The sequence below is a fragment of the Pedobacter sp. ASV28 genome, assembly GCF_016428855.1.
Taxonomy (GTDB): Bacteria; Bacteroidota; Bacteroidia; order Sphingobacteriales; family Sphingobacteriaceae; genus Pedobacter.
Genome location: NZ_JAELTN010000003.1, coordinates 1 through 115,343 on the forward strand (window position 1 = coordinate 1; position 115,343 = coordinate 115,343).

Annotated in this window: 104 protein-coding genes (1 of these 104 running past the window's edge); 54 read left to right on the plus strand and 50 right to left on the minus strand. The window is 37.5% G+C overall.

What is annotated here, in order from left to right:
• The coding region (locus JHD79_RS01560) for an aldehyde dehydrogenase family protein (protein WP_199117336.1) at positions 1–502 on the minus strand (502 nt) is incomplete at its 3' end.
• Between the two features lie 171 nt (positions 503–673).
• On the opposite strand from JHD79_RS01560, the gene JHD79_RS01565 reads away from it, so the two are divergent.
• On the plus strand, positions 674–1,597 hold the full coding sequence (locus JHD79_RS01565; RefSeq protein ID WP_199117337.1) for an AraC family transcriptional regulator: 924 nt from the start codon (positions 674–676) through the stop codon (positions 1,595–1,597).
• A 53-nt stretch (positions 1,598–1,650) separates the two neighbouring features.
• On the opposite strand, the gene JHD79_RS01570 is transcribed toward JHD79_RS01565, so the two are convergent.
• The 8 genes from JHD79_RS01570 to cmk form a co-directional block, all read right to left on the minus strand.
• The gene (locus JHD79_RS01570; protein ID WP_199117338.1) at positions 1,651–1,836 is read right to left on the minus strand and encodes a hypothetical protein; all 186 of its coding nucleotides are present in this window, start codon (positions 1,834–1,836) and stop codon (positions 1,651–1,653) included.
• A 70-nt stretch (positions 1,837–1,906) separates the two neighbouring features.
• Entirely contained in the window at positions 1,907–2,503 is a 597-nt protein-coding gene (locus tag JHD79_RS01575) for a hypothetical protein (RefSeq protein WP_199117339.1), read from the minus strand.
• Between the two features lies 1 nt (position 2,504).
• On the minus strand, positions 2,505–2,987 hold the full coding sequence (locus tag JHD79_RS01580; protein WP_199117340.1) for an RNA polymerase sigma factor: 483 nt from the start codon (positions 2,985–2,987) through the stop codon (positions 2,505–2,507).
• Positions 2,987–3,178, minus strand: a complete 192-nt coding sequence (locus JHD79_RS01585) for a hypothetical protein (RefSeq protein WP_199117341.1) — start codon at positions 3,176–3,178, stop codon at positions 2,987–2,989. Before JHD79_RS01585 ends, JHD79_RS01580 begins: the two co-directional genes overlap by 1 nt.
• A gap of 215 nt (positions 3,179–3,393) precedes the next feature.
• Positions 3,394–5,067 (minus strand): beta-N-acetylhexosaminidase, encoded by a 1,674-nt coding sequence (locus JHD79_RS01590; protein ID WP_199117342.1) that lies wholly within the window; start codon positions 5,065–5,067, stop codon positions 3,394–3,396.
• A gap of 418 nt (positions 5,068–5,485) precedes the next feature.
• Positions 5,486–7,417, minus strand: a complete 1,932-nt coding sequence (gene rpsA, locus JHD79_RS01595; protein ID WP_199117343.1) for a 30S ribosomal protein S1 — start codon at positions 7,415–7,417, stop codon at positions 5,486–5,488.
• 551 nt (positions 7,418–7,968) lie between these two features.
• Complete coding sequence (locus JHD79_RS01600) at positions 7,969–8,796, minus strand: DUF1080 domain-containing protein (protein WP_233164519.1); 828 nt, start codon at positions 8,794–8,796, stop codon at positions 7,969–7,971.
• Between the two features lie 217 nt (positions 8,797–9,013).
• The gene (gene cmk / locus JHD79_RS01605; protein ID WP_199117345.1) at positions 9,014–9,694 is read right to left on the minus strand and encodes a (d)CMP kinase; all 681 of its coding nucleotides are present in this window, start codon (positions 9,692–9,694) and stop codon (positions 9,014–9,016) included.
• Between the two features lie 87 nt (positions 9,695–9,781).
• Here cmk and arfB point away from each other — a divergent pair, with 87 nt between their 5' ends.
• Positions 9,782–10,189 carry an alternative ribosome rescue aminoacyl-tRNA hydrolase ArfB gene (gene arfB, locus JHD79_RS01610; protein ID WP_199117346.1) on the plus strand — a complete coding sequence of 136 codons (408 nt, stop codon included), beginning with the start codon at positions 9,782–9,784 and terminating at the stop codon, positions 10,187–10,189.
• 100 nt (positions 10,190–10,289) lie between these two features.
• On the opposite strand, the gene JHD79_RS01615 is transcribed toward arfB, so the two are convergent.
• Together JHD79_RS01615 and lon are read right to left on the minus strand one after the other, a co-directional pair.
• Positions 10,290–11,255: a lipid A deacylase LpxR family protein gene (locus JHD79_RS01615; RefSeq protein ID WP_199117347.1), complete on the minus strand. Its 966-nt coding sequence runs from the start codon at positions 11,253–11,255 to the stop codon at positions 10,290–10,292.
• Between the two features lies 1 nt (position 11,256).
• Positions 11,257–13,728: an endopeptidase La gene (gene lon, locus JHD79_RS01620; RefSeq protein WP_199117348.1), complete on the minus strand. Its 2,472-nt coding sequence runs from the start codon at positions 13,726–13,728 to the stop codon at positions 11,257–11,259.
• Between the two features lie 283 nt (positions 13,729–14,011).
• Between lon and JHD79_RS01625 the strand changes: the two genes are divergently transcribed.
• Positions 14,012–14,638, plus strand: coding sequence for a tetratricopeptide repeat protein (locus JHD79_RS01625; RefSeq protein WP_199117349.1), 627 nt, complete (start codon positions 14,012–14,014; stop codon positions 14,636–14,638).
• Between the two features lie 8 nt (positions 14,639–14,646).
• On the opposite strand, the gene JHD79_RS01630 is transcribed toward JHD79_RS01625, so the two are convergent.
• Together JHD79_RS01630 and gpmI are read right to left on the minus strand one after the other, a co-directional pair.
• Positions 14,647–15,174, minus strand: coding sequence for a hypothetical protein (locus JHD79_RS01630; RefSeq protein ID WP_199117350.1), 528 nt, complete (start codon positions 15,172–15,174; stop codon positions 14,647–14,649).
• Between the two features lie 222 nt (positions 15,175–15,396).
• Positions 15,397–16,917 carry a 2,3-bisphosphoglycerate-independent phosphoglycerate mutase gene (gpmI, locus tag JHD79_RS01635; RefSeq protein ID WP_199117351.1) on the minus strand — a complete coding sequence of 507 codons (1,521 nt, stop codon included), beginning with the start codon at positions 16,915–16,917 and terminating at the stop codon, positions 15,397–15,399.
• A gap of 130 nt (positions 16,918–17,047) precedes the next feature.
• Here gpmI and JHD79_RS01640 point away from each other — a divergent pair, with 130 nt between their 5' ends.
• The 4 genes from JHD79_RS01640 to JHD79_RS01655 are packed head-to-tail and all read left to right on the plus strand — an operon-like array spanning position 17,048 to position 19,888.
• Positions 17,048–17,446 (plus strand): DUF4783 domain-containing protein, encoded by a 399-nt coding sequence (locus JHD79_RS01640; RefSeq protein ID WP_233164520.1) that lies wholly within the window; start codon positions 17,048–17,050, stop codon positions 17,444–17,446.
• A gap of 49 nt (positions 17,447–17,495) precedes the next feature.
• Complete coding sequence (gene nadC / locus JHD79_RS01645) at positions 17,496–18,338, plus strand: carboxylating nicotinate-nucleotide diphosphorylase (protein ID WP_199117352.1); 843 nt, start codon at positions 17,496–17,498, stop codon at positions 18,336–18,338.
• Between the two features lie 54 nt (positions 18,339–18,392).
• On the plus strand, positions 18,393–19,040 hold the full coding sequence (gene plsY, locus JHD79_RS01650) for a glycerol-3-phosphate 1-O-acyltransferase PlsY (protein ID WP_199117353.1): 648 nt from the start codon (positions 18,393–18,395) through the stop codon (positions 19,038–19,040).
• 41 nt (positions 19,041–19,081) lie between these two features.
• Positions 19,082–19,888 carry a M48 family metallopeptidase gene (locus JHD79_RS01655; protein WP_199117354.1) on the plus strand — a complete coding sequence of 269 codons (807 nt, stop codon included), beginning with the start codon at positions 19,082–19,084 and terminating at the stop codon, positions 19,886–19,888.
• A 79-nt stretch (positions 19,889–19,967) separates the two neighbouring features.
• Here JHD79_RS01655 and JHD79_RS01660 read toward each other — a convergent pair whose 3' ends face one another.
• Positions 19,968–21,221 (minus strand): anthranilate synthase component I family protein, encoded by a 1,254-nt coding sequence (locus JHD79_RS01660; protein WP_199117355.1) that lies wholly within the window; start codon positions 21,219–21,221, stop codon positions 19,968–19,970.
• Positions 21,222–21,663: 442 nt separating this feature from the next.
• Between JHD79_RS01660 and JHD79_RS01665 the strand changes: the two genes are divergently transcribed.
• The gene (locus JHD79_RS01665) at positions 21,664–22,542 is read left to right on the plus strand and encodes a beta-1,6-N-acetylglucosaminyltransferase (protein WP_199117356.1); all 879 of its coding nucleotides are present in this window, start codon (positions 21,664–21,666) and stop codon (positions 22,540–22,542) included.
• A 34-nt stretch (positions 22,543–22,576) separates the two neighbouring features.
• On the opposite strand, the gene JHD79_RS01670 is transcribed toward JHD79_RS01665, so the two are convergent.
• The 3 genes from JHD79_RS01670 to JHD79_RS01680 all read right to left on the minus strand — a co-directional run bounded on the left by JHD79_RS01670 (position 22,577) and on the right by JHD79_RS01680 (position 26,696).
• A complete protein-coding gene (locus JHD79_RS01670) occupies positions 22,577–23,854 on the minus strand; it encodes an adenylosuccinate synthase (protein ID WP_199117357.1) in 1,278 nt (425 codons plus the stop codon).
• Between the two features lie 34 nt (positions 23,855–23,888).
• Positions 23,889–24,380, minus strand: a complete 492-nt coding sequence (locus JHD79_RS01675; protein ID WP_199117358.1) for a Fur family transcriptional regulator — start codon at positions 24,378–24,380, stop codon at positions 23,889–23,891.
• A 105-nt stretch (positions 24,381–24,485) separates the two neighbouring features.
• Positions 24,486–26,696, minus strand: a complete 2,211-nt coding sequence (locus JHD79_RS01680; RefSeq protein ID WP_199117359.1) for a bifunctional (p)ppGpp synthetase/guanosine-3',5'-bis(diphosphate) 3'-pyrophosphohydrolase — start codon at positions 26,694–26,696, stop codon at positions 24,486–24,488.
• 109 nt (positions 26,697–26,805) lie between these two features.
• On the opposite strand from JHD79_RS01680, the gene JHD79_RS01685 reads away from it, so the two are divergent.
• From JHD79_RS01685 to JHD79_RS01700, 4 genes are all read left to right on the plus strand, one after another.
• Positions 26,806–27,423, plus strand: coding sequence for a DUF4294 domain-containing protein (locus JHD79_RS01685; RefSeq protein WP_199117360.1), 618 nt, complete (start codon positions 26,806–26,808; stop codon positions 27,421–27,423).
• A 9-nt stretch (positions 27,424–27,432) separates the two neighbouring features.
• Positions 27,433–27,939, plus strand: coding sequence for a glutathione peroxidase (locus JHD79_RS01690; protein ID WP_199117361.1), 507 nt, complete (start codon positions 27,433–27,435; stop codon positions 27,937–27,939).
• Positions 27,940–28,018: 79 nt separating this feature from the next.
• Entirely contained in the window at positions 28,019–28,735 is a 717-nt protein-coding gene (gene bshB1, locus JHD79_RS01695) for a bacillithiol biosynthesis deacetylase BshB1 (RefSeq protein ID WP_199117362.1), read from the plus strand.
• Between the two features lie 102 nt (positions 28,736–28,837).
• A complete protein-coding gene (locus JHD79_RS01700) occupies positions 28,838–30,199 on the plus strand; it encodes an acyl-CoA dehydrogenase family protein (protein ID WP_199117363.1) in 1,362 nt (453 codons plus the stop codon).
• A gap of 130 nt (positions 30,200–30,329) precedes the next feature.
• Here JHD79_RS01700 and JHD79_RS01705 read toward each other — a convergent pair whose 3' ends face one another.
• Together JHD79_RS01705 and lat are read right to left on the minus strand one after the other, a co-directional pair.
• Positions 30,330–30,722, minus strand: coding sequence for a hypothetical protein (locus tag JHD79_RS01705; protein WP_199117364.1), 393 nt, complete (start codon positions 30,720–30,722; stop codon positions 30,330–30,332).
• Positions 30,723–31,037: 315 nt separating this feature from the next.
• Positions 31,038–32,369, minus strand: coding sequence for an L-lysine 6-transaminase (gene lat, locus JHD79_RS01710; protein WP_199117365.1), 1,332 nt, complete (start codon positions 32,367–32,369; stop codon positions 31,038–31,040).
• Between the two features lie 321 nt (positions 32,370–32,690).
• Here lat and JHD79_RS01715 point away from each other — a divergent pair, with 321 nt between their 5' ends.
• Positions 32,691–32,882 carry a hypothetical protein gene (locus JHD79_RS01715; protein ID WP_199117366.1) on the plus strand — a complete coding sequence of 64 codons (192 nt, stop codon included), beginning with the start codon at positions 32,691–32,693 and terminating at the stop codon, positions 32,880–32,882.
• Here JHD79_RS01715 and JHD79_RS01720 read toward each other — a convergent pair.
• Positions 32,879–33,775: a 1-aminocyclopropane-1-carboxylate deaminase/D-cysteine desulfhydrase gene (locus JHD79_RS01720; RefSeq protein ID WP_233164521.1), complete on the minus strand. Its 897-nt coding sequence runs from the start codon at positions 33,773–33,775 to the stop codon at positions 32,879–32,881. The two genes, JHD79_RS01715 and JHD79_RS01720, sit on opposite strands and share 4 nt — an antisense overlap.
• Positions 33,776–33,805: 30 nt before the next feature.
• Positions 33,806–34,843 (minus strand): DUF6588 family protein, encoded by a 1,038-nt coding sequence (locus JHD79_RS01725; protein WP_199117367.1) that lies wholly within the window; start codon positions 34,841–34,843, stop codon positions 33,806–33,808.
• 187 nt (positions 34,844–35,030) lie between these two features.
• On the opposite strand from JHD79_RS01725, the gene JHD79_RS01730 reads away from it, so the two are divergent.
• The 3 genes from JHD79_RS01730 to JHD79_RS01740 all read left to right on the plus strand — a co-directional run bounded on the left by JHD79_RS01730 (position 35,031) and on the right by JHD79_RS01740 (position 37,790).
• Entirely contained in the window at positions 35,031–36,065 is a 1,035-nt protein-coding gene (locus tag JHD79_RS01730; RefSeq protein ID WP_199117368.1) for an RluA family pseudouridine synthase, read from the plus strand.
• Complete coding sequence (locus tag JHD79_RS01735) at positions 36,065–36,901, plus strand: aminotransferase class IV (protein WP_199117369.1); 837 nt, start codon at positions 36,065–36,067, stop codon at positions 36,899–36,901. The genes JHD79_RS01730 and JHD79_RS01735 overlap by 1 nt, the downstream gene beginning before the upstream one ends.
• A gap of 139 nt (positions 36,902–37,040) precedes the next feature.
• Positions 37,041–37,790, plus strand: coding sequence for a hypothetical protein (locus JHD79_RS01740; protein ID WP_199117370.1), 750 nt, complete (start codon positions 37,041–37,043; stop codon positions 37,788–37,790).
• Between the two features lie 61 nt (positions 37,791–37,851).
• Here the strand turns inward: JHD79_RS01740 and fmt are convergent, their stop codons facing one another.
• Both fmt and smpB read right to left on the minus strand, forming a co-directional pair.
• Entirely contained in the window at positions 37,852–38,760 is a 909-nt protein-coding gene (gene fmt, locus JHD79_RS01745; protein WP_199117371.1) for a methionyl-tRNA formyltransferase, read from the minus strand.
• 103 nt (positions 38,761–38,863) lie between these two features.
• Entirely contained in the window at positions 38,864–39,313 is a 450-nt protein-coding gene (gene smpB / locus JHD79_RS01750) for an SsrA-binding protein SmpB (RefSeq protein WP_199117372.1), read from the minus strand.
• Between the two features lie 216 nt (positions 39,314–39,529).
• Here smpB and JHD79_RS01755 point away from each other — a divergent pair, with 216 nt between their 5' ends.
• Both JHD79_RS01755 and JHD79_RS01760 read left to right on the plus strand, forming a co-directional pair.
• On the plus strand, positions 39,530–41,815 hold the full coding sequence (locus JHD79_RS01755) for a TonB-dependent receptor domain-containing protein (protein ID WP_199117373.1): 2,286 nt from the start codon (positions 39,530–39,532) through the stop codon (positions 41,813–41,815).
• A gap of 71 nt (positions 41,816–41,886) precedes the next feature.
• On the plus strand, positions 41,887–42,351 hold the full coding sequence (locus JHD79_RS01760; RefSeq protein WP_199117374.1) for a thioredoxin family protein: 465 nt from the start codon (positions 41,887–41,889) through the stop codon (positions 42,349–42,351).
• A gap of 456 nt (positions 42,352–42,807) precedes the next feature.
• Here the strand turns inward: JHD79_RS01760 and JHD79_RS01765 are convergent, their stop codons facing one another.
• Entirely contained in the window at positions 42,808–44,667 is a 1,860-nt protein-coding gene (locus tag JHD79_RS01765) for an Nramp family divalent metal transporter (protein ID WP_199117375.1), read from the minus strand.
• A complete protein-coding gene (locus JHD79_RS01770) occupies positions 44,667–45,350 on the minus strand; it encodes a metal-dependent transcriptional regulator (protein WP_370583299.1) in 684 nt (227 codons plus the stop codon). The genes JHD79_RS01765 and JHD79_RS01770 overlap by 1 nt, the downstream gene beginning before the upstream one ends.
• Before the next feature lie 112 nt (positions 45,351–45,462).
• Between JHD79_RS01770 and JHD79_RS01775 the strand changes: the two genes are divergently transcribed.
• Positions 45,463–45,933, plus strand: coding sequence for an Lrp/AsnC family transcriptional regulator (locus JHD79_RS01775; RefSeq protein ID WP_199117376.1), 471 nt, complete (start codon positions 45,463–45,465; stop codon positions 45,931–45,933).
• Positions 45,934–46,147: 214 nt separating this feature from the next.
• On the opposite strand, the gene ung is transcribed toward JHD79_RS01775, so the two are convergent.
• Together ung and JHD79_RS01785 are read right to left on the minus strand one after the other, a co-directional pair.
• On the minus strand, positions 46,148–46,825 hold the full coding sequence (gene ung / locus JHD79_RS01780; RefSeq protein WP_199117377.1) for a uracil-DNA glycosylase: 678 nt from the start codon (positions 46,823–46,825) through the stop codon (positions 46,148–46,150).
• Positions 46,826–46,828: 3 nt separating this feature from the next.
• Positions 46,829–47,347, minus strand: coding sequence for a thioredoxin family protein (locus tag JHD79_RS01785; RefSeq protein WP_199117378.1), 519 nt, complete (start codon positions 47,345–47,347; stop codon positions 46,829–46,831).
• Between the two features lie 85 nt (positions 47,348–47,432).
• Between JHD79_RS01785 and JHD79_RS01790 the strand changes: the two genes are divergently transcribed.
• On the plus strand, positions 47,433–47,978 hold the full coding sequence (locus JHD79_RS01790) for a DUF2892 domain-containing protein (protein WP_199117379.1): 546 nt from the start codon (positions 47,433–47,435) through the stop codon (positions 47,976–47,978).
• A gap of 110 nt (positions 47,979–48,088) precedes the next feature.
• On the opposite strand, the gene JHD79_RS01795 is transcribed toward JHD79_RS01790, so the two are convergent.
• Positions 48,089–48,301: a hypothetical protein gene (locus JHD79_RS01795; RefSeq protein ID WP_199117380.1), complete on the minus strand. Its 213-nt coding sequence runs from the start codon at positions 48,299–48,301 to the stop codon at positions 48,089–48,091.
• 367 nt (positions 48,302–48,668) lie between these two features.
• On the opposite strand from JHD79_RS01795, the gene JHD79_RS01800 reads away from it, so the two are divergent.
• Entirely contained in the window at positions 48,669–52,532 is a 3,864-nt protein-coding gene (locus JHD79_RS01800) for a TIM-barrel domain-containing protein (protein ID WP_199117381.1), read from the plus strand.
• A 321-nt stretch (positions 52,533–52,853) separates the two neighbouring features.
• Here JHD79_RS01800 and lysS read toward each other — a convergent pair whose 3' ends face one another.
• The 6 genes from lysS to JHD79_RS01830 form a co-directional block, all read right to left on the minus strand.
• Positions 52,854–54,563, minus strand: a complete 1,710-nt coding sequence (gene lysS, locus JHD79_RS01805; RefSeq protein ID WP_199117382.1) for a lysine--tRNA ligase — start codon at positions 54,561–54,563, stop codon at positions 52,854–52,856.
• A 385-nt stretch (positions 54,564–54,948) separates the two neighbouring features.
• Complete coding sequence (locus JHD79_RS01810) at positions 54,949–55,146, minus strand: YqaE/Pmp3 family membrane protein (protein ID WP_199117383.1); 198 nt, start codon at positions 55,144–55,146, stop codon at positions 54,949–54,951.
• Between the two features lie 42 nt (positions 55,147–55,188).
• Positions 55,189–57,096 (minus strand): long-chain fatty acid--CoA ligase, encoded by a 1,908-nt coding sequence (locus JHD79_RS01815; protein ID WP_199117384.1) that lies wholly within the window; start codon positions 57,094–57,096, stop codon positions 55,189–55,191.
• Between the two features lie 164 nt (positions 57,097–57,260).
• On the minus strand, positions 57,261–57,587 hold the full coding sequence (locus JHD79_RS01820) for an iron-sulfur cluster assembly accessory protein (protein WP_199117385.1): 327 nt from the start codon (positions 57,585–57,587) through the stop codon (positions 57,261–57,263).
• Between the two features lie 96 nt (positions 57,588–57,683).
• The gene (gene iscU, locus JHD79_RS01825; RefSeq protein ID WP_199117386.1) at positions 57,684–58,097 is read right to left on the minus strand and encodes a Fe-S cluster assembly scaffold IscU; all 414 of its coding nucleotides are present in this window, start codon (positions 58,095–58,097) and stop codon (positions 57,684–57,686) included.
• Positions 58,098–58,212: 115 nt separating this feature from the next.
• A complete protein-coding gene (locus tag JHD79_RS01830) occupies positions 58,213–59,424 on the minus strand; it encodes an IscS subfamily cysteine desulfurase (RefSeq protein ID WP_199117387.1) in 1,212 nt (403 codons plus the stop codon).
• Positions 59,425–59,704: 280 nt separating this feature from the next.
• Here JHD79_RS01830 and mce point away from each other — a divergent pair, with 280 nt between their 5' ends.
• Genes mce through JHD79_RS01845 form a run of 3 tightly spaced genes read left to right on the plus strand, consistent with a single transcriptional unit; the run spans position 59,705 to position 61,078 of the window.
• Positions 59,705–60,106 (plus strand): methylmalonyl-CoA epimerase, encoded by a 402-nt coding sequence (gene mce, locus JHD79_RS01835; RefSeq protein WP_199117388.1) that lies wholly within the window; start codon positions 59,705–59,707, stop codon positions 60,104–60,106.
• Complete coding sequence (locus tag JHD79_RS01840; protein ID WP_199117389.1) at positions 60,103–60,798, plus strand: aspartate/glutamate racemase family protein; 696 nt, start codon at positions 60,103–60,105, stop codon at positions 60,796–60,798. Before mce ends, JHD79_RS01840 begins: the two co-directional genes overlap by 4 nt.
• A complete protein-coding gene (locus JHD79_RS01845) occupies positions 60,785–61,078 on the plus strand; it encodes a hypothetical protein (protein WP_199117390.1) in 294 nt (97 codons plus the stop codon). Before JHD79_RS01840 ends, JHD79_RS01845 begins: the two co-directional genes overlap by 14 nt.
• 207 nt (positions 61,079–61,285) lie before the next feature.
• Here JHD79_RS01845 and JHD79_RS01850 read toward each other — a convergent pair whose 3' ends face one another.
• On the minus strand, positions 61,286–62,533 hold the full coding sequence (locus JHD79_RS01850) for a sodium:proton antiporter (RefSeq protein WP_199117391.1): 1,248 nt from the start codon (positions 62,531–62,533) through the stop codon (positions 61,286–61,288).
• 420 nt (positions 62,534–62,953) lie between these two features.
• Here JHD79_RS01850 and JHD79_RS01855 point away from each other — a divergent pair, with 420 nt between their 5' ends.
• The 7 genes from JHD79_RS01855 (at position 62,954) to JHD79_RS01885 (ending at position 68,603) form a co-directional block, all read left to right on the plus strand.
• On the plus strand, positions 62,954–63,202 hold the full coding sequence (locus JHD79_RS01855) for a type B 50S ribosomal protein L31 (protein WP_199117392.1): 249 nt from the start codon (positions 62,954–62,956) through the stop codon (positions 63,200–63,202).
• A 71-nt stretch (positions 63,203–63,273) separates the two neighbouring features.
• The gene (locus JHD79_RS01860) at positions 63,274–64,428 is read left to right on the plus strand and encodes a putative sugar nucleotidyl transferase (RefSeq protein ID WP_199117393.1); all 1,155 of its coding nucleotides are present in this window, start codon (positions 63,274–63,276) and stop codon (positions 64,426–64,428) included.
• A gap of 92 nt (positions 64,429–64,520) precedes the next feature.
• Positions 64,521–65,282, plus strand: a complete 762-nt coding sequence (tpiA, locus tag JHD79_RS01865; RefSeq protein WP_199117394.1) for a triose-phosphate isomerase — start codon at positions 64,521–64,523, stop codon at positions 65,280–65,282.
• Positions 65,282–66,115, plus strand: a complete 834-nt coding sequence (gene prmA, locus JHD79_RS01870) for a 50S ribosomal protein L11 methyltransferase (RefSeq protein ID WP_199117395.1) — start codon at positions 65,282–65,284, stop codon at positions 66,113–66,115. Before tpiA ends, prmA begins: the two co-directional genes overlap by 1 nt.
• An 81-nt stretch (positions 66,116–66,196) precedes the next feature.
• A complete protein-coding gene (gene murC / locus JHD79_RS01875; protein ID WP_199117396.1) occupies positions 66,197–67,549 on the plus strand; it encodes a UDP-N-acetylmuramate--L-alanine ligase in 1,353 nt (450 codons plus the stop codon).
• A gap of 10 nt (positions 67,550–67,559) precedes the next feature.
• On the plus strand, positions 67,560–67,907 hold the full coding sequence (locus tag JHD79_RS01880; protein ID WP_199117397.1) for a helix-turn-helix domain-containing protein: 348 nt from the start codon (positions 67,560–67,562) through the stop codon (positions 67,905–67,907).
• A gap of 117 nt (positions 67,908–68,024) precedes the next feature.
• The gene (locus JHD79_RS01885; RefSeq protein WP_199117398.1) at positions 68,025–68,603 is read left to right on the plus strand and encodes a DJ-1/PfpI family protein; all 579 of its coding nucleotides are present in this window, start codon (positions 68,025–68,027) and stop codon (positions 68,601–68,603) included.
• An 88-nt stretch (positions 68,604–68,691) separates the two neighbouring features.
• Here JHD79_RS01885 and JHD79_RS01890 read toward each other — a convergent pair whose 3' ends face one another.
• The 4 genes from JHD79_RS01890 to JHD79_RS01905 all read right to left on the minus strand — a co-directional run bounded on the left by JHD79_RS01890 (position 68,692) and on the right by JHD79_RS01905 (position 74,233).
• Complete coding sequence (locus tag JHD79_RS01890; protein ID WP_199117399.1) at positions 68,692–69,810, minus strand: GNAT family N-acetyltransferase; 1,119 nt, start codon at positions 69,808–69,810, stop codon at positions 68,692–68,694.
• Positions 69,811–69,885: 75 nt separating this feature from the next.
• Positions 69,886–70,077 (minus strand): hypothetical protein, encoded by a 192-nt coding sequence (locus JHD79_RS01895; protein WP_199117400.1) that lies wholly within the window; start codon positions 70,075–70,077, stop codon positions 69,886–69,888.
• Positions 70,078–70,514: 437 nt separating this feature from the next.
• Positions 70,515–73,454 carry a sensor histidine kinase gene (locus JHD79_RS01900; RefSeq protein WP_199117401.1) on the minus strand — a complete coding sequence of 980 codons (2,940 nt, stop codon included), beginning with the start codon at positions 73,452–73,454 and terminating at the stop codon, positions 70,515–70,517.
• Positions 73,451–74,233: a LytTR family DNA-binding domain-containing protein gene (locus JHD79_RS01905; protein WP_199117402.1), complete on the minus strand. Its 783-nt coding sequence runs from the start codon at positions 74,231–74,233 to the stop codon at positions 73,451–73,453. The genes JHD79_RS01900 and JHD79_RS01905 overlap by 4 nt, the downstream gene beginning before the upstream one ends.
• Positions 74,234–74,363: 130 nt before the next feature.
• Between JHD79_RS01905 and JHD79_RS01910 the strand changes: the two genes are divergently transcribed.
• Both JHD79_RS01910 and JHD79_RS01915 read left to right on the plus strand, forming a co-directional pair.
• The gene (locus JHD79_RS01910; protein WP_199117403.1) at positions 74,364–75,083 is read left to right on the plus strand and encodes a ferritin-like domain-containing protein; all 720 of its coding nucleotides are present in this window, start codon (positions 74,364–74,366) and stop codon (positions 75,081–75,083) included.
• 12 nt (positions 75,084–75,095) lie between these two features.
• Positions 75,096–75,953: a ferritin-like domain-containing protein gene (locus JHD79_RS01915; protein ID WP_199117404.1), complete on the plus strand. Its 858-nt coding sequence runs from the start codon at positions 75,096–75,098 to the stop codon at positions 75,951–75,953.
• Positions 75,954–76,022: 69 nt separating this feature from the next.
• On the opposite strand, the gene JHD79_RS01920 is transcribed toward JHD79_RS01915, so the two are convergent.
• Positions 76,023–76,526: a hypothetical protein gene (locus JHD79_RS01920; RefSeq protein ID WP_199117405.1), complete on the minus strand. Its 504-nt coding sequence runs from the start codon at positions 76,524–76,526 to the stop codon at positions 76,023–76,025.
• Positions 76,527–76,566: 40 nt separating this feature from the next.
• Positions 76,567–77,691: a CofH family radical SAM protein gene (locus JHD79_RS01925; RefSeq protein WP_199117406.1), complete on the minus strand. Its 1,125-nt coding sequence runs from the start codon at positions 77,689–77,691 to the stop codon at positions 76,567–76,569.
• Positions 77,692–77,890: 199 nt separating this feature from the next.
• Here JHD79_RS01925 and JHD79_RS01930 point away from each other — a divergent pair, with 199 nt between their 5' ends.
• Together JHD79_RS01930 and JHD79_RS01935 are read left to right on the plus strand one after the other, a co-directional pair.
• Entirely contained in the window at positions 77,891–79,129 is a 1,239-nt protein-coding gene (locus tag JHD79_RS01930) for a pitrilysin family protein (protein WP_199117407.1), read from the plus strand.
• Positions 79,122–80,396: a pitrilysin family protein gene (locus JHD79_RS01935; RefSeq protein WP_199117408.1), complete on the plus strand. Its 1,275-nt coding sequence runs from the start codon at positions 79,122–79,124 to the stop codon at positions 80,394–80,396. Before JHD79_RS01930 ends, JHD79_RS01935 begins: the two co-directional genes overlap by 8 nt.
• Positions 80,397–80,489: 93 nt before the next feature.
• On the opposite strand, the gene JHD79_RS01940 is transcribed toward JHD79_RS01935, so the two are convergent.
• The 5 genes from JHD79_RS01940 to JHD79_RS01960 all read right to left on the minus strand — a co-directional run bounded on the left by JHD79_RS01940 (position 80,490) and on the right by JHD79_RS01960 (position 87,582).
• Positions 80,490–82,385 (minus strand): DUF3857 domain-containing protein, encoded by a 1,896-nt coding sequence (locus JHD79_RS01940; RefSeq protein ID WP_199117409.1) that lies wholly within the window; start codon positions 82,383–82,385, stop codon positions 80,490–80,492.
• Between the two features lies 1 nt (position 82,386).
• Positions 82,387–84,372, minus strand: a complete 1,986-nt coding sequence (locus tag JHD79_RS01945; protein ID WP_199117410.1) for a DUF3857 domain-containing protein — start codon at positions 84,370–84,372, stop codon at positions 82,387–82,389.
• Positions 84,373–84,416: 44 nt separating this feature from the next.
• Positions 84,417–86,252: a PQQ-binding-like beta-propeller repeat protein gene (locus JHD79_RS01950; RefSeq protein ID WP_199117411.1), complete on the minus strand. Its 1,836-nt coding sequence runs from the start codon at positions 86,250–86,252 to the stop codon at positions 84,417–84,419.
• A gap of 145 nt (positions 86,253–86,397) precedes the next feature.
• Positions 86,398–86,757 (minus strand): hypothetical protein, encoded by a 360-nt coding sequence (locus JHD79_RS01955; protein ID WP_199117412.1) that lies wholly within the window; start codon positions 86,755–86,757, stop codon positions 86,398–86,400.
• A gap of 420 nt (positions 86,758–87,177) precedes the next feature.
• Complete coding sequence (locus tag JHD79_RS01960) at positions 87,178–87,582, minus strand: hypothetical protein (RefSeq protein ID WP_199117413.1); 405 nt, start codon at positions 87,580–87,582, stop codon at positions 87,178–87,180.
• 353 nt (positions 87,583–87,935) lie between these two features.
• Here JHD79_RS01960 and guaB point away from each other — a divergent pair, with 353 nt between their 5' ends.
• The 4 genes from guaB (at position 87,936) to JHD79_RS01980 (ending at position 93,965) form a co-directional block, all read left to right on the plus strand.
• A complete protein-coding gene (gene guaB, locus JHD79_RS01965) occupies positions 87,936–89,405 on the plus strand; it encodes an IMP dehydrogenase (RefSeq protein ID WP_199117414.1) in 1,470 nt (489 codons plus the stop codon).
• A gap of 659 nt (positions 89,406–90,064) precedes the next feature.
• Entirely contained in the window at positions 90,065–92,680 is a 2,616-nt protein-coding gene (locus JHD79_RS01970) for a TonB-dependent receptor (RefSeq protein WP_199117415.1), read from the plus strand.
• A 156-nt stretch (positions 92,681–92,836) separates the two neighbouring features.
• Positions 92,837–93,436 carry a TIGR00730 family Rossman fold protein gene (locus JHD79_RS01975; protein ID WP_199117416.1) on the plus strand — a complete coding sequence of 200 codons (600 nt, stop codon included), beginning with the start codon at positions 92,837–92,839 and terminating at the stop codon, positions 93,434–93,436.
• Positions 93,437–93,449: 13 nt separating this feature from the next.
• Complete coding sequence (locus JHD79_RS01980) at positions 93,450–93,965, plus strand: DUF421 domain-containing protein (RefSeq protein ID WP_199117417.1); 516 nt, start codon at positions 93,450–93,452, stop codon at positions 93,963–93,965.
• A gap of 58 nt (positions 93,966–94,023) precedes the next feature.
• On the opposite strand, the gene JHD79_RS01985 is transcribed toward JHD79_RS01980, so the two are convergent.
• Complete coding sequence (locus tag JHD79_RS01985; protein ID WP_199117418.1) at positions 94,024–94,707, minus strand: hypothetical protein; 684 nt, start codon at positions 94,705–94,707, stop codon at positions 94,024–94,026.
• A gap of 111 nt (positions 94,708–94,818) precedes the next feature.
• Between JHD79_RS01985 and JHD79_RS01990 the strand changes: the two genes are divergently transcribed.
• The 6 genes from JHD79_RS01990 (at position 94,819) to JHD79_RS02015 (ending at position 102,259) form a co-directional block, all read left to right on the plus strand.
• Positions 94,819–96,447: an acyl-CoA carboxylase subunit beta gene (locus JHD79_RS01990; RefSeq protein WP_199117419.1), complete on the plus strand. Its 1,629-nt coding sequence runs from the start codon at positions 94,819–94,821 to the stop codon at positions 96,445–96,447.
• A gap of 4 nt (positions 96,448–96,451) precedes the next feature.
• Entirely contained in the window at positions 96,452–97,060 is a 609-nt protein-coding gene (locus JHD79_RS01995; RefSeq protein ID WP_199117420.1) for a toxin-antitoxin system YwqK family antitoxin, read from the plus strand.
• Position 97,061: 1 nt separating this feature from the next.
• Positions 97,062–98,225 (plus strand): dipeptidase, encoded by a 1,164-nt coding sequence (locus JHD79_RS02000; protein ID WP_199117421.1) that lies wholly within the window; start codon positions 97,062–97,064, stop codon positions 98,223–98,225.
• A 205-nt stretch (positions 98,226–98,430) separates the two neighbouring features.
• A complete protein-coding gene (gene trxB / locus JHD79_RS02005; RefSeq protein ID WP_199117422.1) occupies positions 98,431–99,399 on the plus strand; it encodes a thioredoxin-disulfide reductase in 969 nt (322 codons plus the stop codon).
• Positions 99,400–99,685: 286 nt separating this feature from the next.
• On the plus strand, positions 99,686–101,596 hold the full coding sequence (locus tag JHD79_RS02010) for a family 20 glycosylhydrolase (protein ID WP_199117423.1): 1,911 nt from the start codon (positions 99,686–99,688) through the stop codon (positions 101,594–101,596).
• Between the two features lie 54 nt (positions 101,597–101,650).
• The gene (locus tag JHD79_RS02015; protein ID WP_199117424.1) at positions 101,651–102,259 is read left to right on the plus strand and encodes a hypothetical protein; all 609 of its coding nucleotides are present in this window, start codon (positions 101,651–101,653) and stop codon (positions 102,257–102,259) included.
• A 29-nt stretch (positions 102,260–102,288) separates the two neighbouring features.
• Here the strand turns inward: JHD79_RS02015 and JHD79_RS02020 are convergent, their stop codons facing one another.
• Genes JHD79_RS02020 through JHD79_RS02030 form a run of 3 tightly spaced genes read right to left on the minus strand, consistent with a single transcriptional unit; the run spans position 102,289 to position 103,957 of the window.
• A complete protein-coding gene (locus JHD79_RS02020; protein ID WP_199117425.1) occupies positions 102,289–102,846 on the minus strand; it encodes a hypothetical protein in 558 nt (185 codons plus the stop codon).
• Between the two features lie 30 nt (positions 102,847–102,876).
• Positions 102,877–103,473, minus strand: coding sequence for a hypothetical protein (locus JHD79_RS02025; RefSeq protein WP_199117426.1), 597 nt, complete (start codon positions 103,471–103,473; stop codon positions 102,877–102,879).
• Complete coding sequence (locus JHD79_RS02030; RefSeq protein WP_199117427.1) at positions 103,460–103,957, minus strand: RNA polymerase sigma factor; 498 nt, start codon at positions 103,955–103,957, stop codon at positions 103,460–103,462. The genes JHD79_RS02025 and JHD79_RS02030 overlap by 14 nt, the downstream gene beginning before the upstream one ends.
• 282 nt (positions 103,958–104,239) lie before the next feature.
• Between JHD79_RS02030 and JHD79_RS02035 the strand changes: the two genes are divergently transcribed.
• The 9 genes from JHD79_RS02035 to JHD79_RS02075 form a co-directional block, all read left to right on the plus strand.
• Positions 104,240–105,661 (plus strand): dicarboxylate/amino acid:cation symporter, encoded by a 1,422-nt coding sequence (locus JHD79_RS02035; RefSeq protein WP_199117428.1) that lies wholly within the window; start codon positions 104,240–104,242, stop codon positions 105,659–105,661.
• Positions 105,662–105,663: 2 nt separating this feature from the next.
• Positions 105,664–106,170 (plus strand): hypothetical protein, encoded by a 507-nt coding sequence (locus tag JHD79_RS02040; protein ID WP_199117429.1) that lies wholly within the window; start codon positions 105,664–105,666, stop codon positions 106,168–106,170.
• A complete protein-coding gene (locus JHD79_RS02045) occupies positions 106,170–106,682 on the plus strand; it encodes a hypothetical protein (RefSeq protein WP_199117430.1) in 513 nt (170 codons plus the stop codon). The genes JHD79_RS02040 and JHD79_RS02045 overlap by 1 nt, the downstream gene beginning before the upstream one ends.
• A 293-nt stretch (positions 106,683–106,975) precedes the next feature.
• Positions 106,976–107,857: a heparin lyase I family protein gene (locus JHD79_RS02050; protein WP_199117431.1), complete on the plus strand. Its 882-nt coding sequence runs from the start codon at positions 106,976–106,978 to the stop codon at positions 107,855–107,857.
• A gap of 17 nt (positions 107,858–107,874) precedes the next feature.
• Positions 107,875–108,693 carry a hypothetical protein gene (locus JHD79_RS02055; RefSeq protein ID WP_199117432.1) on the plus strand — a complete coding sequence of 273 codons (819 nt, stop codon included), beginning with the start codon at positions 107,875–107,877 and terminating at the stop codon, positions 108,691–108,693.
• A gap of 156 nt (positions 108,694–108,849) precedes the next feature.
• The gene (locus JHD79_RS02060) at positions 108,850–111,531 is read left to right on the plus strand and encodes a T9SS type A sorting domain-containing protein (RefSeq protein ID WP_199117433.1); all 2,682 of its coding nucleotides are present in this window, start codon (positions 108,850–108,852) and stop codon (positions 111,529–111,531) included.
• 77 nt (positions 111,532–111,608) lie between these two features.
• Positions 111,609–113,558 carry a sialate O-acetylesterase gene (locus JHD79_RS02065; RefSeq protein WP_199117434.1) on the plus strand — a complete coding sequence of 650 codons (1,950 nt, stop codon included), beginning with the start codon at positions 111,609–111,611 and terminating at the stop codon, positions 113,556–113,558.
• Positions 113,559–113,651: 93 nt separating this feature from the next.
• The gene (locus JHD79_RS02070) at positions 113,652–114,395 is read left to right on the plus strand and encodes a FadR/GntR family transcriptional regulator (protein WP_199117435.1); all 744 of its coding nucleotides are present in this window, start codon (positions 113,652–113,654) and stop codon (positions 114,393–114,395) included.
• Positions 114,396–114,447: 52 nt separating this feature from the next.
• Positions 114,448–115,343: the 5' portion of a heparinase II/III family protein gene (locus JHD79_RS02075; protein WP_199117436.1), read on the plus strand. The gene runs 1,237 nt beyond the window's last position; the window shows 896 of its 2,133 coding nt (coding positions 1–896); it begins with the start codon at positions 114,448–114,450; its stop codon lies off the right edge, out of view.

A 115,343-nucleotide genomic window follows, 5' to 3' on the forward strand; every position in this document is an offset into this window, starting at 1 on the left:
CCCCCCCCCTTTTTTCAAGCATAAGACGGAATACGAGATGGTAACGCAGGTCTCGTGGGCTCGGAGATGTGTATAAGAGACAGTGTTCATCCAGTTCGGTATGAGACCCTTCTTCCGCACGTATTACACCTGAAAAATATCTAAAGTGGTCTACGCTTAAGGGTAAGTCGGCATTTAATGTTTCTCTAATGGCTTTTCCGTTATCTATGGTCTCAACTGTAGCAAGGTACTCTAGGTTATCTTCCATGCGTTGGGCAATTTTATGGAGAATAATGCTCCTCTCAGTAGCGGAAGTCTTGCTCCATGTCTTAAATGCTTCTGCTGCGGCATTAACTGCGAGCTCCAGATCCTCTTTTGAGGAATGGGCTACTTTTGTAAAGACCTTGCCGTCAATAGGGGAAATATTGTCAAAATATTTTCCGTTTATCGGAGCTACAAATTGACCGTTGATATAATTGTCATATTGGGATTTGAATTCAGGTTTTTTTACGATTTGTTCCATGATTTTACGATTTGGTTAATACAAACCTAGTTAACATCGAACCTTTTGGATAGTAAAATCGTTTCAACCGATAGCATTATTGTTTCATGAAATGTAATAGATTTGAAATAATCCTATCTTTATCCTAACAGTGAATGAATTAATACGTTATCTAGATCAAAGCATTTTGATATGAACCATAAACTTGATTTGGTAAAGCTAAGCAGCGAATCGAAGTTGCAGACTTTAGTAGAGAACAGGACCTCTTACAGTTTAGAAAGATGCGAGCTAAATATATTTGAAACCTACACCCAATCTTACAAGGTACCTTTAACATTTAATGATTTTGTGATTACCAGTATGCTACGTGGTAAAAAGGTAATGCATTTGAATGAAAAAAAAGAGTTTGAGTATTTGCCAGGCGAAACGGTGATTGTGCCGCCTGCTGAAACCATGCGGATTGATTTTCCAGAAGCTACAGACCTAAATCCTACGCAGTGTATTGCACTGGCCATTGATAATGGGCAGATCAGGCAGACCATTAGGTATTTAAATGAATATTTCCCAAAAGAAAGCAGTGATGAAGAATGGAAATTAAACTATGACGAATACCATTTTTATAACAACGAGGAGATCGCTTATTTAATTAATAAGGTAATTAAGGTTTGCTCAGATACTTCTAGAGAGAAGGACGTGTTGGCAGATCTGACTTTAAAAGAATTGTTGGTGAGAATAATGCAGACCCAAAACTTGAACATGTTGCAGGGAGAAATGATGGACCACAATCCATTGGCCCATGTTATTGGTTATATTAAGTCAAATCTTAACGAAAAGATCAGCATAGAAAGCCTAAGTAACAAAGCATGCATGAGCAAGGCCACTTTTTACAGATTGTTTAAACGTGAACTTGGCGTAAGCCCAAATGATTTTATTTTGGCCGAAAAAATGAAAAAAGCTAAAGAAATGCTGTTAAGACCAGGCACTAAAATTGCGGTCATCAGCTATGAACTAGGTTTTAGCGATTCTAACTATTTCATTAGGGCATTTAAAAAGATAGTAGGCATCACTCCAGGTGCTTTTCAGTCGCAAAGTATGATATCGAGATTGAGTTTTTAATAAAAAAGCATAACAGTTACTGTTACGCTCCACACAAATCGTTTAGTTAGTTACTAAAATTCTTTTTCTTTCTTCAATTTTTCTTCGTCTCTGTAGTAATCATAAAGACTCCAAATTAATAAAACTACTCCTAAAGCTAACAATGGAAATTTTACCCAGTTGGCTCCATCGTTGAAGCAAATTACAGTAATGAACAAGGCTACTACGCTCAGTCTTTCTTTATTTTCTATCGTTGTCATAATGTTTTTGTTTTAAAGTTTATACCCTATTAGTATAAGGAAACAGAAAACGTTACAACATTTTATTTTTTTAAGAAAGCTCCTCTATTTTCATTTTTAAATCCGCTACCGGTTTTTTAAAAATGCTCCTGTTCATTACTCTTCCTAAAAGGATAATTAAAATGCCTATTGGAATGAGGATGTAAACTTGGGTAAGGAAATTAGATTGGGTTGTTATGTTGTCAAAAGTTTTGTGAACAGTAAGTTGGTAGCACAATAGCCCAATAGGGGCGGCAATTGGTGCGACAACATAGCCCCATAAATTCTCTATCGCTAATATTTTGGTAATGGCCTTTAAATTACCTTCCAGTACTTGTTTGGTGCTCGATGAATAGTCGATACTTGTTTTGATTTTCCGAAAATGGAGTACGGCGAACAATCTGAAAACCTCATATAAGACAAAGATACCTATCAATACCATCTTTAAATCTCTTTCGGCAAAAAGTGCTAAAGCCAAAATCGGTAAGTCAATGATTCTAATCCATCTTAACTTCCATTTGAGTTTAAAAGCTAAATCCTGTAAAAGACTTTTCGACTGATTGTCTAAGGTGAATTTCGAAACCAATTCATTCTGTTTTGCCTTCAGTATTTCAGCCGACATTTGTTGCCATTCTTGTTGTAAATCCATTTTATTTTTGAGTTAAAATAGTGGTCAATTGTTGTTTGATGCGATGAAGTTTAACGGTGGCATTGCCTTTAGATAACCCCATCATTTCGCTGATTTCAGTATTGTCAAAGCCATCGAGATGTAGTATGATGATACTTCGGTCTATTTCTGCCAATTGTTTAATGGCACGATATAAAAAATCAGCTCTTTCCGACAGTTCCGCTGACTCAAAAGCAATATCCTCTTGTAAAGTGGTATTTTCTTTAATTTGATTAGCTTTTTTACGCTTGCTCAGAAAGGTGAGTGCTACATTTAAGCTAATTCGGTATAGCCAAGTCGAAAATTTAGCTTTGCCTTCAAATCTTGAATAAGCACTCCAGCTTTGCAGTACAACTTCCTGATAAAGGTCTTTACGGTCCTCAAAATCATCGGTGTATAAGTTGACCACCTTGAGGATAATTCCTTTATGTTCTTCAATTTTTTGGAGATAAGCTTTCTCGGTCATTATTTTTTAGCCTTTGAAATTCGATTGGCTTTAAATTCATGGTATAGCTGAACCGCTACAATGATAAAAGAAATAGTAGCGATTGCCAACATTGGATACTTCAATATTGGCGGCATTTCTGTAGTGGAAAGGATAAGGATAAGAAATGCTGTTAAAGCAATTCTGCTGGGTTTTTTCTCTGTTGTGCTCATGTTGCAACTGTTTAATTTATACAGTTAGTGAGCGAAGGGGCTAAAAAATTACAGAGAATGAAAAAAATATGCCACAAATACAAAGGGTATTGATTTTAAACCTTTGCGTCATTTCGCGAAATCTTTCAAAACCTTTGCGGTTAAATTTATTTCTCGCAAAGAAAAAAAGAGTGACACTAAGAACGCAAAGATTTTTTTTCAGCTATAGTAAGCAATTAATTCGCAGCTGGACTAAGGTATCTTTGACTATAAGTAATCCCCATTAAATCATAGCGTTTAAACTGATTTTTTAGCCTATTTAAAAAGTCTGCATAATTCTTCTGCTCTTTTTGCGACCATTGTATTTCACTTAGTGCATCCATTCTTGGAAACAGCATATACTCAACTTTGGCAGGGTTGGCAATATACTCCGACCATAAATTACCTTGGGCACCCCAAATGTATTTTGCCTGTTCTGCATTAAGCTCTGCTGGCACGGGCTCGTAGTTGTAAACGGTTTCAAGTGGTAAGAATTTATTTGCGGCTAAACTATCCTCTTTCATAAATTGCTTATGGTTGAGATATAGTTTTTCTTCGGGGCTCATGACGACCTTTTGTTTTACTTTTGCAGCAGCAATACCGCCCTTTTCGCCACGCCAGCTCATCACCACGGCATTTGGTGCCAGTCCGCCATCTAAAATTTCGTCCCAGCCAATAATGGTTTTGCCCTTGCTGTTCACAAATTTTTCGATTCTGTGAATAAAATAGCTTTGGAGGGCAACTTCATCTTTAATGCCTTTTTCCTTCATGATTTTCTGCGTTTCTGCAGATTGTTTCCACCACACTTTGGAAGCCTCGTCGCCGCCAATGTGTACATATTTAGAAGGGAATAGGTCCATTACTTCAGTGAGTACATCTTCTAAGAAAGAGAAAGTTTTTTCGCTAGCTTGAAAAACGTTGTTGTATTTATTCATCATTCCCCAGGTTTCGGCTACTTGGTATTTTTTGTTGGGGTCTGTACCAAACTCTGGGTAGGCTGCCAATGCAGCCATGCTGTGTGCAGGCATTTCAATTTCAGGGATAATGGTAATATACCTCTCAGCAGCATATTTGATCACGTCTTTAATTTCTTCTTGGGTATAATAACCGCCATGACGAATGCCATCTGTTTTAATTACAGCATTTTCGGGCGTAATTTTAACGTCGTTTGTTAAAACCTGATATTTAATATTTTCATTTCCTTTTCCTGGCCAAAGCCCAATAATACTACCATTTCGCCAAGCACCTATTGCTGTAAGTTTCGGATATTTCTTTATCTCAATTCTCCATCCATGATCATCTGTTAAATGCCAATGGAAATAATTCATTTTATGTAAGGCTAAATAATCAATATATTTTTTTATAAAGGTCACCTCGAAAAAATGGCGACTTACATCAAGGTGCATGCCTCGATAATCAAACCGAGGATAATCTATGATGTGAACAGCAGGTACAAGTAATGGGGCCGTTGTGGAAGTCGGTAATAATTGTATCAATGTTTGCACGCCGTAAAAAATACCTGGTGCTGAAGTGCCGACAATAGAAACGTTGTTCTCCTGTGTCGACAATACATAGGCATTGTCAAATTTACTGACTTTTGCATTTAGCATTAGCTTTATAAAGTTTTTGCTAGGCGCAACGGTAGTGACATTTAGCTTTAAATTAAAATACTTTTGCAGATAGTCGTTAAGGAAATTAGCCGAATTAATTAAAGAATCATTCTGGATGTAAATTTGTGTGTTTGCATTTATCGTAAATGACTTTTTTAGGTGCTCTACTTTTACGTCTACCGGCTGCGGAATAAGGCTAATTTGCGCATTAGCTGTATAGGTTATCGTAATAAGGAAGGTGATCAGGATAAGTTTCTTCATACTCAAAAATAGCATTTATTTAGTTTGTTGCCATTCTTTTTATGAGGTTTTTTGAGTTTTTATGCTGTTTTTTGCGGTAATTTTAAAAAATTAAACCTCGACTTTAAATTTTGATTTCATTTTAAGCTATTGCAGAGACTTGCAAACTTTATATTATGTATATTTTTAATAAGCTGCCAAATTATGCTCGTCACATGGGCTGGTCAGTCCGTAGGCGCGATGTAATGGCGCCAAAGCCATAAGTATAAGTAGGGGAGGAATAACCTATGAGCAACGGTATTGATGGGGTATCTGTAAATCTTAAATACCCTAGAAGATTGCTTTGCTTTACCTTCTACAAAACAACAATGAAGTATGGGAAATAAAAAAAATCCCCAGCATTTGCTGGGGATTTCATATTTAAACAAGAGGGAGGAGATTAGCCTTTAGCTTTTTTCTCTTCGCCTTCCATTTGTGATTTCAATTGAGCTAAAACGTCAAGATCTCCTAAAGTAGATTTCTCTACAGAATCTTTAACTTTTTTAACTGCTGAATTAGCTGCTTTGGCATCTTTTTTCTTAGCTGCTTTTTCTTCAGCTACGGCTTCAGCTTTTGCTTCTTCCCAGATACGAGCATGTGAAACTACGATACGTTTAGCATCTTTATTGAATTCAATGATTTTGAATTCGTTAGTTTCGTCAGCTTTGATTACAGAACCATCTTCCTTAGCCATGTGCTTGGTAGGTACGAAACCTTCTACACCATAAGGTAAAGCAATAACAGCACCTTTGTCAGTCACTTTAACTACTGTACCTGTGTGGATTGAATCCAAGGTAAAGATCGTTTCGAAAGTATCCCAAGGATTTTCTTCCAATTGTTTGTGACCTAGGCTTAGTTTGCGGTTATCTACGTCAAGCTCTAATACAACAACATCTAATGTATCGCCAACTTTGGTGAATTCGTTAGGGTGGTTGATTTTTTTGCTCCAAGAAAGATCAGAAATGTGGATTAAACCATCAATTCCTTCTTCAATCTCTACAAATACACCAAAGTTAGTCATGTTTTTAACTACCGCTTGGTGTTTGCTTCCAACTGGATATCTTTCAGCAACATTTTGCCAAGGATCTTGAGTTAATTGTTTAATACCCAAGCTCATTTTGCGCTCATCACGGTCTAAAGTTAATACTTCAGCTTCGATTTCGTCACCAACTTTCAAGAACTCTTGTGGAGAACGTAAGTTTTGTGACCAGCTCATTTCTGAAACGTGGATCAAACCTTCAACACCAGGGATGATTTCTAAGAAAGCACCGTAATCTGCTACAGTAACAATTTTACCTTTTACTTTAGAACCCACTTGAATGGCAGTATCTAAATTCTCCCAAGGGTGAGCAGTTAATTGTTTTAAGCCTAAAGCGATACGTTTTTTCTCATCATCAAAGTCTAAAACAACCACGTTGATTTTTTGATCCAATGCCAATACTTCTTTTGGATGCTCTATACGGCCCCAAGAAATATCAGTGATGTGCAATAAACCATCTACGCCACCAAGATCGATGAATACACCGAAGTCAGTGATATTTTTAACAGTACCTTCAAGTACTTGTCCCTTTTCTAATTTAGATACGATTTCAACTTTTTGGCTTTCTAAATCGTCTTCAATTAATACTTTATGTGATACAACAACATTTTTGAACTCATGGTTAATTTTAACCACTTTGAATTCCATGGTTTTGCCCACATAAATATCGTAATCGCGAATAGGTTTGATATCGATTTGAGAACCTGGCAAGAATGCCTCAACGCCCATGATATCAACAATAAGGCCACCTTTAGTACGGCTTTTAACAAAACCATTGATGATCGTATCATTATCCAACGCTTCGTTGATGGTTTCCCAGCTGCGTTGTGTCTTAGCTCTTTTGCGAGATAAGATTAATTGGCCATTAGCGTCTTCTGGTGCTTCAACAAAAACATCCACTTTGTCGCCAATTTTCAAATCAGGAAGATCCCTAAACTCAGAGGTAGATACCAAACCGTCAGATTTAAAACCAACGTTCAATACCACGTCTTTGTTGTTGATCGATACTACTGTGCCAGCAATGATCTCTCCTTGAGTGATTTGGTTGAAAGTATCGGTGTACATTGCTTCAAACTTTTTACGGTCTTCGTCATTGTAGTTACCAAATACTTTATCGTCTGCGTCCCAATCAAAATCTTGATCTGGAGTAGCCAACGATGATTTAATTTGTTCAATAGAAACCGAATCAGCTTCTGACTCGATAGTCTCTTTTTGGTTCAAACGGGCGTCTGCACCTTGTAGTTCGGCTGTTTTAGCCTCTAGTTCTTTTTCTGCTACTTGTTTTTTAGCCATTAATTAATTATCTCCTTTGTTCCCCATTTGGGGACTGCAAAGGTAGAAATTTATTTTTTAACAGAAAAGATTTTTTTAATAAATGTTGCTGATATTTAATGGATTAAATTTTGGTTTGGTCATTTTTGTCCTTATCTCTATAGGTGTCATTTAGATGTAGGCCTAAATCTTTTCAATAACAGCTAGTGATGAACTAAAAATATATGTAATGTGTCTAGCGATCAAAAACTATATTAAAATGTTCTTTGGAAAACAAGGTTGCTGCAATAGGACAACTGTAGTCCCGCTATCCGTTCCAATCTTTTTGTGAAGGGGGAGCAAAACTTCGGAAGTTTAATTTTTACTTGTTCTTCACTGTTGGAAATAAGCGGTTTAAAAACTTAAGAAATTTAAAAACGGCGCATCAAAAAGCATTTCAACTTTTATCGGGTTTATGCGGCAAGTGTAGGTGAAAAAAACTCGTAGGTTTGGATACTTTCTATTTTTTTGTCATCCCGACCATAGGAGGGAGCTACTTTTGAGGTAAGCTACTGATTTTTAAATTTCCACAATTATTCTTTTCTTAACTTTTCCAATACCTTCTCCAGTTTATTCTTGTCATTGGCATAAGGTTGCAAATCGAAAAGCTTAACCGTTCTAAACTCTATGGGATGGCTTTCACTCTGTAGGGAAATGTAACCTCCAGTAAGGGCCTTGCCGTCTTGTTTAATTTTAGGATCAAAATTGCTGACATTGCCACCGCCAATTTTAGGCTTGGTATAGGTTAAAACGGTATCGCCATTTATAATGTGCTTAATGATCGAATCGCCAAGTACTAAAAACTCGGAAGTTACCCATTGATCTCCATGATAAGTTTTTGAGCTACTGTTTAGACAATGTGGAGTAAATAGACTGTCTTTAATTTCTATAGTGGTACCTGGAGTACATACATTGCCAGTAGGGCGCTCATCTTTTCCATTGCCTCCCAAAAGCTGGCCCTCTATGGAGATGGGAAAGTCTTGGTCCTTGAGCATGGTGCTTGGATCTTGGCAGTGTAACATAGCGCCACTATTCCTATATGCCCAACCTTCACCGCCTTTGGCCTGCTCGCCTACAAAACGGTATTCTATTTTTAACAGGTAATAAGAGAAAGGTTTTTTATAGAAAATATGACCATATTGTTTATCAAAGTTTTCGTAGTTGTCATATTTCACTTTCATCAAGCCATCTTGTACATAAAAGGTGTTGCCAAAGTTTTCGTTGTATTGATGTTTAGAAATTTTAACGTTCCAATCTTTTAAATCTTTGCCATTAAAAAGGTTTATCCAACCCTTTTGGGCATAAGAGCTTAAACTGCTAAATAATGCTATAGAGGCAAGTAAGGTTTTATAGTTGCGCATTTTCAAAATAATTAACGGAATTGATATACCCGAAGATAAGATATAGACTTGTTAATTCCACTTGCTTTCAGATAAAATTCTATCTGGGTTGTTTATGAAAAATGTTTATACTAATTACTCAGGATTGTGAAATGCTATATCGCCTTGCTACTGTAAGAATGAGGAAACTTAAAGTTGCTACCGATAGGGTTTGGGTTTTAAGCATCTTTGCTAAGTGTTAGGCAGGTAGAAATGGCCGGACTTTTTCTAGCGCAAAAGTCAATTGCTCTTCCTCTGTAAGCTCGGTATTGTCCAAAATAATTGCATCTTCTGCACGTGTAAGCGGGCTTTCTTCCCTAGTGGTATCGGCATAATCACGATGCGCAAGGTTTTCGAAGACTTCTTCCAGTGTAATGTCAGTATCGCCTTTGGCCACCATTTCTTTGTATCTTCGTTCAGCTCTGATCTTTGGATCGGCAGTCATAAAGAACTTGACCTGGGCATCTGGAAATACTGCAGTACCAATATCGCGACCGTCCATTACCATATTTTTTGATCTGCCCATTCGCTGTTGTTGTTTTACCATTTCCCTACGTACTTCCTTAATGGCCGAAACTGGACTCACGGCTTCCGAAACAGGCATCTTTCTAATTTCTTCTGAAACTTCCTCGCCATTTAAGGTAATATGAGATTGGTAATCACGGGCATGGAAGTTTAGTTCGATGTGTTGTAGCGCATCTTTTACCACCTCATGATCATTCATGTCAATTTTATTGCGCAGAAAATAAAGAGTTACCGCTCGGTACATAGCACCACTATCAATGTAAATAAAGCCTAGTTTTTTAGCTAAAGCTTTTGCCAAAGTGCTTTTTCCACATGATGAATAGCCATCAATTGCCACGACCAAATTTTTTCTCATATGCGGCAAAGTTAATGTTTTGCATCAGTTTTATGGAAAGCTTTGCAATAGTTTTTAGCTAAAAAAGCAAAGTATTACATTTGTGCCATGGTACTCGCAAAAGAAGAGCTAGCTAAGGAAGTAGTGGTCAAAACCTCCAGAAGTGGGGGCAAGGGAGGGCAAAACGTAAATAAGGTTTCTAGCAAGGTAGAATTGATTTTTAACATTGCCAATAGCGCCTTTTTTAACGACGAGCAGAAAATTCTGCTCCAAGAACGCTTGGCATCGAGATTGGATACAGACGGCAACCTGCATATTGTATCGCAAGAGGAGCGTAGCCAATTGCTAAACAAACAGCGTGCGCTCCTAAAACTAAACAATCTATTGTCTAAATCTTTATGGGTACAGAAAAAACGTAAGCCAACAAAAATACCTAGGTCGGTTATTGAGAAAAGATTACAAAATAAATCTGCTAAGTCCGAAAAGAAGAAAAATAGAAAATCTCCTGATTTTTAATGGGTTAGTTGCTGACTTAGATTAAGCCCGGTCCTTGTGCCTTATGATCTGGTAGGATGTCTTTAAGGCGCTAAATTTTGATGTAAATGGCATTAAATTATTAGGCGCCCGATTTTCCAAAACGATAGTACATAGAAATGGTACCATATTGATGGGCCTTGGCAGTACTTTTGATCTCTTTTGATTTAAAGATCAAACTATAATCAAAGGTAAAACGAGGGCTGCTATAATTGAAGCCTATTTGCTGGGCAAATACAAAAGGCTTTGTGCCAAAGGTTACCGGGCTATCATTATTGAACAGACTCCCCTGTACCGTTGCATCGTAGGCTACGAAATTAATTTGGGGCTTGGCATAGAAAAAGAATTCGTTTTTGGTCAGTTTTTGGGTTTTGCTATTATGGCTAATCACAGCATTGGTATAGGCCGAATTGAACAATTGGTTTATTTTTCCGGCCCTGAACAATATACCGGCACCAGCTCCGCTAAAAGTTGTTCCAACATTGGCATAGCCTTCCAACGAGAAATCGGTATGTTTGTCTTCTGCACGATGCAATAATTGAGTGTACTGTGTGGAAAGGTTAACAGCCATTTCATTTTTGATTTGGTATTGCCAACCATTTATTTCATAAAAACCTACGATCTTATGTAAGAGCTCTTGGGCATCTTTTCCCAAAGCATTGGGCCCAACCGTACCTACTTCGAGACCAACTTTTAGGATACGCTCATTCTTATAAAAGAAATTTACATTACCACCAGCATACAGGTATCCGGCAAAGGGACGATCTTGTGTAGCTGGATCAGGCCTGTAGCCCGATATCGGGTTATACATTTTTTGTCCGGCACTGATTTCGTAAGTCAGTTTTTCTAAGTTGCTGCTCAATTTTTTTTGGTCAATGGCCCTGCGGAAATAAATGAACAAACCATTAGTATAATACCTATCTTGTCCGTAGAAAAGATAGGCATCGTTGTCGCTTTTGAACCCAAATTCATTTTTATAATCTTGCGAAAAAGAGCTGTGAGAAGAACAAACTATAGCTAAAAATAGCAGTGTGAGTTTTTTGAGCATCTTAATCGGCTTTAGGTAGTGTTCTGGCCTTTAAATCAATGGCATCTTTAACTTTGTCATGGGTGAGGGCCAGATCAATCACTTCTTTCATCTCTGTTACGTAATGAAATTTCAAGTCTTTGATGTAATCTTCCTTGATCTCCAAAATGTCTTTACGATTGGATTTACAAAGAATGATTTCCTTAATATTAGCTCGTTTTGCAGCCAAAATTTTCTCTTTAATTCCTCCAACGGGTAATACCTTTCCACGAAGCGTGATTTCGCCTGTCATGGCCAAATTGCGTTTCACCTTACGTTGGGTAAATGCCGAGGTTAATGCGGTAAGCATGGTAATTCCTGCAGATGGTCCATCTTTAGGGGTAGCGCCTGCTGGAACATGGATATGGATATCATAATTGTCAAATATGGTATCATTAATATTGAATAAGTTGGCATGAGCTCTTATGTAGGCCAAGGCGATAACTGCAGATTCCTTCATCACATCACCTAAATTACCAGTTAGGGTCAACTTACCTTTGCCCGGGCTTAAGCTTGCTTCAATAAATAGAATGTCGCCACCTACTTGTGTCCATGCCAGTCCAGTTACCACGCCGGCCACTTCATTACCTTCGTATGCATCTTTGTCATAAATGGGAGCACCTAAAATTCTTTCTATATCATTCACGTCCAATACGGGCTCGTAAGGTTCTTCCATGGCAATTTTTGTAGCTACGCCGCGTACCAGTGAACCGATTTTTTTCTCTAGGCCACGTACACCACTCTCGCGGGTATAATCTTCAATTACCTTTTCGATCAGGTTACTTTTTAGGGAAATGTCTTTGTTTTGAAGGCCATGTACCTCTTTTTGCTTAGGTAGGAGGTATTTTTTGGCAATCTCTATTTTTTCTTCAATGGTATAACCATTTACCTCGATGATTTCCATACGATCTAGCAAAGCAGGCTGTATAGTGCTCAAAGTATTAGCTGTTGCAATAAACAATACATTGGACAAATCGTATTCTGCTTCTACATAATGATCGTTAAAAGCATTATTTTGTTCAGGATCCAGAACTTCTAATAAAGCAGATGAAGGATCTCCTCTAAAATCAGAGCCTACCTTATCTATCTCATCTAAAACAAACACTGGATTTGACGCGCCCGCCTTTTTAATAGATTGTATAATACGGCCTGGCATAGCCCCGATATAAGTCTTACGGTGTCCACGAATTTCGGCTTCATCCCTTACGCCGCCCAAGGCCATTCTCACGTATTTACGGTTTAAGGCCTTTGCAATTGATTTGCCTAAAGAAGTTTTTCCGACCCCCGGAGGGCCAACTAGACATAGGATAGGTGCCTTCATGTCTCTTTTTAGCTTTAATACAGCTAAATATTCGATAATGCGCTGCTTAACCTTTTCCAATCCAAAATGGTCCTTGTCCAAAATTCGCTGTGCCCTTTTAAGATCAAAATTGTCTTTTGTAAAGTCGTTCCATGGGAGGTCCAAGAGCAATTCCAGATAGTTCATTTGTATAGAATAATCTGGAGCCGCTGGATTCATTCTGCCCAGTTTTTCTAGCTCTTTATTGAAGTGTTCATCTACAGACTTGCTCCATTTTTTCTTTCTGCCCCTGGCTTGGAGAGCTTCAAATTCCAGGTCTGTAGAATTGCCGCCCAATTCTTCCTGTATGGTTTTCAGTTGTTGGTTTAGGAAGTAGTCCCTTTGTTGCTTGTCTAAATCAGTTCTAACTTTCGACTGGATCTGGTTTTTCAGTTCAAGCATCTGTAGTTCCAACATCAACAATTCCATGACCTTTTCTGCACGTTTTCGCAAATTGCTCATCTCTAGCATTTTCTGTTTCTCGGCTACATCTGCATTCATATTTGAAGAGATGAAGTTGATAAGGAATGAAGTGCTCTCGATATTTTTAAGCGCTATACCCGCCTCACTTGGAATATTTGGAGATAATTGGATGATCTGGCTAGACATTTCTTTGATGGAGGCCACCAAGGTCTTGAATTCCTTATCATCCTTATATTTTGATTCGGTAAACTTGGCCACAACTACCTTGATAAAAGGTTCAGACTGTACTTCCTGTACCAATTGAAAGCGCTGTTTGCCCTGTATGATCACCGTGGTGTTCCCATCGGGCATTTGCAGCATTTTGATAATATGCGCAACGGTACCAACGCTATTAAGCTGTTCAAATGTAGGATCTTCAATGGACACATCTTTTTGCGAAACCACACCTATAATCCTGTCTCCTTTGTAGGCTTCTTTGATTAATTTTATAGATTTATCCCGACCTACGGTAATGGGAATAACTACACCAGGGAAAAGTACAGTGTTTCTCAGGGGAAGAATGGAAAGTATTTCTGGGGTTTCTTCATTGTTCATGTCATCCTCATCTTGCTGAGACATTAACGGAAAAAACTCGGTGTCTTCGTTTATGATAGGTAATGCGTTACTAAAATCAAACGGATCTTGTTTGCTCATTAAGTTTTATTTAAATATTCTGTGAACGACAATATGACAGCATTGCCGTTTATATAATCTATTATCTGTAGTTGATGATATAATTTCAACTCCTGTGCCAAAAACAACAGTTTTTAATTTAGCTGTTAAAAAGTCAGTGTTAAAAATATTAAATAAGAATATCATATTTGAAATAATTGCACGTTAAATGTTATAATTGTACATTCATGTTTAATACTAGACATGGGAGTTAATATACAGATTGTTTATGCTAGCCTACACTTATAACTAAAAAGAACGCTTAATGAGATACTTAACCAAGTCATTTTTATTGTTAATTACTTTTTCCATTACTGCAAAGACTTATGCCCAAGGTAATTTTGAAAAATTAGGAACCCAGGCATGGATGAAAGGTGACTATAAAACTGCTGTAGTTCAGTTAGAAAAGGCGGATGACAAGGATCCTAATAATTCTAGCGTACTGAAAATGTTAGGCTACTCTTATTTCCAATGTGGAGATTTTGAGAATGCCATCGAAGTATATACCAGGCTAATCACTTTAAAACCTAATGATTATTCTGCCTTTTACTATAGGGGTAAAGCTAGGCTTAATGTTGCCAATACCCCGAAGGAGGCTTTGAATCAAATGCGTGAAAACTTTTATACTTCTGCCATTAAAGATTTTACAAAAGCCTTGGAGATTAATGGGGAAGAGGATATCCAAATTTTACAAAATAGGGGGGTAGCCTATAAGGATTATGGTATTTTCAAGTCTTATAAGATTAAGAAAAACGTAGAAAAGAATGCTTGTGTAGCTGTTTTTAATAGCTCTATTGCTGATTTTCAAAAGATCTTGACCATGCAGCCTTTGAGAAAAGATATTATCTCTTTGATTGAATATGTAAAGGCACAAATCACCAGCTTGAAATAATTTGATGCTTATTTCAGGAATTTTCCGATTACCTGATATTCCTTTGCTTTAAGAAGCCTGATTTTCTGGTAGCTTTTGATCAAGTAGAGACTGTCCGGATAATAGCACAAGGTATCAGTGGAGGAGTAAAGATAATTGTCACTTGATTTATAGATTTTGATGGCCAGAACTTTATTGTTTTCCTGAACAATGATCAGTTTTTTTATGGGTATTTTTTTATCGCTGCTAATGTAAGTAGTGGTGTTTTTGTTGGTGCTTTTGCTAAATAGGCCTCGCCAAGCCGCTTTGTTGATGTCGGCATTCGCAAAACTGCTGAGTTCTGTTTTCCAGTCGGTTATTTTTAATGATTTTTCTTCAGATCCGTTTTTTACCGATACTTTTTTAGCTATGGTAGGTTGTGTCCCATTCAATCGATCTACTTGTTTTGCAAAGTAGGCCTCCATATCAAAATAAGTTTTAATGCTTGTTTTTTCTTCCATTTTATGGCAGGAAACCAAGTAAAAGAACAGCATGAGCATGAGTAATTTTTTTATCATTACAGATTTGTGTTTAAAGGTGATGGAGTTTGCATGGTTTAATTCATGTCTTTTTTTGAATGGGAAACTCATGCCACTTTCATTAGGATTTGATTGTCATTATCAGTAAGAATGGATATGATTTGTTATGGAAATGAAGCTAGGATATAACCAGTTCCTGTTTTAAAATAGGTGGAGATTTATCCCGGCTTCATTTAAAAATAAGTAGAAATAGATTAAATATTATACCAGGCAGTTACCTGTCATAATTTCAGGTGCCGGTATACCCATAATTTTCAAAACGGTTGGTCCAATATCGCCTAATTTTCCATCTGCTATAGAAGTGTAGTCATTATCAATTAGAATGCAAGGGACCAAATTGGTAGTATGTGCTGTATTTACAGAGCCATCATCATTCAACATATACTCAGAATTGCCATGGTCTGCCAAGATGATAAATGAATATCCATTTGCTAATCCGGTTTCAACGACTATTTGTGTACAGGCATCGGCAGTCTCTACTGCTTTTACAACGGCTTCGAAAACACCGGTATGGCCTACCATATCTGGATTGGCAAAATTGAGACAAACGAAATCTGGCCATCCCGAGGCAAGTTCTTTGGTAATGGCTTCGGTAATACCTGCGGCACTCATTTCAGGCTGTAGATCGTAAGTAGCCACTTTAGGAGATGGAATAAGTATTCTTTTCTCATTTTCAAATTCTTTTTCCCTACCTCCAGAAAAGAAGAAAGTAACGTGTGGATATTTTTCTGTTTCTGCAATGCGGATCTGGTTTTTATGATGGGCCGCCAATACTTCGCCCAAGGTATTGGTCAAATCATCTTTGATAAATATAACATTCACCTGTTCAAAGCTTTCATCATAGGTCGTCATGGTGACGTAATAAAGCGATAATTTTTTAAGTGAATACTCGGGGAAATCTTTTTGGCACAGTGCTGTGGTAATTTCTCTGCCTCTATCTGTTCTATAATTAAAACAAATGACAACATCCCCATCCTTAATGGTGGCTGTAGGATTTCCATAGCCATCGGTAATGACTATAGGTTTGGTAAACTCGTCGGTAATCCCTTCTGCGTAAGAATGCTGTATGGCTGTTTCGGCATCGGTAAATTTTGCTCCAATACCATTCACCATTACATCATAGGCTAGTTTTACCCTTTCCCATCGGTTATCCCTATCCATGGCATAATATCTGCCAACTACACTTGCAATTTTACCGCAAGATGAGCTTAAATGTTTATCTAAATCCGTAACGAAACCCAATCCAGAATTGGGATCGGTGTCCCTTCCATCTAAAAAAGCGTGTATGAATACATCTTTCAGTCCATTTTCATTAGCCGCATCACATAAGGCTTTTAAATGGTTAATATGTGCATGCACCCCACCATTAGATACAAGACCGATAAAATGTACAGCCTTATGGTTGGCTTTTGCGTAATCGAAGGCATCGACCAATGTTTTATTGTGGTGTAAAGTTCTATCTTCTATCGCTTTATTGATCCTGCCGAGTTCTTGATAAACTACCCTTCCTGCGCCTAAGTTCATATGGCCTACCTCAGAATTTCCCATTTGCCCCGCAGGTAAGCCTACAGCTTCTCCAGATGCTTCAAGTTTTGAATTAGGGTATTTTTGTAACATTGAGTCGAAAAAAGGGGTATTGGCTGCATATGCCGCATCAGATTTGTCCTTTTTTCCGTAGCCCCAACCATCCAGAATTAATAGCACCAGTTTTTTAGCTTTCATTATTATATTAGTTTTTTGTTTCTACTTTAATATTACAAATATAAGTTGAATCGTAGCTTAAATGAAAGATTTTGGCTTAATTTGAATATTAATGGCATAGTTTTGGCGGCAGGTTAATTTTATTTACGAGATGATGTTGAAATCTATACTTTCGCTCCTGGTTATATTTTTACATTTTCCACAGCATGAGACCATCCAGGCCGATATAGCAGATGATCTATCGAATAATTTTAGGATGGGGAATTCCAAGGAGATTGCGAAAAATTTTTCCGCTTCTGTAGAATTAATTATCATTGATCAGGAAGATGTATACAATAGAGCACAGGCAGAACAAATTCTTAAAGATTTTTTTCTAAAAAATCCACCGAATAAATCAAACATTATTCATAAGTTAAATAATAGCCCTAACTATAGGCTTACTATTTTGTCATTGGTTACAAAAAATGGTAAATTCAGAATTACCATTACCATGAAAAAAGTTTCTAATTTGTTTTTAATCAATGAGTTAAGGATAGAGCCAGAGAGATAATTCTATATTGATGAGCATTTTGTTATTTTTGTGACAAAATCATATCATTTTGGATAAGAAATTAGTTGATCTTTTTATAAAAAATGCAATTGCCGAAGATGTAGGAGATGGAGATCATACTTCTTTATCTACCATACCATATGGTACACAGGGAAAGGCAAAGCTCTTGGTAAAAGAAGCAGGTATATTGGCGGGTGTAGAATTAGCCCTGGAGATATTTCACCAGATAGATGCTGCTCTAGCCATAAATGTCTTATTGACCGACGGTCAGGAAATTAAACCGGGAGATATTGCCTTTACGGTAAGTGGTAGCACTCATTCTATTTTAGTTGCCGAAAGATTAGTACTGAACTGTATGCAACGTATGAGTGGTATTGCCACCAAAACGCACCGTATAGTAAAACTTTTAGAAGGGTACAAAACCAAGGTACTTGATACGAGAAAAACAACGCCCGGATTAAGGTATTTGGAAAAATGGGCTGTTAAAATTGGTGGGGGTGTTAATCATCGCATTGGTTTATACGATATGATATTGATCAAGGATAATCATGTTGATTATGCGGGCGGTATCAGCAATGCAATTCATGCTGCAAATGCTTATTTGAAAAGCACTGGTAAGCAATTGCAAATTGAAATTGAAGTAAGAAGCCTTAATGAACTGAAAGAAGTTTTGGCGATGGGAAACATAGATCGGATCATGTTGGACAATTTCGAACTGTCAACATTAAAGGAAGCGATAGAACTGATAGATGGCAGGTTTTTAACCGAAGCTTCTGGAGGAATTGTAGAGGCTAACGTTCGTGATTATGCAGCGTGTGGAGTAGACTATATATCTATGGGGGAGTTAACCCATTCGGTAAAAAGCCTAGACCTTAGTTTAAAGGCTTATTAGCACGTGATAATTTCTGACCATTCAAAACCGATTTTTTTATTATCATTGTAGGAAATGATTTCAATCTATTCTATTTCTGCGCTTATTGCTGCATACCTTCTTGGATCGATACCCACTGCTGTATGGCTTGGGCAGGCTTTCTATGGCATCGATGTAAGAGAGTATGGAAGTGGTAATGCAGGTGCAACCAATACTTTTAGGGTGTTGGGCAAAAAGCCAGGTATTGCAGTAATGGTTATTGATATCTTAAAAGGATATACAGCAACAAAACTGGCCTATTTAATAGGCCTTTCTGTAACTGGGCCAAAATACTCTGCACAGTTTGTAAACTATGAACTGGCCTTGGGGGTAATTGCGGTAATGGGACATTTATTTCCAATTTTTGCCGGATTTAGAGGAGGAAAGGGCGTGGCAACCTTGTTTGGCATGGTGTTGGCCGTTAATCCTGCTGCGGCATTACTTTGTGTAAGTGTATTTATTATAGTATTGCTTGTATCTAAATACGTTTCACTGAGCTCTATTTGTGCCGGTTTTACTTTTCCTTTGGGCATAGTTTTTGTTTTTCAATCTTCCGTAAAATCTGAAGTATTGTATGGCATTTGTGTTTGCGTACTGATATTGGTTACCCATCAGAAAAATATTGAAAGACTTTTGAAAGGAAAAGAATCTAAGGTATATCTATTTAAGAAAAAAACTTCTTAGCAGATGCAATTGTTTAATCATCGAGTATTAAAATTAAGATCATGAGAAAATTAATGATTTTTGGAGTGTCGACTGTCTTATTAGCGATTTCTTCTTGTTCAACTGTTCCCCTTACCGGACGAAGCAGGTTAAGTTTGGTAGATGAAAGTCAACTTCAGCAACAAGCGGCTATTGGTTATTCGCAGCTGTTGAGCGATCCTCAAACAAAAGTAGTTTCCTCAAGTAATGCTAATGCCGCAATGGTGAAACGCGTTGGACAAAAGATAGCTGCGGCAGTTACTCAATACATGAACCAGAATGGCTATGGAGATCAGATCAAAGATTACAAATGGGAATATAATTTGATTGATAGCAAAGAAATTAATGCTTGGTGTATGCCAGGTGGAAAAATTGCGGTTTATACAGGTATTTTGCCCGTAACTAAGGACGAAGCAGGGTTGGCAACTGTAATGGGACATGAGGTCGCTCATGCTATTGCACAACACTCTGCGGAAAGAGCATCGCAAATGACGGTTGCACAAGGTTTAGGTGCTGCGGTAGGCGTAGCGAGTAGTAACTCTAAATATGCGCAATATATTAATGCCGCTTATGGTATAGGTGGGCAGTTAACTATTTTAAGTTACGGAAGAAACCAAGAGCTAGAAGCTGATAAAATGGGTCTTTCTTTTATGGCAATGGCCGGATATAATCCTAGCAGTGCCGTAGGTTTTTGGCAAAGAATGGCACAAGCGAGTGCAGGTTCTCAAAAACCTCCAGCTTTTTTAAGTACGCACCCTACCGATCAAGCCCGTATTGCACAGATACAAAAAGATTTGCCAGAGGCAATGAAATACTATAAAGGGAAATAGAAAATGGTGTAAGGTTTAAAGTATAGATAATTTATATTTCAGGCTTTTTAAAACCTTTTTTGTTTAGAAAAATTAATCCTTAACCCGTAGAAAGTACGCCCATAATGGCTGATGCTTTCAATAAACATTCTTCATATTCTTGTTCAGGATCTGATTGGTAAGTAATGGCGCCGCCAACCTGGAAAGAAAGATATTTTGTGCTGCTATTGTAAAGTATGCTGCGAATAATGACATTAAAATCGAAGTCGCCATTAGGACTGATGTAGCCAAATGAACCTGAATAAACCCCTCTTTTGCTGTTTTCATAGGTGTCTATAAGCTGCATGGCTCTTAGTTTAGGCGCTCCTGTCATTGAGCCCATAGGAAAAGTATTTTTTATGGCATCCACAAAATGTATTTTGGGGTCTAATTCACAACTTATGGTCGATATCATTTGATAAACCTGGGGGAAGCTATAAATGCCGAAAAGTTCATCTACCTTTACCGTTCCTTTTTTGGCGCTTTTTGTCAAATCGTTCCTTACCAGATCAACAATCATCACATTTTCTGCCTGCTCTTTTTTGTTGGCCTTAAAATCCTGTTTGATGCTTAAATCCTGTTTTGTATCCGTGCTTCTTTTGGCAGTTCCTTTTATGGGCTGAGAGATAAGCTTATTGCCTCTTTTACAAAGAAACCGCTCCGGAGTAGCAGATAATATATATTTATCCTTTATCTTAAAAAAGCCCGAGAATGGTGTAGGAGATATTTTCGATAATTCACTATAAACAACAACGGGGTTGATTTGAGCGTGTTGGGCAAAAAATTCTTGACAAAAATTTACTTCATAAATATCACCACGTTTAATATGTTGTTGTATTTTTTTTACCTGTTCCAGATAATTGTCCTTACTAAACCTACTTTCAATGGAGATCTTTTCAGAGCGTGATTCGATGAAAGAAAACTGTTCAATAGCCGAAATCATTGTTGGACTTCCTTTTAAGACTTCAATTTTTCCCTCTTTAATTCCAATTATATGCTGAGGAATAAAGAAATACAGGTCTGGAAAGTCAAGTTGATCGGTCTGTGTAGTAGAAAGGTCTTCCACTTCGTTTTTTAACTCGTAGCTTAAAAAGCCGAATAACCAATCTTTATATTGCTCATAAAAAGATTTTAGTGTGCTAAAGGCTTTCCCGGTTTGTGCATGAAGTTCATTTTCGTTTCCAAATGCAATAATACATTCATACTGTCCATATCGGTCTGTATACTGATGGGAATTAAGAAAACAGCAGGTTTCAAAAGTTGCTGCGAAATGTAAGGCTTTCTGCTTGAAAATATGGTCTTTTGAATGGATCATTTTACTAGCGTAAAGGTAAAAAATGTAGGTAGTTCAAAGGCCTTAAATAAAATATTTTTTATGTTCATTGATAAATTATTTAGTAAATGAATATGGCTATAGTTCGGGTTTCATGTAAATCTAAGTTGGTTTGGACTTGCTTATTTATTCACCAATGCATATAAAAGTTAGTTAAGGATCCTCATATTGATTCTACATATAGAATTATGAAAGGTACAGAAAAGTTGATCGAGAAAACCAAGCTGTTATTTTTTTAGGAGCAAGCCTAGTTAAGAACTAACAAGCAACTAATTTTTAACCTTGTATAAAAGTCCAAAGGAGCTAAAGCCTGTTGAAATACTTGATACCGAGCTCAAACCTTTATCAAAAAAATGTGTTAGCTTATTTGATGATGAGTATAATGCTTGTCGATAATTAATTTGATCTTTTAACAATACTTGGTATGCGTGTAGCTCATATTATTTTGGTAAATGAAAATGCTGCGCAGATAGAAAGAATGATTAGGAAACTAGCCCATCCTGAATTTGATTTTTATATTCACCTTGACAGAAAGTTGGATGAGGAAGAGTTTATACACTTGGCCTGCTTGCCTAATACCTTTTTTATAGAGAATAGGATAGAGGTAATTAAGGGAGGTTATAGTCTGCTAAGGACAATATTGACAGCGACTTCATATGTGCTAAACGTTGGAAAGGACTACCATTATATTAATTTATTAAGAGGGCAAGATTATCCGATAAAAAGTGCAGCGTATATTTATGATTTTTTAAATGCTCATCAACGTTATTCTTTTGTATCCTATGACGAAGACCGCAGAACAAGTTGGTGGAAAGACTTTCCTCCTCTATATGAGTCCTATCATCTTACCGAGTTTAATTTTTGGGGTAAAAGTAAAATTCAGATGGTACTGAATGCAGTTCTGCCAAAAAGAAAATTTCCAATGAAGGTTAAATTATACGGTGGGAATAAAGGTGCATGGTGGACCTTGAGAAGTGATGTGGCAAAATATCTAGTGCATAAGGTGGAAAATAATTTGAAGCTTCAAAAATTCCTAAAATGGTGCAGGAGTGCTGATGAATTTGTAGTGCCTACATTGTTAATGAATTCCTCTTTTAAATCTTCAATAGTAAATAATAATTTTCGATATATCGATTGGACTAAAGGAAGGTCAGATCTTGAAAATTTATTGTTGACAGATTTAGATGAATTCAGACAGGCGGAAATATGGTTTGCCGGAAAATTCGATAGCAGGGTAGACGAAGTAATACTAACGGCCATTGACCATATGAATATTCATGAAAAAAGGCTTTCTGTATTATAGAAAGCCTTTTTAGTTTTAATATAGAATGGGAACGTTACCTTAAGGTTAAGGTTTGTGTTCTATCTGGGCCTACAGATAAAAATTTAATAGGCACTTCTAATTCTTTTTCTAAGAAAGTAATATAGTTCTTTAATGCTAAAGGGACCTGTTCAATCGAAGTGATTTGGGTAAGGTCTGTCTTCCATCCTTCAATCGCCTTAAGAACTGGTTTCGGCTGAACAGAAATAATGTCATAAGGCATGTAATCAATGGTTTCGCCATTATGTTCATAATGTGTACAAGCATAAATGGTCTCAAAACCATCCAATACGTCTGCTTTCATCATGATCAGTTCAGTAACACCATTCAGCATAATAGCGTATTTTAAAGCCGGTATATCTATCCATCCACAACGACGGGCCCTTCCGGTAGTGGCGCCAAATTCATGGCCAACTTTACGTAGGGTTTCACCTGTCTCGTCAAAAAGTTCGGTAGGGAAAGGGCCACCGCCAACACGGGTGCAGTATGCTTTAAAAATACCATATACGTCGCCAACCTTATTAGGGGCAATACCTAAACCTGTACAGGCGCCTGCGGTAGTGGTATTAGAAGAAGTTACAAATGGGTAAGAACCAAAATCAACATCTAATAAAGCACCTTGTGCTCCTTCTGCCAATACTTTTTTACCTTCTTTAAGGTAACCGTTTACAAAATGCTCACTGTCTACATGAGGTATAGATTTGATGAACTCAATGGCTTCGAAAAATGCGGCTTCTTTTTCTGCAAGATCATACTCAAATTCGTAATGAGACAAGATGTCTTTATGTTTTTCTACCAATTTATTGTATCTCGCTTTAAAGTCTGGTAGGGTAGTATCGCCAACACGTAGGCCATTTCTGCCAGTTTTATCCATGTAGGTAGGTCCGATACCTTTTAGGGTAGAGCCAATTTTACCGGCTCCCATTTTCTGCTCATTAGCAGCATCCAGTAACTGGTGGGTAGGTAAAATTAAATGCGCTTTACGGGCAAGGACCAGTTTTCCTTTTCCAACAGGATCGTGTCCTGCATTCCTTAAATTATCTAATTCCCTTTTTAAAATAATGGGATCGATGACCACGCCATTTCCGATAAGGTTCATGGTTTTCTCGTTGAAAATGCCCGAAGGGATGGTGTTCAGTACGAATTTTTTGCCATCGAACTCTAAAGTATGTCCAGCGTTAGGGCCGCCTTGAAAGCGAGCTATTAAATCATATTGTGGACTAAGTACGTCAACAATTTTTCCCTTGCCTTCATCGCCCCATTGCAGGCCTAGTAGTACATCTACTTGCGTCATTATTTTAAGTTAAAGATAGATTTGGTTATGTAAATTAATTAGTTGCTTTTTTATTTGCGGATGCGGTCTTGATGGCTGCAGCTGCACTGCAATCAAAGCATATCCCGTAGAGATTTAAAGAATGGTGTTTGATGTCGAATTTGAGCAAGTCGCCTACCATACTTTGGATTTGGTGGATGCGTGGATCACAGAATTCCACTACTTTGCCACAATCTATACAAATGACGTGATCATGTTGATGATAGCCATAAGATTTTTCAAATTGAGCCATGTTTTTGCCAAACTGGTGTTTGGTGACCAGATCGCAAGATACCAATAGCTCTAAAGTGTTGTACACAGTAGCCCTACTTACACGATATTTTTGGTTTTTCATGTGTATGTAAAGAGTCTCTACATCAAAGTGATCATCTCTAGAGTAGATTTCTTCTAAAATAGCAAAACGCTCGGGGGTTTTTCTTAAGTTTTTATTTTCGAGATAGGCTTCAAATATCTTTCTAACCAACTCGCTTGTGTTCTGTTCAGACATAGTTTTAAACTCCACTCAAAGGTAGTTAAATTGTTTGATTGTTTGATGGTGCTAAGGTCGAATTCTTGTAAAGTTTCTATCCACATTAAGATAGTTTGTAAACATTTAGGTATCGAATCTGGTCACCCCGGTTACTCCTTTTACTTCCAACAGATTTTTGATCAGATGGTCTAAATGTTCTCTGTCATTCACAAAAATTTTAATCGATCCATCAAATATGCCATCATTGGTATCTACGGTAATGGAACGCATGTTCACCTTAAAATCGTTTGATATGACCTTGGTGATATTATTGATAAGTCCAACATCATCTATGCCTACAATGTGTAGCCCCGTTAAGAAGGTAAGTTCCTGTTGCCTGTTCCATTTGGCTTTAACCACACGGTAACCATAGTTGGCCATTAGCTGTGCAGCATTTGGACAATTGGTTCGGTGTATTTTTATGCCTTCGTTCACTGTAACAAAGCCAAATACATCATCTCCTGGAATAGGATTACAGCAGGCTGCCAAGGTATAATCTATCTTTTGTAAATCTTCACCAATTAACAATACATCAGACTCTGGGCCTTTTACCTTGTTGAGCAAGGCATCTATGCGTTCGTTATCTGCAGTTCTTTCGTTGCCTCTGTTTTCGATTTCCTTTTCGCTGGCAAGATACTCCTTCAGGTCTTTAAGCTCTATTTTACCCTTTGCAACGTTGATAAACAGGTCTTGGGTAGATTGGAGCTTGAAGAAATAAGTGAGCTTATTTAGGTTGTCGGTGTTATAAGTGATCTTAAGAGATTTTAGTTTGCGTTCCAGCAATTCTTTTCCATCTTCTGCAATTCTTCTTTTTTCTTCTTTTAAAGAAGATTTGATTTTAGATTTTGCCTTGGCAGTGACCACAATGCTTAACCAATCTTCCTTGGGTGTTTGCTTGCTAGAGGTAATAATTTCTACCTGATCGCCATTTTGGAGCTTATAGGAAAGGGGAACAAGTTTGTGATTTACTTTTGCCCCAATACATTTTGCGCCGACATCTGTATGTATCTCGAAGGCAAAATCTAAGGCCGTAGCACCTAATGGAAGTTGTAAAAGTGCTCCTTTTGGAGTGAAAATAAATATTTCATCAGAAAATAGGTTCATTTTAAAGTCATCCAAGAAATCTAGGGCATTGGATTCGGGATTGCTGAGCATTTCACGTACCTTTTGTATCCATTGATCTAGGCCATTATCATTGCTGGATTCTTTATATTTCCAATGTGCGGCAAAACCTTTTTCCGCAATTTCATTCATGCGTTGGGTACGTATTTGCACTTCTACCCATTGGCCTTTGGGCCCCATTACGGTAGTGTGTAACGATTCATAACCATTTCCTTTAGGGGAAGATACCCAGTCGCGCAAACGATCAGGGTTGGGGCGGTATAAATCGGTTACAATAGAATAAGCCTTCCAACAATCAGCCTTTTCACTTTCTGGTGAGCTATCTAAAATAATCCTAATGGCAAAAAGATCGTATACTTCCTCAAAAGGGATGTTCTTTTTCTTCATCTTATTCCAGATGGAATGTATGGATTTTGGACGTCCGTAAACATTGGCAATTAATCCTTGTTCGGCCAGAATTTCATTGATAGGTTCTACAAAGGCCTTTATAAAGGCATTTCGTTCGGCTTTTTTCTCATTTAACTGTGTAGCAATAAATTTATAGGTATCTGGCTCTAGGTACTTCATTGACAAGTCTTCGAGTTCCGATTTTATAGCATATAAACCTAAACGATGTGCCAACGGTGCATATAGGTAAATGGTTTCCGAGGCAATTTTAAGTTGCTTCTGTCTCGGCATAAAGTCCATGGTACGCATGTTGTGCAACCTATCGGCAAGTTTGATAAGAATTACCCTTACATCGTCTGCAAGGGTGAGCAGCATCTTTCTGAAGTTTTCAGCCTGTAGAGAGCTATTATAATCAAAAACACCAGATATTTTGGTAAGTCCGTCTATAATTTTAGCGGTCTTCTTGCCAAATTCACGTTCAATATCTTCTAAAGTAATATCCGTATCTTCCACTACATCGTGAAGCAGGGCACATACAATAGAGGTGGTACCCAATCCAATTTCTTCTGCTGCAATTTGGGCAACGGCAATGGGGTGATAAATATAAGGCTCGCCCGATTTGCGACGCATATCTTTATGACTTTCCAAAGCCATATCGAAAGCCTTACGTATTTCTTTTTTATCTCCTTTTTGTAGCGTTGATTTACAGGCACGTAGCAATGCCCTGTACCTTTTTAAGATTTCTTTTTTTTCAGCTTCAATATCTATTACCAAAGTGTTCTTCATTTGTGTTTTCTAGGTAAAATTATAGTAAGTTATACTATAAAGTGCTATATTAGATTGTAGTTAAAACGAATATATAAAAATAGCTTTAACTTTGTATAGGCATAAATTTATGAAATATTATCGTTTTTTTGCGCTGTTTATTGTCATGTTTGGTGCTTTTCAGGCCAAATCGCAAGATAGTACCGCCGCGGCTATCTATCCTAAGTTAGGCAAAAATGATACCATTCGTGTAGCAGCTACCAATGATAACGGTTATATGATTCCATGGATTGGCTTGAGGGAAGTGATCATCTACGGGCAGCGGATATGGAAATCACCACAAGATCAGGCAGCTTATAATAGGCTGAGGTATAATGTGCTTAAGGTAATGCCCTACGCTCTGTTTGCCAAACGTAGGTATGAGAAGCTGGAAAGAGATTTGGCAACAGTAGCGGATAAAAAAGAACAAAAAAGACTGGTGAAAGAGTGTGATGCAGAGATCAAGAAAATGTTTAATACCGAGATCAAGGAATTGACAATTACCCAGGGACAAATATTAACTAAACTAATTGATAGGGAAGTGGGAAGAACCACATATGATGTAGTTAAGCAAACAAAAGGGAAGTTCGCAGCGTTTTCTTACCAACTGGTGGCAAGGGTTGTGGGACATAATCTAAAAAGTACCTACGATGCCAAAGAGGATAGGGATATCGAATCTATTATCGTCAATTCCGGTTACTATCAGTAGATTTGAAACATGAATTTAGACACAACAGTGTATCCGTTTAAAGCTAAATTGATTAACGGAACAGAAAAAAACTTGGCCGATTATAAAGGCAAAGTATTGTTGATTGTAAATACAGCCTCAGGTTGTGGTTTTACACCTCAGTTAAAAGAACTTCAAGAAATAAGAGCAGAATTTTCGGCTAAAGGTTTTGAGGTTCTTGGCTTTCCCTCTAATGATTTCGGAAAGCAGGAGCCTTTGAATGGTAAGGAAATTAACGAGTTTTGCGAGGTTAATTATGGGGTCAAATTTCCTATTTTTGATAAGATCATGATCAGGGGAAAGGAAGCCCATCCATTGTTTAAATTTTTGGCCGATAAAAAGTTGAATGGTCATCTGAGTTCTACACCACGTTGGAACTTCCATAAATACCTGATCAATAGGAACGGAGAGGTTGTAGAATATTTTTATCCCTTTACCAAACCGACCTCATCAAAAGTAAAGAAGAAGATACAACGTCTTTTAAACGAGACCATTTAATAGCCATTTCAATTTTATCATCGTTGCCATACTGAATTTATTTCAATATTGGATTTAAACAACATAATTACATATTATAATGAAATTAGATTTATTGGTTTTAGCTGTTCATCCTGATGATGCAGAATTGGGATGCTCGGGTACCATTATCAAACATATTGCTCAAGGTAAAAAAGTAGGGATTGTAGATTTTACCAGGGGCGAACTGGGAACAAGGGGGACTACTGAGACCCGAGCGGAAGAATCAAGAAATGCCTCAAAAATTATGGGCATCCATACAAGAGAAAATATTGGAATAAGAGATGGTTTCTTTAAAAATGATGAAGCTCATCAGTTGGAAGTAGTGAAAATGATTCGCAAATATCAACCAGAAATTGTGTTAACCAATGCGCTATATGATCGTCATCCCGATCATGGCAGGGCTTCCGAACTGGCAAATGATGCCATTTTCCTTTCAGGATTGAGGAAAGTGGAAACGCTTTCAGAGGGCGTTTCTCAGCAACCTTGGAGACCTCGCTTGGTGCTGCAGTATATTCAAGACACCTATATTAAACCAGACATCATTGTGGATATATCTGAGCAAATGGATCAGAAAATAGAAGCGATTAGGGCATTTAAAACCCAGTTTGATAGCCCTGATGAAAATGAACCCCAAACTTATATCTCTACACCGGCCTTCCTGCAATCGGTTATTGCAAGGGCAAGAGAAATGGGTAAAAATATTGGCGCAACATATGGCGAAGGTTTCACTTCTAGAAAATTATTAGGCGTAGAGAGTTTATTTGATTTGAGATAGAAAAACCTATTGCCAACAATTTTGACCATTTATTGTTGTTTTAAGTATTCAGGAACAAAAGCTATTTATCTGTTCTTGAATTTTAACTTTTTACTTAAATCTATGGCCAGTATATTTTCGTCTTTAAAAAATGCATACCAACTTTTTAAGAATGTAGATTTCGAGAAACTAGATCAGCTCTCTAAAAAAATTGATCTTCCCAAAATGGTAGAAACCATTTCGAACTTAGATGATAAGCAGCTTCAGGGGATGATGAAAATGATGGGTGGAGCTGGAAGAAAAAAAGAAATCCCCGCTATAGAAGGAGATTTTTATCAATTGGGAGAGGAAGCGCTTAATGATGAAGATAGGGCATTGCAGCTCAAGGTTAGGGCTTTCTTGGAAAAGGAAGTAAAGCCGATCGTAAACGAGTATTGGCTTAAGGCTGAATTTCCTCATGAACTTATTCCTAAAATTGCCGAATTGAATATCTGTGGCTTAACCTATAGTGGTTATGGCTGTGCTGGAAAATCTAATTTAATGGAAGGTATCCTTGCCATGGAAATGGCTAGGATAGATACTTCTATATCCACTTTTTTTGGGGTACAAAGTGGATTGGCCATGGGTTCTATTTATCTGTTGGGTTCGGAGGAACAAAAACAAACATGGTTGCCAGCCATGCAGCAGCTTAAAATAATAGGAGCATTTGGATTAACAGAGCCGGAAGTAGGCTCTGGTGTGGCAGGAGGTTTAAATACAACGGTAAAGAAACAGGGGAACAAATGGATAATTAATGGACAAAAAAAGTGGATAGGGAATGCTCCATTTGCAGATGTTACCATCATCTGGGCCAGAGATGTAGATGATAATCAAGTGAAAGGTTTTCTGGTAAGGAAAGGAACTCCAGGGTTTTCAGTAGAAAAAATGCATGATAAAATGGCCCTTCGTATTGTGCAAAATGGTTTAATTACGTTAACAGACTGTGAAGTAGAGGAGGTGGACAGATTGGAGCATGCCAATTCATTCAAAGATACCGCAAAAGTGTTGCAGATGACAAGGGCTGGTGTAGCCTGGCAGGCAGTAGGCTGTGCCAGGGGAGCCTATGAGGCTGCTTTAGCCTATACGCAAAAACGTAAGCAATTTGGTCGGCCTATCGCTTCCTTTCAGTTGATACAGAATCATTTGGTGGAAATGTTATCTAACCTAACCGCCATGCAAACCTTATGTTTTCGTTTATCACAGCTGCAGGATCAGGGTTTGCTTACAGATGAACACGCTTCATTGGCTAAAGTATTTTGTTCTATGCGCACTAGGGATGTAGTAAGTAGGGCAAGGGAAGTAATGGGGGGAAATGGTATTTTGTTAGAATATGATGTGGCACGTTTTGTGGCCGATGCGGAAGCCATTTATTCTTATGAAGGCACAAAGGAAATTAACACCCTTATTGTAGGAAGGGCCATTACAGGTTATTCCGCCTTTGTTTAGTACGAAGTGCATATCCTCCTCTTTGAGGCGGAAGGGGGAGGAATTTAATAGAGATTGCTTCGTCGTGTCTCTCCGAAAAATCGGAGTAAACTCTCGCAATGACATGAGGTTAGCCCAAAATAATCGTTAACTATTTAAACGGCCATTTGACCAATCCTACATTGCCCATCGCACTTTTCTCATACAGGGCAAAGCAGTTTTCATTAAATTGAGAATCGAAATTGATATCGCCAGGAGACAAATTGGAGGGTGCTTTTTTACCTTCTAGAAAATAATAAATTTTGGTATTCCCATATTTGGTGTGTGGCATCAAATCTCCATACGCTTGCAATTGAGCATGGGTAGTATCTTTAACTATTACTGCATAGATGCGCTGTATTGGACCCGTATTGTTGTCATTTCTATAGCTAGCAACTTCTTTAAAGCCTCCTTTTAAATCTTCAATACCCGATTGTGTGAAAGTGTCTTTTAACATCCAGCCGATAAGTGCTAAAGCAAGTAGTGCAATCCCGAGTTTTTTCATCTGTATAAAATTGTTTTTTCATTAGTTCCCATTGTTTTTCAAAGGTATTCAAGCTGCATTTGGTGATTGAATTGTGATGAAGTTATTATTATTTAAGCCAAACTGCTGGTGAAATAAATCCTGATGGTCTCATACATCGAATTTAGGCGATATGGCTTTTGGGTTTGTTGTATGGAAGTCATGAAATGATAAATTGCATCGTCATTTGGAACGGAAGGTAGAGAAGCCTAGCTTTTAAAGGATTAAATTTGATGAATTGCTAGATTTTTCCACATTCTTTATCAAAATGACGATGACCTATCTTCTGGTAGTTAACTATAGTTGTGGTAATATTTTATGCATTACCTCAATTCCTTCGTCAATATGTTTTTTCTCGATACACAGTGCTGGTCTAAAACGAATGGTTTGATGGCCACAGCCTAGGAACATCACATTATTGGCCATTCCTTTTTCAATGAATTTGTTTCTCATTTCCTTATCAGGAAAATCAAAAGAGCATAACAAGCCTCTGCCACGTACATTACTCATTTTATCATATTTGTTGGCCAGTTCATGTAATCGTTTCTTGAGATATTCTCCTACTGTGGTGGCATTTTCACAGAGTTGGTCTTCTTCCACTATACTTAAAATTTGCGTTGAACGTATCATATCTACCAAACTACCACCCCAGGTTGAATTGATGCGGGAAGGGACCTTGAATACATTAGTGCTTACTTCATCTACTTTATGGCCTACCAAAATGCCACATACTTGCATTTTTTTACCAAAAGCAACAATGTCAGGTCTTGCTTTCTCGCTAAAATGTTGGTGGCACCAAAACTTGCCCGTTAAGCCTACTCCAGTCTGTACCTCATCATAAATTAAAAAAGCTTCGTTTTCATCAGCCAATTGTCGTAACTGAATAAGGAATTCTTCTCTAAGATGATTATCGCCCCCTTCAGATTGAATAGGCTCAATAATGATGGCACAGATCTCATCCTTATTGTTGGCAAAGACTTTCTTTACCTGTTCAATAGATATCGCCTCAGTTTCTTCCGCTATTTTTAGATTTTCTTCGTTTAGGGGGAATTTAACTTGTGGGGTACTGACTCTCGGCCAATCAAATTTGGCAAACCATTTGGTCTTGTCGGGTAAAGTGTTGGTTAAACTCAAAGTGTAACCACTTCTGCCATGGAATGCCTTTTCAAAATGGATTACCTTAAAACCCTTTTCTTCTTTGTATCCTTTAGCAAAATTCTTTTGTACTTTCCAGTCCATCGCTACCTTTAATGCATTTTCGATAGCTAATGCTCCTCCGCTAATGAAGAAAGCATGTGGTAGATATGAAGGGATGCCAACCCTGGAAAAGGTATTTACAAATTGTGCATATTGTTGAGTGTACACATCGGAATTGGACGGATTGGCTATTGCAGCGAGTAATAAATTGTGCTTAAAAGCTTCATCATTTGCCATTTTTGGATGGTTGTAACCTAAGGGTACCGATGCAAAACAGGTAAAGAAATCTAAAAGTTTGCGATTGTATTTAGAGTCGTAAATGTAAGCGCCATTACTTTTTTCCATGTCGTAAGTAAGGTCGTAACCATCAGCCAGGATATGCTTCTTTAATACTTCGTTAACTTGATCTGCAGGAATGCTTAATTGGTACATATAGTTGAGTTTTGATGTTACTCAAATTTAAAGAAATGTGCCAAATTAACAAATTTGGGCACTATTTAGAGCTTTAGTGCAAAAACTAGGTTTAAACTGTTTAAAGTTGGTTTTGTGGTAAAATTATTTGGTTTGCCAGAAATGTGGAAAAATAAAAAAAGTAAAAAATGGGAAATTTCTGCTTTTTGATGGTTTAATTTCTAATTTATTTCAAGAGCTCTAATATAAATTAGGAAACCAGATTTCTAGTGTTTTTTGCTGTTTATTGAGGTGCTGAAATAAAGATAAAAGCATTTAAAATATAATGCTTACCTTACGATCATGAGATACGGAGTAGTAATAAGTTTTAATTCCATAAAAGGAATAGGTAATATTAAAGATAATACCACCAATATCACCTATAGTTTTACAAAGGCCGATTGTCCTCATGAAGTGGAAATTTTAGATGAGGTGGCGTTTGAGGTAATGACTGAAAAACATAAAATGCGGGCTATAAAAGTAAAGCTTTCCTAAAGTTCATTTAGCTTTTGTTTCATGCCCAATAGACCTAATAATCCGCCGGTATGAATGGCCAAGATTTTCGATTCCTTTTCTAATTTGTCTTTTTGTAACAGGTCATATATGGCATAGAACATTTTGGCCGTATATACGGGATCTGTTAAAATTCCTGTTGAACTGGCAAATGATTTGATGAAATGAAGTAGTGCTGGAGTGGTCTTGGCATATCCGCCAAAATGATATTGGGTATGCATATTCACCTGATCGAGGTTGCTTTCATATTTGCCCATTTCGTTGGCAATAAACTCGCCTCCTTTTAAAACTGGAATGACATGTAGCTGGGTTTGTAGTTCATGTTGATGGATGCCCCTTAATAGGCCAGCTGCGGTAGTACCCGTACCTGCGGCGCAAAAAATGTAATCGAACTGTTCTTCATGGAGCTCATCTATGATTTCGCTGCACCCTCTTGTGGCTTCTTCACTCGCTCCGCCCTCATCTACAAAGTAAGTTTGTTCATCGTTTGAAAAATATTGATGATAAAGAGATTGCTTATTTTTATAAATTTCCCGGTCAACAAATATAAGCCTCATCCCATACAAGTTACAGAGCAATAAGGTTTCATTGCTTACTTGCTCCCCTCTTACAAAAGCACTGGCTTTTAGGCCAAACCTAGCTGTAGCAGCTGCTGTTGCCAACAAATGATTAGAGTAGGCTCCACCAAAAGTGACCACATGCGTCTTCCCTTTCAATTGCATGTCGTGTAAAATCCATTTTAGTTTTCTCCATTTGTTGCCAGAGATATAGGGATCGATCAAATCATCTCTTTTGACCCAGATGGATGGATAAGCTTGATAAGATATTTTTTGTAGAGGACTGAATATTTCCATAAAAACAAAAAGCTTCCCCAAAGAGAAGCTTTTTAAGTGTAATATATAATTTTATTTGCCCATGCCAAAGCCAATACCCGCATTTACATACCCGTATTTAGCTTGCGAATAAGAGCCATATAACCTAAAAAAGCCTAAATGCAATTGGAAACCTAACGATGCACGTAGACCATTAACATCTGTTTGATCGAAAGTAAAGGGATCTGTATACGTTTGTTTGCCAGTAGGGGTTGAAGGGGTTACAGGAACATCAAATTCATAAGTTCCTAATGCCCTAAGGTTGGTTTTTGATTTTTGGTATCCTAAGCTAAAGAATGGGGTAAATATTGCAATAGTTTTAGAAATAATGGCATCAGCACTTAAGCCTTTAACCTTAGCAGATATAGCTTGATTAGCGTTGGGGTTGTTGCCAACGTCTAAAGGCAGGCTATAGTTTAATCGAGTAAAGCCCACCGCTACCGCTACATCTAGTGGAATTAATTTTTCTGTTTTTCCCAAAATAAGTGGTAGAACTTCAACTTTAGCACCAGCGCCAAACAGATCAACTTTTCCATAATCTTTCATGTCTATTTTTGGGATGTACCTTAATGAAACATCGATGTTTTTTGGAAGTCCAACTGTAAGTTGTATTTGTGGCGAAGGAACTATATTTATCCCTTCACCTTTGGGTAGGTTAAAATCACTAGAGGCATTGGGTACACCATTAAGGCGCATAAGTGTACCTTGGGTTTTACTTCCTGAAAATGTTGGGGATATTGGATTTGCTCCGCTTGCTGGTGCCATACTGGTTAAGCCTAGTTGGTTAACATCAAAACTTTTGTCATTGTTAGGGACAAAAGCTATGGTACCTGTAATCCTCAGGTCAAAACGTAAGGTGCTCTTTGCTTTTGCAGAAGTGTACCAACCAGAGTTTAGCCCCACGCCAAAACCTTTAAAAAGTGGAGAAAGATATGCCTGGGTTAATTTTGAGGCATCTTCTGGAGCACCTTTAAATGCTGCACCAATTTGATCTTGAGCTATTAAATTTAACGGCAACAAAAAAGCGCTAAATAAGGTGATATATTTTAGCGCTCGTAAATTCTTTTCCATGTCTTATTTGTTTGATTTTCAACTACGAAAATAGATTTTTCTAATCAAATAAGGAAAAAAGTTCATTACTATTTTAAGGTTTTGAGTAAAGTTTTTCATAATTAGAGCAATTTATTAACATACACACTACAATAAATAAGCCAATCTGTTTTAAAAAAATATCAAATTGATAATTTACTTTTGCATCATGGAAAATATCGCAATAGAACAAGAAGAAGGGGAACAGGATTTATTCGAACATTTCAATATTGTTGTAGATAAAGGACAGTCTCTATTACGAATTGACAAGTTTTTGATGCATCGTATAGTAAATGCTTCAAGAAATAGGATACAAAATGCTATTGATGCCGGAAATGTATTGGTGAATAAGCAGTTGGTTAAAGCTAGTTACAAAGTGAAGCCCTTAGATGAAATATCTATCGTATTTGCCCATCCACCAAGAGATACAGAGGTTTATCCCGAAAATATTCCGATAGATATTGTTTATGAGGATGATGATCTGCTGGTGGTAAATAAACCAGCGGGTATGGTGGTACATCCGGGATTTAATAATTATACAGGTACATTGGTCAACGCATTGGCCTATCATTTCGAGAAACTGCCCACTTTGCCTGGTAATGATGGGAGGCCAGGCTTGGTACATCGAATTGATAAAGATACTTCAGGACTTTTGCTCATCAGTAAGAATGAAATGACGATGACCAAGTTGGCCAAACAGTTTTTTGATCATAGCATTACCAGAAAGTATTTGGCTTTGGCCTGGGGAGATATTGAAAAAGAGGGTAGGATAGAGGGATATATTGGCCGTAGCCTTAAAAATAGAATAGTGCAGGATGTTTATGAGGATGAAGAAAAGGGAAAATGGTCAGTAACCAACTATAAGGTTGTAGAAAGATTGCATTATGTAACCTTGATCTGTTGCCAGCTAGAGACAGGCCGTACCCATCAGATCAGGGCTCATATGAAGCATATTGGACATCCGCTTTTTAGCGATGCCAATTATGGTGGGGATAAGATTTTAAAGGGAACAACGTTTACAAAATATAAACAATTTGTAGCAAACTGTTTTGAACTCATGCCAAGACAAGCTTTGCATGCACAAACCTTGGGATTTGTTCACCCAACAACAAAACAATATATGGAATTTGAAGCACCATTGCCTGCCGATTTCGAATCGGTTTTGGTGAAATGGCGTAACTATGCTTCACAACCACAATCATAATGGCACAATATATCTTATTTAACGATGAGTTTTTTTTGGATGATAGTGCCATCATCAAATCTAGCAATAGAGGGTTCAAATTTGGAGATGCCCTGTTCGAATCAATGTGTTCAAGCAATGGTAAACTACAATTTGCAGAACTGCATGCAGATCGGTTAACAGCGGGAATGAAAGCACTTAAAATGGAAGGTTATAACCTTTTGGATGAGTATTTTCTGAAACAAAAAACCGCTGAGCTAACAAAGAAGAATAAATGGACTGGAAATGTACGTTTTAGACTTAGCATTTATCGAGATGGAGAAGGCCTATATATTCCGGAAACCAATAAGGTAGGTTACCTTTTGGAAGCAAAACCTCTTGAAAAACTAATGTACGAGCTGAATAAAAAAGGTCTGATCATTGATGTATATGATGAAATTACTAAACCAATCAATAAACTTTCCAATTATAAAACAACCAATGCCCTGCCTTTCGTGATGGCGGGAATTTATCAAAAGCAACACCGACTGGATGAAACTTTTTTGTTGAACCAAAATGGGTTTTTATGTGAAAGCACCAGTTCTAATATATTTGTAGGTTATCAGAATAGCCTCTACACCCCAGCATTGTCTGAAGGTTGTGTAGCTGGTGTAATGCGGAATGTAGTGATGCAATTGGCCAAACAAAATCAATTGCCCCTAGTAGAAGCGCAGATTAATCCCGAAATATTAAAAGAAGCAGATGAGGTATTTGTTACCAATGCTGTTAATGGTATTCGTTGGGTAATGGGTTATGGGCGCAAAAGATATTTTAACGAAATGGCTAAGCTATTAAGTGCCAAATTAAGTGTTTTGTAAATAGGTTGTTTTTTCTGATCGCTAGTGATGGCTTTGGTGTACCATGAGATGAAAATGATCTTCATGTATTTTATTGCTTACAGAAGAATTTTCGGTTTGAATTTTGTGTATTATTGGGTACACACAAATTTAAACCGATATGAAAAAATTACTCATTGTCGTCATGGCTTGCTATGCCCTGAACGCTCGTTCGCAAGTGAACGAAACCCAAAATTTTCTTTACCTCTATTCGGATTCTGTAATCCATGCGCAAAATATCAGATTGCGTCCCGATTTTTCAGGCGCTTGGATACTTAGGGCCGACTCTCGGCGGGTACCCATAGGAGGGGTTAAATTCTTTAGTAATGAAGATGGTTTTTTTGCCAATACTAGAAGGCTGAATTATTTTGGCGAAGTATCATTCTCAGAAAGGACTATAGAAGGAAAGATTAATCTTTATCAACAGATAATTTATGATCCTATTCTTTTTGAAGTCGATTATTACAGGTTTAGGAATACGAGGAGGCAAACTGTAGATACGCGAATGTTCTATAACAAGGGATTTTCCGATCTGAAAAAGGTAAATTATGCTAACCTGAGTAAAGATATGGCAGATCATCCAAAAAGCTTGGATTTCTTAAAGAGTTACAGGAAAAGTAGGAGAGTTGGTACGGCCATGTATGTGGCCGCTGGAGCAGCCATTATTGCCAGTGCGGTGACCTTTCTTTCTGGTACAGGTATGAAACAAGATGGTACTACTTTTGGGAATATGCCAAACTATAAATTCAAGGACGATACTGGAAGTTTTGTGTTGATGGGACTTGGTGCAGGCTTGGGTATAGGTGGATATTTTATCCAAGCATCTGGTTCAAGAAATATAGGAAGAGCTATTGATGCTTATAACCAATAATCTCTGTAAAAGGATAGGTAACAGGCAGTGCTGTAATACGCCTGCCTGTTATTTTTTAAGTTTATAAGCGCATCCCTCTCAAAAATTCTTCAACAGACATGCGCTTTTTACCTTCATACTGAAGGTCAATTAATTTTAAAAAACCATCTTTTGCGGCAAATTTCAGGTAAGTTTTACCATCGGTCAAAAAAGCCCCAACGGGAATGTCGGGTTTTTTAGTTTCTAATTCAGCTTTAAAGATTTTTAAGCCTTTATCATTTAAAGTACAAAAAGCTGTTGGATAAGGGCTGAGTCCGCGGATAAAGTTGTATATAGTTTGACTGGGTTGGTTCCAGTCAATTTTGCAAAAGTCCTTAAATATTTTTGGTGCTTCCTTTAGCTCACCGCCCTGTGGTTGTGGCACCTCATTGTAAGTATTGGTTTCTATGGCCTTCACTGTTTTTACCAGTAAATCTGCACCAAGCACCATCAATTTATCATGAAGAGAACCAGCAGTTTCATCATCTGCAATGGGAATGGAATCTGAAAAAATAATATCACCCGTATCAATTTCCTGTTTTAAGAAAAATGTAGTGACACCGGTTTCTTTTTCTCCATTGATGATGACATGGTTAATGGGGGCTGCACCGCGATATTGGGGAAGTAAAGAACCATGCAGATTAATTGTACCTTTTGTTGGCATATTCCATACTATTTCGGGCAACATCCTAAAAGCAACTACTATAAACAGATCGGCCCTTAACGATTTCAGGTCTTCTATGAACACTGGATCTTTTAGCTTTAAAGGTTGTAAAACTTTTAACCCATTTTCTACGGCATATTTTTTTACTGCACTCTCATTTAACTTTTGCCCACGTCCGGCAGGTTTATCGGCAGCAGTTACTACTCCTGCAATATCGAAGCCCGAATTTTTCAAGGCGCTTAATGAGGCGACTGCAAAATTTGGGGTGCCCATAAAAACTATTCTCATCTTCTTTCTTTTACAATTTTAGATTTATGAATGACCGATTGAACAAGGTATACTAATGTTTTAAGTCTGGTTTCGGCCGAGGTATTTTTAATGAATTTGTGGACTAAAACTTCATCGCTCTATCCAATTCTCTTTTGCTTTCTCTTTCTTTGATCGTGTCTCGTTTGTCAAATTCTTTTTTACCTTGGGCCAAGGCAATCTCAATTTTGGCAAAACCTCTTTCATTAATGAAAATTCTTAGTGGAACAATGGTGTATCCCTTTTCCTCCCCCTTGGTGCTCAGTTTTTTAAGTTCTTTTTTGTGAAGTAACAAGACCCTGTCTCTTTTAATATCATGGTGATAGAAAGAGCTATGACTATATTCTGAAATGTGTAGGTTGCGGATATATAGATCGTTGTCAATAAACATACAGAAAGCATCCGTTAGATTTGCTTTCCCTTGTCTTATCGATTTAATCTCGGTACCAAGCAAAGCAATTCCCGCTACGTACTTATCTAAAATGTGGTAGTCGAAGAAGGCCCGCTTGTTTTTTATTTGTATATCGTTAGGCATAGCACAAATATCAACAATTCTTGGAGATAAGTATAAAATTAATCCATAATAGATTACATAAATGCAATTAAGATGCATTTATGTCCATGAATTTATATTTGCAACAAATTTGCATTAGTGGTAGTTTTTAGATTTGTAAAATTTAATTTTAAATTAACTTTAAATTATTTTTTAGATTAATCTAAATTTATATTTTTGTGAAACTAATTTTTGAACATGAAAAGATATATACTATTGTTTCTGGCTTACTTCTTATCTGTATTTTATGTTAAGGCCCAAGATTTTGTAATAAAGGGAGTAGTAGAGAGTGGTGATGTTAAAGTACAAAAGGCTACACTTCGCTTAATAGAGCTGCAACGTTCTAGTCAAACTAATGAATATGGAGAATTTGGTTTTGTAGCCATAAGCCCCGGTAAATACCAATTACGTATTAGTGCTTTGGGCTATAAAACTCAGTTAAATACCATTTATATAACTGGCGACACCATTTTGAATTTTAATCTGGTTGAACAGAAAGAAGATCTTAGCGAAGTGGTCGTTACGGGCACTTATAAGGAAGTGAATAGGTTGGAGAGCCCGGTTCCGGTAGAAATTTATACGGCAAAGTTCTTCAGGAAAAATCCAACACCCAGTATTTTCGATGCGCTACAGAATGTAAATGGCGTAAGACCCCAGTTAAATTGTAATATATGTAATACGGGCGATATTCACATTAACGGTTTGGAAGGACCATATACCATGGTGTTGATTGATGGTATGCCGATTGTCAGCAGTTTATCTACTGTGTATGGTTTATCGGGTATTCCTAACTCATTGGTAGAAAGAATAGAAATTGTCAAGGGACCCGCCTCTTCTTTGTACGGAAGTGAAGCAGTAGGTGGCCTGATCAATATCATTACCAAAAATGTAAATCATGCACCCCGATTTAGTGCTGATGTGATGAGCACAAGTTACTTGGAAAACAACATAGATGTGGGATTCAAGACTAACTTTGGAAAGAAAAGCACAGTGCTAACAGGCCTGAATTACTTTAAATATGGCCATAAGGTAGATCATAATCATGATGGTTTTACAGATGTGACCTTGCAGGACCGCATTTCGGTTTTTCAAAAGTGGAACTTCGACAGAAAAGAAAATAGATTGTTTTCTTTAGTTGGCAGGTTCTTGTATGAAGATAGGTGGGGAGGCGAAATGGGATGGAACAAGCATTTTAGAGGTGGTGATGAGGTATATGGCGAGAGTATATACACTAAACGTTTTGAGCTGCTGGGTAATTACCAGTTGCCTATCAAAGAAAAAATGTTCTTTTCTTTCTCTATGACAAACCATGACCAAGACAGTAGGTATGGTACGACCTCTTACATTGCGCAACAACAAATTGCTTTTTCTCAGCTTACTTGGGACAAAAAGATAGGGAGGCATGATCTCTTATTTGGTACGGCTTTTAGGTATACTTACTACGACGATAATACGCCTGCAACAGCGTCGGCCAATTTGCTAAATGAAGAGAATCAACCTGAACGCACCTATTTGCCTGGCATTTTTATACAAGATGAAATTAAACTTGCCTCCAAACATGCACTCCTGTTGGGGATGAGGTATGATTATAATTCTATTCATGGTCATATTTTTACTCCGCGTTTAGCATATAAATTCAATTTTGATGAGACAAGCATACTTAGGTTAAATGCTGGAACTGGTTTTAGGGTGGTCAATATCTTTACGGAAGACCATGCCGCCTTAACTGGGGCAAGAGAAGTAGTTGTTGCAAATGAGCTGAAACCAGAAAGGACTTATAATGTGAATTTGAACTACCTGAAAAAACTTTTCTCTACAAATGGTTCCATATATACTTTCGATCTTTCTTCGTTTTATACGCATTTTAAGAATCGGATTGTAGGAGATTATGAAACCAATCCGAATGAAATAAGGTATGATAATCTAAAGGGTTATGCCGTAAGTAAAGGCATAACGGCCAATATAGATGTGGCTCTAAGGGCTGGGTTAAAAATTAACGCAGGCATTACTTATCAGGATGTTTCACTGATGGAAGATGGCGTGAAAACCCAACAAATATTAACAGAGAAATTCATGGGGACCTGGGCGATTTCCTATCGTATTGAAAAGCTTAATCTTGGCATTGATTATACAGGAAATATTTATGGGCCCATGCGATTACCTTTAATTAGTGAATTAGATCCACGTAAGCCTTATTCGCCTGCTTGGAGTATTCAGAATATTCAGTTTGTATATAATGGCTTTAAGCATATAGAGCTTTATGCAGGGGTTAAAAATCTTTTGAATTTCACGCCAAATAAAGGTAATCCATTTATCATTGCCCGAGCCAACGATCCATTTGATAAACAAGTGCAGTTTGATGGCGAAGGAAAGGCAATGGTCACACCAAATAATCCGTATGGTTTAACCTTTGATCCGAGTTATGTATACGCCCCAAATCAGGGCATTAGGGGGTTCTTTGGGCTGAGATTGACATTTAATTGATGAGATAGGTTTAAGGTTTAATTGTTGAAAATATGGGCGGTTCTATATCGCCCATATCTATTTTTTTATTGATGAAAAAGTTGCTTTTCTGTATCATGATGTTTTTTAACCTCTTGACATATGGTCAACAAATAAAGGAGCAGCTTAAAAGTTATAAAATTGATCAATTAGAGAAATTACAAAAAGTGGAACCAAGAAAGGTATTAATCTACGTTTATGCCAGTTGGTGTAGTTACTGCAAGGCTATGGATCAGGTAGTTTGGAGGGATACATCTATAATCAGGCTATTGAATCGGTCTGTATACTTTGTAAAATTCGACGTTGAACAACAAGATGTGGTTTTTTTCAATGGAGCAAAATATGATTTTAAGGCAAGCAAAGGTGTTCATGATTTCGTATTGGAAATTACCCGTAGTAAACATCAAATAGCCTATCCAATGTTGGTGCTTTGGAGCGAGGATTATAAACCACTTATTGAATATCACAGTTTTCTTTCGGCTAAAGAACTTAAGGAAATATTACTAGCGTATTTATAGGACGCTCATCTTTCTTATTATATTGTGGCCTTAATTTTATAAATCGTTTTAGCTATTGATTTTGTGGGTTTATCCATATCATTTATGGTAAAATCAACAGCTGTTCTTATTAAAGTTTCCACTTTTGGATGGTTATAGTCGTTTTGTTCTTTTACATCGATATGTCTGACCAGGTTGCCTGTTCCTAGTAAGTAAATGATCGGGATCTTTTAGAAGGGGGGCTTTATTAAAGCGAGCTTTAGATGTTTAGTGTAGATGGGTAGCATGCAGAACGCATCAGATAGCTTCTCAGATATGAAAAACAACGGTCAGTGCATGGGTATGGTACGGCATCTGGGTAAATTTTTAAGATAGAGGAGCTTAAATCACAAAACAGTTCGATAACTTTTGCGGTTTCAATTTTAATAGCGCTTGAAAAGCTGCGTGTTTTTTAGATCGAGTTCAAATAGAGATTTTTTATCGGACAATTAATACCGGAATATCCACTTTGTGCCTTACCGAGTCTACGGTTGTGCCAAATATCAAATCTTTTAAGCCTTTATGGCCATGAGCACCCATTACCAATAGCTCTATATGGTTTTCCCTGCTAATTTCGGCTATAGCTTTTGAAGTACTTCCAAAACCAATATGCGGTGTAGCAGAATAGCCCAATTCTTTTAAGTTCTCTTGGTATTTCCTTAGATTATCTGCATCTGATTGTGTTTCGTGATCCAAAGCGGTTTCACCATGATAGCGTGCTGCTGCGGTCTCCACCACATGGATAAGATAATAATGGGCCGACTTTCCTCCTTGTATCAATGCATGGCGAATGGTATTTCTATCATTTTTAGAAAAATCGACAGTAATGCCAATCTTGCTGTAATTGATTTTTTCAATATTGGCTATGGCCAAAGCATTACCATGAGGGACATTGCCCAATCTTTTCTTTTTATTGATGAGGGGGTACATAAAGATATAGACCAGGAGTAGTCCAATAAGGATAGCCATAGGGACGACAAGGCCATAGATATACCAAGCGTTCGATTCAGATAGCCAACCGTTAATTTCCTCGATAACCAGTTTGATATTTAAGCTTACAATAACTAGGGCACTTAGCCAAGCTAAGATTTTAACCCAAGTTTTAATGGTAAACTCTTTCATTTCTTCCTTATCTGAATTGAGATGGATAAGCGGTATGATAGCAAAGCCCAGCTGTAAGCTCAATACCACCTGACTTAAAATCAAAAGACCTCCCAAGGCCCTATCGCCAAAGTAAAGTATGGTAAAGAATGCGGGTATAATGGCCAGTAGTCTGGTAATTAAACGTCTCAGCCAAGGTTGTATCCTCAAATTTAAATGTCCTTCCATTATAATTTGTCCGGCAAGTGTACCTGTAACCGTAGAACTTTGTCCGGCTGCGATTAGGGCAATAGCAAAAAGAGCTGGAGCCACATCGCCAAAAATATTGCTAAGCAGTTCGTGGGCATCTTGGATTTCGGCTACTTCATGAAAACCGTTTTTATAAAAAGCTGCAGCTGCTAAAATCAGTATAGCGGCATTCACAAAAAATGCGAGGTTTAAAGCTACGGCAGTATCTATAAAATTGAACTTAATGGCCTCTTTAATCCCGGGCGAATCTCTTTCGAATTTACGGGTTTGCACAAGAGAAGAATGTAGATATAAGTTGTGGGGCATTACCGTGGCACCTATAATACCTATTGCAATATATAGCGCTTCTCCTCCCAACATAGAGGGTTCAAAACCTTTTACAATTTCTTTTAGGGAAGGTTCCACAATAAACATTTCCACCAGAAAGGAAAGGCCCACAATAAACACCATGGAAACAATAAAAGCTTCCATTTTTCGCATGCCTTTGTTTAAGAGAAAAAGCAATAATACGGTATCGAATATGGTAATGGAAATGCCCCATATGAGCGGTAGGCCAAATAAAAGATTTAATCCGATGGCCATTCCAATAATTTCAGCCAGATCGCAAGCTATAATGGCTGTTTGCGCCAGTATGAACAAAGGAAAATTTACCCATTTGGGATAAGTGTTTCTAGATGCCTGCGCTAAATCTAGTCCCCTTACAATACCCAGTCTGGCACTTAGCGACTGTAACAATAGGGCAATAAGGTTCGACATCAATAACACCCAAATCAATTGGTAGCCAAATTTACTGCCGCCTGCAATATCTGTCGCCCAATTACCAGGATCCATATAGCCAACGCTTACTAAGTAAGCAGGACCTAGAAATGCTAATATTCTTCTCCAGCCTTTACGTTTGTTGGTGGCTATACTCTGATGTACTTCGCTTAATGATTGTTTTTCGGTCATTAGTACTTGCTGATTAGTATATGTTTGGCAACTTCCCTGCTGATATTGATTTTTTGCTGTTCTACATCCAATGCTACCGAGCCATCAAATTCGATCACTTCTAATACTTCTATCCGTTTGCCTAAAGTTAATCCTAGTTTTTCCAAATGCTTTAAAAAAGCAGAAGAATGCTCGCTTACTCCAGTGATGGTACCTTTTTCCGAAGGACTTAATTTACTTAATTTAACAAAAGCTAACTCCGCAAAATTACCATGTTGGTCGGGAATGGGGTCGCCATGGGGATCAACTTTGGGAAACTCTAAAAATTCATCCAATCTTTCGATCAATAAGGAAGATTGAATATGTTCCAGCTCTTCGGCAACTTCGTGCACTTCATCCCATTTGAAGTTAAGTTTGTCTACCAAAAAAACCTCCCATAAACGATGCTTTCTAACAATATTGATGGCGGTAAGCTTTCCTTTTTCCGTTAAGGTTACCCCTTGGTATTTAACATAATTGACCAATTCTTTTTCCGAAAGCTTTTTGATCATATCAGTTACAGATGCTGCCTTGGTTTGAATACGCTCGGCTATAGCATTAGTTTGAACCGGATTGCTTATTTCTGATAAATGGTATATGACTTTTAGGTAGTTCTCTTCGGTATAAGATTGCATTTTGCTTGATCTAATTATTATTTTAGACAAATCTAAAAATTTTAATATAAAATAAAAGCTAATTTTTTACATTATTTATAGAATAAAATTTTGTGAATAAGTGTTTCTGTTCTACCTTTGGGCATTGAATTATAAATAAGGTATGGCGTTAGAACTAGATAAAATCGATTTCAAAATCTTAAAGTTGTTACAGGAAAATGGTAGAATAACCAATTTGCTCTTATCGCAGGAAATAGGCTTGTCTCCGGCTCCAACTTTAGAACGGGTGAGGAAATTGGAAATGTCTGGGTATATTAAAAGTTATCATGCCCTGGTTGATGAAGAAAAATTAGGATTGGGCATTAAAACCTTTATCCAAATCCAATTGGATTTTCACAAGAACAATACCATTCAGATTTTCTTAGATGAAGTGAACCAGATTAAAGAAGTGACCGAATGCCATCATGTTACTGGGCAGGCAGATTTCTTATTGAAAGTTTATGTAAATGATATTAAATCATACGAGCGCTTGATCATGGATAAGATCAGCAAGATTTCGGTAGTGAAAACTTTTCAAACCATGATGATCATGTCTACCACCAAAAAAGAGCCGATTGTTCCATTGGAGTATTAATATTTGCCTTTTTACTAGTAACTATATCTCCTCAAAATATTAGGAATTTTGGAAAACGCCTTGGATAACTAAGGTGTTTAGAATGATAATTCCACCACCTGATAAACCCTAGAGCATCTAAGGCCATATCTGTAAATGGAATATTAGTTCTTGGGTGTCTAAGGTAATGTATGCTGGATAGATATTTGAGGTGGTAACTGGCTATTTTTGATAATTATGTGAGCTGCCAATTGATCGGTTCCTTTCCTTCTCGTATTAAAATCTCGTTCGTTTTTGAGAAAGGTTTGGAACCAAAAAAGCCATTATAGGCAGAGAAAGGAGAAGGGTGCGCAGATTTAATAATAAAGTGCTTATTCTCATCAATTAGGCTCTCTTTCTGTTTAGCATAATTTCCCCAGAGAATAAATACCAGCCCACTTTTTAGTTGTGAAAGCTTAGCTATAGCCTGGTCTGTAAATTGCTCCCAGCCTCTCTTCTGATGTGAGCCCGCTTGGTGTGCTCTTACGGTTAAAGTGGCATTAAGCAAAAGTACTCCTTGATCTGCCCATTGGGTCAGGTCTCCATGATTGGGTATTTTAAAGCCGACTATCTCATCTTCAAGCTCCTTGTAAATATTTTTTAGGGAGGGAGGGGGTATAATACCTTTTTGAACAGAAAAAGAAAGTCCGTGGGCTTGTGCTACGCCATGATAGGGGTCTTGTCCTAAGATGACAACTTTAACCTTGTCAAAAGGGGTATGTTTAAAGGCATTGAATATATCAGTACCTTTTGGATAAACGGTAAAACCTTGTCGTTTTTCGTTCTGAAGAAATTCTTTTAAAGCTTTCATGTAGGGCTTTTCAAATTCGCTGCCCAGTACATTAAGCCAACCAGGTTCCAAGTCTACGGCCATAGGTTATTTTTTTGCAGTGAGCAGGTCAATCATATCCAATTCTAGGCTTTTCTTGGGGCTTTCTACAATTCTGCCTATTTCTTTTCCATTTTTATCTGTAAAGATAAAGGTAGGTACCCTTTCTATGTTAAGTCCATCAAGTAATCCATTTTCAGCTTGTTTTTTTCCGTCAACCGCAATAAAGGTGACATCACTCTCATGAACTTTAAGCGCGTCGATTATTTTCAGGAAATGGGGAACCTGAAATTTGCTATCTCCGCACCATGTTCCAAGTACGACCCTGATCTTTTTGTTCTTTAACAATTTTTCCAGGGCATTAAAGGAGGTAGAATCTGGATTATATGCCGCATAGTTGGCATCATAGCTGTCCTTAAATTCAGGGAAAGAAACCAATCCGTCTCTTGAACATTGATTTAACATGATCTGTTTATGTTTAATTTGATCTTCTAATTTTTTATTTAATTCTTGGGCATTTGCTGTAATGGCAAATAAAGCGGTGAGTAAGGTAAATAGGTATTTCATACGTATCTAATTTTTGATGAAATTATAAATTAAATCGCTATTTTCTGCTATATAAAACCGATATTTGCAGAAATATTGAAAAACTATGTCAAATTTAGTACGCTTAATTATAGGTTTTGCTTTAGTGGGTGCGGCGGTAGCACTATTTATTTTCGGTCATTGGGGATGGGGCATACTTACGATCCTGTTTAGTATATTTATCTTCATTACCTATTTCTATAATGAAAACATGCTGATCGCACAATGGTACCTGCGTAAGGACAATATGGAAAAAGCGGAGAGGTTTTTAGGTAGGATAACCAATTATGAGAAGCAATTGGCCCGTTTACAACATGGCTATTATAACCTTTTGTTGGGCTTAATGGAATCAAGAAGAGCCCCAATGAAATCAGAAAAATATTTCAAAACTGCTTTGAGCTTAGGCTTGCATATGGATCATAATATTGCATTGGCTAAATTAAGTTTGGCAGGCATTGCTATGGCAAAACGCAATAAACGTGAAGCAACCATGTATTTGGCAGAAGCTAAAAAAGCAGATAAGAATAAATTATTGGCAGATCAGATCAAGCAAATGAAAGATCAGATGGGGATGATGGATAAGCAACAGCAAGTACGCTATAGCCATAGGTAGTCGCATTTTCATAAACATATTAAAACCTCGATATAGTATTATCGAGGTTTTTTGCTTTTTGCAAGCCTGCTTTTATAATATACCAATTAAAGTGCATGATGCGAACTCGATCATTTGTCGCATAGGCGATCAAAATTCTCATCAAAACTGGTTGTGTCATTTCTGCTGATGAGATCTTCTTCAATTTCATTTTTTCTGCTAAAGAAAAGTTCCTCGGCCTGTATGCGCTTGATCAGCTGGCGAATCAATGATAAGTCAAAGGTGTCTTTGCTTAGTTTAATGCAATATTCGTTTTCCGTAATTTCAATACTTGAGCTATTCATAACATCAATGATTTAATACAAGTCTAAAATAGAAAAAGCTTATGATAACAAAATAGCGAATACTTTAACTTTTTGTTATGCTTTTGTTAAGGTAGTGGCATTTGTTGGTCAGTTGCTTTCTAAGAAATCGCATAGATATCAATGAAAGAAAATACCCGGAGGGGTGGGGGACACTCGCCTAATACCTTTTGCTAGTGTTTGGTTTCTCCACTAAACTCCTCTGCCAAATATTTCAGTCATTTTTGGACAGTTTCTAAGAAAAATCCGCTATTAGAAGAAAGATTTCGTCATTCATTACATTTTTATCGTACTGTTTCTTAATTTTAAGCATCTATTTGTTAAACTACCTATAAAAAACACATTCTTAATGAAAAACGTACTTTGCTATGTGAAAAGGAAGACAGGTATTCTCCTGTCGTTTACTTTTCCTTTATTGTTTGCAGCCCTACCTGTGCAGGCGATCAACAAAAGAACTATCCACAAAAGATGGACAGTTCCACTTCAAAACATTATTGGTGCCAAAAAAATAAATCCCACTACTATTGAAATCTTATTTTCCGACCAGCAGAGATTGACTTTAGATTTCTATGGGGAGAATATATTCAGACTTTTTCAGGATAATGAAGGAGGCATGATCAGAGAGCCTCAGGCCAAGCCTTCTGCACAGATCTTGGTAAATAACCCAAGGAAAGCCCTAAGCAAATTAAGCTTAACGGAAGAAAATACACAATTCTCTATCGCTACGGGCAAGATCACCGTATTTATTGATAAGCAGACTGCAGTTATAAAAGTTGTTGACCAAGCTACTCAAAAGGTGGTATTGGAATATGCTAAACCTGTCCAGTTTGAAAAAGATAAAGTAACTCTTTTGTTAAAGGGAGATGAACAAGAATATTTTTATGGTGGAGGGGTACAGAATGGTAGATTCTCACATAAAGGTAAGGCGATAGCCATTGAAAATCAAAACAGCTGGACAGATGGGGGGGTAGCCTCTCCAACTCCATATTACTGGTCTACTAAGGGCTATGGAATAATGTGGTATACCTTTAAAAAAGGAAGATATGATTTTGGTGCAACTGAAAAAGGATTGGTGAAATTGTCTCATGAAACCGCTTACTTGGATGTTTTTTTGATGGTCAATAATACACCATCGGCATTATTGAGTGATTTTTATCAATTAACGGGAAATCCAGTACTACTGCCCAAGTTTGGTTTTTATCAAGGACATTTAAATGCCTATAATCGTGATTATTGGAAAGAAGACGATAAGGGCATATTGTTTGAAGATGGCAAGAGATATAAAGAAAGCCAAAAAGATAACGTTGGAGTTAAGGAATCGCTGAATGGTGAAAAGAACAACTATCAATTTTCTGCCAGGGCTGTAATTGACCGTTATAAGAAGAATGATATGCCATTGGGTTGGGTATTGCCAAACGATGGATACGGAGCGGGTTATGGGCAAACTGAAACTTTGGATGGCAACATTCAGAATTTGAAGAATTTTGGTGATTATGCCCGAAAAAATGGAGTAGAGATTGGTTTATGGACGCAATCTGATTTACAGCCTAAGGCAGGTGTTTCGGCTTTATTGCAGAGAGACCTTGTCAAAGAAGTGAGAGATGCTGGAGTACGGGTGCTAAAAACCGACGTGGCATGGGTGGGTGCTGGCTATTCTTTCGGATTGAATGGTGTGGCGGGTGCAGGTGAAATTATGCCCTATTATGGAAATAATGGTAGACCATTTATCATCTCCCTTGATGGTTGGGCAGGTACCCAGCGTTATGCGGGTATTTGGTCTGGTGATCAAACAGGAGGAGCTTGGGAATACATTCGCTTTCATATTCCTACCTATTTGGGCGCAGGCTTGTCTGGGCAGCCTAACATCACTTCAGATATGGATGGTATTTTTGGAGGCAAAAATGCGGTAGTAAACACTAGAGATTTCCAGTGGAAAACCTTTACGCCAATGCAATTGAATATGGATGGATGGGGCGCTAATGAGAAATATCCCCATGCATTGGGCGAACCTGTTGCCTCCATCAATCGCAACTATTTAAAGTTAAAATCGGCATTGATGCCCTATGCATATAGCATCGCTAAAGAAGCTGTGAATGGATTGCCAATGATCAGGGCTATGTTTTTGGAATATCCCAATACCTATACTTATGGTACATCTACCCAATATCAGTTCCTGTATGGCCCGTCCTTCTTGGTTGCTCCAATTTACCAATCCACAAAAGCAGATGAAAAAGGGAATGATATACGCAATGGCATTTATTTGCCAGAAGGTACTTGGATAGATTATTTTTCGGGAGAGAAATATCAGGGTAATACGGTTATCAATTATTTTGATTCACCGATTTGGAAACTGCCAATTTTTGTAAAGGCGGGTGCTATTATCCCCCTAAACAATCCAAATAATAATCCTTCGGAGGTAGATCAGAAGCTGCGCATTTTCGAAATCTATCCTGACGGCAACAGTAGCTTCACTTTGTATGATGATGACGGTATGACCGAAGCTTATAAAGATAAAAGCGGTGCTAGTACTAACATAGAATCAATTGTGGAAGGTAATAACGTTGTGGTTAATGTGCAACGTACACAAGGAAATTTTGATGGATTTGTAAAGGAAAAATATACCCAGTTTATTATTAATGTAACCGAAAGACCAAAAAGCTTGGTTGCTAAAATAGGAAGGCAAAAGATAAATTTGACCGAGGTCAATTCCTTAAAGGCATTTCTAAATAAAGAAAACGTTTTCTTTTATGATGCAAAACCAAATCTTAACCGATTTGCGACCAAAGGAAGTGAATTTGAAAATTTAGTAATTGCTAAAAATCCGCAGGTGTTGGTAAGGTTGGCTGCTACTGATATTACCGAAAATGAGATGAGTTTAGGGGTGAAGGGCTTTAAGTTTGAGCCCACTAATAAATATTTGGTGTCTACAGGGAAATTAGGCGCTCCAAATCATGCTCAGGTATCAGCGGATAGGGCAGAAGCCTATGTGCTTAAGCCTACTTGGGACAAAGTAGAAAATGCAGATTATTACGAAATAGCATTTAATGATATGCTATACAGTACCATTAAAGAGAATACCTTAGAATTTGATGGCTTAATGCCCGAGACAGATTATCAATTTAAGGTAAGGGCAGTAAATAAAGAAGGCGCATCGAATTGGGCTATCTTTAGTGCAAGAACAAAAAATAACCCGTTGGAGTTTGCCATAAAAGGTATTGTAGCTGAAACTTCGGTGCAAAACCAGGGAGGAGAGGGTGTTAGCAAGTTGTTTGACTTCGATGAAGGAAACATATGGCATACCAAATGGGATAATAAAGCAGTCCCTTTTGATTTGATCATAGACCTGAAGTCATTTAATCAGTTAGATAAGTTTCAATACCTGCCTCGCTTAGGTGCTGGTAATGGCACTTTGTTGTCGGGTAGTATTTCCTATAGTACCGACAAACAGAATTGGACAGCTGCGGGTGAGGTGACCTGGCCAAAAAATGATAAGGTAAAAGAGTTTATTTTTGCCAGTCATCCTACTGCGCGTTATATTAAGATTGCAGTAACGAAAGGTGTAGGAGATTTTGGTTCAGGCAGAGAGCTGTATGTATTTAAAATGCCTGGAACGGAAAGCTACCTGCCGGGTGATATAAATAATGATAAACTCATAGATCGGAATGACCTTACGTCTTATATGAACTATACGGGTTTGAGAAAGGGAGATTCTGATTTTGAAGGCTACATTAGCAATGGCGATATTAATAAGAACAACCTGATTGACGCGTACGATATTTCAGTAGTAGCTACTCAACTAGAGGGAGGGGTGAAGCTTGGTAAAGAAGATAAAGTATCTGGCCAACTAGACATTAGTACGGCGAAACAAATTTATCACAAAGATGAAATCATTGAAGTGAAGGTGAAAGGTGTGAATTTAAAGGGCGTAAATGCTTTAAGTTTTGCGTTGCCTTATGATGCCCAAGATTACGAATTCGTTAGTGTACAGCCCGTTAATATAGGTGGAATGGAAAACTTAACCTATGATAGGTTGCATACAGATAGGACTAAAGCGCTGTACCCAACTTTTGTAAATGTAGGTAATAAAGATACGCTTCAGGGTAATCAAGAACTTTTTGTGATCAAGTTGAAAGCAAAACGTAGTGTGAAATTCAATTTGAAGGTTGCAGAAGGCTTATTGGTAGACAAAGCATTGAACGTTATAAAATTCTAATATTTAGCTTAATTATTAACAGAAAGGCTCTGCACTTGGATAAGTGCAGAGCCTTTTGCTTTTTTAGTTTTCTTTCATAGCTCGTTATGCTGCATGTATTTCAACATCTGTCATGATATTTTTTAATAAATACTGATCCGAAATAAATTCAGGATGACGATGAGCGCATAAAAAATCCCCAGTTAAAAGCTTTGGATTTAAAGCTTTCGTCATTGCGAGTTTACGAAGCCATCTTAAAACGTTTTTGCTACTTAATAATCGTTTTAAGATGGCTTTCCCAAATGGTCGGTACAGGCTGTACCTCTCAATAACGTGGCTAACTTATTTATGCTCCAAAAACAATCCCTCGTCGGTTTTGCTTACTTTAAGGATATTCTTTCCCGTCAATCCTTTAAGCGTAGTGTCCCATTTTTTGTTGCTCCAGTCTGCTAATTGTGCTTTAATATCACTTAATAAGCATTGCTCACCTTCCTTTACCAAAGCAAATAATTCAGTTTCTTCAGCGGTAAGCTCAATTTTCTTTTTCTCCGGGCGCATCTGCGGGAAAAATAATACTTCCTGGATGGTGCTTTGGTTAGTCATTAACATCACCAAACGGTCAATTCCAATTCCCAAGCCCGAAGTAGGGGGCATGCCATATTCTAGGGCACGCACAAAATCATCATCCATCGCCATAGCTTCATCATCGCCTCTGGCAGCAAGCTTTAACTGATCTTCGAAACGTTCTTTTTGATCTATAGGATCATTTAGCTCAGAATAGGCATTGGCAATTTCTTTTCCATTCACAAACAATTCAAACCTTTCTACCAATCCTTCTTTGGTACGATGTTTTTTAGCCAAAGGTGTCATTTCAATAGGATAGTCGGTAATGTAGGTAGGCTGTATTAGATTGGCCTCTACTTTTTCTCCAAAAATCTCATCAATTAGTTTGCCCCTACCCATGCTTTCGTCAATTTCTATGCCCAGATCCTTACAAGTTTTGGCAATTTCAGTTTCGCTCATGGCCGATACATCTATACCTGTATATTTCTGTATCGATTCGTACATGGTTAGACGTTCATAAGGACCGGCAAAATCAATTTCATATTCACCAACCTTAACAGTAGACTTGCCATGTATAGCCACAGCTACCTTTTCTAAGCATTCTTCTACCATGGCCATCATCCAAACGTAGTCTTTATAAGCCACGTAAATTTCCATAGAGGTAAACTCTGGGTTATGCGTACGGTCCATCCCCTCGTTACGGAACATTTTTCCAAACTCATATACCCCATCAAAACCGGCTACAATTAATCTTTTTAAGTATAGTTCATTGGCTATGCGCAAAAACAAAGGCATATCCAGTGTATTGTGATGCGTAGCAAATGGACGAGCAGCTGCACCGCCATGAACAGCTTGTAAGATTGGTGTTTCTACTTCCATCCAGCCTTGACTATCGAAATAATTACGCATGGTATTGATCACCTTAGAGCGGTTGATGAAAATCTGCTTATAATCGGGATTCACCGTTAAATCTACATAACGCATTCTGTAACGTAATTCGGGATTGGTAAAGCCATCGTATACATTTCCAGCCTCGTCACGTTTTACAATAGGAAGAGGACGTAAAGATTTCGATAATACTGTTAATTTCTTAACATGCACAGAAATTTCGCCTGTTTGAGTGGTGAAGACATAACCCTCAATACCGATAAAGTCACCAATGTCCAATAACTTCTTGAAAACAGTATTGTATAAGGTCTTGTCTTCGTCAGGACAAAGCTCATCACGCTTCAAATAGATCTGGATACGACCAGTAGAATCCTGAAGTTCGGCAAAGGAGGCGGCCCCCATAATATTACGGCTCATAATGCGGCCGGCAATGCTAATGGTCTTATAGGCCGTTTTATCTTTTTCGTAGTTGGCTAATATGTCGGCTGCGTTGGCATTAATCTCGTAAGCTTCTGCAGGATAGGGGTTAATACCCAATTCGCGAAGCTGCTTTAATGATTCGCGTCTTAAAATTTCCTGTTCTGATAGTCCTATACTCATTTATAGTATTTTTTGCAAAAATAGTAATTTTTTTGAGGAGTAAGGAGTGGGGATATAGGGTTTTAAGCTTTAAACGCTAAGCTATTATGAGCTATGCGAAACAATTTAATAACGGAGTGCTAAGAAATTTTTAGGAAAGCAAATGGCGGGTGCTATTAAAGTTAGCCAGGCTATACGCTGCTCCCTATGAAAAATCGGGATTCGCTGCTATCCCATTTATGTTAACTTCTTTATTGCGCAACATTCATTTTCCCTTGGAATAGGGTCAAATCCTGTTAAATAAGGTCATTATATAGGTACTTCAATTATTTAATTGATTATTGTTCATTCTCTTGGGCACATCTGTTCTTAATGTAATAAAAGGGCTATTGGTGTTTTTGGATTTTTATTTTGACTTCATCGCTTTGATTAACTCTTCATTGCGTTTATCAGCTCTTGCATTTTGCAAAGAGATGACTGCCCAAACGGCGGCGGGAATCCAGCCAATTAAAGTTATTTGTAGCAGGAGACAAATAATTCCGGTGATAATTCTTCCCCGAAGCAAAAAAGAAAGAAATGGAATAAAGATGGCAATTAATGTCATGCGTTTTTTGAGGTGAAGGATTTAACTTTTTTGGGTCGCGAATTAATCTGCTTCCACTTCCTTGGTATACATCTCTGCAATTGCCGGTGCATATTTCTTCTCTACCACACGGCGTTTTACTTTTAAGGTAGGTGTAATCTCACCTTCGTCAATGCTAAACGGATTTCTTTTGATTTTGAAGTGTTTAATCCTTTCGAACTTCGCCAATTCATTGCTGATTTTTTTGATGTCCTTCTCCATCCAATCATAAATTTCTTTATCTTCTATAAAGTCACCTTCTTTTTGAAAGAAATCATCCTTTAGGTTGAAAGTTTCCTGTAGTGTTTCCCTGTTTGGAATAATAATGGCCGTAATGTACTCGCGCTTATCGCCAATAAGGAAAAGCTGATCTATTTTAGGGCTTTTCAGATAGATATTCTCTACTGGTGTTGGGTACACATTTTTGCCGTAGGCATTGACAATCATGTTTTTCAATCTATCGGTAATCTGTAAATTACCTTTGTAAAAACGACCTATGTCTCCAGTATGAAACCAATTGTCCTTATCTATGGCTTCGGCAGTTTCCGCTGGTTTATTGAAATAACCTTTCATTACGCAATGGCCTCGAACAATAATCTCTCCTTCCTCGCATTCGAAATTTTCATTAAAAGTATCATGTGTCTGAATATTGATGATTTTTTTGGTGTCCACATTTTGGATGCCTATTTCGATTCCTGGTATTACACGGCCTACAGTGCCATAAACCTGACGATGATATTCGGTTACCGACATTACGGGCGACGTTTCGGTCAGGCCAAAACCTTCCAGTATTTTAATACCCAGATCACCGAAGAATTCTCCTACATTTTTAGGAAGTGCAGCACCGCCAGAAATCATAAACTTTAATCGTCCACCGGTCTTCTCTTTAATCTTGCTAAAGACCAGTTTTTCGGCAATACCTTTTTGAGCGGCTAAAATAATTCCGGGATTTTTGCCTGCTTCTTTTGTTACCCTGTACTTATTACCTATCTCAAGTGCCCAAGTGAAGATTTTGGCTTTTAGCCCTCCCGCTGCAGTGCCAGATTTGATGGCCTTATCGTGAATTCGTTCTAATAATCGGGGTACACAGGACATGACCGTAGGTCTCACTTCACCCATATTCTTGGCCAGGAGCTCCAAACTTTGTGCAAAAGCTATTTTACATCCCTGTGCACAACACACATGATAAGTTGCCGTACGTTCAAATACGTGGGAAAGTGGGAGGAAAGAGAGGAAAGTCTCTGTTTCGTCAATTACGGGAATTTGTTGTAGGCATACCTTCACGTTTTCTACAAAATTATAATGGGTAAGCATTACCCCTTTGGGGGTGCCAGTAGTACCTGAAGTATAAATAAGCGAAGATACGTCCTGTGGGAGCACTTCGGTTCTTCTTTTATCTATTTCGGCTAGTTCTTCACTGGAAACGAGCCTATTTAAAACATGGTTATAATCTATAATTTCTATGTTCAATCCTTCCGGAATGGCCACTTTTTCAAAATCTGAGAAGGCAGGAATGATGTATTTGAGTTCCTTACAGTTCTCCGCTACTTTTAGAATTTTTCTAAACAGAAATGGATTGCCTACCAGTATAGCTTTTATGCCAGAATCATTAATAATGTACGCTACTTCGTGCTCGGCCAGGGTAGGATAAATGGATACATTAATGACACCGATCTGCTGTATACCTTGATCATAATAAACATATTCAGGAGAATTTTCGATCATTAAGCCTAACCTATCCCCTTTGGCAATGCCTTTTTCCAAGAAAAAAGCAGAAACAGCATCCGCTCTCGATAAGGTAGTCTGAAAGGAAATTTCTTCCCAGTCTGTCCCCTTTTTATGGATTAAAAAAGTTTCCGTAGGTTGATGAATATTTTTTACAACGTTACGCAATAGCGTTGGCACTGTAGAAAATTCGCTGAATGATACCATGTTTTATTAATATTTGGATTGCTTTAAACCGACAATGATAAACTATTGCGCTTAATAATACAAAATGAAAGGAGGATTGTTGGGAAAAAAATGCATTATGGGGTGCCCAATAATGCAGAAGGCACCGATTTTTATCGGTGCCTTCTGCTTATATTTTTAAATGATTATACTGAAAAGCTTTCACCACAGCCACAAGAACGGCTTGCATTAGGGTTATTAAAAGCAAATCCTTTTCCGTTCAGGCCGTCTGAAAAGTCAAGCTCTGTACCTGCGAGATAGAGGAAAGACTTCATATCTAAGGCGATCTTAATTCCACGATCTTCAAAAAATTGATCTCCTGTTTTCGTTTCGTTATCGAAGTCTAAGTTATAGGAAAGTCCAGAACAGCCACCTCCTTTAACAGAGACACGGAGAAAATAGTCGGATCCTAATTCAGAATCCTGCATTAAGTGCTCTATTTTATCTTTTGCTTTATCGGTTATAGTAATCATGATATTTACGACTTTAGATTTATATCCGCTATTATAAATTCTGTTTGTTAAAGATTTGACAAATCGTCAATCGTAATTCGTCAAATCTAAAATTTCCTAGTGGTGTGATTTTGGCAGTTCTAATGCTTCTAATCCATTTTTAACACGGTAATCGTTAATGGCAGATTTAATAGCATCTTCTGCCAAAACTGAACAGTGAATTTTCACTGGAGGCAAAGCAAGTTCTTCTACGATATCCATATTGTCAATGGCTAAAGCCTCATCAATAGATTTGCCTTTTAACCATTCTGTAGCTAAAGAAGAAGAAGCAATGGCAGAACCACAGCCAAAAGTCTTGAACTTGGCGTCGGTAATTACATTGTTATCGTCAACTTCAATTTGTAAACGCATTACGTCACCACATTCTGGTGCACCTACTAAACCTGTACCTACAGATTTACTGTCTTTATTTAAAGTACCAACGTTGCGGGGGTTGGTATAATGATCAATTACTTTTTCTGAATATGCCATTTTATTTTAGATTGTAGATTTTAGATTTACGATCTTCCAAAATCAATGTTCTATTAATATTTTAAAATTGTAGAATGCTAAATCGTACTTCGTCAATCTACAATCGTAATTTTGCTTAGTGTTCAGCCCACTCAATTTTACTTAAGTCAACACCTTCTTTGAACATTTCCCAAAGTGGAGAAAGATCCCTTAAGTGGTTAACTGCTTTTTTCGTATTTTCTATTGCATAATCCACCTCTTCTTCTGTGGTAAACCTACCAAGTCCAAAACGTATCGAAGAGTGTGCAAGGTCATCGGAAAGACCTAATGCTTTCAATACATATGAAGGTTCTAAAGAAGCCGAGGTACAGGCAGAACCTGAAGAAACAGCCAAATCTTTCATGGCCATCATTAAACCTTCACCTTCCACATATTTAAAGGATATATTAGCTACATGAGGCAAACGGTGATTTACGTTTCCATTTACATAGCTTTCTTCCAAAGTAGTTAAAGCGCTTTCCAATTTATCGCGTAAGCCAGATAAACGTTTGGCCTCCTCATCCATTTCTAAACGACAAAGTTCACAAGCTTTACCTAAACCTACAATGCCAGGTACATTTAAAGTGCCAGAACGCATACCACGCTCATGACCTCCGCCATCCATTTGTGCAGTTACTTTTACCCTTGGTCCTTTTCGTCGTACGTATAAAGCACCAACTCCTTTCGGGCCATACATTTTATGGGCACTAAATGCCATTAAGTCAATGCCGTCTTCGTTTACATTCACAGGGATCTTACCCACTGCTTGTGTAGCATCGGTCATAAATAAAGCACCATGTTTGTGGGCAATGGCAGATATTTCTTTAATGGGTTGTATTACACCAATTTCATTGTTTCCATACATGATGGTTACCAAAATGGTTTCTGGTGTCATTGCGGCTTCAAGTTCAGCTAGATCAATTAATCCATCTTCTTTTACTTGTAGATAGGTAACTTTTGCACCTTGTTTCTCTAAATGCTTGCAGGTATCCAAAACCGCTTTATGTTCTGTAGTAGCGGTAATAATATGATTACCTTTGTCAGCGTACATTTCAAAAACACCTTTAATAGCCAAGTTATCAGCTTCTGTGGCACCAGAGGTGAAAATGATTTCTTTTTCCGTACAACCAATTAATTTCGAAACCTGCTCACGGGCATAATCAACACCTTCTTCTGCTACCCAGCCAAAAGCGTGGTTACGGCTAGCAGCATTACCAAATTTATTGGTGAAATAGGGCAACATAGCTTCTAATACTCTAGGGTCTAGAGGAGTAGTAGCATTATTATCTAAGTAAATTGGAAGTTCCATCTAATGTTTATATTTTAAAAAATTGAGCTTAAAGTTTAAGATCCAAAGCTAAAAGCATTATTGATCTAAACTTTGCTTTTAGCTTCAAGCTTTCGCCTTTATGCTTTATCATAGTACAAAGATACGAAAAAAGTTTCCGAACAATTATAAATAATAGCTATGAAGCTATAGTTAAAACCTGCATTTTTACATTCTGATAACGAGATGTGAGCATTATGGGCTGTGAGTACGAGTTATACGTTTAGACCTGTAACTGATTAACCTCATCCAATTAGAAAAGATGAACAAGATAGAACATATTGGTATTGCCGTGGCAGATCTAGAAAAAGCCTCGAGCCTTTACGAACAATTGCTGGGGGTTACCTGCTATAAAACCGAGTTGGTGGATACAGAAAATGTAAATACTGCATTTTTTAAATTAGGTGAAAGTAAGATAGAGCTCTTGGCCAGCACTGCTGATGATAGTGCCATTGCTAAGTTTATCGCCAAAAAGGGAGAAGGCATACATCATATTGCTTTTGAGGTAGATGATATTTATGCCGAAATGGAAAGGTTAGCAGGTAAAGGTTTTGTGTTGTTGAACGAGCAGCCCAAAAAAGGAGCCGATAATAAACTGATCTGTTTTGTACATCCTAAATCTACAAATGGTGTTTTGATTGAACTTTGTCAGGAAATCAGATGAAAAAGATTGGGCTATTGGGGGGAATGAGCTGGGTTTCTACCATAGATTACTACAGGTTAATTAATGAAGGTATAAATGAGAAATTAGGTGGTTTACAATTCGCAGAGTGTATCATCTATTCGTTAAATTTTGCTGATATACATCAAAATGGGTGGGAGCACTCCTTTGAACTGTTAAAAAGAGGTTGTGAAAAGCTGAAGTTGGGTGGTGCTGAAGCCATTGTACTTTGTGCGAATACGGCTCATCTCTATGCTGATAAACTGCAAAATGAAATCAAATTGCCCATCATTCATATTGTTTCTTCAACTGCTGAAGAAATCCTTAAATATGGGCTTAAAAAGGTTGCTTTGCTGGGTACGAAATATACAATGGAAATGGGCTTTTATCAGCAAAAACTTCAGGAATATGGAATAGATGTAATAGTTCCCGCAAGTATGGACGAAAGAGCGTTTATTCAGCAGACCTTACGTGATGAATTGGGTAAGGGTATTGTGAAGCAAGAAACCAAGAAAAAATATATTTCAATGATAACAAGGTTGCTTAGGGAGGGTGCACAGGGAATTGTGTTAGGTTGTACAGAAATCCCATTATTAATGAACCAGGAAGATTTTTCAGTTCCTGTTTTTGATACCACGTCCATTCATGCCAACGCCATAGTCAAATTTGCATTATCATCATATGAAGGAATCTAATCAGGTATTAATTAAAATGATCAGCAAGGATTTCGATATAGCGGACAATCTTTCGGAAGATCAGTTGAGGGAAGTGTTGGTTAAGGCATTTGAATACTTAGTAGCAGATGATTTCTCTAAGTTATTGCAAATACTGTACAGGGCTGACGTGGACCAATATAAACTAAAAGAGTTATTGGAGCATACAGAAGGCGCTAGTTCAGGTGCGGTTATTGCCGATGCTTATATGGCCAGGCAAAAGGCGAAGCTGGAAACCTGGAAAAAGTACAGTAAGTCTTAATAACACACACACACAAATACCTATTTTTTATTACTCGACCACCAATTTAGTGCATTAACTATTTTGTCATGCGATGGTCTCATAAATTCGTATCTCCATAGTTATCAGATGACGCTTTTTTGTCATTTGTAGGACGAAGCGCCTTAAAGCCTTACGAAGTTTTTAAAACTTCGTAAGGCTAGAGGCTTATTTATTCGTAAAATTATTCTAGTCTTCTTCTTTAGAAAGCGCCCTTTTGGCTACTTTTCCAACTGTTAAACCTTGTACAATAATAGAGAATACCACTACAAAATAAGTTACAGCTATAATTAAGGGTTTGTTTGGTCCTTCGTCAATAGAAAGTGCCAAGGCAATGGAAACGCCACCCCTTAGGCCGCCCCACACCAGTACCTTGATCGTTCCTTTGCTAAATTTGTTTTTAAAAGGGATAATCAGTACGGGGATGTAGATAGAGGCGAATCTGGCCAATAACACAATGAAAATAGTGGCCAAACCTACCAGCCAATAAGAGGTGATGTTCTGGATAATGAGCAGTTCAAAGCCTATGAATAAGAAAAGGATGGCATTTAGGATTTCGTCAATAAGCTCCCAGAATTTATTTAGATAATCCTTGGTCGTGGCAGACATTGCCGTTCTTTGTCCATAATTGCCGATCACTATCCCTGCTGCCACCATGGTCAGTGGTCCGGAAATGTGCATGGCATGTGCAATAAGGTAACCGCCCATCACTACAGAAAGGGTGATGAGTACCGATACCTTATAATCATCTATTTTGCGAATGGCATTTGAAGCACCAAGGCCTAATAATGTGCCTAAAATGAACCCACCAGCCGCTTCTTTTATTAATAGCCACGAGATATTGCCCAATGAAATGTCCATTGAACTTGATCGGGTCAGTTGTAAGATTACCGCAAAAACAACTACCGCTACGCCGTCATTAAATAAAGATTCCCCAGCAACCTTGGTTTCCAGCGATTTTTTTACCTTGGCTTGCTTTAAAACACCCATTACGGCAATGGGGTCGGTAGGGGAGATTAGAGCGCCAAAAAGCAGACAGTAGATAAAAGGAATGTGGAGGCCAAATAATGGTACGATATAATAAAAGAGACCACCTACTGCAAAGGTGGAAATGATTACACTTACGGTAGAGAAAATGATAATTGGCCCACGTTGTTCCTTAAGGTCTTTTAGGTTGATATGGATGGCCCCTGCAAATAGAAGGAAGTTTAACATGGCCCCCATAAGTACTTCAGTAAAATCTACATCTTTTAGAAGTTGTGAGAAATGGGTGAAGGTTTTAGGGAAAATATGACCTGTAACTACCAATAATATAGAAGAGATCATGGCAATGATCATAATTCCTATGGTGGAGGGTAATTTAAGGTAGCGTAGGTTAAGGTAGGCAAAAAAAGAGGCGAGGACAATAAGGACAGAAAACGAATAGTATAGCTCCATGGATAATATTTAAAAAGTTTTAATATGCGGTGTAAATTCGCAATATATAAAAAAATGCTTTTTTGATCAAGTAAACCTAGGGCGATGACGTGATGGAGAAAGTAGGTGGTAGGTATTCATTTTGGACCGTAACCTAAGTAATGGATTTAAAATCCTTGTCTTTCTAGCTAGTTTAGAAGTGATGAGCCTATCATCTCGAGATTAAATGAAATCGATCTTTAACAGGCTTTGGGTGATATGTTTATTTGATTTAGAAAATATTTCTTTACTGCTTGTATTATAAAAATAAAATTAGGATATTTGCATCCTCTAAAATAGAGATAGAAAAGACAATAAGGAATACCATAGGCGTAGTTGCCAGCAAATTGCAAAATATGTTCTTGGTGTTTCTATTTAAATAAAACTTAAATAACATTCCAAATGAAAAAAGATTTGCATCCATCAAGCTACAGATTTGTAGTATTTAAAGATATGTCTAACGACTATGCTTTTTTAACAAAATCTTGCGTTGATACTAAAGAGACTATCAAATGGGAAGATGGAAATGAGTATCCATTGTACAAGTTAGAGATTTCTCATACTTCGCACCCTTTTTATACTGGTAAAATGAAATTGGTAGATACAGCAGGTCGTATCGATAAGTTCAAAAACCGTTACGCTAAAAAATAATTTTAGTTTAAATAACATATTTTTTAAAGTCCCGAAGCTTTTGCTCGGGACTTTTTTTATTTTTGTTGCTTATGACAATCAATCTATTTGATGATAAGTCTTGGTTCTCGCTACGGCCTTTGACCCTTACCCGCCCTACAGCCAATTTAAGGATCGGTATATTAACCATTGCTGAAAAATGGGCTAAATATTTGAAAGCAGACTTTGGTTTTGTTACCCAAGATTATTTGCAACATAAATATGCTTCAATAAGCTCCGCCTTATTTATCAATGGGGCAATATGTCCTGATGAAGCTTTGCTTGAAGCTATTGTAGCCCTAAAAGAAGGAGAGGTTTTGGTAAAGAAAGAGTTAGTCATTGCCTATCACTCTAGCCAAAAAATGACTTATCAGCAAGCTAAATCAATTTTAAAGCCGATCGGTTTTGGCAAAGCGTTCCACCATATCGTTTATCCTGAACATATTTTTGGTTATAATGCTGAAGAAATCAAAAAAGATTTTGCGCTAATTACAAAAGGCAGATCTTCAGGTAAAATAAGCAGTACGAACACCCTATTAGGAGACCATGTATTTTTTGAAGAAGGTGCCAATGCAGAATGTGCCAACCTAAACAGTTTACAAGGCCCTATCTATTTGGCCAAAAATGCTGAGATTTGGGAAGGCAGTAGTATTCGTGGGGCTTTTGCACTTGGAGAGAATTCTTCTACTAAAATGGGGACTAAGATTTACGCTGGTACGTCTATTGGGCATAACTGTAGGGTAGGTGGAGAGATCAACAACATTGTGATTTGGGGCAATTCCTCAAAAGGACATGATGGTTACATGGGGAATTCTGTAATGGGCGAGTGGTGCAATTTGGGTGCCGATACCAATAACTCTAACCTTAAAAACAATTATTCACCTGTTAAACTTTATGATTACGAGACTGGGCAGATGCGTAGTACTGGCCTGCAATTTTGTGGAGTAATTATTGGCGACCATAGCAAGGCGGGAATTAATACCATGTTTAATACAGGGACAGTAGTTGGTGTAAGTGCCAATGTATATGGCGCTGGTTTTCCTCCAAATTTTATAGCAGACTTTAGTTGGGGAGGAGCGGATGGTTTTGTTCCTTATCAGATCGATAAGATGTTTGAAACGGCCAAAATAATGATGGCAAGAAAAAACATTGAATTGACCACAATAGACCAAAATATTTTATCGCACGTTTTTGAAATAACAAAATAAGACATTTTTATCAATACACATTATGATGGAGAATTGCAGGTTTAAGACCCGGATTCAAACATCACCACCTTCAAACCTTATATAATATTATAATGAGAAAAAAAATAGTAGCTGGAAACTGGAAAATGAACATGGATTATAACGAAGGCATATCGTTATTTTCTGAAATCGTCAACATGGTAAGAGACGAGAAAAAAGGTGATCAGGTAGCGGTAATCTGTGCACCGTTTATTCATTTGAACAGTTTGGCACAGCTGTCGTCTGGAGTAGTGAAAATTGGGGCACAAAATTGCCATCAGAACGAAAGTGGTGCCTACACTGGCGAAATTTCTGCAAAAATGATCAAATCTACCGGAAGCGACTATGTAATTATTGGACACTCAGAACGCAGACAGTATTTTGCTGAAACTGATGTATTATTGTCCGAAAAAACGACAACTGCTTTAAAACATAATTTAACACCTATCTTTTGTATAGGAGAAACCTTGGATGAAAGAAATAGCGGCAGTTATTTTCAGGTAATTGAAAGACAGCTTACAGATGGTGTATTTAATTTAAGTGCTGAAGATTTTTCGAAGATTGTTTTGGCTTATGAACCAGTTTGGGCCATTGGTACAGGCTTAACGGCTACGCCAGAGCAGGCACAGGATATCCATGCTTTTATTAGGGCAAAAATTGAGTCTAAATATGGGGTGAATATAGCTGATGATACTACTATCCTATATGGTGGAAGCTGTAATGCCAAAAATGCTCCGGAGCTTTTTGCCCAACATGACATCGATGGTGGTTTAATTGGAGGGGCTTCTTTAAAATCACGTGATTTTACAGATATCGTTAAAGCATTAAATTCCTAATGAACTATATAAAGGTTAGTTTTGGCTTTGATCATATTGAAGATTATCAACAAGATATTCTGATAGCGGAGCTTGCGGAAATAGGTTTCGATACCTTTGAAGATACGCCTACGGGTTTTGACGCCTTTGTGGTGGAGCAACAATTTGAGGAGGCTGAGTTGGAGCGGATGCTTGCCGAGCAAGATTTTGAATGTCATTATGAAGTGAAGCCCATTGCTTCGCAGAATTGGAACGAAGAATGGGAGAAGAATTTTAGCCCTTTGATTATTAGTGATGACTGTTATGTAAGGGCAACTTTTCACGAGGCAAAGCCTAAATATCGTTATGAAATTGTAATTGATCCTAAAATGGCCTTTGGTACCGGGCATCATCAAACAACCACAATGATGATGCAATATATACTGGAAACAGATTTTCTTGGCAAAAAGGTACTGGATATGGGCGCTGGAACAGCTATTTTGGGGATTTTGGCTTCTAAACGCGGAGCTAAACAGGTAGTTGCTATTGATTACGATGAAGTCTGCTATGAAAGTGCAATAGACAATGCCCAATTAAATCATGTTGATAATTTAGTTTCACTTTGTGGGAGTAAGGAGGCTATTCCAGATGAAACCTTTGATATCATTTTGGCTAATATCAACCGAAATATCCTTTTGGATCAAATTTATCGTTATGCAGAAGTGCTAAAAATTGATGGAGAGATCTTCTTTAGTGGTTTTTATGAAACACCAGATTTGGATATCATTAAGGTACACTGTGAGCAATTTGGCCTCTATTATGTAAGCCATAAGAAAATTAATGATTGGGTAGCAGCAAAGTTTGTAAAAAGTTAGACAGTAAGGTGATAAAGCTGAAAGGCGGTAAGAAGATATAAGAGAACTACAACCTTTCAGCTTTCCAATTCTAAACATCATATGCGGATACATTTAATAGCAGTAGGTGGTGCGGCCATGCACAATTTGGCCATTGCCCTACATAAAAAAGGTTTTGAGGTTACAGGATCTGATGATGTAATTTACGAACCTTCCAGTAGCAGATTAGCAAAATATGGCTTATTGCCAGCTCAAATGGGTTGGGACGAACGGAGGATTGGTTCCGATATTGATGTGGTGATCTTGGGGATGCATGCCCGTATAGATAATCCAGAACTATTAAAAGCGCAAGAGCTGGGACTAAAAATATATTCTTACCCTGCTTATATCTATGAGCAATCTAAAGATAAATTAAGGGTGGTAATAGGCGGGAGCCATGGCAAAACGACCATTACTTCCATGATCTTGCATGTGCTAAATTATTATCAAAAAGATTTTGATTATTTGGTAGGCGCGCAATTGAATGGATTTGATACCATGGTGAAGATTACCGATTCGGCTCCCGTAATTATTATTGAAGGCGATGAATACCTTGCCTCTCCAATAGATAGAAGGCCAAAATTCCATCTATATCATGCTAATATTGCTGTAATTAGTGGGATTGCCTGGGACCATATTAATGTTTTCCCAACTTTCGAAGACTATGTATTACAGTTTTCGAAATTTATTGATACCATTACCCCAAGGGGAAAACTGATCTATTGTGATAATGATATTGAACTAAAGCTTACGGTTGAACAGTCGACCGCAAGTATAGAAAAAATACCCTATGCTATTCCGGAACATGAGGTAATTGATGGAATTACCTATCTTTTACCGCAAAGAACACCTTTAAAAGTATTTGGCGACCATAACCTAATGAACTTGAATGCGGCCAAACTCGTTTGTGAACAATTGGGGATTGGCCAGGAAGAATTCTATAAAGCGATAGCCTCATTTTCTGGAGCTGCTAAAAGATTAGAATTATTAAGCGCGGTAAACCAAACCAATGTTTATAAAGACTTTGCACATTCTCCTTCTAAACTCAAAGCCACACTAAATGCAGTGAAAGATCAATTTAAGGGAAGAAAATTGGTGGCCATGATCGAGTTGCATACTTTCAGTAGCTTAAATAAGGTGTTTTTGCAAGAGTACAAAGATTCGATGAAGGCTGCGGATGTAGCGATCGTATATATAGACGACCATACTTTTACTCAAAAACAGATGGAACCATTAACGGCCAATGACATCCAGTTGGCTTTTAACGATAATAACATTCTGTTTTTTAGTAACCGGTCTAAGCTGGAAGAATATCTTAAAAACCTAGATTTTAAAAATGCAAATCTACTTTTGATGAGCTCAGGTAATTATGCGGGAATGGATCTGCTGACTTTGGCTAAGGAACTGAAATCTTAAAATTAGGGCATTGGCAACGAATTTACTTACAAAACAAGTAGGCAGCAGCATCAAGCACCTGCGCTTGGCCAAAGGAATTGGTCAAACTGAAGTTGCCCTTGCCTTAGGTATTTCTGTTGCGGCACTTTCCAAGATAGAGGCAGGACTAACTGATATCAATCTTTCTAGGTTGGCACAGATCGCCAAATATTTTCAGGTTTCCATTATTTCTATCCTATCAAAAGATATAGTAAGCGAAGTATCCGAAAATACAATAGATGAATTTGTAGAGCTAAAAAATAAGCTTGCCGACAAGGAAAAGGAAGTCGTAAAACTTCAGAAAAAGGTGATTGATCTTTACGAAAAACTAGGACTATAATAAAAAATGAATCTATCGAAAACCTTACCATAGATAGGTACATAGCTCTTAAAATAACATTCAGTTAACAATATTCCTTGCTCAAAAGGTTAAATTTATAACATAAATAAAAATGTTATGAGTAAAAGAATTTTAATGTTAGCAGGCGACTTTGTAGAAGATTACGAAGTAATGGTGCCTTTTCAGGCCTTAAAATCTATTGGTTTGCAAGTTGATGTGGTGTGTCCAGATAAGAAGGCTGGAGAGGTAGTGCCTACTGCGGTACACGATTTTGTAGGTGATCAAACTTACATAGAATTGAGAGGGCACAATTTTGTGCTTAACAAGAACTTTGATGAAGTTAATTTGTCAGATTATGATGGTCTATACGTTTGTGGGGGCAGGGCTCCAGAATACATTAGGTTAAATGAAAAAGTACTGGATTATACGCGTCATTTTTTTAATGAAAATAAACCTGTTGCGGCCATTTGTCATGGCATACAGATACTAACGGCAGCTGGTGTGCTGAAGGGTAGGACATTGACAGCCTATGTAGCGGTAGGACCGGATATTAATTTGGCAGGCGGTACATGGAAAAATATACCAGCCGATGCTGCTATTGTAGATGGAAACTTAGTGACTTCGCCAGCATGGCCCGGACATCCCGCAATTTTAAAGGAGTTTTATCAGCTTTTGGGCATCTCGATCAACATTTAGCCGTAATAATCTTCCAGATAGCAGCGCTATATGCCCTAAAACGCATTATAAAGAAACAGTCAGGGCTGCTATCTGGAATTGCTTTAGGTTAGAATATTTTTTTCATGGTGAGGTGTTTCTTCCCAAATTTAGCCCCGGTTGCTTCATGTATGGCAAGCATTTTTTCATTAAAGTCGCCGACCCATGAAAGTTCCAGTTCCGTATACTGATTTTTAGGCAATACATATTCTCCAAGCTTTATGAACAAGGCAGACTCCAGACCATGTTTTTGATAAGCTTGTTTGGTGCCCATTACAATGGCCCTCATACGTTTTACCCCAGCCCATCGCCTATAGGCAAATTTTAGCTTTTCCAATAATCCAAGTTTGCCATTAAATCCTTTGATCATTTGATTGGCATCTGGAATGATGACTACAAATGATGCTGGGTCGCCATTGTGATAGGCAAACCAGATCAGGTGCTCATCCATAATCACTGCCATTTGCCTGAAACTTTCTTGCAGGGTTTCCCTCTTTATAGGAACGAAGTTCTCAAAATCTTTCCATCCGTCATTATAGATTTCCATGAGATCGTCGATGTATTTCTCTGCATTTTTTTTGCTGAAATGTTGGAAGGAATAATTGGGTTTTGAGGCTACCCAATTGGCAATTTTGGTAAACCTGGCAGGAAAAGGAATGGTTAAATCTATAATATTGGTGAGTTGCTCATAAACGGTTTCAAAACCATAAGCGGTAAAAAACTGATGATAATAAGGAAGGTGATAGTTCATGCCATAGGACGCGGGAATAAAGCCTTCTATCAAAAGTCCCCAAAAATTATCATTCTCGCCAAAGTTTATAGGCCCCTCCATTGCCTTCATCCCTTTAGCTTGTAGCCATTTTTTTGCCGTTTCAAATAACAGGAATGCCGCATTTTGATCATTTATGCATTCAAAAAAACCCATTCCACCAGTAGGTATATCATAAGAATATGCCTTTTTTTCATTAATAAAGGCTGCCACTCTTCCAATCGTTTCGTTTTGCTCATCTAGCAAGATCCATCTGGTACATTGCCCATGGGTGAAAAAAGAGTTTTTGTTTGGATCAAATACTTTTTCTACATCTTGGTCTAGTGGGCGGATATAGGCAGGATCATGTTGATATAATTTATTGACGATGTTAAGGAATTTTTGCTGGCTAAGGGTATCTTCAACGGCTACAATCTTCATGCTATAGGCTTAATTTTTAACATAAAAAGCACCCTAAAAGGATGCTTTTTATGTTGAGTTCTTTATGGATTCTGGTTAATAATCTTCGTCTTCGTCATCATAACTCTCGAAGGTATCTAGATCATCAAGAGGCATGTCAAAGTCATCTTCATCCTCATCTACATTTTTCTCATCTTGGATGTCATCATAATCATCATCCAATTCTTCTTTCTTAGAATTTGGCTTGCCCGTTGGCTTTTGCTGGATAGGTTTTTTTGGCGTTTTCATTACACAAAAAATTGTTAATAGTTCGAAAGTTAAATGCGCTATCTAAAATACAAAAATCTTTTCATTAGAGAAAACAAACATTGTTTTTTAGTTTTTTTAGCTAGGGTCAAAATTATAATAAAAACATTTTTGCAGAAATTTTTTTTTACTTTTTATTAACGCTTTTTGAAGTGTTATATTTTAACAGGTTTGATCTGGGCCAAAAATAAAAAAGCGTCCTAATTTTTAAAATCGGGACGCTTTTAACACACAAATGAAACCTGAATTGAGATATACTTTTAGGTTAGGTTAAAAAAATATCTTTGTCAATCCTATAAGAACGTTCTTAGAACAAACAATTAATGTTTGTTTAATATCTTATAACAAGTTTAGTACAAAAAAGACTCAAGGGACACTTCTATTTAGTAAGTGGTAGTGATATTTGAGTAAACGGTAATTTAGGGTAGGAAAGGTATGGAAATGGTAACTATAGTGCCTACTTTTCCATTCTGTTGTACACTAAGGTGTATAGGTTTTGCTTCAATTTTGTTCAATAGGTTTATCCTTTCATTGGTCAAGGTCATGCCTTTGCTCTCATGGCTTTCTTTTTTGTTCTTTAATGAATTATCGATGCCAACCCCATCGTCAATGATCTTGATCAATAAATATTCGTCATTTTGATTAGAAATATCGATAGTAACTTCTCCACCTTCCTGCTTGGGCATAATTCCATGCCATATGGCGTTTTCTATATAGGGTTGTAATAACATGGAAGGAATAAAAGTGTCTTCTTTATCAATATCTTCTGCTAGATGTATATGGTATTGAAACTGATCTCCGAACCTATATTTTTCTAGATTAAGGTAAAGATTGAGGTATTCAATTTCTTCATCTAGGGTAATATAGCTTTTGGTACAGACTTCGAGGTTCTTTCTAATCAATTTGGCAAAACCGGTCAGCACCTTATTGGCAGAAGAAGTATTTTTGGTGTTGATGTAGTGTTGTATAGAATTCATGACGTTAAATACGAAATGTGGATTCATCATGGCCTGTAATGCCTTTTGTTCAAGCATCAGAATTTTATTCTTCAAAAGTAGTTGTTCCTGTTCCTTGTTTTTTTGTTGTCTGGTCATCTTCACCGTTACCACATATATAAAGTATGCTCCTATGCCAATTAGCATAGCTAAGAACCACCAGGTTTGATAAAAATGCTTTTGTAGTACAAATTTAACTTTAGCTGGCTCGCTCCATCCACTATCTTGGCTTTTTGCACTTACCTCGAAGGTATATTCGCCAGGTTCAAGGGATGATAATTCCAATCTTCGGCTTTTGGTTTCTACCCAATTCCCATTACCTTTTAAACGATATCGATAGCTAATGTTCCTATTTTTAAAGTCAATAGCGCTGTAGTTCAATATAATACTCTGCTCATTTGGTTTTAAAGTAAAGGATCCGTGGCCTAGATCGAGCTTTTGCCTGTTGTTGATAATAGAAGTGATATAGACCTTCGGGGCTTGGGTCTCCTGTAAAGTATGGTTATAAGCAAAGTAGATCAGGCCATTATTGGTTGCAAAATATGCTGTATCCTTATCAATATAGAGATCGTTTAAATCATCGGATAGCATGCCGTTTACATCATCGTAGGAACTGATCTTGGTGCGGTTTTTATCAATTGAAATTCTATTGATCCCTGTATTGCCAATCGTCCACAAGTAGTCTTCTTTCGTGAACACCTTGTTTACGATGTTATTGTTGAGCCCATTTTTATGGGTAATGTTCTGGGTGATTTTACCATTTTCGAAAATAATAAGACCATAGCCATCTGTTGCCATTACCATTGTACCACTCTGCAATTCCTGCATGTCGTTTATCCTTTTGGTAAGCAAAGGATATTTTTCGTAATGCTTATTCAGCTTGTTATGGCTAAATTCTGATAAGCCGCTAATATTTGAAAACCATAGGCTTTGCTGGGAGTCGTAAAAAACCCGATATGACCTGTCTTTAAAAAAGTCTTGTTGTTCTTTGTATTTTAAGGATGAAAATTCCAATTTTTCTCTGTCGTTAAGAATAACGACTGCAGATGACAACGATAAAGCCAATTTGGTAGTCGTATCTATGGCAAAGTTCTTGACCACGTAAACCAGGTTGTTGGTTTCTCTTAAAAAGTGAAGTTTTTTTGTTTTGGGATAATCGATGTTGATGTAGCCTAGGCCATAGTCTGAAGCAAAAAACATTTTATTGTTTTTTTGGTCCGGAACCAACTGCTTTATGGTGCTAAATTTAGAAGCATTTGGCAATTGTAATGCACTGACTTTTCTGCTCTTTAAGTCTAATATATCAATACCGCCGTTTACCGATCCCAGCCATAACCTATTTTTGTTGTCTTTAACAATGCTCTTTATGGTATTGTTACTAAGCCCGTTCTCATGATTTAAGATATATAGCTGGTCTTTCAGCTTAGGTAATTTATAAATGCCGTTTTTAGTGGTAAACCAAATATTTCCTTCTTTGTCTTTTTCTACTTGATTTACAATAATGCCTTGTAAAAACTGCCTAGTTTCTCCATTGTATTTTATACCGTACGCACCATTGTTGGTGGATAACCAAAGTTCTTTTCCATCGGCATGAATATAGCCCAAACCTGTATTTAGCAGATTACTGTCTAAGGCGATGATCAGCGTGTTAACATTATTGTTGGTAATGTGCAGACCTTTTTTATCAATCAAATAGATTGATTTATCTCTTCGATATTGCAGGGTCTTATGTGAAATAGGATAAGACGGATTTTGAGTTCGCACAAAACCATTCTGTTTGTAAATATAATTGGAATTGTTGTTGATGGCCCAGATGTCATGTTTCGCATCTTCATAAATGAAGATATTCTGATATTTATCGTTTTTATTTGGGGGGTAGAGTTTGGTGGTTTTCTTGCCATCCCAAAGACCAATAATGTTATTATTGGTGCCAAACCAAAATCTACTTTTACTATCTTCAAAGAATGAGACAATTACACTGTTAAAGTTTAGGCTTTCCAGCTGTTTGTCTGTGTATTGATTGAATATTTTTCCGTTATAGAAATAGCTGAGCTGACCATTAAGCGCCAGAAACCAAATACGGCCCTTACTATCTTCACGAAGCTGCAAAATCTGATTGTCGGGTAAACCATCGTCTACAGAAAAATTTTCAAATACAGCTCCGTCAAATCTGCTTACACCAGCATCTGTTGCTATCCAGATATACCCTTTTCTATCTTGTAGGGTATAATAGCAATTGTTGCTGGGCAGGCCATCTTTTGTGGTATAATGTGGCAGGTATATTTTTTGGGCAACTGTATGGACTAAAGGGAATAGTGCACAAAGCAATACAAGTATAAGATATGAGCAACTGTTACGTTTCATGGGGTAGTTTTGGTATAAACCTTGATCTTTTCAAAAAAATCACTTGCTCTACGTCTGGAAACCGTTATACTTTCTCCGTTCTTAAGAAGTAACACCAAGCCGTTCTTATTGTTGTATTCTTTTACATATTTAAGGTTTACGATGCTAGATTTATGAATTCTTACAAACTTGTCATCTGGTAAAATTTCCTCAAAGTCTTTTAATACTTTTGATACAGTAATCTTTTCCAGGCTAACCAAATGGAAAATGGAATAATTACTATCTGCTTCTATATGGATAATTTCATCTATTTCTACCAATCTGTAGCCTTGTCCACTAGGAAGTGTAATCTTGTTAATGCCTTTATTGTCTTTTAGGTCTTTTTCCAAGTTTTTCAAACTTTCATTTCTGCTCTGCGTATTGGCCTGATTGAACAAATGATAATGATCTGCTTTTTTTACAGCGGCAACCAGTTCATCAATGTCAATAGGTTTGAGCAGATAATCTAGTGCATTGGCTTTAATGGCTTTGAGTGCATATTGGTCATAGGCTGTGGTGAAGATAACCGTTGCGTTGGCAGCTTGTGCTTGTGGAATGAGCGAAAAACCATTGTCGCCAGGCATGGCAATATCCAGGAAAATAAGGTCTATATTATTGTTTTGGAGTAATAGGCGAGCCTCACTAACCGACTTGGCAATGCCACAAATATTAATTCCCGGACAGTTTTCCTGTAGTAAAAAATAGAGTGAAGATCTTGCAAACTCTTCATCGTCAACAATTATGGCATTTAGTGATTGCATAGTTTAGTTTCGCTCAATTTATCAAAAAATAGAGGTAATAGAAAATATTTCTGTTTTTCAAAAACCAAAATTGAATAACTCTCGTAGGTCTTGTAAATAACCTTTTAACTAAAACCTTAAAATTCATGTTATGGAAAGTTTAAATGAGAACCAAAAAATACTCGAAAAAGAGCCTGGTATTTTAGAGGCTAAATTGGAGCGTCGCTCCTTTTTACGGTATGCGGGTGCAGGAGCCGCGGTGGTGGCTCTAGTGGCAGCAGGCTGTAAGAAAGATAGGCGTGTATATACTGATTTTGGTGTAACACTAGATTTTAAAGATGATGCTGGTGTATTAAATTATGCTTATGCATTAGAACAATTGGAGGCCGCTTTTTATATAAAAGTAGCATCAGCTCCACCGTCAGGCTTTACACAAGTTCAAAAAAATTATTTTCAGGATGTACAGTTTCACGAGATTGCACATAGGGAATTTTTCAAAAAAGTACTAGGTACGGGTTCAATTGGTAGTTTGGATGTGGATTTTTCTTCCATTGATTTCACGAGTGCTAGCAGTGTGTTAGGGGCTGCCAAAACTTTCGAGGACTTAGGTGTTGCGGCCTACAATGGGGCTGGGATCAGGCTGAGAGATGCCAACAACCTGGTTATAGCAGGTCAAATTGTTTCTGTAGAGGCCCGTCATGCCGCATGGGTAAGGGATCAGATTTCCAATGGAAGTTTTGCAGACCTATCTAGTCTTTCTGCACTTGGTGCCGATAATACCAATGGACTGGATGGACAATTGTCGCCCGATAAAGTTCTGGCTGCAGCTAGTTCGTTTATCAAAACAAAAATCAATGTGATTAACCTTTAATCTTTAAGAACCATGAATATTTTAAATATATTAGAAGAAATTGAAAAAGTGGATGGAGAAATCTATGAAAGATTAAATCCACGACGTCGTGCGATGAAAGATTTTTACAATGTAGGTAAGAAAATTTCCCTGGCTGCACTACCTTTAGCTTTAGGATCAATGTTCCAAAAAGCATATGGACAAACCAATCCGACTAATGTAAACGAAGTTTTAAACTTTGCATTAGTTTTGGAATATCTAGAGTATAATTTCTATAACCATGCGCTAACCAATTCTACCATTAATTTTCCAACTACAGCTTCTAGGGATGCCATTACTACCATACGTAACCATGAATTGGCACATGTTAATTTATTAAAAGGTGCCTTAGGTGCAAATGCAGTTACGCCTTATGTTGATGCTGATTTTGATTTTACGGGAAGTACGACCTTCGGTGCCGCTTTTGCAGATGTTTTTAGTAATTACCAGACTTTTTTAAAGGTGGCCACTGCTTTTGAAGATACAGGTGTTAGGGCCTATAAAGGTCAGGCTCCTATATTAAAGGGAATGGCTGTATTAACTACGGCTTTACAAATCCATTCTGTAGAAGCTCGTCATGCCTCACATTTACGTCAAATGACGGCTGCATCGCTTGGCGTAGCCTTAAAGCCATGGATTTCTTATTCACCCAATGGTAATGATACTGGAATTTCTCAAGTAGATGCGGTTTATGCAGGCGAACAGAATACCCTTATAGCGGGCATTCAGATTACCGGTATTGCAACAGGGGTGACCCAAACTGCAGCAGCAGAAGCTTTCGATGAGTTCTTAACGGGCTCTGCGGTTAAAAATATTGCAAATATCTTTATCAAAACCAGGAAATTAACATAGATCCTATTTGTTTAAGTTTTAATGTAGAAGGGGGGTAATTTGATTATCTCCCTTTTTTAATGATATAAGCTATTTAGCAAGCCGAAAGCTACTAAGAAAAATATCTTTTTTTTGTGGATTTTGACCATAGGGTAATATACAGGAAAGGCTATAGTAAATGCCATCTATGAATATGATATGCATAAATATGGATTTTTTGTCTGTCTCATCCTTACCCTCGGTAAAGTAGCTGACATAATTTTTCTCCCGCTTAATTCTAATCTCTTCTAAGTTATACTGGGGCAGGGTAGCTTGTAGGCTACTTAAAAAATCGCTGGTGAATTCATTTGTAGTAGTTAGCTTGCCAAAGGCTTTCTCATCTATTTTAAGGTTTTGGGCAATAAGGCTATAAGTGGCGGTGTACACTGTATTTGTACTGTCTTTTAGGGCAAAGGTGGTACCAGCAGTTTTAGCTGGTGCAGAGGGAAAGTTTACGGTTAAGCGATTGGTAAGCTTCTGTTTAAACCAGTTTTTTTGTGCAATAGCAAAAATGCTATAAAATGTAAGAAAACAGAGAAGAACAATTTTCTTCATTTGTATAATTGGTTTAATATAAATAAACAAAATCAAGCCATTAATAGCTGATCACCTGTTCTTCCAAGTGCTCTGGCAATTCACGGTAATTGTATTTTTGCCCACGCAATTGAGGCTCAAACCCAGCTTCTTTAATGGCTGTTTGTATACCTTTTGCAGTAAATCGGTGTGGTGCACCGGCAGCGGAAACTACATTCTCTTCGATCATGATCGAACCAAAATCATTAGCTCCGGCATGCAGGCAAAGCTGCGCCACAGTTTTGCCAACCGTTAGCCAACTGGCCTGTATGTTTTTGATATTGGGCAGCATAATGCGACTTAGTGCGATCATTCTTACATATTCGTCGCCGGTAATATTATTGCTAATTCCTCTAAGACGTTTTAATAAGGTGCCATCATCTTGGAAAGGCCATGGGATAAAGGCTAAGAAACCATTGGCATTTTCAGGTTTTTCACTTTGTACTTCACGTATCCACACCAAATGCTCAAAGCGCTCTTCTATGGTCTCTACATGCCCAAACATCATGGTGGCAGAGGTGGTAATGTCCAATTGATGACAGGCACGCATTACATCTAGCCATTCCTGTCCACCGCATTTCCCTTTGGAAATTAGTCGACGCACACGGTCATTTAAAATTTCTGCTCCGGCACCCGGTAAGCTGTCTAAGCCAGCCTCTTTTAATACTTTTAATACTTCGGTATGGGAAATGCCTTCGAGTTTAGCTACATGCGCAATTTCGGGCGGACCTAAGGCATGAAGTTTTAAATCTGGATAAAGCTCTTTTAATTGTTTAAAAAGATTGGCGTAAAATTCCAAGCCTAGATCTGGATGATGCCCACCTTGTAAGAGCAATTGGTCACCACCTAGGCGAAAGGTCTCTTCAATTTTAACCTTGTAGGTTTCAATATCGGTAATATAGCTTTCATCATGGCCAGGACGGCGGAAGAAATTACAGAATTTACAATTGGCAATGCATACATTCGTGGTATTTACATTTCTGTCTATCTGCCAGGTAACCTTGCCACTTGGAACCTGTATTTTTCTAAGTTCATTTGCCACATAAGCTAATTCGGCTGTGCTGGCATGATGGTATAAAAAAACACCCTCTTCTTTGGTGAGGTAATCAAAATTTAAAGCTCTTGCTAATAAATCGCCTGTATTCATAAAACAAAGATAAATAAAAGTAGACAGAGCATATTAACTATGCGTCAATTACCCGTAAAGTTTAACTAAAAATAACATTTTATTGTAGTTGATAAAGGATGTTGTCTTTTATGTACAATGGATATTTATCTTCAAGATTACAATTGCCCAACAATTAAACGATTTAGCAATTAAACAATTAATATATCTTTGCTACCCTATGGTGAATTTTAATCGTTTTACACTTGCTAATGGACTAAGGGTACTGGTACATGAAGACCAGACCACTCCAATGGCTGTACTGAATATATTATATGATGTAGGCGCTAGGGATGAAGAAGAAGGAAGAACTGGTTTTGCACATTTGTTTGAACATTTAATGTTTGGGGGCTCGATCAATATACCTAGTTATGACGAGCCTTTACAACGAGTTGGTGGGGAGAACAATGCTTTTACCAGTAACGATATTACTAATTATTATATCACTTTGCCGGCTGCTAATATTGAAACTGCATTCTGGCTGGAAAGCGACAGGATGCTAAGCCTGGCTTTCTCTGAAAAGAGTTTGGAAACGCAGCGCAATGTGGTATGTGAAGAATTTAAGCAACGCTATCTTAATCAGCCTTACGGTGACGTTTGGTTGAAGCTACGCCCATTGGCCTATCAAACACACCCTTATAGATGGGCTACCATAGGACAGGATTTGGCACAGATAGAAAATGCAAAAATGGAAGATGTTAAAGCATTCTTCAAAAAACATTATACACCGCAAAATGCGATTTTGGTAGTAGGGGGCAATGTAAAAACCGAAGAGGTCAGGCTACTTGCCGAAAAATGGTTTGGACCCATTTCACCCGGAGAGAAATACCTGAGGGACCTGCCTAAAGAGTTAGAGCAAACAGAAGCCAGATATTTAACGGTTGAGGCGAATGTGCCTTTAAATGCCATTTATATGGCTTTTAAAATGCCAGCTAGATTGGATGCAGATTATCAAGTTTTTGACCTGATGTCTGACATCTTATCTCAGGGTCAATCTTCCCGTTTTTATAATCGTTTATTGAAAGAAAAGCAGTTGTTTAGTGAAATCAACGCCTATATTACCAATAGTTTAGATGAGGGCTTGTTCATTGTTGACGGAAAGTTGGTAGAAGGAGTAAGCATGGCTGATGCAGAACAGGCAATTTGGGAAGAATTGGTGCAAATGGCCTCTGTTTTGGTGAGCGAAGAGGAGCTTACCAAGGTAAAGAATAAATCCGAGTCGATTATTGTTTTTGCAGAAATGAGCCTGTTGGACAAAGCCATGAACTTGGCCTATTATGAGCTTTTAGGCGATGGAAACCTGTTAAATGTTGAGATCAATAAGTACTTGACGATCACTGCCGAACAAATTAGGCATGTTGCGCAAACTACTTTTAAGAAAGAAAAATCATCCACTTTATATTATTTAGCCCATGCTTAACAGAACAGCTGCCCCTGCTTTTAAGCAGGTAAATGAGATCAATTTTATAAAACCAACAGCTCAGGAGCTAAAAAATGGCATAAAGGTCTTTACTGTAAATGCTGGCGAACAGGAGCTAGTACGTATTGAATTTATTTTTGAAAATGTAAATTGGAATAAAGAGAAACCTTTACAGGCTATTGCTGTAAATGGATTGATCAACAGCGGTACACAAAATTTAAGTGCCAAAGAAATTGCAGAAAAAGTAGATTATTATGGTGCTTTTTTGCAAACAGAATATGCCGCTGACCTCACTACGATTACGCTTTATACCCTAACTAAGCACTTACCGTCGGTATTGCCCATTGTTTGGTCTATCTTAAATGAAAGTATCTTTCCTCAATATGAGTTAGATGTATTTAAGCAGAACCAAAAACAGAAGTTATTGGTCAACTTGCAAAAGAATGACTTCTTGGCCCGTAAAACTTTCGCAAATGCCATTTTTGGAAATTCATCTTATGGTGCGGATATTACCTTGGATCATTATAATGGATTACTTAGGGATGAGCTTTTAGCTTATTATCATGTTGCTTATCAGCCGGAAAACTGTACCATTATTGTGGCTGGAAAATTTTTAGAGAATGATTTTTTGGTACTGGATCAGGTATTTGGTGGAGAATGGAAAAATCATGGACCATCAGATAAAAATAGGTTTGATTTTCAGTATGATGTAGAAAAAGACATTTATGTGGAAAAACCGGATGCGCTACAATCTGCCATTCGAATGGGTAATTTAAGCATTAATCGTCAACACCCAGATTTTCCATCCTTTCAAATATTGAATTGTGTATTTGGGGGATATTTTGGCTCTAGGCTAATGGCCAATATTAGAGAAGATAAAGGCTATACTTATGGTATAGGTTCTGGAGCGGTATCGTTAAAGCAGGTTGGATACTTCTTTTTGGCTACAGAAGTGGGCGCAGATGTATGTGCTGCGGCACTGGAAGAGATTGAAAAAGAAATAAATGTACTTCGGGCAGAGCTGGTTAAAGAGGAAGAGTTGGACCTGGTTAGAAATTATATGTTGGGTTCGATGTTGGGTAGCTTGGAGAATGCTTTTTCACATGCTGACAAATTTAAGAATATCTACTTTTCTGAACTTGATTATACTTATTATGAAAAGTATATCCATACCGTTAAAACCATTACATCTGAACAGCTAAAAGATATGGCCAATAAATATTTGGATTGGAATGCGATGACTAAAGTCGTAGTGGGGAAAAAATAGAAAAGGTTTTGTATAATTTTAATTTACGAAATGCCCCAAAAGTTATACACTTATTGGGGCACTTCATTTTAGGGCTTTTTTAAGAAAAATGCTCTATATTTTCGTCAGTACCGCTTTTAATTTATCTGTCTGGTAAATTTTTTTGTAGAAATCTACATACTCGTTATATTTTGCTGCAGGGAATACCTTGGAGCTCATGACTTGGGTACGCTTATAAGTAATGGTATTTTCCGTCATTGAAAACGAAGCACTATATTCTCCAAATTCAGAACTTAACTTAACGTCTTTAGGTAAGAATTCTATAGAAAATCCCTTAGGTAAGGTATAAACAATTTCGTCTTCATCCGAGTAATCAAAAGAAATAGCAAAGTCTGTTTTTCTGTTCGTGATTTTTTCTGGAACACTTTCTTTTCTATTGATGTTGTTGACGGTCAAGAAAAACTTATCGGCCCCTTTGCTGAGCAGTTGCTTGGTTTTATAGGTAATTTCCGCATTTATGATGGGGAGTGTTTTATCTGCTTGTTCAAATCTAATTTGTTGAAGCTCCGCATCTGCAAAATCTAAATGTTGTAGTGCTCTTTTTCGAACTTCAGCAGGTTCAGCTAATAAATTGGATAGGTTATCTTCGTATTGAGCACTTCCATAATTGGATTTGATAATAATGGTTGCCAATCCATCATCCAACAATTGGATATTTGCTTTGCGAACTTGATAATTATCTGCACTACGGTATTTAGGGGTTCTTACGAGTTGTCCGCCATTTTCTGTGACCATTAGGACATTTCTATTGGAGTTATCATAGCCAATGTATCCCATAGGATAATTCTGACTGGTACATTCTAAAAATGTAGTGTCTTTTGCAAATGGCACGGCTAGAATCATGTGGTTAGCTTGTCCCATACTAGAGAAAGACCTGTTTAGCTCAGGAATCCCACTTCCGATTACAATGAGATTGGATTTAATTCCTGCCTCTTTAAGCAAGGCTTTCATATAATTAGATAAGGCTTTACAATCGCCATAATTTACTTGTGCTACTTTTTCTGCCAAAATAGGTTTAAAACCACCTATTCCTAATTGAACACTCACATAACGAGTATTTTGCTGTAGATGGCTATAAAGAATTTGCATTTTCTCTTTATCGGTCTTTGCATCCTTAATTAGGTTTTGTACCATTGTTTTGGTAACAGGGGGCAAAACATCCCCATTTTCATTAAGTTTTGATATCCATGAACCAAGATTTTTCCAAGAACTTAGATCTCCTTTCGAACTATCAAATTCGAACTGATTAGGTGCAATTCTTACCCAAGCGGATATTTGATCCAATCCAACGCTCAATGGTTCTTTTACAAAAGCAGGAACGTTACTGGCTGTCCATGTATAGGTTGTTTTATTATTTGCTGTGGTAGAATCCGTATTCAGTTCTTTGCTGGTCAATAATCTGATATTTAAGTTATTGTTCCTTTGGAAGCTATAGGTAGATTTTTCTGTAGAAATATTATAGCCCTTTAGCGAACGCCATGATGGTAACGATAGGATACCGTTGTAGTCTTGCACATAACTATATTCTATGGTATATGGATAGTTGTTATTGGTGAATTTTAATAGCTTAATACGATCATCTTGAAACATCGTGTAATCGGATATTAAGCTTTGATCCTTAAAGTCAGTAGATTTATAGTCTTTGATTTTCTTTCCCGAAGCGTCATAGATACTTGCCTTGATATTATATATGGAAGAAAAACGGTCGTAAACTTCAGCAAATTCAGCAACATCGTCTCCAGCTTTGCTTAAAATTGTAATGGCTATTTTATATTTGATGCTTCCAGTTCCTATGGTTTTATAGTCATAAACCTGCTCTTCATTTCTTACAATTGCAACTGCATCCTGTTTTAAGCTTTCGGGTATTTTACCTACATCATAAATATTTTGGGAAAAGGCGTTTAAGCAAAAGAAAAAAGAAAGGAACGAAAAGGATATATATAGTTTCATATTAAGATTTCTTTTTGAATACAATTTGTTCTGCTTGCTTTTCTACAATTACTTTAAACAGTTCCCTGATATCGAAATACTCTTCTGGCGAGAATAGACTTTTATTGATTTCAATTACACTTTTAACCAAAATTGTTTTATCCTGGGTTAAAAAATTAATGCTAAACATTCCTTTGTTATCGGGTAATTTATAAATACCTCCTTTTGGAAGCTTATCTATCTCATAATCTTCCGGAAAATTAATTGTGGCCCTTATACTCTCTTTAATAGGGTAGCCAAAATCTACAGGGAAAAGTCTTTTATCTTGTTTGAACAAATTATTCTTGGTTTGCTCATATAAAAGCGGATTTAAATAAACCAGGTTTCCTGCTTCTTCAACATTTTCTTCTATAGTTACTTCTAGTTCCTCGTTAAGTACTTCATCAAAGTTGTCGAGGTTGTTGATTTTATATTTATCAACTTCTAAGCCCTGTTTATCTTTTTTGAAATTTTTGATAAACTCTGTTTCATTGGTGTTTGAACGATATCTATTTCTTAACGATAAAGCACCATAACCTTTATGGTACTGGAGCATTGAGCCCTTTAGCTTATTTTCCTTATCAAGAGATAGGGTGTAGCTAAATATCTTTTCATTAGCAAAACTAGATTCGGTGGAAATCCATCTTCCATCGAATATCTTTAAGTCAATTAAAAGACCTTGATGGTTTAAGTTTTCATAGGCAACCATGCCAAATGGATGATCGTTGTTTGTGGCATCTAGGAATATAATTTTTCCGGCTATATTTACTCCTATAATTACATTGTTGAATTTTGAAACCATGGGGTAGCCTGGATGTTCGCCATTATCTCTGGTGCTAATTAGGATTGGCCTGGCCATTATTTTGGCTTCTGTAAGCAGGTTCAGAAGAAGTAAATTGATGTCAGCTGAATAACCGGTTTTTTTATCCAGAATAATCTTAGGGCTGGTCTCACTTGAATACATCCTGTAGGATTTGTTCCATTTAATGTTGTTTTTTACATAATTATAAATAAGATTAGCTGCTGCTAATGTGTCCTTTTCACCCTTTAATAAAGTTGGCAATAAAGATTTGGCAATGGAGTTTTTATTCACGTAAAGTCCAAAGTTTTCATCATCAGCTAAGCCTTTGATAATTTTGGGCCATGATCCGGTATAATCCCTGGCAAAATCATTTGGAAAATTTGTAGACCTTAGTTCAAAATTAATGGCTGTTCTATAATCATCTAAAGTTGTAATGAAAGATTCATCCTTTAATGCAGGAACTTTTTCCAATACATATTGATCGTAAGTAGCATTGGAGGATAGTTCAGAGACATAGCTGGCATTGATGGATTCATGTTTTGTTTGATTGACTTTATAGTAACCGGTAAAATAAGTTTTATAGGTCAAATATTCTGGAATTTTAACGTTGTACTCGGAATATAGTGTAGGGATCTCACTTTGAAAATGCCATTCTCTTAAATTAAAAATATAGTTCGAACGGATGCTATATTTATATTCAATCACCGACCCTTCCTTTACATTGGCCAGGGTATATTTTTTTATTTGGTAGTTCTTGTTGAATTCTTCTGTAAACTTAGCATCTTTATTAAGCTTGCTGACCACCATTTTGTCTTGGTCCATGTTATAGGTTGCAGCTTCCATTTTCATCACATCTTCTTTAGAAGAGTTGCCGCTTTTATAAAGGCTAATCTGAAAATTGGCGAGGTCATAGGCATTTTTGTTGATGATCTTATAACGTACATGTCTTTCAAAAACATAGACAAAGCCACTGGTAGGTATGTATTGAAAATAACATTCGCCAACATCGAATATCTTTACTGCTGAAGCGGCAGAATCTATTCCAAATGGTTTGGCATTAAAATCTTCGGCACTGACTTTCCCAAATTTGAATTCTTTTTTTTGGGCATGGGAATTGAGAGCTAGGCATAGGATGCCCACTAAGTAGATGAAGCGTTTAATTTGCATGGTTTTTATCTTTCTGCAATAATAAAAAAATAATGCTACAATGCTTATTTTTTATCATATTTTAAAATAGCGACCTTTCCATCCATGGTGCTCACCAATAAGGTGTTGTCATCTATTACATTTACCGTGTTGACCATGGCATTATCGATCTTATGTGCCCAAAGTATCGTTTTGGCCTTAGGGTCTACAGCATAAACTACACTGTTCTTGGTACCAAAAAATAGCTTTCCATTTTTTTCCATAAGATCTGAAGGAGTGTGTTCATAACCATACCCGGCATTGAAGCGCCATGCAATGCCCTGATCGCTAATAGAAGTTTTGTAGGCTACAATTTCATCCTGCATGGTCTTGCCATAAATCAAAGTGCTGTCTGTTGATATACCTATCGATTCTCTAACTGTAGCTTCTTTATTACGCCATAGGGTGTTGCCGTTGCTTACATCTATAGCCGTAAGTATGCGGTCTGGTGCGGCAATGTAAACGATGCCCTTGGTAGCTACAGGAGTGCACATGGCCGGAGAGAACATGCGGTTAGCGCTTCCATTATTCCATTTCCATAGCAAGGTTCCCGTTTCGGTCGATAAAGCATAAAGATGTCTTCCCCAAGAACCAAAAATGATCTTGTCCTGATAAATTAAGGGTTTGCCAACTATGGTTCCTTCTACTTCGGTGAATTCCCATTTTATTTTTCCGGTTTTAATCTCTAAGGCCCTGAAAGTGTTGTCGCTACCACCAATAAATACATATGCTCCTTGGGCAATAGGCGAGCCCAATACTGCATGTTTAGCCGGTGTTTTCCACGCCAGTTTTCCATTGTCAGCATGAAGGGCATAAATATTCCCATCACCAGATCCGAAAATAACGAGGCCATCTGTTACCAGAGCAGAAGAATAAATGGCTCCTTTCGTATTAAATTGCCATACTTTTTTGCCGCTTTTAATAGACAAGGCTTCTATGGCACCTATACTGTTGCCATAAATGACCAATTTATCAGTATAAGTAGGGGTGTTCACTACATTGGCATTGGAGTGGTAAGTCCAAATGGCCTTAACATGGTTGTACTTTTGGTTGATAGAGAAGTTGGGTCTTTCATAAATTTTTTCTGCATTAACAAATGTTTTTAAAGGAATTTTTCTCCAGGCAGGCGATAGTTCTTGGGCAGGTTTTTTGGTAGAGAAATAAACAGTGTCTTTGGTCATGTTTACAATATTGTAACCCCCAATGCTGTCTTTGGCCCTAAGGTTTGAACGGCCCATGGTTGCTTCAATGCCTTCAAAATTATAGGCTTTGTTTTGATGGCCATGCCCGCAAATGGCATATTGTATATTTCTTGTTTTTAAACGATCAGTTACTTCATACCAATTGTCAAGACTATTGTCAATTGGGTAATGATTAATAAAAACAATAGGCATTGACTTTGGTGTTTTTTTGAGCAAACTGTCGAGCCAAACAGTGGCATCTCGAGGGATGTGACCATCGCTCATGCGCACGTAGGGTCCGGAAGCGCAGGCTATAAATCGATAGCCATTGTGGTCGAAGGTAAATTTGTCATTGCCAAATTCCTTTATAAAAGAAACACCACCAGATTCGGACCAACCTGTATCATGATTGCCGGGAATTACATAAAAAGGTTTGTTTAGGCCAGAAAGGATTTCTTTTGCCAATCTGAGCTCATTGTTTGTCCCCATTTCGGTAACATCGCCAGTGACCAACACAAAGTTAATGTCTGTTTGAAGATTAATATCAGCAACAGTTTTTCGCAAATCTTCTTCACCGGTAGCTGTGCCTACATGGGTGTCGGTTACAAAAGCATATTTAAAATTTTGCGCATGGGTGAGGTTGGCAATGAATAATAGCATTGCAACAAACAAGTTTTTCATCTAAATAAAATTTCCTATAATAATTCTAAGTTAAAGTAGGAATTAATATTTAGAGAAAAGGAATTGTATTGAAATTTTAATATACAAGAGTAGATTTATCATTTTTTTATTTTTATTATCAGGATTTTATGTGAGTTTTGGTAGGTTATTTACCTAAATTGTATTTGTTTATGGCAGGTTCTCTCCATATGTTATCTTCTACAACATAAATAGATTTACAATCTGTTATCTGTTTACAGATATCATCTGCTTTTCCCCAAGCATAATTACAGCTGCCAATTACGTCGCCATTTTTATTGTAAATCTGTCCATTTGCATCGTAAGCATTGAGTATAGCACTATATACGGTTTGGCCATTATACTTACATTCGCCGATCTTGCCATCCTTATAGAAAACATAGATTTTTTCCAAAGTTTTTCTTTTTTGGTGGTCATTTTTTTTACAGCCTGAAAATCCTATAGATAGAATGATCATCATCATTGTTAAAAATAAAATGTGGTTCATTTGATTATATCTAGGTTATTTAATATTCTATAACTGGTTTGCTATTTTTTATAGGATACAGATTTTGGAGGTATCCTGATGGCGGCGCAATCGACACTTGATCCAGTGTGATCAAGATATCCTTTCAAAATCGTTGTATTTTTTAACTAGTTTTTCGAATGCTATAATGTTTATACTTGTCTTATAGCCTAAAAAAAAACAGCGTAAGTATAGCTTCATGTACCATATTTGATGTATTTGAGCTCGTAAGTTATATTGACATCGCAAATGCTGCTTGCCGCTGGAGTTTTAAATTTCTGTAAGCATTTGTTCTAATTTTTGTTTTTAAATTGATTTTTTTTATCACAACTGGAGATGATGAACAAGAAAAAAATGAGGCTGTGAGAAGGCAATTGATTTGGAGAATTTTCATGTTGAGGTTCAATTAAAACTATTGTAAACTAAAACAGGTTTTCCATTTTTGCAGGTTACAGCGTTTGGGGCCATAATTACTTCGCAAGTAGAAACGACGTTCCATTTTTTGTTATACTCTTTTTCAAGTTCAGTATATTTGGAAACAAGACTTTCGAATTCGTTTATATCAATGCTGGAGCTATAGGCAAGAAAGCCTACTGGTCCGCCGCAACCCCTTGCACCATATCCAATAAATTTTAATTCATAGTTTCCATTGTCGCATGTGCTGCTTTCTGCTAAAATTTTAATTTTTGCAAATAGTTGTTTTAATTCCTGTTGATTTTGGCTTTTAGTTTGGTCTTTATCGCAGCCGCTTGTTAGAAATATTCCAGAGATCAGCAAGCAAAAAAAGTAGAGTTTAGATTGGTTCATAATTTAGGTTTTGTACTCAATACGATGTTCTTTTGATAAACGCTACAGCCCGTCGAAAAATAGTAGCACGGTTTTGGGTAAGCCAAACCCGATGGAAATGGATATACTTTTTATTTTTGTTGTCATCCTGAATTTGTCAAAGGATTGGTTGAAATGTAGATGCTTCGATAAATTCGGCGTGGCCATTTTAAATAAAGAAAAGCATAGAAATAAAAAGATATGAATGAACAGCGGGGGCATCCGTTAAGATGAAAAACAACAATAGCTTTACCTAAAAATAACAATTCCAATTTCATTTTAACCGGAAATATTGTATCTTTGCCCGGCAAATAATAATTCGTAATTTATTTGCTATGCAACTCGATCCCCAAAAATTTATTGCTTTAGGTTTAACCTATGATGACGTACTTTTAGTACCGGCATACTCAGAAATTTTACCTCGCGAGGTTAATACCAGCACGTATTTAACCAAGAAAATCCAACTTAACGTTCCTTTGGTTTCGGCCGCAATGGATACCGTTACGGAAGCCGAACTGGCTATTGCCATTGCACAAAATGGTGGTTTGGGTATGCTGCACAAAAACATGAGCATCGAGAGGCAAGCGGACGAAGTGCGCAAGGTGAAGCGTTCTGAAAGTGGCATGATTCAAGATCCGGTTACTTTGCTAGAAACATCGGTAGTTGCTGATGCTTTTAAAATTATGAAAGAGCATAAAATTGGCGGTATTCCGGTGGTTAGTGCAGACAATAAATTGGTAGGTATTATTACCAATAGGGATTTGCGTTTCCAAAAAGATATGAGTAAGCCAATTGCACAAGTAATGACCAAGGACAATTTGATTACTGCGCCAGAAGGAACTACATTAAAGCAGGCAGAAGAAATTCTTCAAGACTATAAAATAGAAAAATTACCAGTTGTAAATAATGACGGATTTTTAAGCGGTTTAATTACTTTCAAAGATATTCAAAAAGTAAAACATTATCCAAACGCTTGTAAAGACGAACGTGGTCGTTTACGTGTAGGTGCTGCAGTTGGCGTTACAGCAGATACCATACAGCGTGTTGATGCACTGGTGAACGCTGGTGTTGATGTAATTACGATTGATACTGCTCACGGTCATTCGAAAGGTGTAGTAGATAAGTTGAAAGAAGTAAAAGCTAAATATCCAGATCTACAGGTGATTGTAGGTAACATTGCAACGGGGGCAGCAGCCAAGTTTTTAGCAGATGCAGGTGCTGATGCCGTAAAAGTGGGTATAGGTCCAGGTTCCATTTGTACGACCAGAATTATTGCAGGCGTTGGGGTGCCGCAATTGTACGCGGTTTTCGAATGTGCGCAAGCATTAAAAGGTACTGGAGTTCCAGTAATTGCCGATGGTGGTATTAAGCACACAGGTGATATTGCAAAAGCAATTGCTGCGGGTGCAAGTACGGTAATGGCAGGCTCACTATTTGCAGGAGTAGAGGAAAGCCCTGGCGAAACCATCATTTACGAAGGACGTAAGTTCAAATCTTATCGTGGTATGGGGTCTATCGAAGCAATGGAGCAAGGTTCTAAAGACCGTTATTTCCAAGATGTAGAAGACGATATTAAGAAATTGGTACCAGAAGGTATTGTTGGCCGTGTACCATACAAAGGTACTTTGGCCGAGGTAATGTACCAGTACATTGGAGGTTTACGTGCAAGTATGGGCTATTGTGGGGCAGGAAGTATCGAAAAACTGCAAGAAGCACAATTTGTACAAATTACAGCAGCAGGTATGCGAGAAAGTCATCCGCACGATATTACTATCACTAAGGAAGCACCAAATTATACGAGATAGTTTAAAGTCGAGTGCGAAAGAGAAAGTACAATCCATCATTGTGAGTAGGGACGACACAGGAATCTTTTGAGCATAATATAAATAATTTGAAAATCAAATACGGCGGGGCATCGGTTATGATAGCCCCGCTTTTTATAGCCATCTTTTTTCGTGAGATTCTGCCATCCCGAGCTTCCCTAATAATCGGGACAAGTTGTCGAAGTATCTTTTTCATAGTGATGTGGGCCCCGATAAGCTCATTATGATAAACAAAAAGTATTTCCCTGCCTACTGGCAGTTAGACATTTTATTCGGGTTTGGTTATGAAAGTCATTACAAAAGCTTTGACGTTCTTTGTGTAAGTTTTCCTTATCTTATTTATTTTATTAGGAAAAGACTTACGAAGTTTCAAAAACTTCGTAAGTCTTTGGAGGTACGATATTCAATGAATTAGAACTTTACAGCTTTTTGCAAAGTATAAAAAATCACATTTTTTTAAAATAAAATTTTGGATTGTAAAAACTTTGATATATTTGTCTACTAATTCTATAGATTATATATAAATTAAAGAAAATGAACATGAAAAAATCTCTTACTCCTATGTGTTGCTGTTGTATGAAAAACCCGCTCAATTATTTAAAAATACCCATACAGCAAACATTTTAATACTTAACTAAACAATGAAAATCAAACTATATCAACTAAGAAACTTCGTTTACCTAACCACTTTAATTATTCTTTCCGTAGTCCTTTCAACAGGATTTACCTTCGGCCAAATTCCTTTAACAGGCATAATCAAAAAAGCAGATGGTTCTCCAGTTCCACACGCCACAATTAAAGTACGGGGAACAAATATCTCTACCAGCGCAAATGAAAAAGGCGAATTTCGCATCACATCAGTTCCAGAAGTTCCATTTTACTTACAGGTTAGCTCGATAGGTTTTAAACCTCAAGACTTCCAAATTTTGACTATTTCTGCAACACCTATAGAGCTTGTTTTACTAGAGGCTTCGCAGCTGGACCAAATCGTAGTAACTTCTAGACGTCGTTCTGAGGTTTTACAGGAGGTACCTATTCCCATTACCGTTATTGGTGGACAGGCCGCTGAAAATGCAGGTGCTTTTAACGTAAACCGCCTAAAGGAATTAGTGCCTTCGGTACAACTTTATGCATCGAATGCTAGAAATACCACGTTAAATATTCGTGGTTTAGGTTCAACTTTCGGCTTAACCAACGATGGTATTGATCCAGGTGTTGGCTTTTACGTAGATGGGGTTTACCATGCTCGCCCTGCAGCTACTTCAACAGATTTTATCGATATCGAGCAGATTGAAGTAATTAGGGGGCCACAAGGTACCTTGTTTGGTAAAAATACTACTGCTGGTGCATTTAACATCACGACCAGAAAGCCTAGTCAAGTGCCAAGTGGCAAAGTTGAATTAAACTTTGGTAATTATAATTTTATTCAAGCTAAAGCGACGGTCACTGGTGGCGTGGCTAAAAATCTAGCAGCAAAAATTTCGGTTTCTGGGACACAACGTGATGGTACCATTTGGAATGTTCTTGAAGAACGCAAATATAGTGGTCAAAATAACTTGGGTGCAAAAGGACAATTGTTATTTACTCCGAATGAAAAGCTAGAATTATTGTTAAGTGGTGATGTAAGTATTCAACATCCTGCAGGATATCCTTTAGTGGTTGCTGGCGTGACTACAACAGAAAGAAGTGCTTATCGCCAATACAACGAAATTGTAGCTGGTACTACAGGTTTAGGTTATAAATTGCCTAAAATAGATCCTTTTTCAAGAGAAATTTATACCAATACCCCTTGGAGACATAATCAATCAATCGGTGGTATCTCTTTAAATGCTGATTATAAAATAGGAAGTGGTAAATTGACTTCAACAACGGCTTGGAGATTCTGGAACTGGGATCCAACCAACGATAGAGATTTTACAGAATTTGCAGCATTGACAAAGTCGCAGGGAAACTCTCGTCATGATCAGTATTCACAAGAATTTAGATATGCCGGTGACATTACTCAAAAATTAAGTGGTGTTTTTGGAGTTTTCTTTCTTGGTCAAAATCTAAAAGGATTAGATCAAGCTGAGGAAGTAGGTAAAGATCAGTGGCGTTTTTTAAAGACTAGTGCAACTGCAACTGGATTTACTTCTGCTTTATTGGATGGATATGGTAAAAAAACAAATTCGACGATTAAATCTCTGAGTGCAGCAGTGTTTGCACAAGTAGATTACGAAGTGCTTAAAAATTTACATGTTTTACCTGGTTTACGTTTTACCTACGATAAAAAAGATGTTGAGTATAATAGCTCAGTTTATGGTGGAGGTGTACCGGCAAATGCTGCTGAAGCAAAAATCCAAACAGATGTTTACGCAAACCAACAATTTTCATTTGATACAGATAACCAAAACTTATCGGGTAACTTAACGGTATCTTATAGACCTAGCCCAAAATTAAATGCTTTTGCAACCTATTCTACCGCTTACAAACCAGTAGGTGTAAATGTGGGTGGTTTACCAATAAAAACAGATGGAACTGCTGATTTAGAATTAGCAAGAATAAAACCTGAATATGTTCAGCACTATGAATTAGGAGTGAAAACTCAACCGTTAAAAGGTACCATCCTTAACATTACAGCTTTTGATACACATATTAAAGATTATCAAACGCAAGTGCAATCTCCTCAATTAAATGTAAATAGAGGATATTTAGCTAACGCTGAAAAAGTACGTGTAAAAGGATTGGAAATTGATGGCAGTTACCAACTAGAAAGATTCTTGACTTTGAATGCAGCAGTAGCTTATTTAGATGGTAAATATGTAAAATTCACTAATGCACCACTACCATTAGAAGAAACCGGACACGTAGAGACGGTAAACGGTGTGCCAAATACGCAAGTCGCATTTAAAGATGCTTCTGGAGGTCGTTTACCAGGGATATCTAAATGGAATGTTTCTGGGGGTGCAGAGTTAAGTACTGCAGGTAAAATTATCGAGAAAGAAGGTAGGTTTTTTATTGGAACTGATATTACTTACAGATCAGAATATTCTTCAAATGCAACACCTTCAAGAGTGTTAAATATTAAAGGTTATTCTTTGTTAAATGGTAGAATTGGTTTCCGATCAGAAAAATTCTCAATATTTGCTTGGGCTAGAAACATAGGTGACACCAACTATTTTGAGCAATTGCAGGCTGCAGCGGGTAACTCAGGTTTGTATGCAGGTGTGCTTGGTGATCCAAGAACTTATGGAGCTACGCTTCGCCTTGCTTTCTAAGATCCTTCAGCCAATTGATGAATTTGGGTGTTCTATACCATGTATCTATAATTCTTGATTGAAGTTTTGAAATAAGGATTTTAAGATCATGTTTTGTTAAGAAGAGCGGCCTATGCCGCTCTTTTTTGTTTATCTTCGTTAAGGCTAAAAATGAATATGAACAAAATAAAATCACTTTGCGTTTACTGTGGCGCAAATTTCAATGGAGATGAAACTTTAAAGCAGGCTATTGTTGATTTGGCAGCGGTAATGGTTGCGCAAAATGTAACTTTGGTGTATGGTGGTGGTAGTGTTGGCGTAATGGGGGTGATAGCCGATGAAGTGATGAAATTGGGAGGAACAGCAATAGGCGTAATTCCACAATTTTTGATGGATAAAGAGGTAGGACACAATGGGATTACCCAAATGGTGATTACCGAAAACATGCATCAACGTAAGCAAAAAATGGCCGATTTGTCGGATGGCTTTATTGTTTTGCCTGGTGGTTTCGGTACTTTGGAAGAATTTTTTGAAGTACTTACCTGGCTACAATTAGGTTTGCATTCGAAACCCATTGGCGTACTCAATGTATCTGGGTTTTATGATCCTTTATTCTTGCAAATGGACATGATGGTTAAGCATCGTTTTCTAAAACCAAGCAATAGGGATTTGGTGTTTAATGAGGCTGATCCTTTAGCACTTTTAGGTAAAATGGATAGTTTTTCTGCAGTGCCTGATGAGGTTTGGTTTAGGGAAAGAAACTTGGTGCAATCCTAATTATTAATAAAATATGAATCCTTACCTAGATATTACCCTTCGAAGTCTTTCTGTATATTTCTTCATGCTGATAGCCATTCGGTTGACGGGAAAGAAGGAGTTGTCGCAGCTTAATACTACTGATGTGGTGTTGATCTTGCTCATTAGTAATGCCGTACAAAATGCTATGGTTGGTTCAGATACAACCTTGCAGGGTGGGATCGTAGCAGCAGCAGTACTCTTTGTGGTCAATTATATTTTTAAGAAGTTTCTTTTCAAAAGTAAGAAATTAAGGGACTTGGTCTATGATAAGCCGCAGATATTAATACATAATGGGAAGTTGGACTTTCAAATGCTGAGCCATTTGGGCATCACCAATGAAGAACTGGAAGAAGCGATGCGTGAACATGGGGTAGCCCATTATAAAGAAGTGAAATTGGCCATGTTGGAGGTTGATGGAAATATTAGTATTCTTACTGGAGATAAAAGCCTAAGGCAAAGCCGTTATAAAAGAAAACATCAACACAAAACACTAGGAACCTTAAATTAATAGTTTGGTACAATAATAATGGGTGGCATCTTGCTGTTGAAGTACGGATTATGGGGAATTATAAGTAATTGTCCTGGGTGACTTCCCAAGTCCATGGTTTTTTAAGATCGTCAAATGTTCTGGGTTGGGTAAAGACAAGGATATCTTCCGAACTGTAGTTCGAAATGTTTCTTTTAAAGATGCTTCCTATTACCGTAGTGATCTTCCGATCTATGAAATCGTATTGTTTGTCTATCATGTCGCCACTATCTTTATTATAATAGATATTGTTTGCATTTACCAAAATCCAGTTTTTTCCCTGGAATTGGAAGCCATAATTTAATTTCCATCTCCAATCGCCACCGCCCTCAAAAGATAAGGTCAGCTTATTATTGTCGATACGAATATCTTTCAATGGGTCGCCAAGTTTTCCACCTTCTTCAGATCGTAGGATAAAGTCTTGGTTTTGTAGGGCCAATTTATATTTATTGTTTTGACGGTTTTTAAAGTAAATGGCCATCATTCTTGGTTTTTGGAATTCCCTGATCAGTTCTATTTCCTGATTTCCATAAGCCCTAGTCTCAGTTATAGGAGTCTGGTATTCCAAGATGAGAACCAAGTCTACCTGTTGGTCATTGTTTAGATCGCCCTTGGCAGAATCGATCAACTTCCAGTTTTTGGGAATTATATTTTCTATCTTGTCTGTTTGTGGCGGCAATTTAGGAAAGGTAAATTGGGCAAGGCCTAGCTGACAGGATAACATCAGTATAAAAAATATTGAGCATCTCATGCTTTAAAAACGCTTAAAATGCTATTTTAGCATAATTACGGTTAGTCGATATTTCTGCTGGCCCCAAACCAAATAATAAGCAGTATGGATATAGCATTCAATAAGAACGAAGATCATCATAAGCAGTTGGTTTATGAATTAAAAACCAAATTAAAAAAAGTGTATGCGGGAGGGGGAGAGAAAAGTGCAGCCAAGCAGAAAGAAAAAGGAAAATTATTGGCAAGGGAACGAATAGCCTATTTGTTGGATAACGACCGAGACTTTTTAGAAATTGGAGCGTTGGCGGCAGAAGATATGTATGAGATGGAAGGTGGATGCCCTAGTGCGGGGGTTGTGGTGGTGCTTGGGTATATTTCTGGTAGGCAATGTATTGTGGTGGCCAACGATGCTACGGTAAAGGCAGGTGCCTGGTTCCCAATGACGGCCAAAAAGAATCTAAGGGCGCAAGAAATAGCGATGGAAAACCGTTTGCCCATTATTTATCTGGTAGACAGTGCAGGTGTTTATTTGCCTATGCAGGATGAAATTTTTCCGGATAAAGAGCATTTTGGCCGTATTTTTAGAAATAATGCCGTCATGTCGGCCGAAGGTATCGTGCAGATTTCGGCAATTATGGGTTCTTGCGTGGCAGGAGGTGCTTATCTGCCTATCATGAGTGACGAGGCCATGATTGTTGAAGGAACTGGGTCGGTGTTTTTGGCAGGATCTTATTTGGTTAAATCGGCTATTGGAGAGGAGATAGATAACGAAACGCTAGGTGGAGCAACTACCCACTGTGAAATATCTGGTGTAACTGATTACAAACAACCCAATGACAAAGCTTGTTTAGATAGCATTAAGAAGATCATGTCTATGTTAGGCGCTCCCGAAAACGCAGGTTTTGATCGTATTAAACCGGTACTGCCAAAATTAAATGAACAAGATATCTATGGTATATTGCCAGATAATAGGGAGAAGCCTTTTGATATGCGAGAGATTATTTTACGCTTGGTAGATGGCTCTGAATTTGAGGAATATAAAGAACTATATGGACAGAGTATCATTTGTGGGCTAGCCCGTATTGATGGTTGGGCGGTAGGTATTGTAGCCAATCAACGTAAGGTGGTGAAATCTAAGAAAGGGGAAATGCAGTTTGGAGGAGTGATCTATTCTGATAGTGCAGATAAGGCGAGCAGATTTATCATGAACTGTAACCAGAAAAAAATTCCATTGGTTTTTTTACAGGATGTAACAGGGTTTATGGTAGGCAGCAGATCTGAACAGGGAGGTATTATCAAAGATGGTGCAAAGATGGTAAATGCAGTAGCAAATTCGGTAGTGCCTAAATTTACCATTGTGGTGGGTAATTCTTATGGTGCGGGTAATTATGCGATGTGTGGTAAAGCTTATGATCCTAGATTGATCTATGCATGGCCAAGTGCCAAAATTGCCGTGATGGGTGGGGCCCAAGCGGCAAAAGTTTTATTACAAATTCAAGAGAGCTCCCTGAAAGCAAAAGGGGAAAACCTGGATGATGACCATAAAAATAAACTTTTGGATGAGATAACCGAAAAATATAACCGTCAGACCACACCTTATTACGCCGCCTCACGTTTATGGGTAGATGGGGTGATCGATCCGTTAGAAACTAGAAAAGTCATATCTTTGGGTATAGAGGCTTCTAATCAATCGCCAATAAAAAAATCGTTTAATGTGGGTATAATACAAACCTAATACTATGAAATTTAATTTGTTGTTGCTGTCGTTTAGTCTCATCTTCTTTTGTGCTCAAGCCCAAGTAAAACCAATTTACTTTAATGGAAATAGAATCGTTTCTGATGCAAATAAGGCCACTTCTTATGGGGTATATGGTAAGCTGAGCAATGAGGATTTATGGGTATTGAAAAGATATGACCTATATGATAACCTAATGCTTTCTGGTGCTTATAAAGATGAACAGCTAAGCACGCCTCATGGGAAATTTATTTTTTACAACAGTATTTTCGAATACAACTATCAGAACTATACCAATTTTAAAAACCCCAGTACAGATAGGTATATCTCTCAGCAGGGCGAATATGTAAATGGTTTGGAAGAAGGTAAATGGTATGACTATTTTCCAGATGGGAAAATAATGGGATATAGAACTTATATTAATGGTAAGTTGGACGGAGAACTCAAATTATTCGATTATAAGGGCAAACAATTATTTATTGGTCAGTATAAAGAAGGACTTAAAGTAGGTACTTGGTACGATTTAAAAAAGAAGCTGAAACAAGTATTCGACCATGATAAATTAATGAGTACTGCTAGATTAACGAAAGCAGAAATTTTAGAGCTACAGTGATATGAAGAAAAGATTCGGTTTATGGCTTTTACTATTGCTGGGCATAAAAGTATTCGCACAAGATGCTGCAAAGATACATCAACAGGCCATAATGGTTGATACGCATGGAGATATTCTATATAACCAAATAAAATCTGGAATAGATATTGGTCAGTTACAAAGTACGGGTAACTTCGATTTGGTACGTGCCAAACAGGGTGGTTTAGATGTGCAGGTGTTCTCTATATGGTGTGACGAAAAGGGTGGCTACGACTTGGCAAATCGTCAGATAGATTCCTTATATAGTCTAATTAAGAGATATCCTAATCGAATTGCGCTGGTCAACAATGCACAAGATTTACAAGAGGCAGTTAAAGAAAATAAGTTGGCTGCCATGATTGGTGTGGAAGGTGGTCATATGATAGAGAACAACCTCGAAAAGCTGGAACAGCTGGCGAAAAGAGGAATGATTTATTTAACCTTAACTTGGAATAATAGTACCAACTGGGCCAGTTCTGCAGCTGAAGAGAGCAACCAAAAAGTGCTTTCTGAAAAAGCAGGTTTAACCGATTTTGGGAAAGCAGTGGTAAGGAAACTGAATACGTTGGGTGTAATGGTAGATTTATCACATGTGGGCGAAAGAACATTTTATGATGCTATTCAAACTTCTACCAAGCCCATATTGGTATCACATAGTTGTGCCTATGCCCTAAATCCGGTGCCAAGAAACTTGAAAGATGACCAAATAAAGGCCGTGGGCAAAAATGGAGGGGTAATTTCACTTAATTTTTACAGTGGTTTTTTAGACTCTACCTATAACAGAAAGCATCGACAGTTTTTGGAAAAACATACAGAAGAGTTTAAACAGCTTAGCGAAAAATACGGAAGATCTTTAGCTGTGGATACCTTAATTGCCTTGCATCCAAAAGAAGCGAATGAGATAAGGCCAAGTATTGAACTGTTGGTTGATCATATTGATCATATAGTGAAGCTGATAGGGGTAGACCATGTGGGAATAGGAGCAGATTTTGATGGAGCAGAGTCGTTTCCACAAGGCATAGATAGCGTGGCAGACTTTCCAAAGGTAACGGCAGCCTTGCTAAAAAGAGGTTACAAGGAAGCTGATGTTAAGAAAATTTTAGGAGGCAATTTTGTAAGGTTGCTGAAAGCGAATAAAGGGAAATAGTCGGAAGTCGGAAGAAAATTGGCCAAATAAATTATGAACGATATCATAATTCAGCAATACAACAACTAGCCAGCCACACATCATATTTTTGGACATCGCGCTATCAACCTCCGATACCCAAATTATCTTCACAATTTCATCTTTCTCCACAAGTGTTCTTGCTTTAGTAGTTAAAGCTTAAATTTGTGGTTATAATAAATATATAATGTCGCAACAAGAAGAAAAAGAACATGTATCATGTCTGATCATTGGATCAGGCCCGGCAGGTTATACTGCAGCTATTTATGCCGCCAGAGCAGATTTAAAGCCAGTTTTATATACAGGAATGGAAATGGGCGGTCAGCTGACCCAAACCACCGATGTCGATAACTTTCCGGGTTATCCGAATGGAATAATGGGACCGGAAATGATGGAAGACTTTAAAAAACAGGCAGAGCGTTTTGGTACGCAGATTCGTTTTGGATATGTAAGTTCTGTTGATTTTTCTGTATTGCCACATAAGGTAGTGGTAGATGAAACCAAGACTATTACGGCCGATACGGTAATTATTGCCACAGGTGCTAAAGCAAAATGGTTGGGCTTGCCTAGCGAGCAACAATATAATGGTTTTGGTGTATCTGCTTGTGCCGTTTGTGATGGTTTCTTTTTCAAAGGACAAAATGTAGCCATTGTTGGTGCTGGCGATACAGCAGCAGAAGAAGCCACCTATTTGGCTAAGTTGTGTAAAAAAGTTTATATGTTGATCCGTAGAGACGAATTTCGTGCCTCAAAAGCAATGGTTCATCGTGTGTTGAATACCCCTAATATTGAGGTGATCTATAATACGGAAACCACCGAGATTATTGGTAACGGTAAAAATGTTACAGGTGTAAAAGTATTTAACCATAAAACTGAACAGGCAACAACACTAGAGGTAGAGGGCTTTTTTGTAGCGATAGGTCATAAACCGAATACCGATATTTTTAGGGGATGGTTGGATATGGATGAAACGGGGTATCTTAAAACCATCGCAGGGACTTCTAAAACTAACGTAGAAGGCGTTTTTGCTTGTGGAGATGTTCAAGATCATTATTATAGGCAGGCCATAACGGCGGCAGGATCTGGCTGTATGGCTGCTTTAGATGCTGAACGTTACCTTGCTGCAAAGAATGACAGCGTAAAGGCAGTATTTTAACCTTTATCTTAGAAAAGAGAAAAAGCTTCTTGAGTAAATCTCAGGGGGCTTTTTTTGTGCATAAGGGGGTTGCTGTTAATAATGTCAGCCCCTTAGTTTGATTATTGTTTAATTGTGCTTTAATGATGGTGGTTGATCAAAATCCGGGGAGTATTTTTTTGGGTCCTTATGGCTATTTGTTGGATTCGAACTTGACAGATAATTTTCAGGATGTTAAATAAGCATTGTTCAATTATTTAATAGTTATCCTAAAATATTTATCTTGTGCCTATCAATCCTAGGTAAAATGAAAAAACTATTTCTAATGGTATGCTCTACCATTATCTCTTTAAGTAGCATCGCGCAAACCGATGACAATATGGGGCTCATTCCTGCACCAGTAAGCGTAAATAAGACGAGTGGGTCATTTGTATTGGACCATACAGTGGTACTGTTGAACAAAGAACATAAGAACTTAAAAATTGCTGAAGCCTTACGGTCTTTTGCATTAACTAAAGGGTTTAAACTAAAGCTGGTTAAAACAGCGCCAATTGGGCAAAAAGTAATGGAACTAACCAGTATGGGAGCTGACCAACTTCCAAACGAGGGTTACCAGATCAAGATTACCAGTCGCCATATTAAACTTATAGGTAAAGATGCAGGTCTGTTTTATGCCCTGCAGTCTTTTATGCAGTTAATGCCAGATAAGAAATTGGGAAATGTGATCCAGAATGCAGAGATCAATGACTATCCCCGTTTTGCTTATCGTGGAATGCATCTTGACGTTGGACGTCATTTCTTTCCAGTTTCATTTGTGAAAAAATACATCGACCTAATGGCTGCCTATAAGCTGAATAATTTTCATTGGCATTTAACAGAAGATCAGGGATGGAGAATAGAAATTAAAAAGTATCCCAAGCTTACCGAGGTTGGGGGAAGTAGAAACGGAACGATTATTGGCGATTATCCAGGTACGGGAGGGACAGATAATGAAGTGTATAAGGGATTTTATACACAACAAGATGCAAAAGAGATTGTTGCCTATGCGGCAGCAAGGTATATAAATGTAATCCCGGAAATAGAGCTTCCAGGGCATAGTTCTGCGGCAATTGCGGCTTATCCGTCATTAAGCTGCTTTCCGGAAAGAGATACGCCCATAGGAGAAAAGGCTCCTTGGTCTGGTCCAAGAACAGGTAAACAGGTACAACAAACATGGGGGGTATTTGACGATGTTTTCGTGCCATCAGAGGATACTTTTCGGTTTTTGGAAGATGTACTGGATGAAATCATTGCTATTTTCCCTTCAAAATACATTCACATTGGTGGAGATGAATGCCCCAAAAAGTATTGGAAAGAATCTGAATTTTGTCAGCAATTGATCAAGGAAAAAGGATTGAAAGACGAGCACGAATTGCAAAGCTATTTCATTCAAAGAATAGAGAAGTATATTAACGGTAAAGGTCGTTCTATTATTGGATGGGATGAAATTTTGGAGGGAGGCTTGGCACCTAATGCCACGGTAATGTCGTGGAGAGGGGTAAAGGGAGGTATAGAGGCGGCACAACAAAACCACAATGTAATCATGACGCCATCCACCAATGGTTTGTATTTCGATCATAAACAATCCTTGTCTGTTGACGAACCGCTAACCATAGGCAGGAGAGGCAAGGGTACTTCGAATTTTACCAAAGTCTATAATTATGATCCCGTACCACAGGAATTGGCAGAAGATCAGAAAAAATATATCAAAGGTGTACAGGCTAATATGTGGTCTGAATATCTAGAAAGCCCTGCAAAAGTTGAATATATGCTGTTTCCCAGGATATATGCCTTGGCCGAAATTGCATGGACCCCATTAGAAAGAAAAGACATTAAAAACTTTACCGAGCAAAGAATTCCTTTACACTTAAACCGATTAGACCAGACTGCTACCAATTATTGGGTGCCTACACCTATAGGCCAAACTGATGAACCCATCCAAGGAGAACAGATCACCATTAATTTGAAAGTACCGGTTGTTGGGGCTAAAATTTATTATACCTTAGATGGTTATAGACCCTCTGAAAATGCGACAATGTATATCGATCCCATTCAGGTAATTGTACCCCAGGGACAAAAAAAAATGTTGAAAACGATTGTAATCACGCCTAGTGGAAAAAGAAGTGTGGTAACGGAAACCTTATTAAACAATGGGGCAGCCGATGTTAAAGTGAAATAGAATTTTGCAAAAAAGACTAAAAGCTATAAATTGGAATTTTAAAATGATTAATCAATGAAATTTGAGAACTTTATCAAATCATCTTTTGCGATCTTACTATTGCTAACCATATTGGCCTCCTGCAACGAGGGTGATAAACAAGTTTTGGAACCAAAACAGGCTCCAATAACCAAATCATTAAACCCATTTCCATTTTATAAGAGTATTGAGATCAAGCCCGGCTATTATTTTGAAGTGGTAAGTTGGGGGAAAGGAGTAGATACTACAGGAAACTTTTTAATCCTGATGTCGGATTCGGTAAAAAATAAATATAAATCAATTTCGGTAGAAAGGAATGGGATAATAACCGATGCTTGGAATATGGATTTGGACAATGATGGCAACCCGGAAATTTATGTGCAGTCTGTGGTCAGAAAAAACGTAAATGACTTAAATGTTTATGAATTTAATGGGAATGATTTCAATAAGATCAGCTTTCCGGGTATAACTAGCATGAAGGGATATGAAGGAAATGATAAATTTTTTGTTAAAAATGGTGACTTATTTAGGTCCATTCCAATTTTGCAGCGTGATAGTGGAAAGACTACCACTTTGATCAAGACCATCAAATATCGTTTGGTAGGAAATAGCTTCTCCTCATCGGAGGTTAAGCCAGGGGGGTAACAACAGGCTTTTTACTTAATAGGGAAAAATCAGGGTTCAAGCTTATTGAGCTCTGATTGAAAAAATTGATCCCATTTGCTTTGCGCAGCCAAATCGGTACCATGTTTGGTTTCGGAATCATATTTATCCTGCATTTCACTATAGTATTTTCCAATTTGTATAGCAATTTTTTGAATAAGGCCCTTGTAGTTGCTTATGGTATAGTTTTGGTTTTTTAAGATCAATTCGCCATTTTTTAGTAATAGAAAATTAATATAGACATGGCCCTGTTCATGATTGAGCAAATCTTTGCTGGTCTTGCTGTTTTTTATCCTTTCTTTTTTTACCCAAGAATTTTTGGGGTCTACACCTGCCAAAAATTTGAAGTCAATGTTCAAATTACCCCCTTTAATGGTGGAAGTATAGCCATACTGCCAAATGGTACTTGTTGAAGCCGCATAATCAGATTGATAGTTAGGTACGCCTTTAAAATGGGTTTCCCAATCTACTATCTCTGGGTAGAGATGTGCGTGCGGCATAAAAGAAAAAAGAAAAACAGCCGAAATAGATAGGCCAAACTTTAAAAAAACGTTCTTAAACTTCCTCATTTAGTTATCAAGAACGAAAGTTGTACCATTTTATTCTGTTTCCCGAAACTGCGAGCTTATGCGTTCGAATTTTTCTATCAAAAGAGAAATACGTTCCCTATCTTTTTTGATTACTGCCTTTCTAACCAAGGTAGAGCAAAAGATCATCCAACCAAAACTGACGGCTATCATTAAAAATTGTAGCCAGGGCTGAATATTGTTTAATACTTCTACAAAGTAGAAGATCATACCCAGGGAAAGTGCCATGGCGTAAAACCAGTATAAGCGATTGTATAAACTAAATCGACTTAATTGGTAGGCCTTTAGTCTGGCAATAAATTCGGTCGGATTTGCTGTAAAATCACTTTTTGCAAGAATTCGATGGTTCTTGTATAAGATTATGGTATAAACACCAATGGCTATAATAATGATACTGATACCAGCGTGGGTAGTCCATGACTGAAAATTGAACAACCATAATGCAGCCATCAAGAAAAAAGATAGTGCCATACCCAATATGTTCAATAAAGATTTGGTGCGCATGCTGCCTACTTCTTTTTTGGCCTGCTTAAGCATATCGTCGGCAGATATTTTCACATCAACTGTATGCTTAGCCCATAATGCCTCTATGTGATCAAATTCTTGCATGTTGATTGTATATTTCAGTAAGTTTCTGTTTAATGCGATGTATTTTTACTCTCAAATTGCCTTCGCTAATGCCTGATATTTCAGCAATTTCATTATAAGGAAGTTCGTCTAATACCATGGTAATGATCAAACGATCATTTTCTTCAAGTTTTGAGATGCTTTTATAGAGCAGGGCCACTTGCTCGTTTTTTTCAGAATACTCTTCTATTCTGTTTTCTATAATATTATCCGTCAGCTCATCTTTGGCCTGTCGTTTTTCTGATCGCAGGTAAGTTAGGCAGGTATTTACGGCAATCCTATAGATCCATGTAGAAATAAGCGACTTATTCCTGAACTTGTCCAGGTTTTGCCATACCTTTAAAAAAGTTTCCTGCAAAAGATCATTCGCCGAATCTTTATCACCTGTATAACCATAACATAGGTGAAATATCTTCTTTGAGTTTTTATCGAAAATTTCTTTAAAAAGCTGATCTTTTCGGTCCATTTAATGTTTTTGTATGTCTATTAGAACTAGATGTGCTTAAAATGTTACAACTTATGAAGACGCTAAATTAATAAATGTTTGCGTGCTAAGCTCAAATATTTAATTTTGTCGAAATCCAACGTAACCAATAAATACTTTTGAGTTGTTAAAGGACAGGTTTAAATAATGGCTGCCCAATTTAAAGGTGTTCATTTGGAAAAGGAAAACAAAACTAGAATAAACAAATAACCAAATAGACTGCATGTGTTTTTGTATAAATAGACACAACATAAACTAAAACGAATGAAAAAAACACGGATAGGTATCATTACCATTATTTCCATTACCATAGCATTAATTATTACGCTTTTAAAAGAGTTTGACATAGTTCCCGTATCAGATGATGTAATGAAATCTATGCGTTTGATCATTGCGGTAGTTTTGATAGCTTTTGCTTTATTTAGAAAAAACTTGACCACTTGGATCTTAGTGTGTATGTTACTTGGGGTATTTGTAGGGGTAGATTTTCCAAATGTTGCCGGAGCCCTGCACCCCCTTAGCAAAGGTTTTATCAAGTTGGTTAAAACCATTGTTGGCCCCATACTTTTTGGCACTTTGGTTTATGGCATTGCAGGTCATTCAGATTTAAAGCAGGTAGGACGTATGGCTTGGAAGTCCATGTTGTATTTCTTCTGTGCAACATCCTGTGCCATTTTTATTGGCCTAGCGGTAATTAATATTACCCATGCTGGTGTAGGTGTAGATATTAAACATATGCCTCATGAGCAGCTACCTACTGTCAAGGCTCCAGACCCAGCATTAGAACATTTGCCACAACATGTACACGGCGTTTATAAATTTGCTAATTTCTTTTATGACCTATTTCCTGAAAATATTGTGAAATCGATGTATGAAAATAGGGTATTGCAGATCGTAGTTTTTTCGGTGCTGTTTGGTATTGGATTGGCCATGGTAGACGAAAAGAAACGAAAGCCTTTGGTAGATTTGACCGAAAGTTTGTCGGAAGTGATGTTTAAGTTTACCAATTTGATTATGTATTTCGCCCCAATTGGAGTAGGTGCAGCTATGGCATATACGGTTGGCCACTTAGGGGTAGATATTTTAAAGAACCTATTTATGCTATTGGGATCTTTGTATATTGCCTTAATCGCATTTGTACTGTTGGTATTTGTGCCTATAATGCTTGTCCTGAAAATTTCCATCAAAAAATTTATTCAGGCGGTAAAAGAACCGGTTTCTATAGCTTTTGCTACTACAAGTTCAGATGCTGCCTTGCCAAAGGCAATGAGCAATATGGAAAAATTTGGTGTTCCACGTAAAATCGTTTCTTTTGTGATACCCACTGGCTATAGCTTCAATTTAGATGGTACATCGCTATATCTCTCTTTGGCCTCTATTTTTGTGGCACAGGCAGCAGGTATGCATTTGGGTATAGGACAGCAGTTGGCCATTGCATTTACGTTAATGATAACTTCTAAAGGTGTTGCAGCCGTACCAAGAGCCTCATTAATTGTACTTATTGCTACAGCAGAACAATTTGGTCTGCCTGTTTTTATTATTGCCGCTATTTTAGGTATCGATGAATTAATGGATATGGCAAGAACTTCGGTCAATGTAATTGGAAATTGTTTAGCTACCGTGGTGATTGCTAAATGGGAAGGAGAGTTTGACGAAAATGCGTCACATAATTTTGTAGAAGATTAATCATGAGTTCAAGAGGTAAAAAAATATTCCTTGCTTTAAGTGTTATTGTTCCATTTCTGATATACAGCATTATTTATTATGCACCCCTTATCAGAAATGCTCCTTTTCAGGAGAAATATTTTGTTTCATTAGAATATAAATGGGGGAAGGGAGAAAATCTGGAGAATACTTATAATTCTGCTACGGGCGAATTTAAGTATTTGAACAAGTACGATTCGCTTGTTGTCAAAAATATTAAGCTTGATCAACGGGATATTAAATATTTAGACAGTATTGCAGATGTGCAAGGATTTTGGAATTTGCCAAATGTGGTAGCCAATAGCGAAGAAGATTTAAAAAATCCTAAGAATGTACGTTATTTTATAAAATTTAATTACCAAAAGAAATCAAAAGAAGTAACTTATTTGCCAAATTTCAAGGGCAATGAAAGAATGAAAGGTGCTATTTCCAAAATGCAAAAAGAAATAGAACTAACTTTAATAGATAAAGAAGCCGCTCAAGTCCAATAATGAAACAAAAATTTAAAATTAATATTTCTACCATTGGTATTGTTGCGGTAATTGTTATCGCTTTGATTGGTGGCTTTTACCTTTTGAAATTAAAGCAAGGAAGTCATAGTGCGGCTTCTTTTGTTTCACTTCGTTATAGCTGGGGTGTAGGCGATAGTTTGTTGAATAGTTATGATTCTAAAACTGGGTCTTATGCGTATTTGGATAAAAGAGATTCGCTGATCAAAAAAAACTTTAAGCTTCGTGCCAATAATGTTATCTATTTGCACAGTAAGATCAACGAGCTGGGATTATTGGATATACCCTCTGTTCTGGCAAATAAAAATGCTAATCTAAAAGACGCTAAAGTATTGCGTTATGAATTTGAGTTTGTGTATGATAACCAGCTTAAAAAAATCGTTTATCTAACTAATTACGATCAAGATCCGGTAATCGCAAATAAAGCTATGGCTCTACAAAAAGTAGTTGGCCAAACTATAGACGAAGCCGAAGAGCGTTTTACTAATCGTTAGTTAGTCTTTACTTAACAATTTTATGTATTGTTGAGTTTTTAAATCATTATTTTTTCAATTAGTTAAACTTCGTGAGTTTTAAAAATTTACGGAGTTTTTGGCGTGGAAAATAACAAAAGTATTTCATCTATTCTGGCTTGTATAACCCAAAAATCTGCTCGAAAAACTGTTAAATGGCAGTCGTAACAATTTCGATTCCCTTCTTATCAAAAAAACGTTAAAAAATTTGCTTCGTAATATTATTTGTATAAATTTGGTCAACCAAATATTGGTCAACCAAATAATTCCTTTGTATGAACAAGCAAAATCTGCTTTATATCTTGTGCATCTGCTTTTTTGGATACGCCTGCAGCAAGCAAAATAATACCGCTGTTAAACAAGAAGAGGTAGCCAATAATGGAGGTGCTCAAACTACAAATGCTGATGGAGTTACCTTGAGTGCCAATGGGACTAGCGATACCTACCAGTTGATTAATAATGTGCTTGGAGGGAGTGGCGATGTGATAGAAGCCCCAGATTGTAGCCATCCTAGCTTTGGGAAGCATATTACACAGGTATTCGATGCCGATTTAAAACGTTATGTATTTGCTTTTCATATCCATGTTACGCCCGATAACGATAAATGTGAAGATTCGGATAGACAGCGTAATGAAATCAAAACTTATGATAAGTCTCCAGAAAGCTTGAAAGCTAGTAAAGACGAGAGAGTACTTTACAGGTGGAAATTCAAATTGGATGCAGGCTTTAAACCTTCTAGTGACTTTACCCATATTCACCAGCTAAAACCTATTGATGGCGACAACCAATTGCCAATTATTACTCTAACTCCTCGTTATAAGGCAGGAGGAGACATTTTACAAGTAATCCATACTGGTGATACCGAGGCAACTTCTCAAAAATATATTGCTACCATTCCTTTAGCCGATTTTAGGGGCCAGTGGGTAGAAGTAATTGAAAGAGCTACTTTTTCTTTCGATGGTAAATATGAAATACAGATCAACAGAATTAGCGATGGCAAGCTTTTGTTAAAGCAAGCCTTTACCAATATCGAAATGTGGCGTAAAAATACGACTAGCTGTCGTCCAAAATGGGGGATTTACAGAAGAACGCTTCAGCCAGATGCTTTACGAGATGAAACCCTTTGGTTTAACGATTTCAATATAACAGAATACTAAACTTAATTATAAAAATCATGATGAAGAAATTTTTTGCCCTTGTTGCTTTAACATTCTCGGTTAATTATGTTGCTTTAGCGCAATCTCCAGTTATAAATTATGATTTTGGCGATAAAGAGGCCTCTTTTAATCCTAATCCAGGTGCATCTTCAACTTCATTTCTACCAAAAATAGCCAATAACAAAGCCGTCAAGGTAAGGATCAGGACTGCTTCCGATGGTTCAGGCGCTTTCAACTTAGTGAAGAAGGGAGCCGATTTTATTAAAGGTGCTGGTTTGGAAATCGTTGCAGGTACTACTACCAGTAAGTTTTCTATCTATAATCTTGCACTGGAAAGCATAGTTAAAACTAGTTTCAATATCAAGATCGATAATGTTGCTGCCGGACAATGGATATTTGCCAATGGTGCTGCAGAAAATTCTGATGATCTTTTTCAAGGCAATGGTGGCATTAAAGAAACTTCTACAGAGATTTTTGCAGGCTTAAGATGGAATTTGTCTGCGGCTAACGAGATTAATTTTTATACCCGCAATAGCGGTAAGTGGGCTGCGGTAAAAGGAACATCTTTTGTGAAAAATACAGATTACCTTATTGAGGTTTATAGCAATAATAGTGCTGAGGCCAAAAAATATAGCAAAGAAGGAGAGCAGACCCTAAATTCGGGCACTTATCAGGTATGGGTAAACGGTAAACGTATTCCCGGCGAATTTGTAACAGCAGGTTTAGAGCAAGGTAAAAACTTGAATGGCTTTATCATTTATGGCGTTACGCCAAAGGGCAACGAGACCATGTCTAAAGCTTGGCTAGATAATCTAGAAATTAACGGGAATCTATAAAAAATAATTGGAGGACTTAATAGGCTCTCCTCAACCTAAAACCAAATATTTATTCCATATGAACCATCCACGATTAAATAATCATTAAACACAGGGTATGATGTATTTAAGTCATGGTAAGGAACATCTGACCACTAAAAATAAAATTATAAACAGATGAAAAGAAAATTACTTTTAACAATTGCAATGTGTTTTGTGATAGCTTTAAGCTTTGCACAAGGGACTTATTACTGGGTGGGAGGAACATCTACTTCCTGGAGTTCTGCCAACAATTGGAGTTTAAGCGTAGGTGGCATTGGAGGAGCTAGATCTACGGTTAATTCTGCAGATATTTTAATTTTTGATGGAAGTAATATAGGTAGTGGTGCTACTGGTGCAGTTACTTTGCAACCTACCGGAAATGAGATTTTAAGTAAACTAGTATTGCAAAACGGCGCAATCCTTAACTTGGCAAGAACCAGTTCAGGAACAACTTACCTTTATATAGATGGAGAAGTGGTGGTATCGGCTAACAGCATGTTGAACATTAATGGAAACTTAGGTGTAATGTGTTTAGTCTTCAATAGCACTTCTAATAGTACTATACAAGGTCAATTAAATGTTTTGGGTACTGCTGCAAATAGACTTTCTATAAAAGCAGCTTCTGCTTTAAGGTTTGGGTCAGGAAGTTCTTGTAATGCAGGTTCTGGGGTTAATGCTTTTAGTACTTTGACAACCTCAACAAATCCTTCTGTGGATAAATCAGTGATATTTCAGTCTGGCTCGTCATTTATTTATAAAAGCCAGTACAATCCGTTTGGGGGTTCCACCTCAAACATAGCTGTATTCCAATCGGGTAGTAATTTTATAATGGAGACTGCGAATGTATCAAATATCTTTACGAATAGAAACTTCGGCAATGTTATTATCAGGAATAATGTAGCAATTTCATTATCTGAAAATTTCTTAGGCGTAGAAAACTTGACTATAGAAAATGGATCTTCTTTCTTGTTGAATGGTACAGGTCCATCGCCAATTTTTGGTAATATCGTTAATAATGGTACTTTAGGGGTTGCCGCAACTGGCTCCTCTAATCTTATTTTAATTGGTAATACCCCTCAATTAATTTCTGGTTCAGGAAGTTTTAATCTTGGGGCTTTTTCGGTTGCTACCGATGCAAATGTTACGCTAGGCTCTTCAATAAACTTAGCTGGAGCATTAATTTCATATATATATGGAACAGTTAACGTTCAAAATAATCAGATAAAAACAAATGGGGTTGCTGCTTCTACAGGAAGAGTTCAATTTAGATCTTCTGTTAATACTTCAACAAGTGCGGCTGTAGTAACTTCGGGAAGTAATGTGATCACCTTCAATAGCGCTGCAGACTTTACATCGATAAGTTCGGCACCAGGTCTTTTGGTAAGTGGTCCAAATATTGAAGCTAATACATATATTATCAATACTTCTACAACTGGTGGTACTAATGGTTTTGGTAGTATAACGTTATCAAAAGCTGCGCTAAGCTCAGGTACGTCAATAAATCTTATAGGTGATAACCCAACCTTAACGACTTCTAATAGCAATGGTGTAGATGGTAGCTTCGATATCAATTCTTTCGGAAGCCTTACGCTTTCTGCTGGAACCAATTTTATTTTTAATGGAGCAACCACATCTCCTTTTTCAACAGCAAGTAATAATGTCTTGGGAGATGTAACCTTCAATACTTCGGCTACCACGAACAAGAGTGTTACCATTAATGGAAAACTGACCTTAAATGGTGCTAAGTTAACCGTTAGTGAGGGAGATATGGTTACGCTTGCTTCAACAGGCTCTTTTGGAGGCAGCTTCGGTAATTCATCCTATATTTTAACAGCGGCTAATACCTCTACTGGTGCAGTTGGAAAAGTAAGGTTTACAGATTTATCGGCATCTACTTTGATTCCAGTCGGTACGGCTGGTTATTATGCACCTGTTACCTTAGCACCAACAACGGCTTCAACTTTCGATATCAACGTATTCTCGGGAGCTACCTCAAATGCTACCCCAAGTGGTGCCGCATTAACGGCAGCACAAAAATTGAGAATGGTAGATGCGGTTTGGAATATTAGCCGTTCTGCGGGTTCTGGTAATGCAGATGTTACTTTGGCTTGGCCAAGTGCTTTAGAGGGGGCAGATTTTGCTGGTTTTGGTAATGCCCAAATTGGTATTGCTTCTTATAGCGCAGGAGCTTATGGCACTTTTACAGGTTCAGGAAATGCGGCGGCAAATACTGCAACTTTCACCACAAGTGCATTTTCTCCGTTGATTGTAGGCGAAGCCAATACTACTTTGCCTTTGACCTTATTGAGCTTTACCGCAAAAGAAAGTTTGAACAGCGTGAAATTAGCTTGGCAGACTACTTCTGAAGTGAACCTGAAAAATTATGTTTTACAACATAGAGGGCTAAATGGTTTTGAAGATATTTATAGTATAGCAGCCAATAACAAACCTGGTATCTTTAATTATAACTATACCCATTTAAATCCGGCGTCTGGTGTAAATTACTATCGCTTAATTGGTGTGGATAATGATGGAACACAGCATATTAGCGATCCTAAATCTGTGGTAGTAAGTTTTTCTGATGCCGTAAGTGTTTATCCTAATCCTGTAATCAGCCGTAATATCAATGTGGCAGGTGTTGTAAATGGCGACGTGATCAAGATATTAAATGTTCAGGGGCAGGTGCTGGTAACTAAGAAAGTCGGCGGTAACCAGACGCAAGAAATAGATGTACAACATATACAGGCGGGTATTTATATCCTGTCGATTGAAAATGCTGGAAAGATCACAACCACAAAAAAGATCATTAAGATATAATAGCTGTTGCAAGTGATGAGTGGCATGCCTAAACCCATAATTTGTCACCCATAATGAGTAACTAACCCCTAAAATAAATGAATAGCCATTCAAAAATATTACTCGCATTGGTGCTTTTGTTGACCATCACCACAGATGTATTGGCCAAGGTAAAGCTGCCGCAGATTTTTGGAAGTAATATGGTCTTGCAGCGCGACCGCCCTATTACGCTTTGGGGTTGGGCAGATCCGGGAGAAAAAATAAGCATCAGTTTTAGGGGCAGCGATTATACTGCACAAGCTAATGGACAAGGTAAATGGCAAACGGAAATAAAATCTTCTCCTGCAGGTGGTCCGTTTGTTTTGAAAATTAACGAGCTAATATTGGATAATATTCTTTTGGGGGATGTTTTTCTGTGTAGTGGGCAGAGTAATATGGCTTTTTTGTTAATGAAGGCCGATGGTGGAGAGAAGGATATTGCCAATGCCGCTAACCAAAATATCAGGGTGTTTAATGTGAACAGAGATATAGAATTTCAACCCTTAGATGATTTGACCAAGAAAACACCTTGGCAGCTTTGTGGTCCGCAATCGGTGGGCAAATTTTCAGCGGTGGCCTATTATATGGGACGTAAATTGCAAGAAGAACTTAATGTTCCTATCGGATTGATCAGTAGTGCCTATGGGGGAACGGTAATAGAAGGTTTCATAAGTGCACCATCTTTAGATACTATTGCTAGATTAAAGCCTATTTTAAACGAAATTGGGCAAAAAAACCAAAAGCAATATCTTGCAGATAAAATGGTAGAACTGGAAAAAACACAGGGTAAATTGAACCAGTATAGCAATGCAGATGTACTTTGGGATACCATAAATCCTACTATACCGGTTTATGAAAAGAGTTGGGCGATGATTAAGCTGCCAACCCTATGGGAAAAGGCAGGTTTACAAAATGTAGATGGGGTGATCTGGTTTTATAGGGAGCTTAATTTAAACGATGCTGATTGCCAAAAAGATGCCTTTTTAAGCTTGGGCAGAATTGCCGATCAAAGTGTGGTTTTCTTTAACGGTGTGAAATTGGGTTCTTCGCCAGATAGCCGCGATTTACTGAGGGAATTTACCATAAGCAAAGGCCTACTCAAGCCAGGGCTGAACAAGGTGCTTGTTCGCGTAGCCAATAAAGGTAGGAACGGTGGCATTTGGGGTCCCCAGGGTAAAATGTTCTTTAAGTCTGGAAGTGGAAATAGGGTAACGCTTGATGGCAATTGGGCCTACAAAATTCAGCACATTAATATTGCAGTACATCCTAACGATGTGTCGTCTTCTATTTATAATGCCATGATCAACCCTTTAAAAACATTGCAGTACAAAAGTGTAATATGGTATCAAGGTGAAAGTAATGCCAACTGGGCCGATGAATATGAAGGTTTATTAAAGAATTTAATAAAAGATTGGAGAAAAGTTTTTAACCAACCTCAATTGCCTATTGTAGTTGTGCAATTGCCTAACTATAAAAAAGTATCTGTAGTACCAGAAGTAAACTCCGCTTGGGCAATGCTAAGGGAGGCTCAGGAAAAAGCGACTAAACAAGTAAATGCCGGACTGGTAACCATTATTGATTTGGGGTTAGCCGATGATATTCACCCGACAAATAAGCTTCCAGTAGGGGAAAGGGTGGCCAATAAAGTTTTACAATTAGTTTATGACCAAAGATTAGTAGCCGATGGTCCTGTGTTCAAATCGATGAAAATAGATGGTTCTAAAGTTGCATTGACATTTGATCATGCCGATGGATTAACGGTAAATAAAAAAGCTGAACGATCTAATTTTATGGTAGCAGGTGAAGATCGAAAATATGTTTGGGCACAGGCAAAAGTAGAAGGAAATAAAGTAACAGTATGGAATGATGAGGTTAAAAATCCGATAGCTGTGAGATACGCTTGGGCGGATAACCCAGGAGAAAATTACCTGTACAATGCTGCGGGTTTGCCCATGTATCCGTTTAGGACAGATCGTTGGAAGATCGATTTAGAGGTTATTCCAAGATAGTGTGAGATAATTTGAAATATGTTTTTGAATACCCATTTGAATGTTTATTTTTGGTAGACCAATTAATTGGTCTACCAAATAAAAGTCTAAATAATGAAATCACTAATAGATACCATCACCGCTATACAATTAGAATCGCCCGTAGATAAAATTATAGGGCAATTAAAGCAGTTAATTATTTCCGGACAGTTAAAACCGGGCGATCGATTGCCAGCAGAAAGGGTGCTTTCAGAACGTTTTGGCCTTGGCAGAAGCTACATTCGCGAGGCGATATTGAAATTGGAGTTTTATGGTTTGTTAAAAACCAACCCACAGAGTGGAACCTATGTGGCGGGTTTAAGTATCAATGTAATTGATAATATCATATCTGATATCATTAAATTTAATAAAGATGATTTTAATGCCCTGATAGAAGCTCGATATCATTTAGAACTAAATGCGGTTAAGTTGGCTGCTGAGCGAAGAACGGAAGAAGACTTAGCGAGCATCAGGTCGGCAATGCATGATTATGAGCACAAGATTAGTCATGGCAAAGATGCGGTAGAAGAAGATATGTTGTTCCATATCAAGATTGCAAAGGCCACTAAAAACTCTGTTATCGAATCGATGATTTTGATATTGGTGCCAGATTTGATTAAGAACATTGTAGAAAATAAAGTTTGTGGTGATAACCGGGCTAAAACTGCAATAAAAGAACACAGGCAAATATTGGCAGCAATAGAAACGCAGGATGTACTAAAGGCAGAAGAGGCCATGGCCAGTCATCTTGATGAAATATGGCAGATTAGTAAAGCAGGCTTTGCGGCCCAACAGATCATCAACGAAACAGAAAATTAATCAGAAAAATATAAGCCGACCTTAGCTTAATCATTAACTTAAATTACAACGTATGAACTACTTAAAAAAAGTGGTATTAGTATCTTTTTGCGCCTTTTTAAGCATATCGCTTATGGCTCAAACGCATCCAAGCATAATGCTCACCAAGGCAAATGTTTTGGCTGTTAGAAAGGGTGTAGCTACTTATCCACTTTTACGCCAATCTTATCAAAGCGTTAAAAACGATGCAGATAAAGCCTTGGCAACACCAATAGTTGTGCCGGTACCTAAAGATGGTGGGGGTGGCTACACGCATGAGCAACATAAGAAGAACTATAGCAATATGCTGAACTGTGGCATTGCTTATCAGATATCTGGAGAAAAGAAATATGCAGATTACGTAAGAAACGTACTGCTCAATTATGCCTCGCAATATGAAAAATGGCCTTTACATCCCAAAAGAAAAAGTGAAGAAGATGGGGGACGCATTTTCTGGCAGAGCCTAAACGACTTTGTATGGCAGCTATATACCATACAGGCTTATGATTTGGTTTATAACGGACTTACTGTTGATGAGAGGAAGACCATTGAAGAAAAATTGTTCGTACCTATCTTAAAGTTTTTTACAGAAGATAGGTATGAGGTCTTCAATAAAATCCATAATCATGGTACCTGGAACTTGGCCGCAGTAGGGATTACTGGATATGTACTTAACAAACCAGAATATGTAGAAAAAGCATTGAAAGGGTCTAATAAAGATGGCAAAACGGGTTATTTGGCACAGATAGACCAATTGTTTTCTCCAGATGGTTATTATATGGAGGGGCCATACTATCAACGTTATGCCCTGCTTCCATTTGTGTTGTTTGCCAAGGCAATTAATAACTATCAGCCCTCATTGAAGATTTTTGAATATAGGAATAAACTGCTTTCAAAAGCTATTCATACCTCTTTGCAAACTTCGTATAC

What these genes read in the sequence shown, in the direction of transcription:
- JHD79_RS01565 (WP_199117337.1), top strand. Translation starts at nt 674, where the DNA reads ATGAACCATAAACTTGATTTGGTAAAGCTAAGCAGCGAATCGAAGTTG.
- JHD79_RS01570 (WP_199117338.1), bottom strand. Translation starts at nt 1,836, where the DNA reads ATGACAACGATAGAAAATAAAGAAAGACTGAGCGTAGTAGCCTTGTTC.
- JHD79_RS01575 (WP_199117339.1), bottom strand. Translation starts at nt 2,503, where the DNA reads ATGGATTTACAACAAGAATGGCAACAAATGTCGGCTGAAATACTGAAG.
- JHD79_RS01580 (WP_199117340.1), bottom strand. Translation starts at nt 2,987, where the DNA reads ATGACCGAGAAAGCTTATCTCCAAAAAATTGAAGAACATAAAGGAATT.
- JHD79_RS01585 (WP_199117341.1), bottom strand. Translation starts at nt 3,178, where the DNA reads ATGAGCACAACAGAGAAAAAACCCAGCAGAATTGCTTTAACAGCATTT.
- JHD79_RS01590 (WP_199117342.1), bottom strand. Translation starts at nt 5,067, where the DNA reads ATGAAGAAACTTATCCTGATCACCTTCCTTATTACGATAACCTATACA.
- rpsA (WP_199117343.1), bottom strand. Translation starts at nt 7,417, where the DNA reads ATGGCTAAAAAACAAGTAGCAGAAAAAGAACTAGAGGCTAAAACAGCC.
- JHD79_RS01600 (WP_233164519.1), bottom strand. Translation starts at nt 8,796, where the DNA reads ATGCGCAACTATAAAACCTTACTTGCCTCTATAGCATTATTTAGCAGT.
- cmk (WP_199117345.1), bottom strand. Translation starts at nt 9,694, where the DNA reads ATGAGAAAAAATTTGGTCGTGGCAATTGATGGCTATTCATCATGTGGA.
- arfB (WP_199117346.1), top strand. Translation starts at nt 9,782, where the DNA reads ATGGTACTCGCAAAAGAAGAGCTAGCTAAGGAAGTAGTGGTCAAAACC.
- JHD79_RS01615 (WP_199117347.1), bottom strand. Translation starts at nt 11,255, where the DNA reads ATGCTCAAAAAACTCACACTGCTATTTTTAGCTATAGTTTGTTCTTCT.
- lon (WP_199117348.1), bottom strand. Translation starts at nt 13,728, where the DNA reads ATGAGCAAACAAGATCCGTTTGATTTTAGTAACGCATTACCTATCATA.
- JHD79_RS01625 (WP_199117349.1), top strand. Translation starts at nt 14,012, where the DNA reads ATGAGATACTTAACCAAGTCATTTTTATTGTTAATTACTTTTTCCATT.
- JHD79_RS01630 (WP_199117350.1), bottom strand. Translation starts at nt 15,174, where the DNA reads ATGATAAAAAAATTACTCATGCTCATGCTGTTCTTTTACTTGGTTTCC.
- gpmI (WP_199117351.1), bottom strand. Translation starts at nt 16,917, where the DNA reads ATGAAAGCTAAAAAACTGGTGCTATTAATTCTGGATGGTTGGGGCTAC.
- JHD79_RS01640 (WP_233164520.1), top strand. Translation starts at nt 17,048, where the DNA reads ATGATGTTGAAATCTATACTTTCGCTCCTGGTTATATTTTTACATTTT.
- plsY (WP_199117353.1), top strand. Translation starts at nt 18,393, where the DNA reads ATGATTTCAATCTATTCTATTTCTGCGCTTATTGCTGCATACCTTCTT.
- JHD79_RS01655 (WP_199117354.1), top strand. Translation starts at nt 19,082, where the DNA reads ATGAGAAAATTAATGATTTTTGGAGTGTCGACTGTCTTATTAGCGATT.
- JHD79_RS01660 (WP_199117355.1), bottom strand. Translation starts at nt 21,221, where the DNA reads ATGATCCATTCAAAAGACCATATTTTCAAGCAGAAAGCCTTACATTTC.
- JHD79_RS01665 (WP_199117356.1), top strand. Translation starts at nt 21,664, where the DNA reads ATGCGTGTAGCTCATATTATTTTGGTAAATGAAAATGCTGCGCAGATA.
- JHD79_RS01670 (WP_199117357.1), bottom strand. Translation starts at nt 23,854, where the DNA reads ATGACGCAAGTAGATGTACTACTAGGCCTGCAATGGGGCGATGAAGGC.
- JHD79_RS01675 (WP_199117358.1), bottom strand. Translation starts at nt 24,380, where the DNA reads ATGTCTGAACAGAACACAAGCGAGTTGGTTAGAAAGATATTTGAAGCC.
- JHD79_RS01680 (WP_199117359.1), bottom strand. Translation starts at nt 26,696, where the DNA reads ATGAAGAACACTTTGGTAATAGATATTGAAGCTGAAAAAAAAGAAATC.
- JHD79_RS01685 (WP_199117360.1), top strand. Translation starts at nt 26,806, where the DNA reads ATGAAATATTATCGTTTTTTTGCGCTGTTTATTGTCATGTTTGGTGCT.
- JHD79_RS01690 (WP_199117361.1), top strand. Translation starts at nt 27,433, where the DNA reads ATGAATTTAGACACAACAGTGTATCCGTTTAAAGCTAAATTGATTAAC.
- bshB1 (WP_199117362.1), top strand. Translation starts at nt 28,019, where the DNA reads ATGAAATTAGATTTATTGGTTTTAGCTGTTCATCCTGATGATGCAGAA.
- JHD79_RS01700 (WP_199117363.1), top strand. Translation starts at nt 28,838, where the DNA reads ATGGCCAGTATATTTTCGTCTTTAAAAAATGCATACCAACTTTTTAAG.
- JHD79_RS01705 (WP_199117364.1), bottom strand. Translation starts at nt 30,722, where the DNA reads ATGAAAAAACTCGGGATTGCACTACTTGCTTTAGCACTTATCGGCTGG.
- lat (WP_199117365.1), bottom strand. Translation starts at nt 32,369, where the DNA reads ATGTACCAATTAAGCATTCCTGCAGATCAAGTTAACGAAGTATTAAAG.
- JHD79_RS01715 (WP_199117366.1), top strand. Translation starts at nt 32,691, where the DNA reads ATGAGATACGGAGTAGTAATAAGTTTTAATTCCATAAAAGGAATAGGT.
- JHD79_RS01725 (WP_199117367.1), bottom strand. Translation starts at nt 34,843, where the DNA reads ATGGAAAAGAATTTACGAGCGCTAAAATATATCACCTTATTTAGCGCT.
- JHD79_RS01730 (WP_199117368.1), top strand. Translation starts at nt 35,031, where the DNA reads ATGGAAAATATCGCAATAGAACAAGAAGAAGGGGAACAGGATTTATTC.
- JHD79_RS01735 (WP_199117369.1), top strand. Translation starts at nt 36,065, where the DNA reads ATGGCACAATATATCTTATTTAACGATGAGTTTTTTTTGGATGATAGT.
- JHD79_RS01740 (WP_199117370.1), top strand. Translation starts at nt 37,041, where the DNA reads ATGAAAAAATTACTCATTGTCGTCATGGCTTGCTATGCCCTGAACGCT.
- fmt (WP_199117371.1), bottom strand. Translation starts at nt 38,760, where the DNA reads ATGAGAATAGTTTTTATGGGCACCCCAAATTTTGCAGTCGCCTCATTA.
- smpB (WP_199117372.1), bottom strand. Translation starts at nt 39,313, where the DNA reads ATGCCTAACGATATACAAATAAAAAACAAGCGGGCCTTCTTCGACTAC.
- JHD79_RS01755 (WP_199117373.1), top strand. Translation starts at nt 39,530, where the DNA reads ATGAAAAGATATATACTATTGTTTCTGGCTTACTTCTTATCTGTATTT.
- JHD79_RS01760 (WP_199117374.1), top strand. Translation starts at nt 41,887, where the DNA reads ATGAAAAAGTTGCTTTTCTGTATCATGATGTTTTTTAACCTCTTGACA.
- JHD79_RS01765 (WP_199117375.1), bottom strand. Translation starts at nt 44,667, where the DNA reads ATGACCGAAAAACAATCATTAAGCGAAGTACATCAGAGTATAGCCACC.
- JHD79_RS01775 (WP_199117376.1), top strand. Translation starts at nt 45,463, where the DNA reads ATGGCGTTAGAACTAGATAAAATCGATTTCAAAATCTTAAAGTTGTTA.
- ung (WP_199117377.1), bottom strand. Translation starts at nt 46,825, where the DNA reads ATGGCCGTAGACTTGGAACCTGGTTGGCTTAATGTACTGGGCAGCGAA.
- JHD79_RS01785 (WP_199117378.1), bottom strand. Translation starts at nt 47,347, where the DNA reads ATGAAATACCTATTTACCTTACTCACCGCTTTATTTGCCATTACAGCA.
- JHD79_RS01790 (WP_199117379.1), top strand. Translation starts at nt 47,433, where the DNA reads ATGTCAAATTTAGTACGCTTAATTATAGGTTTTGCTTTAGTGGGTGCG.
- JHD79_RS01795 (WP_199117380.1), bottom strand. Translation starts at nt 48,301, where the DNA reads ATGAATAGCTCAAGTATTGAAATTACGGAAAACGAATATTGCATTAAA.
- JHD79_RS01800 (WP_199117381.1), top strand. Translation starts at nt 48,669, where the DNA reads ATGAAAAACGTACTTTGCTATGTGAAAAGGAAGACAGGTATTCTCCTG.
- lysS (WP_199117382.1), bottom strand. Translation starts at nt 54,563, where the DNA reads ATGAGTATAGGACTATCAGAACAGGAAATTTTAAGACGCGAATCATTA.
- JHD79_RS01810 (WP_199117383.1), bottom strand. Translation starts at nt 55,146, where the DNA reads ATGACATTAATTGCCATCTTTATTCCATTTCTTTCTTTTTTGCTTCGG.
- JHD79_RS01815 (WP_199117384.1), bottom strand. Translation starts at nt 57,096, where the DNA reads ATGGTATCATTCAGCGAATTTTCTACAGTGCCAACGCTATTGCGTAAC.
- JHD79_RS01820 (WP_199117385.1), bottom strand. Translation starts at nt 57,587, where the DNA reads ATGATTACTATAACCGATAAAGCAAAAGATAAAATAGAGCACTTAATG.
- iscU (WP_199117386.1), bottom strand. Translation starts at nt 58,097, where the DNA reads ATGGCATATTCAGAAAAAGTAATTGATCATTATACCAACCCCCGCAAC.
- JHD79_RS01830 (WP_199117387.1), bottom strand. Translation starts at nt 59,424, where the DNA reads ATGGAACTTCCAATTTACTTAGATAATAATGCTACTACTCCTCTAGAC.
- mce (WP_199117388.1), top strand. Translation starts at nt 59,705, where the DNA reads ATGAACAAGATAGAACATATTGGTATTGCCGTGGCAGATCTAGAAAAA.
- JHD79_RS01840 (WP_199117389.1), top strand. Translation starts at nt 60,103, where the DNA reads ATGAAAAAGATTGGGCTATTGGGGGGAATGAGCTGGGTTTCTACCATA.
- JHD79_RS01845 (WP_199117390.1), top strand. Translation starts at nt 60,785, where the DNA reads ATGAAGGAATCTAATCAGGTATTAATTAAAATGATCAGCAAGGATTTC.
- JHD79_RS01850 (WP_199117391.1), bottom strand. Translation starts at nt 62,533, where the DNA reads ATGGAGCTATACTATTCGTTTTCTGTCCTTATTGTCCTCGCCTCTTTT.
- JHD79_RS01855 (WP_199117392.1), top strand. Translation starts at nt 62,954, where the DNA reads ATGAAAAAAGATTTGCATCCATCAAGCTACAGATTTGTAGTATTTAAA.
- JHD79_RS01860 (WP_199117393.1), top strand. Translation starts at nt 63,274, where the DNA reads ATGACAATCAATCTATTTGATGATAAGTCTTGGTTCTCGCTACGGCCT.
- tpiA (WP_199117394.1), top strand. Translation starts at nt 64,521, where the DNA reads ATGAGAAAAAAAATAGTAGCTGGAAACTGGAAAATGAACATGGATTAT.
- prmA (WP_199117395.1), top strand. Translation starts at nt 65,282, where the DNA reads ATGAACTATATAAAGGTTAGTTTTGGCTTTGATCATATTGAAGATTAT.
- murC (WP_199117396.1), top strand. Translation starts at nt 66,197, where the DNA reads ATGCGGATACATTTAATAGCAGTAGGTGGTGCGGCCATGCACAATTTG.
- JHD79_RS01885 (WP_199117398.1), top strand. Translation starts at nt 68,025, where the DNA reads ATGAGTAAAAGAATTTTAATGTTAGCAGGCGACTTTGTAGAAGATTAC.
- JHD79_RS01890 (WP_199117399.1), bottom strand. Translation starts at nt 69,810, where the DNA reads ATGAAGATTGTAGCCGTTGAAGATACCCTTAGCCAGCAAAAATTCCTT.
- JHD79_RS01895 (WP_199117400.1), bottom strand. Translation starts at nt 70,077, where the DNA reads ATGAAAACGCCAAAAAAACCTATCCAGCAAAAGCCAACGGGCAAGCCA.
- JHD79_RS01900 (WP_199117401.1), bottom strand. Translation starts at nt 73,454, where the DNA reads ATGAAACGTAACAGTTGCTCATATCTTATACTTGTATTGCTTTGTGCA.
- JHD79_RS01905 (WP_199117402.1), bottom strand. Translation starts at nt 74,233, where the DNA reads ATGCAATCACTAAATGCCATAATTGTTGACGATGAAGAGTTTGCAAGA.
- JHD79_RS01910 (WP_199117403.1), top strand. Translation starts at nt 74,364, where the DNA reads ATGGAAAGTTTAAATGAGAACCAAAAAATACTCGAAAAAGAGCCTGGT.
- JHD79_RS01915 (WP_199117404.1), top strand. Translation starts at nt 75,096, where the DNA reads ATGAATATTTTAAATATATTAGAAGAAATTGAAAAAGTGGATGGAGAA.
- JHD79_RS01920 (WP_199117405.1), bottom strand. Translation starts at nt 76,526, where the DNA reads ATGAAGAAAATTGTTCTTCTCTGTTTTCTTACATTTTATAGCATTTTT.
- JHD79_RS01925 (WP_199117406.1), bottom strand. Translation starts at nt 77,691, where the DNA reads ATGAATACAGGCGATTTATTAGCAAGAGCTTTAAATTTTGATTACCTC.
- JHD79_RS01930 (WP_199117407.1), top strand. Translation starts at nt 77,891, where the DNA reads ATGGTGAATTTTAATCGTTTTACACTTGCTAATGGACTAAGGGTACTG.
- JHD79_RS01935 (WP_199117408.1), top strand. Translation starts at nt 79,122, where the DNA reads ATGCTTAACAGAACAGCTGCCCCTGCTTTTAAGCAGGTAAATGAGATC.
- JHD79_RS01940 (WP_199117409.1), bottom strand. Translation starts at nt 82,385, where the DNA reads ATGAAACTATATATATCCTTTTCGTTCCTTTCTTTTTTCTTTTGCTTA.
- JHD79_RS01945 (WP_199117410.1), bottom strand. Translation starts at nt 84,372, where the DNA reads ATGCAAATTAAACGCTTCATCTACTTAGTGGGCATCCTATGCCTAGCT.
- JHD79_RS01950 (WP_199117411.1), bottom strand. Translation starts at nt 86,252, where the DNA reads ATGAAAAACTTGTTTGTTGCAATGCTATTATTCATTGCCAACCTCACC.
- JHD79_RS01955 (WP_199117412.1), bottom strand. Translation starts at nt 86,757, where the DNA reads ATGAACCACATTTTATTTTTAACAATGATGATGATCATTCTATCTATA.
- JHD79_RS01960 (WP_199117413.1), bottom strand. Translation starts at nt 87,582, where the DNA reads ATGAACCAATCTAAACTCTACTTTTTTTGCTTGCTGATCTCTGGAATA.
- guaB (WP_199117414.1), top strand. Translation starts at nt 87,936, where the DNA reads ATGCAACTCGATCCCCAAAAATTTATTGCTTTAGGTTTAACCTATGAT.
- JHD79_RS01970 (WP_199117415.1), top strand. Translation starts at nt 90,065, where the DNA reads ATGAAAATCAAACTATATCAACTAAGAAACTTCGTTTACCTAACCACT.
- JHD79_RS01975 (WP_199117416.1), top strand. Translation starts at nt 92,837, where the DNA reads ATGAACAAAATAAAATCACTTTGCGTTTACTGTGGCGCAAATTTCAAT.
- JHD79_RS01980 (WP_199117417.1), top strand. Translation starts at nt 93,450, where the DNA reads ATGAATCCTTACCTAGATATTACCCTTCGAAGTCTTTCTGTATATTTC.
- JHD79_RS01985 (WP_199117418.1), bottom strand. Translation starts at nt 94,707, where the DNA reads ATGTTATCCTGTCAGCTAGGCCTTGCCCAATTTACCTTTCCTAAATTG.
- JHD79_RS01990 (WP_199117419.1), top strand. Translation starts at nt 94,819, where the DNA reads ATGGATATAGCATTCAATAAGAACGAAGATCATCATAAGCAGTTGGTT.
- JHD79_RS01995 (WP_199117420.1), top strand. Translation starts at nt 96,452, where the DNA reads ATGAAATTTAATTTGTTGTTGCTGTCGTTTAGTCTCATCTTCTTTTGT.
- JHD79_RS02000 (WP_199117421.1), top strand. Translation starts at nt 97,062, where the DNA reads ATGAAGAAAAGATTCGGTTTATGGCTTTTACTATTGCTGGGCATAAAA.
- trxB (WP_199117422.1), top strand. Translation starts at nt 98,431, where the DNA reads ATGTCGCAACAAGAAGAAAAAGAACATGTATCATGTCTGATCATTGGA.
- JHD79_RS02010 (WP_199117423.1), top strand. Translation starts at nt 99,686, where the DNA reads ATGAAAAAACTATTTCTAATGGTATGCTCTACCATTATCTCTTTAAGT.
- JHD79_RS02015 (WP_199117424.1), top strand. Translation starts at nt 101,651, where the DNA reads ATGAAATTTGAGAACTTTATCAAATCATCTTTTGCGATCTTACTATTG.
- JHD79_RS02020 (WP_199117425.1), bottom strand. Translation starts at nt 102,846, where the DNA reads ATGAGGAAGTTTAAGAACGTTTTTTTAAAGTTTGGCCTATCTATTTCG.
- JHD79_RS02025 (WP_199117426.1), bottom strand. Translation starts at nt 103,473, where the DNA reads ATGCAAGAATTTGATCACATAGAGGCATTATGGGCTAAGCATACAGTT.
- JHD79_RS02030 (WP_199117427.1), bottom strand. Translation starts at nt 103,957, where the DNA reads ATGGACCGAAAAGATCAGCTTTTTAAAGAAATTTTCGATAAAAACTCA.
- JHD79_RS02035 (WP_199117428.1), top strand. Translation starts at nt 104,240, where the DNA reads ATGAAAAAAACACGGATAGGTATCATTACCATTATTTCCATTACCATA.
- JHD79_RS02040 (WP_199117429.1), top strand. Translation starts at nt 105,664, where the DNA reads ATGAGTTCAAGAGGTAAAAAAATATTCCTTGCTTTAAGTGTTATTGTT.
- JHD79_RS02045 (WP_199117430.1), top strand. Translation starts at nt 106,170, where the DNA reads ATGAAACAAAAATTTAAAATTAATATTTCTACCATTGGTATTGTTGCG.
- JHD79_RS02050 (WP_199117431.1), top strand. Translation starts at nt 106,976, where the DNA reads ATGAACAAGCAAAATCTGCTTTATATCTTGTGCATCTGCTTTTTTGGA.
- JHD79_RS02055 (WP_199117432.1), top strand. Translation starts at nt 107,875, where the DNA reads ATGATGAAGAAATTTTTTGCCCTTGTTGCTTTAACATTCTCGGTTAAT.
- JHD79_RS02060 (WP_199117433.1), top strand. Translation starts at nt 108,850, where the DNA reads ATGAAAAGAAAATTACTTTTAACAATTGCAATGTGTTTTGTGATAGCT.
- JHD79_RS02065 (WP_199117434.1), top strand. Translation starts at nt 111,609, where the DNA reads ATGAATAGCCATTCAAAAATATTACTCGCATTGGTGCTTTTGTTGACC.
- JHD79_RS02070 (WP_199117435.1), top strand. Translation starts at nt 113,652, where the DNA reads ATGAAATCACTAATAGATACCATCACCGCTATACAATTAGAATCGCCC.